The organism is Paenibacillus barcinonensis (genome assembly GCF_003217495.1).
In the GTDB taxonomy this organism is placed as follows: domain Bacteria; phylum Bacillota; class Bacilli; order Paenibacillales; family Paenibacillaceae; genus Paenibacillus; species Paenibacillus barcinonensis.
In genome coordinates this window covers 173,015-288,357 of the sequence record NZ_QJSW01000006.1, presented here as the reverse complement: position 1 = coordinate 288,357, position 115,343 = coordinate 173,015, and the positions used below count along the sequence as shown (strand labels likewise).

Genomic DNA, 115,343 nt, shown 5'->3' with positions numbered 1-115,343 from the left:
ATACAAATTTTGAGGTACAGGTGGGGCTGAGACTCAAGAAGAGGAACATATGTATATATCAAAAATGATCAGCCTCTAATTAGAATTTTAATCGGGAGTTCTTTTCTCTAAAATGCAGACGTAATGAGGCAAATTAGAGACTGCTAATGGTTATAGTAGACTTCCAGAAAGATCAGATAAGTCGATTACTTAAATCATTCCACTATACTACAATTACTGATTCAACTAATTTTAGATGAACTTCCTAAAGGGCCGGGGTAGTTTGGTTCCTTTTTTTGTTGTTCGTATAAAAGTTAGCTTATAATTCTGCGAAATTCAATTGTTTAAGTATTTTTGCAGAAAAAGCATTGACCAATGGTAGAATAATCCATATGATTACCTATATAGATGATAAAGACATAAAAAATGGATTTTTATCAGTGGAGGTGAAATCATCCTTGGAAGTGATAACTCAAAAATCAATTCGGGAAGAGTTGTTAAATTACATAGAAGAAAATCAAATGCTTGTTTATCATTTTGCTGAAATATCGGGTATAAATTCTGGAACTCTGAGTCGTTTTATAAATGGTTCTCAGCTCATTCCGATCAAAGCTCTTGATAGAATGACATACACAATGGGACTTGAAGAGGGCACTTTTTATGATTTATATGTAGATGAGCTGCTGATTGATCCATCAACAGATTGGAGAAGGTTACGGCCGTTTCTAATTAGATGCTCACAGTTAAATAAGCTAACCTGTATTGAAAAAATTGTTGATCTTATGTTGGAGAAGTCTTACTACATTTCTTCGCTATTTGATTTTGCTGAATCTTTGTATGAAGAAGGCAATACAGCAGCATCACTTCTTATCTATAAAAAAGTCTCAGAAGGAGAACGTTACCAACACGCCGAAAGATTGGCCGTGTGCCAGTATAGAATCTTTAAATTATCACTTGGGGATGATCAGCAACACAATTATGAGCTTGCTCTTGTATTCGAGCCTTTTGTCAAAAGGCTAAGTGAATCAGAACAATTAGATGCATTGAAAGATCTAGCTAACTTGTATTTGTCTTTAAGGTTATGGGAAAAGGCCAAAGAATTAAGCACGGAAATGGGACGATTAGCCAGAATACAATATGAACAAAAACACAAGAGAACAGGGAAGAAAGTGAGAGCAACTGGCCCGAAGAAAATGCTGTTTGGATATATTTTGTACTCGCATGTACTTTTAGGGACAGTGGCTGATGAAACTGGTCAATATAATGAAGCCTTTTATCATCTTGAAAAATATGTGGATCATAGTTGGATCGTTGAATCTGGAGAGATAGCGGAACAAACAAAACAACAATTCTTGGTGTGGGCCACAGCCAATAGATTACTTTATAGAGTAATGACAGGAGAAACTGATCTTATTGATGCGTATGTGGATTCTTTGGCCAACAATGAGGACGAAATACTTCTGGGTCTTTTCAAGGTTGTAAAGGCAGCGTTGAAATATTCTTATAATATTGATCATATCTTAGAACGTTATCATGAAATGATCCAGACTCAAGTGAATTCACAGAAAAGGCACGGCTCATATACATCTCAATTGATTAACGATAGATTTGTAATTTTTTTAGCCGATATAGCTGAATATTATAATAACTCTCTTAGACCAGAGATTGGCATTATCTTCGTGTTGGAGAGTTTGGCAATATCTGCTAAAATAAATAATGATGCTTATTTAGTCAGAAGCTTCTGCTTATTTGAAAAAATGAGGCATGTGGCTTTACATTCTCAACTAGATAAGTATCAAGAAATTTTGAGGGAGGTCGAATTAGGCATATGAAGAAGTCAGTAATCATTTCTTTCGCTGCAGCTCTAACTATCTTGTTAATAGCTCCATTGAATCAGGTGTCAGCTGACAACAATGATTCTAAAACACCAAAAGACGTTCCGGTTGTGAAAACTAGTTCTCATGGTGGAGGCGGTTGGTAAACACAATAATCTCATTAAGACCTCCAGTATACGGAGGTTTTTTTAATTGTCTTTTTTGTATAAATTCACCAGTCTTAAATTTGAATAGAAAGAGATAGGATTAGCAATAGAGGTGATTGGCGATGTCAACTAATCCTACAATTAAAGGAAAAATAGAACAAGAGAGGGATGTCTTAAACAAGTTAGTTAGCATCTACGGTATTGAACATCCTCTTGTTATCAGACAATCTGAACTTTTAGATGAATTAATAAATCAACACAATAAGACTAAGTCTACTTAGTGAATTGGGATATAAAACAATGGGAAGGTTCATGAATCACTACTCATGTATATCTGGAAGTTTATCTTTTGAATATACTATTAGCTTGGGCTAGTTACATAGAATTTAATCCCTTACAACTTTCATTGGCCCACAAATTGAGCATAAGATGCTTTGATTCATTTGAAGCATTTAATTAAGTTAAGATTTTTTTCACAGTACAATACCACTCTCGTGACTAGTAAAGAAATTCAAATACTAAGCCTGGCATCATGGAGGACAGTAAATGAAGAATCACACAATTTATTTTCCGTGGGACATACAGAAGCGAAGTGCAGAGTGCTATGTAAGAGCAATCATAAAAGAGTTTGGACTACCTTTGCCTTTAAAGATTAATTTAATCTTGCCTTCAAAAGAGTACATTTTAGAGGTAGAACATTAAGTTTGTAAAGTGGATAGAATGTTCTTGCTTGAAAGTTGTTTGTAACTATTTAATGCGTTAGGGGCACCAATTTTGGATATTTAGTTAAATTGGTTCAAACAGTGGAGCGCTATTGTGGTATCTAATTTCGAGAAAAAACTAAGTCGCTCCTCTTGCAGATCTGGAAGCTCTAATGACTACGTTGAAAAGGGATAATAGTTTGGGAGGAGGGGGAAGTTTTAGATATAGATGAAAAATGAAAAAGGCGTTTCGCAATAAGATACGCCTTGTGACATACTTAGTTTCCTTAAAAAGAACCGTTTATAATGGTAGAGCAACTGACGATATCATGTAATGGAATCCATTCTGTGGCTTTTTGGTGCTTTATTTTAACTCTTTCTCTATCAGCGGACATTTCTATTTTACCTATGTACTTTGATTTATCTTCAAAAATCAAACAAACCTCATGTTGCTTTTTCTCGGCTATAAGCAAATCTCTAATCATAATTTTCCTCCAAATTTTGTTATTTGTTTATAGTATAGCATGTGGTTGTATTTTTAGGTTAGGAGAAGAGCTAAAAAAAGAGCAGGAGGGATAACCTCGCTGCTCTTTCACTTTAATTAGTTGAATACTCATTTACTTCAAATGTTAGAATCTTATCAAATATCACATAATCTGTACGCTTGCTGAATGGACCTTTGTTGTTGCTGTATTTGTTGATGGCTAACTTGGCAGGTCCGCTTCCTGCATCACGAGCATCGTACCAGTTAAGGAATGCATTTATATCACTCATAGGAAGATCATATTCTTTTTCTAATCCAGTAGTCATGGTGACTACGAGTATTGCTCGGTCTCCAGATGGCTGCTCAGGCTGTGGATCTGGAACGATTGGTTGCTCGGGATCAGGATCAATGGGATTAGGATTAGTTTCTACGGGCTGATATGGACTTAATGGCCCATCAGTATCAATTGAATAAAGAAACAAATAATTTTTAGTGTTATTTATAAATTCTACCGAGTGTTCTCCTTGAGATAATTCCAGCTTTTCGTACATAATGCGCGGGCCCTTTATGTCGGAACCTTTAAGAGATATTTTATCAACTTTTACCCCATCTATAATAACATCAATATCGTCTGAACCTGACCACCAAGTTGTAGAAATCAGACGTAGTTTAGTACCGGTGAAGTTAAATTTAAAATTTGTTCCTGTCACTTGCCACGGAGAGTTCCAACTGAGTGTACCCGAATTATCTCGAAACCATTTTCCTCCGCCATATGTGATATTTTCATCATCAAATTCATAACGAGTCCAACCTTCTTCTGGTTTAACAAGAGGATCACCAACTGAGGCTGCAAAAATAGTGCTTTTGCCTATACCTAAAATTAATAAGAAGCTTAGTAGAGCTAGAGCGAAACTTTTTTTAAACTATTCATATGTATTCTCCTTCAGATTGTATTTTCATATTCGATAATATAATTTAAATAAATCCATATCTAAACAAATATGTATATATATATTCAATTTAGTGTTAGATAAAACAAAAAGCTTTACCGACCTTTCTAAGTCGATAAAGCTGATAATTGTTTATCCTATTTCTTTTAGCAATTCTTCATTGTTATTCCTAACATTACCAACTTCCTTAGGAACTTCGTACGCTCTCATTTCAAACGCATTATACGGCTTGAGCAGACTGAGTAAGGATTGGACATCATTATTATCTCTCCCAAGCCATTCGGCCTCATCATCGGGATGCAGAATCACTGGCATCCGATTGTGGATATCTTCCATCAATTCATTAGGCTCCGTCGTGATAATTGTGCAAGTGCTCAACTTGTTTCCGTCCTGATCGGTCCAAGTGTCATACAGACCAGCTAGAGAAAAGATGCTATCATCCTTCATGAGTATTCGCATCGGCCGCTTGTTGGAACCTTCTTTCTTCCACTCATAAAATCCGTTTGTCGGAATGATACAACGTTTGGAGCTGATCAAGCGCTTGAAGGCAGGCTTCTCAGTCAGTGTCTCAGCGCGAGCATTAATCATTTTGCTCCCGATCTTATCATCCTTTGCCCAGGAAGGAACAAGACCCCATCTTAGAGCACCCAACTTATTATTGCCATCCTTGCCAGCTATGATTGTTGGGATGTACTGCATAGGTGCTGCGTTGTAATTTGGTCTGTACTCAAATCCATCAGCTATAGAAGCCATGTACCGTTCCATTATCTCATTCAAAGAGTCTGTGATTGTAAATCTTCCGCACATGAGAATGCCTCCTTTGAGACTCTATACTTTGTAATTTTACTCAAATTTTTAAGAATAGAAACGGGTAATTTGTGGAGATACGCATCCAATATAAAATAAAAATGCAATAAATTAGATGATATTTATAGATCAGCAAGTTTATGTTTAGACATATGTTCAGTGATGTATTACTTTAATATTCATTAGAGTTACTACCGAGGAGGAATAATAGTGAAACTTAGTTTTCGAACGAAGATAGGTGTATTATTTGGAGTTCTTATGTTTGCGATGGTTACGTTTTTAAATTCAAGTACATACGCAGCTACATTAGGTCAGAATCTTTATGCTCCTGAAGAAGGATGGAAACGTTATGATGATTCGAATGAACTTATCAAGTATGAAGGAGAATGGCTTAAATATAGTAATGGCGAGAACCTTAGCAATGGGTACGCTCATGCCACAGAATCGTTAGATGCTTCAGTCTCATTTGCCTTTAAGGGGACTCAGGTCAGGATTTTGTCAGATAATTTCACAAACAAAAGTAAAAAGATTGCTATAACCATTGATGGAACAACGGAGTACTTTAGTGAGAACAGCATGACTTATGGCCAAACATTGGTATATGAGAAAAATGGGTTATCAAACAATATTCACAATGTAGTTATTAAGTTAGATCAGGCAGATGGTTATTTGAGTCTGGATGGAATCGACATTAATGAAGATGGATACCTAGTGGATGGCCAGCCAACTCCAAAACCAGAAGAGCCTCAAGGAAACCGTGCTATACTAGTAGTTACAATGACTACCGGGTTAGAGAAGGAATTTGATCTGAGTATGAAAGAAGTAATTGACTTCATCGACTGGTATGAAGCAAAACAAGCGGGAAGTGGAAGAGCGTCCTATGCTATTGATAAGCATGACAATAACAAAGGACCATTTAAGAGTCGTAAGGACTACATCCTGTTTGATCGTGTCCTAACGTTTGAAGTTAGCGAATATTAATCTGTAAAGAAAAAAAAGGCTGTCGCTTAATTGCGAAGCCTTTTTTTCTTTCTACTCACACAATAAACTGTTCAAACACAGGAGTGCGCAGCAGACCTGATTTCGTCCAGCTCCGCATTTTCACCCGTGCTTGGATACGGGGCTGAAGGTAAACATGATTCTTGTCCTCTCCAGTTACGAGCTGCTTGCAAACACTGCGGAATGCCTGCTTATGATTTTGATTCGGCCCGTGCTCAATAACTCCAACTGGTCGTAACTTCCCGGAGGCATCCAGAACAGCAACTAGCCAACCAAACTCACTCTTTTTGTATCCCGTAATGAACACATTTGTACACGACCAGTTAATAACCTTGATCCAGTCTTTAGACCGCCTGCAGACAAAATGGCTGTCCTTGCGTTTACCGACTACTCCTTCCATACCTCTTGCTTCTATCTGTTCGTATAAGGCTTCTCCTGCGCCTTCGACATAATGTAAAATACCGAAACTGCTGGAAGGCAATACGAGGCTGTGAAGGATAACTTTACGCTCTATAAGTGGCAGTTTGCGCAAGTCGCGACCTTTGTAATGGAGGATGTCGAAAATAGCAAACGTGGCAGGCATAGTTTTGACCAGCTGCTGGACCTTTGTATGCTGCCGTGTACTGAAACGGCTCATGACACCCTCAAAGTCGTTTATCCCCGTCTCTGGATTGGTACAAGCGACCTCCCAATCTAAGATGATGTTTGAGTCGAAAGGTAGCTGAAGTTCCGGGTACTGAGTTGTGCAATCGTTGTTGTGACGTGTATATAATCGGACGTTGCCGTCCTATTTCGAATATATCAATCGGTGACCGTCTACCTTTGGCTCAAATAGATAATTTGAATGGGAGAAGGGACCCGGTGCTGTTTCAAGTAACATTGGACTGCTAAACATAAAAACACCTCAATCTAATTATAGCGTTTTGCCATAATAGATTGAGGAGGTAAGTTATGGGTTAATTGGAATACATCAATCAGTTCAAAAATGTTCGTTCAAACCATCCAACTGATTCTGTTAAAAGTCCAACTCCTGTTGCGAAAAAAACTAAAGCAAGAAAAAAACACATAACTATGGAATCACCTGCTCCATGCAGCTCACCATAATTTTCTCCGCAATCAGGACAAATTAAAGCTGAGCTTGATATTGATCGTCCACACGTTCTACAAGATATGGTCTTACTTACTTTAACACCTCTTAATTTCCTATAGATATTGATAAACATCTGGACTGCAGCTATGATTGCCACCAAAAAAAATATTAATACAAGTATTCCTAAAACAAATACACCGACTTAGTTACTTATTTTATTCATTTGTTCACTCATACCAATCATTTTTCCCTTCAATTAAATATATAGCTTTAGAGCACGATCATATGGATAATTCTCTAAGGGATTCGCTACCCAATTCCATCCCGAAATTATCCGATAATTTTATGTATTTCATATCTTCTCCCTTCAACGCCCTCAGACCAATGCTCACATCCTTTCATATAGTCTATAGCTCTTTAGTAGCTTGAATTATTGTTCTAATAATTAGGATACTATAAATGTGCCTAGTCCAAGTGATAGGGCATTTTTATTGTTAATAAAAGAACTTGTGTTCGTATGTGAGAAAAACAGAGGTGATTTTGTGCTAACGGATTTTCAACGCAAGATACTCCGTATTTTATACAACTATAAAAGCGGCCGCTGACGTTTCCCTTCGCTTCATGAGCTTACGGTAAATACGGGGAAATTTAAAGCTGATGTCATGGCTGCATTGGACGTCCTTGTGTCTGCAAATTACATACAATCGTATGAAAGTTCGTTACAGTCAACATCGTAATTCTATGGATGGGAAGGCGAGCCTGAGAACCACAGGTTCCCAATTTACTATCGTAACTTAGACTGAATAATACTATTGACTCAATTATAAGGAGGAATGCATTGCGATAAACATGTTGATGGAGTATAAGGGATCTGAATAATGAGCAGGAGAGTCGAAATTTTGAGGTAATGAGTCGGATACCATTATCTTAGGATGTAGCTGTGATTGACTAGTGATACTTCGAGTTTTCAATTATACTATGTCTATAACGATTAAGTGTCACTCACTAATCATATTCTGTTGCATTGAGGTGTACTGCAACGTGAAATTTTCAAATGGGTAGGCGGTGTTCGGTGATAGCGTCGGTTTAAAGTCTTATTATCCCACTAAATGAATTGAAAATTGGAACTTTGGATAGGGTCTGAAGATAAAATCATGTTACTTGTATGCGCAAAACTTTCGAAATTTAGATACTACATAGGTTAATTATCTGGTTGGTGTGTAAGAGTAAAACAGAGATCAGATTTCTTAAAACTTTAAATGAAATCCCACCAAAGAAAGTAGGAGAATTTTAAGATGTTATTAAAAAGAGTTAAGATCAACAATTTTAGAAGTTTGAAGAATGTTGACATTCCATTAACAAGTAACACTTTTCTAATTGGAGAAAACAACAGCGGCAAGACTGCATTTCTTGACGTTCTCAGAATAGGCCTTGGCAAACTAAGTAGAAAAAGTTCACCATTTGAAGAATATGATTACTTTATTGAGAATGAAGTATCAGGCCCACGTGATTCGGAAGGAATTTCTATCGAGTTTACTTTCCAAGAGGAGAAGCCAGAAGATTGGGATGTGAAAATAACTCAAATTCTAGGTGAGATCGTTCAATTAGCCCCTTTTGAGGATAATGAAGCTGAGGCATTAAATACTATAGTACTTAAAGTTGTATCAAAGTTTGATAATGATGCTAACGATTTTATATTAGAATCAAAATTTATGAATCTTAGTGGTCAAGAGTTAGCAGGAGCAAACTCACGAAAAATTTTTGATTTACAGCAATTGTCACCAATATTCTATTTACAAGCACTAAGAGATATAAGAGACTTCTTTAGCCCTAATTCTCAATTCTGGGGAAAGTTCTTAAGGAAAATAAATATACCTTCTGAAAAAGTTGAAAGTATCCAAGAGAGTTTACTTACAATAAATAATGAACTAATCTCTAGTGATGATAATCTGGAAAAAGTTATTTCGTCACTAGAAAATATACAGAATGTCTTAGCATTAAATTCACAAGATATGGTATCTATTAACGCTTTACCCTTCAGAACATGGGATATACTGTCGAAAGCCCAAGTAGTTATGAAAGGTAAAGGAACCGATGTAACGTTTCCGTTGGACAGACATGGTCAAGGTACACAAAGCTTAGCTACCTTGTTTTTATTTCAGGCATATATAGATATAATTCTAAAATCCACCTTAACAAATGAAAGTGAAGCGATTTTGGCACTGGAAGAACCAGAGGCTCATTTACATCCCCAAGCAAGTCGTTCTCTAGCAAACAAACTAACAATGTTAAATTGTCAAAAAATTATCTCTACTCACTCTCCTTACTTTATTCAAAATGCAAACCTTTTTGATTTAAGGGTTTTCAGAAAAATAGGCAAAGAAACAAAAGTATTTTTCTTGAAGCAGTATGTATCAGTAGAAATTGAAATACAACCTGCATTGGTGAAGTTTTGTACTGCTAAAGGACCGAAGTTTCATTTAAACTCCTTGAGTAATAAATTAACAGTTAGAGAAGCAATAAGTTCACATGAAGCTAGTGGGTTAAAAGGAATGTATGCTAACTCACCTTATGAAAGTACTATTAATGATTTGATTATTGAATCTCAAACTATCATCTCTAAAGACGAAGAAAATAAGTTGTACACATATATTCAAAGAACCAGAGGAGAAATTCTTTTTGCGAGGGGATGGTTACTTGCTGAAGGTCAAACAGAGTATATTGTTCTAAATTATTTTGCAGATTTACTTGGACTATCTTTAGATGAAAATGGTATAAGTATTATTGATTATCAAAACAATGGTTCTCCTGGTGCATTCGTAAAAGTAGCAAAAATATTAAACTACCCTTGGTATTTATTATCCGATAATGATGCTCAAGGAGAGGGAACGCTTGAACAATTAAAAAAGTTGAACTATACCGAAGAAGAAATTGACGCTCTTACTACTTTATTACCCCATATCGATTTTGAGACATATTTAGCTAATGAGGGTTTTACTGAAGAATATCTTCAGATTGCTAGTGAGAATGGCTTTGAAATTCTACCTGATGATTTAGGGATAGTGGATAAAAGAGAGTTAGCTTTAATAATTCAAAAAGATAAAGTAGGCAATGCTAGAAGACTTGTAGATATTTTGAAAGGAAAGAACTCTGATAATTCCAGAGTACCAGAATTAATAAAAACAATGATTGAAAGGTGCGTGTCCTCCGCTAATGAATAATAATCTGCTAGCAGAAATTGAAGGGTTGACGTTACTACAGAAGAAAGCAGTAGAATGGAATGAAGGGCCCTTAGCTGTTATAGCGGGACCAGGTTCTGGAAAAACAACTGTTCTTACTTTAAGAATTGCAAAATTGTTGAGTGAATCTTCCAATGAAAGTTATAGAGTGCTAGGGTTAACTTTCACTAACAAAGCAGCAGATGAAATGCGAAACAGAGTGCATCGAATTCTTCCAGATGAAAAAAATAGATTGTTTTTAGGGACATTTCATGGATTTTGTGCTTCTGTGCTTAGGAATCATGGGTCATATATTGATGTTTCACCAAATTTCACTATATATTCAGATTCTAGCGATTTAAAAGAAATTCTAAAAGAAGTTTTATTGGAAGCAGAGGTTGAGAGTAATCGTTCAATGTATACAGGGAATAATTATCTGTCTGTGATTCAATACTTATTAAGAAATTTAATTGATCCAAACGAAACTCTTGAAGATGTAGTAACTGATCATGAGCTGAGAAATAATATAGCAAAAATATATAAGGGATATTGGCAAAAACTTGAGGAATCAAATGCACTTGATTTTGATACACTAATTTTCAAAACGTTTTTACTATTTAATAAATTTCCTTTTGTTGCGAAACATTATCGAACAATATTCCCTTATGTTTGTGTAGATGAGTTTCAGGATACTAATTATGCTCAATACTCTTTAATTAAAAGTCTACTTGGGGATAAAAATAAAAATATTTTTATAGTAGCAGATGACGATCAGGTTATATATCAATGGAATGGTGCTAGCAATAAAAGATTAAATGAATTTAGAAATGAGTTTAATCCCGATATTATTCAGCTTACTGATAATTTTAGATGTCCCAAATCAATAGTTTCACTTGCTAATAATTTGATATCTCATAACAAGGGGAGGTTATTAGATAAAAAACCTTCTAGATCAGCTAAAGAAAAAGAAATAGAATGTGAATCGAATGTTGTTAGAGTTCGTGAATTCTTTTCTCTCAGTGAAGAAGTTGAGTGGATTGCTACTGATATTAAATCTAAAGCTAGATTTTCTTCAACCGCAGTTATTGCTCGTTCTAATAAACTATTAAATAAAGCATTTGAACAGTTAAAGACTCAGGAAATTAAATGTTCCATAATTAAAAGAAAAAATCAATTCGAAAGCCCACAAATATATTTTCTTCATACTCTTTTGCGATTGGCTAATAAAAGAAATGATGAGAAATTTTTGGGTGAAGTAATAAGCACTTTTGAATATATTAATCGACTATCTGAAAATTTAGATAAAGAAGCAATTATAGCCTGGTGTGAAAGCAACGATGGTGATTACCTGAAGGGTTTTTATAACGCTATTAAAGATAAGGGCTATGACGAAAAATTCATCAATGCTTTACAACTAGAACTTGTTGAAAATAAAGACTTTTTTGGTTTTGTGAAATCAGCGTTTGAATGGTTTGAAACAATCTCTAAAATGGAAGAGGATAATGAAGAACTTAAAGAGTTGTACTCGGAGGAAAAAGAAACTTGGGATAAATTTATTGGAAATCTTCACTACAAATATGGAACAGAAGTTGTACTGCTAAGTACCTTTCTCCAAGAGTTGGATATGATATCTAAACATAGAGACTTAGAGGATGGCACGTGTGTAGAATGCTTGACTATACACTCGGCAAAAGGTAAAGAATTCAACCATGTTTATTTACTTGGAGTAGTTGAGGACGAACTTCCATCATTTATGAGCAAAAAGCAAGGTGAAGAAAGTATTGAAGAAGAGCGACGAAATTGTTTTGTTGCGATTACTAGGTCTATTGAGACGTTAACTCTCACATATTCAAATATGTATAATGGATGGCAAAAGTCTCCTTCTCGTTTTCTTAAGGAAATGGGAGTATTATAATTGTTTTCATACGTTGGTGTAAACGAGATCAGGTTGCTGAGTTGACTATGCTGTCTCAAAACCACATTGAATTGCTTTGAAAATGCATAAATTTACTTAGAGAAGCCAATTGATGCGGGAAGGAGTGGCAGATGTTCAGCAAGAATATCTTAAAATGAATTTCTTCATTAAAAATGGGCGCCCACAAAAGCGCCCACAAAATGCCCACAAAACTAAAATAAAATAAGAAATCCTTTGAAAAATTAACAGGAGAAAATTTGATTTTATGCGGGTTTAGTGCAGTAAATGATACCATTTGAAAGCCAGGAACATAAATAGAACACAAGTCCACCAATGGGAACGCGATCAATATATCACGTTGTACTAATCGAAAAAACCTTGTAACTACGGGGTTTTGAAGGAATGAGCCGGGGGACGTTTTGAGGGAATTGCACTTCTATTGAGGTTGCGTCCCCCAAAGGTCCCCCGGTTTTTGATTTTCTGATCCAAAAATACGGGAAGTGTACTCTTCATATTTATCAATGTTACGCTTTTCTAGCTTCTTGGAAATATGAGCATACACATCTGATGTAATTTGCACACTGCCATGCCCGAGCTGCTCTTGTACAAATTTTATGTCAGCCCCAGCTTCAAGCATGATCACGGCATAGGTATGTCTCAAAGAATGAATTGTTAAATCCTCACTTAAACCAGCCTTTCTCAAAATTCTCTTCGAAGCATTAAAGAGACTGGATTTAGGCATGGGACTACCATCATTCCTGCACAAGACCAGATTTAAATCGTGTCTGTACATGGACTCCCCTAAATTGATCTTATTTTGATTCTGCCATTAAGCATGATATCTCAAATCATTTATGATCCCGTTGCTTACACTAATGGTGTGGGTACAATTTTCGGTTTTTGTATCTCCGAAAAGTTCGTCCTCGTCTTCAGCTTGAAAATCGAGTGTTTCATCCACGCGAATCGTCTTTTCTTTGAATTTGATATCCGACCACTTGAGCGCGGCAGCCTCACCTTTTCGTAACCCCGTTTCAATAAGCACTTTGAAGAAAATCCAATAAATGTACGCATCGCCTCGTGCCGTATGAGAGGAAAAGGTTCAAAATCCCTTCTTATACTCAGGCGAGTTATGGGACGATACTACGCATTTGCAGTATTTAGGAGCACAATGGCTGACCCGAATACGGGAAGATTTAATAATGAGGACGCCTTAAAGGGTGAGATAGACGATCCCCTGAGTTTGAACTTGTATGAGGATGTGAAGAATAATCCACTGATTTATGTTGATCCAAGTAGTCATAAGGAAGAGATGGTTGCAGGTGGAGGAGGAGGTATTTCTCCAATAAGTAGAATAACTTTTACAATACCTTAAGATCATCCGCAAAATTAGCTCAAAGTAAAGATGTTGTTAAGGTATATCTTTGGATTGTCAACATTAAATCAGACAACTTTTTTAAGGGCTTCTTGGCGATACTGAACAGGCGTCAAATACCCCAGTGATCCATGAACTCGGTGCCTGTTAAACCAGTTGACGTAGTCGTATAATTCCAATTCCAAATGACGGAGGTTTCGGAATTCCATCTGGTAAACAAACTCCGTTTTCATGACCTTGTAGGTGGCTTCGGCCACGGCGTTATCGTAGGGACATCCTTTCTTGCTGAGTGATCGGCCAATACCAAACGTGCCTAGAAGCTGGTCCATCGTGTGGTTCTTAAACTCACTCCCACGATCCGTATGAAACCACTGGATTTGGCTCAAGTCGCCTTCTACCGTTGCAAAGGCACGCGAAACCAGAGCAGCGTCCTTATGTGGACCTGCACTGTGGCCAATAATTTCTCGATTGAACAGGTCAATGAGCACACAAATGTAATGCCACCGATGACCGACCTTCACATACGTGAGATCGCTGACCACGAAGCACTTTGCTTCCGTCTGATTAAACTCTCGACCCAGTTCATTCACTGTTTTCTCCTCATTACAGGCCGTTTTATGAGGCTTAAATTGCGCAACGGTGTACGTGGAGACGAGACTCTGCTCTTGCATGATTCGACCAATGCGACGTCTAGATACGATGAGTCCTCGTTCCTGAAGCTTAGCTTTTATCTTTCGTGTACCATAGACTTTTCGATTTTTGTGGAATATCTCCACAATAGCTTCCGTGAGCTCATCTTCATTTGGCTTTTCCTTCGCTTCATGATAGAAGGTGCTTTTGGCGATTTCGAGGACGTTACACATTGCTGATACTGAGTATTTATCACGGTTATTCTGGATGATAGCTACTTTCGTCCCATGATCAGCGCGGCTTGCTTTAAAATGTCGTTCTCCATCCGTAGACGATGGAGCTCTTTACGCATAGCCATTAATTCGTTTTCTTCAGGTGAACGGTTGTCTTTCTCTTTGAAAGAGCCCGTTGCCTGCGATTGCTTGATCCAGCGGTCTAGAGCCGAAGCAGTGAGGTCGTATTCCTCCACAATTGCAGCTCTGGATTTGCCGTTTTCATAGAGCTGCACCATTTGTTTTTTGAACTCAGTTGTGAATGTGCGTCGTTGTTGTTTAGGCATTGTAGAGATCCGCTCCTTAACATGATAGTTTTATTCTACAAGCCCTTATTTTTTCTGTCCAACTAAGTGTAGCCGATCCACTTAATAAAGGTATGGGGAATGAGGTAAAGGGCATCAGCCCGAATAGAAGACCTGTTCATAATGTCGGTTAGAAGAGATCATAAAGTAGATCAAAATGAGGTTCCAAGTAAAACGGATAGAGTCTCTGATTAAATAAAACGGATACAGGATAATTAAAGACTTATTGGGAATAGAGCAGGGGACATCTATATTTTGCCACCAAAAATAACGGAGGTAGTACATGGAGGAAAGATTAACAACTTCAATAGTTCTATACGGGCACATCGAACCAAATGATATCAAACAGTGGAATGATTTTTACCTTTTTTCAAAAGAGATCATTACGAGTTTAAATTTTAAGCCTAATTATATCGGAATTTCGGGTGATTCATTCCAAGATGGTAAGCTTAGGACTTTGGTTCGTACTGAAAAAAAACTATTAAAATCTTTCGAAAAAGAAGAATATATTGAAGCTCTTGAAGTATATGCATTACCGCAAGATTTTACGATTGCGGCTTTTGATTATAATGCCTATATAGCGAGAAGTAAAAAAGTCGAATTCGATCATATTTTGGCAACTTTTACATCAGAGGTTTTTAAGGATCTGGATCAAGAGAGATTAGTCGATTTACTCAAAAGATTTATCGTTTTTAAATCAGGAGAGATTTTTCAGTTGAGCAATTTGGAGAGCCCACAGATATATGCTTCAAAAGCTAATGCTCTCACTGCTTTTAAAACCCTTAATATACTGAACGAAATAACCAAATAACTATGGATATATAATGATTGAATTTGTGATGAAAATTTTAGCCTTAGAGTTTCAAGACTCTAAGGCGTTTATCCTGACGTATTTTCAAGCCAAGTGCGATAGTTTCTCTGAAAAGGATTCGTAAGCGGTTCTCCCACTCAGGTATTTAGGTGGTCTGTGATTGATCAAGTCCAGAGCGGTGTCTAGAGCCTCATCCGTGATTAGGGCGAAATCTGTCCCCTTGGGGAAAAACTCGCTTAGGAGGCCATTGGCATTTTCATTCGAGCCACATTGCAAGGAGGAATACGGATCTGCAACATACATCTGCACCTCGTTGTGTGAGCATACATGCGAAAGAGAAGCTCATCCCAACGCCTATACTAACTCAACATAAGTAAAGTGTTCTAATGTTCAGAGCATAAAGTCGTATTCAGGCTTATCGCGCCTAATAAAGCAAGAACAGCTGACGGAGTGCTTGTAAAGAGACATGCGCAAGCGCTCCGTCCAGTTTCATATGTCTAATGATGACTGGATGCAGGCGTAGGATCAGGAGCATCAGCATCAGTATGCTGATAACTCTCGAGCTTTGCAAGCCGCTCTATGGCATGATCTCCAATAGCAAAACGTTTGGTGGGCATAACCTGAGCGTCGGCGAATTTGATTCGTGATTGGATTAGATACAGTCCTTCTTGCTCAATAACATAAGAGACGGCGTACAAGCCGGGGGAGCGCTCATCCGCTTTCAGGGTTACAGCCGAGGCTTTATCACTCTCGGGCCATATCACAAATTCTGCGGTTTCTGCATGCTCCAGTGGAATATTACTTTTGGACACTTGCACCGAAAAATCGTTAGAGTTACCTAATCGAAGTGATTCAGGTAATTGGAGGTTTACACTGATATGAGGAGGGAGGCCGTTCCCGTCGGTTTCAGTCATTTTGGCTGTACATCCGCACAACAACACAATAAGTAGGGAAGACCACACCCATGTGTATAATTGATTCTTTTTTTTATTCATAGATAGACCCCCTGGGTATTATGCCGAGAACCAGTGCCTAAGTGACTTGATTCTTCGGAGAATGAGTAGATCAAGAACAAGAACGATTAGAATAGACAAACCTACAAGCGGCATAAGGGCACCACACACCAGCATAATCGTCAGTACACCTATTGTTATTTTGGAGTTTTTGGATTTGGATGGTGCGCCAAGCTTCCCTGTTGGTTTTCGCTTTTTCCACATGACATAAGAGCTGATGGATATAAGGATTAAGCCCAAACATGCTATCAAGCCAAGTAGTTGATTTGTCAGACCAAATAATCTGCCTTCATGAAAAGCAATTCCATATGAAATGAGTTTAGCCATTATACCATAATCCGCAAATCGAACATCGGTCAGGACTGCACCGCTATATTGGTCTATATGAAGAGTAGCATTGTCACCAGGCTTAGAATGAGCAGTAGATACGGTGAATACCCCCTTTGCTCCTGAAGGATAAGTAATAGTATAAGGCTTGATAACCTGCTGATCATCTGCGATGTGGGCGATATCATTAAGGCCAAGTGGAACGTATCCCCCAGCCATAGAAACGGGAACGGGAATATTCTCGGCTGCCCAAGGCAGATCCGCTGCAATATCCTTGGCTACTGTGACGGATTCAGGCTTGGCTCCAAAGCTGTAGGCAAAAGGAGGAGTATTCGTATTGGTTGAGTTAGCCAATTTATCAATTTGACCTCCCAGTATACCTGACCAAGGGAGCCCACTCAAAATAATCGCCAAGATCAATAGAGAAAGCCAAAAGGCAGGTACAGCATGCAAATCACGCCAAAATAGACGAGTGCCCGGTTTACTGAATCTCGGTAAAATGGTGCCCCAAACATCAGCTATACTTTTTGGCCACCACAGGAACAGTCCTGTCACGATGAGAATGACGGCCCAGCATGCAGCGAGTTCAACAAGACGGTTTGCAAACGTTCCTCCAATCACAAGCTCACTATGCAGCTTCTTGAAAAATGCGGTGAATGTCTTACTGCTATCCATCGCGCCGCGCGCATGACCGGTGTAAGGATCGACATACATCGTCTTGGAGATTCCATCACTCATGACAGAAAGCTTATAGGTGGATTGCTTGTCGCTCTCCAGCGTGATCGAAGACACCACCGTGCCTGGATATCCCTTGACTATTTTTGCAACGATACTGTCAGGAGCCATCGGGGTTGTCCCAACTTCGCGCACCGTCAACATATCCTTGTAAAGCTGACCTTCAATCTGAGGTTTGAACAAATAGACCGAGCCACTGAAAGCTAAAATAATTAAAAATGGCGCAAAAATGATTCCGGCGTAAAAATGCCACCTCCATACAGATTGATACATGGACTGACGTATTCCGGATGTTTTTCGTTTTAATTCAGGTGTTGGGAATTCTGAAGCTTCTGCTGGTATCGTCCTCATCATCTAACTCCATTCTTAAATGAATAAAATACTTTTCAAGTATACGTGAGCCTTAACAATTAGAAGATGGCTCAATAGAGCTATCTGCTGTCAAATAGAATCAATTATTGTTCATCATTTTGTCACTTTTTGGGAGCTGATAAAGGGTTCTCAGGTTGTGTGGGGTGGGGTCTACCCAATGGATTGCGGATATTACCGAGGTGATCGAATTCGTGTGAATGAGATAGGCCATTGAAAATACAAATAAAAGCAAACCTTTCACCATAAAGCTGAGTTTATATAGTAGGCATAATAACGAGAAAGGGGGAAAACGATGAACAATGTACCTTGGGGGAAAAGAGTCATCATTAGCCTCGTTGTGACTTTAACGTTAGTGCTTACCATTATTATGTTTGATAAATTTGGTGAAGCCCTCAACAAATCATATCAAATGCTAGGATGAATAAATTAGGAGAGGCAGGAAGTTATGAGAACAAAGTGCATGCTTTCAACGATAACTGCTGTAATAGTCAGTGTGATTTTATTAGGTGTTACCTTCGATCGCACTTCCAAAATGCAAACTTCAGAAGATGATATGAGGAGGCATTACACGGATTTAATGGAACCACTGCCTGCAAGTTTAGTATATGACAGTGAGCACCCTGATGAAATTTATATCAAAGATTGCGGTGTTTTTGTGAAGACTAAAGAGGTTCTTAACGACTACAGTGGGATGGTGGTTGCACATGATGTGCAGCAGGTGACAAAAGAAACAACCATCCTTGTTGCTTACGATGGGCAGTACATAAAACAGAGCGAGTGGAAATAATGAAGAGCTAGTGCAATCAAGAAGGACGAGTGGCAAAACTGCTTGTTCTTTTTTTTTGTCGTCTATAGTCAATTTTCAGAAATTTACATAGAATATGTTTCAAATATATGTTGATAGTTTCATATATAAAAGGTATACTGATTTTAAATTTGAAGCAATATAATTTTAAATAATTTATTTGGAGATGTTAATATGAATCAAGCCAAACAACTTGTTGATACACAGCGCATGTTTTTTTATAAAGGACAAACAAAAGAAGTAGAATATCGGATTCAGGCTTTGCAAAACTTGAGACAAGGGATTGTGAAGTACCAACAACGCATTCTGGATGCCCTTCGTGCTGATCTAAATAAATCAGAGGCTGAGGGGTATGGCTCCGAAATTCGGATTGTACTTGGGGAGCTGGATCATGCGCTGGAGCATTTACGTGAATGGGTTGCGCCGCGAACAGTGCCAACGAGCTCGGTCATCACCGATGCAGTTAGCGCAATTTATCCAGAGCCTTACGGAGTTGCTCTTATCATTGCCCCTTGGAATTATCCGTTCCAACTGGCAATGGGACCGCTAATTGGTGCTATTGCTGCAGGGAACTGTGCTGTAATCAAACCTTCGGAGCTTACACCTGCGACTTCTCGTTTAATCTATGATCTTATTCAAGAGGTTTATCCTGAGGAGTATATTGCTGTGATGGAGGGCGAGGTTGAGACAAGCACAGCGCTGCTGAATGAGAAATTTGATTATATTTTCTTTACAGGCAGTACAGGAGTAGGTCGCATTGTAATGAAAGCTGCAGCAGAGCATTTGACTCCGGTCACGTTGGAACTCGGGGGTAAAAGTCCGGCGATTGTGCATCATGATGCGGAATTGCAACTGGCGGCACAACGACTTGTGCGTGGTAAGTTCCTGAATGCTGGACAAACCTGTGTAGCACCGGATTATTTGTTAGTTCATGAACAGGTATACGATCAATTCATGGAACAAATTCGTGCAGAAGTACAAGATAAATTTGGGGATGATGTGATGCAGAATGCGGATTTCCCGCATATTGTCAACACTCGTAATTTTGATCGTTTGTCTGCATTTCTTGCGAATGGGAAAACAGTTATGGGAGGACGCTCGAACCGCGACCAGCTCATGATTGAACCGACTGTGCTCACCGATATCGCTTGGGATTCACCAGTCATGCAGGAAGAGATCTTTGGCCCTATTCTGCCTGTTTTCACGTATAGTGACTTGAATCCAATGCTGGATGAAATCGTACGTCGCCCTAAACCGCTCGCATTGTATTTGTTTACTAAGGATGAAGCTTTGCAGGAGCAGGTATTGGATCAGGTGTCCTTTGGCGGGGGATGTATTAATGAGACTTTGTCCCACATGACCTCACATTATTTGCCGTTTGGCGGCGTGGGCGAGAGTGGTATGGGGTCCTATCATGGGCAACAAAGCTTTGAAGCATTCTCTCATCACAAAAGCGTGCTTAAACGCAGTAAATAATTTGGTCTTGTCAAAAAAAAGATAAGTTACTTCACTATAGAATGATAATGTTAGTAACGTATGGCCGTGAAAAAAGAGGTTGTCCTGTAATCAGGGCAACCTCTTTCAAGTGAAGCGAGATTTAACGAATATAGTCACTGATCGTATTAATGAATATCACGGAAAAGACCGATAACCTTGCCTAAAATGCTGACATGTTTCAAACGAAGTGGCTCGAATGTAGCATTCTCCGGCTGCAGGCGAATGTGATCCTTTTCCTTATAGAACGTCTTGACTGTTGCTTCATCGTCTTCAGTCATGGCTACGACAATGTCACCATTATCTGCCGTTTGCTGCTGACGAACAATTACATAATCTCCATTAACGATTCCTGCTTCAATCATACTGTCCCCGACAACGGAAAGCATAAATACTTTCTGTTCGCCTACATAATGGGTAGGAAGCGGAAAGTAATCCTCGATATTTTCGGTTGCTGTAATTGGAACCCCGGCTGTAACCTTACCTACGACTGGAATTCGTGCAACGCTGTGGGCAAATTGATGAGAATGCTCCGACTCTTCCTGACTCAAAAGCTCGATCGCTCTTGGTTTGGTAGGGTCGCGTCTGATCAGTCCCTTCTTCTCCAAACGATCCAAATGACCATGAACCGTAGAGCTGGAAGCCAGTCCAACGGCTTCTCCAATTTCCCGTACGGAAGGAGGATACCCCTTCAACCGGACTTCATTTCGTATAAACTCCAGAATTGCCTGCTGCCTGCTGGATATCTTCGACATACCGTATCAACCCCATTTTAGTAACGTTTGGGAAAATTATAACATAGAACCTCCGTTCGTACAAACATAAGTTCTAAACAAACCGCATATTTTTAATGTTTTTTTTCGATATTTAGACATGATCTGATATAAAGAGATCATTTGTAATTCCTTCAGATGATGAACTCGGATAACCGTCTTCTGCTTTTCAATGATTGCTATGGAATTGTTCTGTCAATGATTGCTCTTTTAGTAGAAGTGATTTTTGTTGGTCTGATAAAGGCTGTTTAATTATCGAAAAAAGAGCGAACAATTGTTCTAAAAAGGTATTGAACAAAACAAGTGTTCGTGTTATATTGATTTCATCGAGATAGGAACAAACGTTTGGAGGCGGAGTACAGATGAGATATTCTACTTATCAAAGCATTTATGAACCGGTAAATTCAGAAGCTGTGAAGTCTAACATAGGGCAATTGAGCGCATTCATAACACGTTTCAAGCTTTCCTCAGGATTAATCAAACTAGCTATTGCTTCATTGATTATATTTATAGGTTGCAGCACTGTACTGACCGTATTTGCCGGCAACGAAAGTGATTTGCTTCCTGGGGGAAAGATCGCTGTATCTCAAGGGGAAACGCTATGGAGCATCTCTTTGGAGCATAAGCCAGCAACAATGGACACCAGGGTATATATAGAAGCAATCAAAAAGGTGAATCACCTTGAATCAACAACAATTCAGACTGGACAAGTCCTTATTTTACCTCAGTTTGCAAAATAGAATTTCGTATGAACAGGTATTACTGCGCACCAACTTGACAAGCAACCCTTATCATGTCAAAGTTAATGTGACTTTGTATTTTTGGAGGGGACAAGCTTGGATATAGATAGTCTGGTAGCACGTATTAATGAATTGGCTCGCAAGCAGAAATCCACTGGACTGTCAGAGGAAGAACTTGTTGAACGTGCCAAGCTAAGAGAGATTTATTTGGGCAACATTCGCAACAATTTCAGACAGCAGCTGGATTCGATTGAAATTGTTGATGATGACAAAGGCAAGGGCCACCAAGGCAAACTCAAACATTAATTCCAGAAACCTAAACATATCTTATTGATATTTAGGTTTCTTCATGCTATTTGAGGTTGCTTACTATAAAGGGGGATATCGGGTTACATGTTGTTATGTAAGCCGATACAAGACACATAAGGGGGATTTACATGTCACGGCGTTCGTTCGAAAGAACGGTTCGGAAAAATTCGAAGCAATTGAATCAGCAGCGTAAAAAAAATGGTCAGCCAATTTCGGGAAATCCAGGTGAAGATATTTACAAGGGAAGAAGCCTGTTATTTCCTGTTTTTCTGATTGGTCTTGCCTTTTTGTATCTGTTCATGAGCACTTTTCTAGTGAAGGCGCCCATGACAACCTGGGATTGGGTAACGATGCTGCTGTATGTATTCCTGGCAGTCATTTTTATGCTTCGTCGTCCTTACATTAAAATCAGCAGTAACCGGATTATCACAACGAAGGGCAATCGTGAACGTTCCATAGGGGTTGATGATATTATCAAATTCAGATTTGAACCGGGCACTGTAGTGATTGAACATAACAGCCGTGGCAAGAGATGGGTCTTCACCAAGCTGTTAAACCGTTATGATACGGATGCAATGACAGAGAGATTGATGAAATTTGCAAAAGCACATCAGATCACTGTAGAAACCATTGATAAGTAATTAATGTATAAAGGGGCAGATGAGCGGGATGGCGTTGAAAGCGATTATGTTCGACTTGGATGATACTTTATTATGGGACGAACGCAGTGTTCGAGAGGCTTTTCATGAAACTTGTTTAGTTGCAGCGAACGAGACAGGGGTTGACCCCGAAGCGCTTGAAGAGGCTGTTCGTAATGAAGCACGTGAGCTGTATGAATCCTACGAAACATTTCCTTTTACCAAAATGATTGGAATTAATCCTTTTGAAGGTCTATGGGCTAATTTTACCGCTGGAGAGCAAGCGGAATTCCGCCAGCTGGAACAGTTGGCTCCAATTTACCGTAAAGAGTCCTGGCGCCGCGGCTTGCTAAAACTGGGCGTGGATCAGGAAGAGCTTGCAGAACGTCTGGCTTCGCAGTTTGGGGCAGAACGCCGTTCCAGACCGCATATTTATGAAGAAACAATGGATACACTGCGTCATCTGCAAGGGCAATACAAATTGCTGCTTTTGACGAATGGATGTCCTGCGCTACAGCAAGAGAAGCTTGATGGTGTTCCTGAGTTATCTCCTTTCTTTGATGAGATTATTATCTCGGGCAGCTTTGGTAAAGGCAAACCGGATCCGTCCATTTTCGAACATGCTTTAAGTAAACTGGGTGTGAAGCCAGAAGAAAGCATGATGGTTGGAGATAAATTAACTACGGATATTCGTGGTGCGTTGTCTACAGGCATTCGTGCGGTATGGATTAATCGCGAAAACAAAATCAACAATGAAACGTATTCACCAGATCACGAAATTAAGCACTTATCCGAATTAGAAGGTCTGATAGCTGATTTTTAAAGGACTGCTTAAATTATTTTTCTTATCGCTTTAAATTAAACATTGGTTATGACATGAATGATGCTGATCGTTCATACGTTCATAACCAATGTTTTTTTGTTCTTAACAAACCTCAAGTATCTGTCTCATTTGGAGTTAGAAGCCTGTGCGGGTTTGTATGATTATTGTTGAAATTCAATTTTGATACCGCTTATATTTTATTTTGGGTGAGATGTAAAGCTGGCTACAGACAGCAATCCTATTGATTCGGTTAGATTGGCAATTGTACTCATTGTTAGCTCTTCCAATCATTTATCAAAGAGCTGGAAAGTCAGGGCTTGACGAACTATGTGAAGCTTGCAAATGACACCTACAGGATCTATAAAGAAAACAAAAAATAACTTGAATGATTCATGCCAGGCTGTCGTTTCGCTAAAGATATTTAAGTGGAACGGCAGTTTGTGCTAATATGAAGGGAATATGACTGAGAGAAAGAGGTCAAGGCATGTCATTTAATCAGAAAATGAGAGGCTCCACAAGAGCTTATTCCTATAACTTGGTCAAAGAACGGATTCTTCATCTGGAGCTGAAGCCGGGCACCAAAATTTCGGAGAAAGAAATTGCAGATGAGCTGCAGGTCAGCCGGACTCCGGTACGAGAGGCTTTTATGAAGCTGGCTGAAGAAGAGCTGCTGGAAATAATTCCGCAAAGCGGAACGATTGTGTCACACATTAACCTGGAGCACGTTGAAGAGGGCCGCTTCATGCGCGAGAAGATGGAGAAGGAGATTGTTACGCTGGCTTGCATCTCGTTCCCGGAAGAATACGTATTCAGGCTGGAAACAAACCTTGCGATGCAGGAGGTGTGTGGGGGTAAAAACAATTTTTATCGCCTGTTTGAACTGGACGAGGAGTTTCATCAAATCTTGTTTCAGGGAACCGGGAAGCTGAGAACCTGGAAGATGCTGCAGCAGCTGAACATGCCGTTTAATCGACTCCGTTTGCTGCGTCTTGCAGAGGATTCGAACCTTGACGTTATTATATCTCAGCATAAAGAGATTTTGCGGCTGGTGACGGAGCGTAAGACGGAGCAGGCTGTTCATATGATGGAAGCACATCTGCGACTTGTTGTAGTTGAACAGGAGATGCTCAAGGCTAAATATCCTCATTACTTTATTTAGTGGAGACAGAGCAAACCCCCCGTTCCTAAGAGCAGGGGGTGATTCGTGTGTAGAGCTTTTAGTTTCTATAATGATAATGAGATGTACTACGCTGATATATCTAAGAGTACCAAGATTTAGCCTAAGCGTTTTTAATAAACGTTGGATCAGGATATGGATCGGCAATCCAGCCGTCTTTTTCAATAAACAGGCGCACGGCAATGATCTGTTTGTTCTCCATCAGTGTGAAGAAGTGTGGTGTGTTCTCGGGAACAGAAATGACGTCTCCAGGAGACAATTCTACATTAAAGTACCCCGTGTCATCAGTTGCCTTAATAACGAAGATGCCTTTACCTGCGACAATCGCACGAATCTCATCTTCTGCATGGGTGTGTATTTCTTCAAACTTGGCGAGCTTTTCTTCGATGTCCGGTGTTTCCTCTGAAAGAGTGATGACATCCCAGATTTGATAACCGCGGCGTGCGGCCAAATCCTTGATCTCGTAATCAAAGGTTTCCAACACTTGCTGTTTCTGATCATCGGTTAACCCGAAGTTGTTTTGCAGCTCTCCGCTTAATTTGGAAGCGTCCCATTTTTCGTATAATACATCATATTTGTTCAAGAAATTTCGAACGTTCTCGTCTCCAGTGATGCGTTCGTTCGTATTTCGGATGACAATTTCAGCCATGATCTTTCCCTCTTTTCCACTTGGATTAATTGATATTATATCGGATTGCTCAACTTTTGTCGATTCACAATTGGTAAGCATTCCTGTGTATTCGCCGCCTTTCGGGAGCAAAACCGATCTTTCACAATAAGTAAGTTTCTGTTAAACTAAGATTTAACGTTTTGCGGGGGTGAAGATATTGGATAAGCTTAGTCTACATGATGCATTAAAACAACGAATATTAATCCTCGACGGCGCAATGGGGACGATGATTCAACAAGAGGATCTGACCAGCGAAGATTTCGGCGGTGAAGATCTGGATGGATGTAATGAAATGCTGGTGCTGACACGCCCGGACTTAATCCAACGCATACATGAGGACTATCTGGAGGCCGGTGCTGACCTAATCGAGACCAATACATTTGGCGCGACTTCTGTCGTGCTTGCTGAATACGATATTCAAGATCGTGCACGCGAGATTAATCTGGAAGCAGCCCGAATTGCAAAAGCAGCGGTGGATCGTTTTTCCACACCGGAGTCACCACGTTATGTTGTAGGCGCGATGGGGCCAACGACCAAAACGTTGTCTGTGACGGGAGGCGTAACGTTCCAGGAGCTGGTTGCCAGCTATTTCGAGCAAGCGCTTGCTTTAATAGAGGGAGGCGTTGATGCGCTACTGCTTGAAACCTCTCAGGATACACTCAATGTTAAGGCAGGAAGCATTGGCATTCAGCAAGCTTTCGATCAAAGTGGCATCAAGCTGCCTCTGATGATCTCGGGAACGATTGAACCGATGGGCACGACTCTGGCCGGTCAGAACATTGAATCCTTTTATATATCCCTAGAACACCTTAACCCGATTTCGGTGGGTCTAAACTGTGCAACTGGGCCGGAATTCATGCGTGACCATATTCGTTCCCTGTCTGGTATGGCATCTGTAGCTGTGAGCTGTTATCCCAACGCAGGTCTTCCTGATGAAAATGGGAATTATCACGAATCGCCAGATTCGCTGGCGCAGAAGATCGGCGCTTTTGCAGAGCAAGGCTGGCTGAACATTGCAGGAGGCTGCTGTGGAACAACGCCGGCACATATTCGAGCCATGCGTGACATGCTTGCGAAGTACCCCCCAAGAGAATTGAACGGAACACATCCGCCAGCACTGTCCGGGATCGACCCGGTGTATGTTGAGCAGGACAATCGTCCTTATATGGTTGGTGAACGTACGAATGTTCTGGGCTCACGTAAGTTCAAACGGTTGATTGTCGAAGGCAAGTATGAGGAAGCTTCAGAGATCGCCAGGGCTCAGGTGAAAAATGGAGCACACATCGTTGACGTCTGCGTGCAGGACCCTGACCGTGAGGAAACAGAGGATATGATCAAGTTCCTTGAACTTGTTGTCAAAAAGGTCAAGGTGCCGCTCATGATAGATACCACAGATGCGGCTGTTATTGATACAGCTCTTCAATATTCTCAAGGGAAGGCGATTATTAACTCCATTAACCTTGAGGATGGGGAAGAAAAATTCGAACTGGTAACCCCGTTGCTGCACAAATATGGCGGTGCTGTAGTTGTCGGAACCATTGACGAGCGTGGTCAGGCGATTAGCCGTGAGGACAAGCTGGACGTGGCGAAGCGTTCATATGACCTGCTGGTAAACAAATATGGCTTGAAGCCGGAGGATATTATTTTTGATACGCTGGTATTCCCGGTAGGAACAGGAGACGAACAGTACATCGGCTCTGCCAAGGAAACCATTGAAGGCATTCGGATTATTAAGGAAGCCATGCCGGAGTGCCACACGATTCTCGGAATCAGTAACATCTCCTTTGGTCTGCCCGAAGCGGGTCGCGAGGTGTTGAATTCCGTATTCCTGTACGAATGTACCAAGGCCGGACTGGACTATGCTATCGTAAATACCGAAAAGCTGGAGCGTTATGCATCCATTCCAGAGGAAGAGCGCAGACTCTCGGAAGAGCTTTTATATAACACAAACGATGATACACTTGCCGCATTCGTAGCGGCATTCCGCAACAAAAAGGTGGAGAAAAAAGAGAAAATATCTAATCTTTCACTGGAAGAACGGCTTGCATCCTATGTGGTGGAAGGCAGCAAGGAAGGGTTGCTGCCCGATCTGGAGCAGGCTCTTACCAAATATTCCGCGCTCGAAGTAATCAATGGTCCATTGATGCGGGGGATGGAGGAAGTCGGTCGTCTGTTCAACAACAATGAGTTAATTGTAGCAGAGGTGCTTCAGAGTGCAGAAGTAATGAAGGCTTCCGTAGCGTATCTGGAGCAGTTTATGGAGAAAAATGAAACTTCCGTCAAAGGAAAGATCATTCTGGCTACCGTTAAAGGGGACGTACACGACATCGGCAAAAACCTGGTGGAGATCATCTTGTCCAACAACGGTTACCGGATCATTAATTTGGGTATAAAAGTACCACCAGAGCGTATTATCGAGGCTTATCGGGAAGAGAAGGTGGATGCCATCGGCTTGTCAGGGCTGCTTGTTAAATCGGCTCAACAGATGATACTCACCGCTCAGGATTTGCGCACAGCTGGCATTGATGTGCCTATTATGGTAGGCGGAGCGGCTTTAACACGCAAATTTACGAAAAACCGCATTCGTCCTGAATACAACGGTATGGTTGTGTACGCGAAGGATGCAATGGATGGTCTCGATCTGGCGAATAAGCTGATGAATCCTGTTACGCGCGAAGCGATGCAGGCCGAGATGGATGCAGAAAAAGAAGCCGATGCTTCTAGCGCAGGTGAAGTTCAGGCGCTGCCTGAGCTTACTCGGGTGGAGCGCTCAGAGATCTCGGCCGATCATCCGGTGCTTGTGCCGCCTGATCTCGAACGCCATACACTGCGCAATTATCCGTTGTCTCATATTCTTCCTTATGTGAACATGCAAATGCTGCTGGGACATCATCTGGGGCTGCGCGGCTCGGTTGAGCAACTTTTAGCTTCTGGTGATCCCAAGGCCACTGACCTTAAAGCGGTCGTGGATGGCATCATGCAGGAAGCGGTTAGAGATGGAATTATTCAGGCGCATGCGATGTATCGTTTCTTCCCGGCGCAGTCGAGCGGCAATAGCATCATCATTTATGATCCGCAAGATACAAGCAATATCCTGCATACCTTTACGTTCCCGCGGCAAAAGGTAGAGCCGTTCCTGTGTTTGTCTGACTTCCTGAAGCCTGTTGAATCCGGTGAAATGGATTATGTTGGTTTCCTTGTCGTTACTGCGGGACATGGCGTGCGCGAGCTTTCCACAGCCTGGAAGGATCAAGGGGACTATCTTCGCTCACACGCATTGCAATCTGTAGCGCTCGAAGTAGCGGAAGGCTTGGCAGAACGCGTGCATCATATGATGAGGGATATCTGGGGCTTCCCGGACCCGGCCGAAATGACAATGAAGCAGCGTCATGGTGCGCGTTATCAGGGAATTCGGGTTTCCTTCGGTTATCCGGCGTGCCCGGACCTGGAGGATCAGGGTCCGCTTTTCAAGCTGATGCAGCCTGAGGATATTGGTGTAGAATTGACGGAAGGTTTCATGATGGAACCGGAAGCATCGGTGTCTGCGATGGTGTTCAGCCATCCGCAGGCCAAATATTTTAACGTTGAAAAAGCATAAAATCGTAAGTAGTCAAGCAAGCCCTCCGCATGGTCGGAGGTTTTTTGCTGGCAACAGAAAGAGGTGCGATCCAGAATGGAACTATATTTCCTGGGAACGAATGCTGGTGTACCTACGCTGCAACGGAATGTAACGTCTATTGGACTTCGTATGTTGGATGAACGCAGAGCTTTGTGGCTGTTCGATTGCGGAGAAGGGACGCAGCATCAGATTTTAAGTTCACCGCTTAAATTAAGTAAATTGGAAAAGATCTTTATCACTCATCTGCATGGTGATCATGTGTTTGGATTGCCAGGACTGCTCTCCAGCAGAGCATATCAGGGCGGAACCACCCCACTCACGGTATATGGACCGCCAGGCACAGAACGCATGATTATCACAACGATGGAGCTTAGTCAGTCTCGACTAAACTATGATCTGAACATTGTGGAGCATACAGGCGGAGTTGTCTTTGAAGATGACAGCTTTGTTGTGGAAGCTGCCTTGCTTGAGCACCGGATTGACAGTTACGGGTACCGCGTGACAGAGAAGGATCGTCCTGGCAGTCTTGATCCTGCGAAGCTGACAGCATACGGTCTGAAGCCAGGCCCCTTGTTTGGAAGATTAAAGCGGGGAGAAACGATCTCACTGGATAGCGGACAGACCTTACGTCCCGAGGATGTGCTGGGAGCACCCAAACGAGGCATGGTTATCACCATATTGGGCGACACACGCCCGTGCAGTAACGTTCAACCCTTGGCGCAAGATGCTGATGTGCTCGTTCATGAAGCAACATTTATGCATGATCTTGCCGCTACCGCTCATGAGTACTATCATAGTACGTCCACAGAAGCGGCGGAAGCGGCGCGAGCGGCTAATGTGGGTCAGCTTATATTGACTCATTTCAGCTCACGATATAAAGATGAGGAGCAGCTTCAGCCGCTTCTGGAAGAGGCACAGTCCATTTTCCCGAACACAAGGCTTGCTGATGAGCATCAGCTTATTCCCGTTATTCATCGTGAGCAGAGCGCATCACTTTCGGACTGAGGGTCTTGACATACAGGCATAGCTCATATGGGGATCTAAACCGCAGGTGATGATGCACCAAATGCACGATTTCAAGAACCGGCGAATGAGACGGGACTGAGGGAGAATTGTTCCCGAGGTCCCTTTTGCAATCTGGTCAAAAAGCGTGTAGGATGGGCAATATGAACAGGGAAATGATCTGAATTATTTTCCGGGAAAGCGCAGGAAATGACAAGCTTGTACAGCAGGCGCGCGCGAGAAAACGTCTGTGTTCGATTTGGTTCGACTCATTGCGTGTCGCTGTTAACAAGATCAATTTTGCATGCCTGAATACATAGGTTATAGGTTTGCTTTCATGCTTCTGTATTGTTAATGGCATGAACTGTTAACGGAATAAAGAAAGGAAGTGCTTGTATGATCAAGGCTTATTTGATCGATCTGGATGGCACATTGTATCATGGCAGACATCGAATTGATGGAGCTGATCAACTCATTCATACACTGCAGGAGCAAGGCGTGCCTTATTTGTTTGTGACTAACAATTCCTCGCGCACACCTCAAGGTGTAGCTGATCATCTCAATGGGATGGGCATTACCGCTGATGCTTCTCAGGTGTGTACTTCTGCGGTGGCCGCAGCTGAATATGTTGCAGCAGAATCTCCAGGGGCGAAGGTAGCGTGTATTGGTGAGATTGGACTTATTCAGGCAATTGAGGAAGCGGGTTTAATCTTGACAGAGGATAACCCGGATTATGTGATTCAGGGGATTGATCGTGAGTTTACCTATCAAAAACTAACGCAGGCTCTTCGCTGGATCAATGGAGGAGCTAAGTTTATTATGACCAATCCCGATTTGCAGCTTCCGGCTGATGACGGTCTAACACCAGGTGCAGGTACGATTGGGGCAGCCATCGAGGCGGCAACAGGTGTACAACCCACCGTTATCGGCAAACCTTCAAGTATCATTATGAGATCGGCCATTCGTCGTCTTAATCTGAAGGCTGACGAAACAGCTGTCATTGGTGACAATATGCGTACGGATATTGCTGCAGGTGTAGCGGCAGGCTGTGAGACACTGCTTGTGCTGACGGGTGTGACAACACGTGAAAATATGGATGGCCATATTCATGCGGCCAAGGCGCGTCCCGATCATGTTTTTGAAGATTTGCATACACTGATTGCATGGCTGACCGAACAGGCAGACCCAGCTTCCAAGAAGGAGTAGATAAAGAATGCCAGAGTTGCCGGAAATGGAAAATTACCGGACGTTACTGTCCGAGCATATACTTGATAAACTGATTACGGGTGTCGTTGTGAATCGTGAGAAAACGATTAATACTACAACAGACGTGTTTGTAAATGAACTGACGGGTAACTGTATAATATTTGTCGAGCGTCGAGCGAAGCATCTGATTTTTCACCTTGCGAACGGCAAACGTCTAGTGCTGCACTTGATGCTGGGCGGCATGCTGTTCTGGGGCACAGAGGATGAGCGTCCTGACCGCTCCACACAGGTAGAGATTCAATTTGGAGATCATACTCTATTTTTCATCGGTTTGCGCCTCGGTTATTTGCATCTGATGACCTCAAAAGAAACGGAAGCAGCCATGGCTGATCTGGGTCCAGAGCCGCTGGATCGACGAATGAATCAGGAGCGTTTTGCCTCCCTGCTCAAAGGTCGCCGGGGAACACTCAAAACAACGCTGGTGAATCAGCATATTATTGCGGGCATTGGCAACTGTTATTCGGATGAGATTGCTTTTGCAGCGGGACTGAGACCAAGCTCGAAAACACAGCATATTGTGAGTTCACCCGAGCTTACGGAGCGTTTGTATCATGCGATGCAGTCGGTACTTCGTGAGGCTGCCTCCGAGGGTGGTTATATGGAGATGCCTTTGATGCAGGGAGACAGCAAAACCGGGAAATTTGACGAGCAGTGCCGGGTGTATGACCGAGAAGGCGAGACTTGTCCGCGTTGCGGGGGAACCATTGAACGTGTTGAAATTACGGGCAAAAAGGCGTTTTTCTGTCCGAAATGTCAGCATGAGGCCTAAAACCGGCATCGGGGCACATGTCAGCACCCGAGGGGGATTTGTACAGGCAGCCAAACGGGCATATGAGATGGGTGCGACGGCTTTTCAGTATTTTCCGAAAAATCCGCGCAGTCTCAGCCCGAAGCGCCTTGACCCCAAGGATGCTGCTCAGTGCCGGGATTGGTGTGAAGCTAATGGACTTGCCTCCATTGCCCATTCACCTTATCCTACGAATCCGGCGCTTGGCATGACCCGTGGAGAGGCGGGTTTCCATGCTATAGTCAATTCCATACGTAATGATCTTGAAATTTCAGACGCCTGCGGCTCGGTGGGAACGGTTGTTCATTTTGGTCATCTTCAGGCCAGTGACCCGCTGGAAGGGTACCGCAATGTGATCCATTGTCTGGATACTGTGCTTGAAAAGTGGCAGGGTGAAGCCAAGATTCTATTGGAAAACCAGGCAGGCGATCATGGGCCTATGGGAACAACAATGGAAGAGTTGATACAGATTCGCAAGCTAAGCCGATACCCGGAGCATATTGCTTTTTGCTTTGACACATGTCATGCTTTTGCTTCAGGAATGTGGACGCCCGGAGATGAGGCTGCTTTATTGGATAAAGGCAGTCAGCTTGGGTACTGGGATGGACTGGCGGCTGTTCATTTTAACGATTCCAAATACGCTTCTGGCTTGAAAAAAGACAGGCATGCGAGAGTTGGTCAGGGACAGATTGGCTATCCAGGCATGCAAAGGTTGCTGCAATCGCCGGAGATTCATCGAGCGGTTGTTGTACTGGAGACAGAAGCGGGAGAAGACGGAACGCATCGTGAAGATATACAGATCATGCGTTCCTGGTTATAAGTTGGGGAGGTGCGAGACGATGCATGTTTTTCTGGATGATTATCGTTCTTGTCCGAAAGGGTTCGTTCTGGCAACCAATGCCGAGGAATGTCTTATGCTGCTGAGAGAAGGCGATATAGACATTTTGTCGCTGGATTACGAGCTTGGGCCAGATTCGATGAACGGTGGTGAAGTGGCTGCAGCGATTGTACGAGAAGGGCTGTATCCACGTCAAATTTATTTACATACTTCAAGTATGTATGGAAAGCGTCAGATGTATGAGATGCTCTACTGCAATAAACCTGATTCCGTTGTTATCCATAACGGTCCAATGACGGTTGAAGTGATGTTGGGCGTAGCTGCAGAGGTTGAAAAGTTATGAAGCCGATCACATCCAAATTGTTAATGCGCGGTGTATGGGAAGGCGTGCCCCAGGCTGTTTTCATCTATACTCCGCTGTGTGGAACGTGTGCGGCGGCCCGCCGCATGCTGGAGGTCACAGAGCATATGCTTCCTGACAACATTTTATATGAGATGAACATTCATGATATTCCTGAACTCGTGCAGCAGTTTCAGATTTCCAGTGTACCTGCGCTGATGCTGTTTGATGGTGAAGTGGATGTGCCCTCGATGGTGTATCGCATGAATTCGGTGGAGCATCTGCTGAATGAAATTCGGAAGGTGGTGCTGAAATGAGTGTTGTCGCTATGGAGAACATTTCGCTCCGTCGTGAAGATCATCAGATTCTGAATGACGTTCATTTAAGAATCGAACCAGGTGAGCACTGGGTGATTCTGGGCCGCAATGGATCGGGCAAAACCACGCTGCTGGAGATGATGAACGGGTATCTTTTTCCAAGTCAAGGTCGTATTGAAGTGTTAGGTCATGTATACGGACAATGCGACGTTCGGGAGGTTCGCAAGGAGATTGGTTATATCAGCCAAACGCTGATCGAAAAGCTGACTCTGCGTGATCCGGTGTGGGAGGTTGTCGCGACAGGCGCATATGCCTTTCTGCGCTTTTATCAGACGATTCCTGATGAAGTGAAGAACAGGGCTATGCAGCTGCTGGAGGACATGGGTTTTAGCAAATTGGCGAATCAGCCTCTGGGTACGTTATCTCAGGGAGAGCGCAAAAAAGTCATGCTGGCCCGTTCGTTGATGGCTGAGCCTAAGCTGCTCATTATGGATGAGCCCTGTGCAGGTCTTGATCTGTATGAACGCGAGAAGATGCTGATCGAGATTGATCGCTTGCGTCAGCGAAATATGACGGTGGTATACGTTACACACCATGTGGAAGAGATCGTACCTCTTTTCACACATGTTGCTCTGATTCGTGATGGACAGATTGCGGCTGCGGGGCCAAAGCATGAGGTATTAACAGAGGAAACAATTAAGCATACGTATGATATCCCGGTGGATATACAGTGGCATGAAGGCCGGCCGTGGATACGCGTACGTTCTGGAGGGTAACACAAGTTGAGTACACAATCGTCATGGGGAGAAGGAGACTTTTCCCGTTTCATATGCACGGCCAATCATGGCTTTGCACCTTATGCTCAGGAGGAGCTGCGTCGAACATTTGGAGCAGTGAAGAGCACAGTGCTGGTACCGGGTGAGATTTTGCTCGCTGGTCTGCCAGCTGCGGAGGAAGAGGTTTCGGTCAGGCTGCTGCAGGAGTCTCCAACGTTTTTGCGTCATATTCAGCCTGTGCAATTTCAAGAGAATACAGAAGATGTTACGGAGTCGCTGGAAAAATTGGTGGCCTTTATTCTGAATCATAAGGAGTTGTCTGGTGCTCAGGTAGTCCTGCAAACGCGTAAAACAGAAGCTTCTTTCTGGCGCGAAAATGCAGCTTCCTTGAAACAAACGCTGACAGAGAAGCTGGATGAACTCGGATGTGAATGGGTTATTCGGGACGCCGAGTATGTTATTTCGGTATTTGCTGCCGATGATATGTTATATGCCGGTGTCTCCCGGCCTGAACAGAATCTGTCTGACTGGAGTGGCGGCGCTGTTCGTTTTCAGAAGGAAGAAGGACAGATTTCCCGTGCCAAGTTCAAGCTGCTTGAAGCGGAGCAAACGTTTGGCATTGATTTTACTTCTTTTCACAAAGCACTGGATATCGGAGCAGCGCCAGGCGGGTGGACATCGTTCCTGCTGGAGCGAGGGCTTGAAGTGACGGCGGTTGACCCTGCCAAAATGGATGCATCCCTGCTGGCTTCGCCCAAATTAACGTTTTTGAAAAAAAATGCAGGGGATGTTCGCTTCCGTGAAGAAGAGTTCGACTTGCTTGTATGTGATATGAGCTGGAGTCCGAAGCTGATGAGCAGGCTCGTATCCGATTTGTTATACAGCTTGCAATCGGGTGGAACCGCTGTTGTAACGGTAAAGCTGCTGCATAAGAAGCCGCTCGCACTGATCAAGGAAGTAATAGATACGTTTGAGCGTTCACGTATGCAGATTCAGCGTTCGAAGCAGCTGTTTCATAACCGTGAGGAGATCACGCTATATATGATTAAATATTAAATCATATATGTTATGAAATTTCTGCTTTACAACGATTGATTCCGTATACTATAATGATACCAATATTAACCATAACGATACAAATTTTGAGGGAAAGCATCCCGAAGTGAACTTAACCAGCCTGCTGGTTTGTTCGTTTCGGTGAAGCTTTCCCTTTTTTGTGCTGTGTGGAAGGAGGTAAACCTATGAGACATCCGGTCAGGCTGGAACGCGGAAGCCTGCTGGGAGGGAGATACCGTATTCTGTCGGTGCTGGGGGCTGGCGGAATGAGCCATGTGTATGAGGCAGAGGATATGAAGCTGCCGGGGAAAATATGGGCTGTGAAAGAAAGTGTCACACAGATGCCATTCAAAGGGAGTGTGGAAAGGGAGGCAGCACTGCTCACATCGCTGCGTCATCCTAGACTTCCGCAAATTGTTGATTTTTTCGCTCCTGATGAAGAGGGATATACGTACCTGGTCATGGAGTACATTGAGGGTTTGACGCTTAGCGATTACATCAAGCAGTGCAGGGGCAAAATTCCGATGCAGCAGTTTGCTGAATTTCTGCTTCAGTTGCTGGATGTACTGAGTTATCTGCATAATCTGGACCCACCTGTCATCTACAGGGATATGAAGCCCGCTAACATTATGATTACACCAGAGCATGAAGTGCGTTTAATTGATTTTGGCATTGCTCGCAGCTACAAAAGGCAGCATACAGAGGACACGGTCAAGCTGGGAACTGCCGGGTTTGCAGCACCTGAACAATATGGTTCAGGGCAAACGGATGCCCGTTCAGACCTGTATGGTTTTGGAGCCTTGATGTTATATCTGATGACGAGCGGAGCTTATACGGAATGGACCCAGGGAGTCGAAAGTTCGATACGAAGTGATGTGCCGCGCACCTATATCCCAGTGGCAAGGCGACTGCTAAGGTACAACGCAGAGGAGCGATTTCAAACGGCTGATGAGGTGAGAAAGGAGCTGCTGCGAATACCGGGAGCGGCAGGTAGCACCCCTGCTACTGATTCGCAGCTGATGCTTAGTGGGGGGACCAGAGTTATAGCATTAACGGGAACCTCTGCCGGAGCAGGAGTTACCCACACTGCGATAGCTATCAGCCATTTTCTGGAGCGGCAGAACTTTAAGGTTGCTGTGATTGAGATGTCACCACGTTCCCAGTCGTTTGCCCGCATTCAGCAAGTGGTGCAGGCGGGTAAAGCTGTTCCTACAGGAAGGAGGTTTGCTGTGGATGGTGTGCATTATTGGAAGCAGTCTGGCCGAGCAGATATTTTATCCCTGCTGGGTGGCAGCTACCAGTTTATTGTGATGGATCTCGGAAGCGGTCAGGATCAGAATCGACTGGAAGAGTTTCTTCGTGCGGATCTGCCCATCGTTGTTGGTTCAGGCGCGGAATGGAAACAGGCCGAGATTACTGCTTTTATTCGTACGCATCACCGCTATCCTCAGGATAAATGGATATATTGTCTTCCGCTTGCCGCAGCAGATGCTGTGGAGCGTGTACGCAAAAATCTGGATACGTCCAGTGTTTACGGGCTGCCGCTGCAGCTGGACCCATTTGATAAGGATTCTCATATGGACAAGGTGTTTGCACATATTCTGGGCCATCTAATGGCTAAGCAGCCAAGAAAACGTTCATTTTTTTCACGAAAAAGGCTAGTTGAATAGAGGAAATAACGAAAGGAGAGCCTCTTTTGTCCAAATTAAGAAAACAAAGTCGTGAGCGCATCTACGCAGGGCTGATTGGAGCGGGAGCTGTGGCAGTGATCTTTGCGGGATACGTAATATATCAGGTCAATACTGCCGAGAATGTCAGGTCAGCAATTGAAGCCCGTTATCTGTCCGCATACGAGGAAAAGCAAGCTGATCTGTTACAGCAGTGGAATTCTGGAGCTCAGGGCTGGGTGACAATCAGGGATATTGAGGCTGGTGAGCCTGTCATGCCTGATGATCTAAAGCTCGTTGCGATACCTGATGCACAAGCCCCTCGAAATTTGTGGTCCAGTACGAAGAAGCTGCAGGGTCAGGTAGCCAAGATTGAGCTGAAAAAAGGAACAGCGATTACGACCGAAATGGTCTATGAAGATACGCCGGCTCCTTCCGATTTAAGAAACCGGGAGCTTCAGGTGGTACTGCTGCCTTCTTCTTTGGTCAAAGGAGATATGATTGATATACGAATTCAGTTTCCAACTGGACAGGACTATATTCTGTTATCCAAGAAAAAAGTGGAGCGACTAAATGCAGCAACATTATGGGTTACGATGACGGAAGATGAGATATTGTCACTGTCCAGCGCAATCGTAGATGCTTACTTACATAAAGCTTCAATCTATGCTCTGACCTATGTTGAGCCCCAGTTCCAGACAGCAGCTATTCCCACATATCCAGCCAATGCCGAAGTGTTAAAGCTGCTGGAGAGTGATCCGAACCTTGTGCGTCATGCTGAACAGGAGTTGACCAGACAGGTCCGCAGCTCGCTCGAAAGCTCGTTAGCCGCCTCCATGTCTGCGCCATCCAAGGGCATAGAACAGGATGTTGCACAATCATCGGTTACTTATAATAAAAGGCCATCCGTACAAGAGACATCATCGGCGGGAGTCATTTGGAACGATGGTGCAGGAAGCGCATCGAACCAAGCGGGGAATGCATCTAATGTCCCGGATTTTTCCATACTTGACGAGCAGCAGCAATTGTTAACGGGAAATGAGTAAATGTTGAGACAAGAAGGGAGTGGTTGTTTGTGCATATATGGATACTGGCAGGTTTATGTGAGAAGCATGATTTGATGTTATACCTGTGCAAAATACTTGCTTCTACGGGGAAGCGTGTTCTGCTGGTCGATGGCACGCTGCAGCAAAAATATGGACACAATGTTGGAGATCATCGTCACCAGTCGCTACGAATTGTGGAATTTGAGGGGTTCGATATCGCGTGTCAGTTTGTGACTTCAACAGCAGTAGACCAGCATTTGCAGGTAAACGGCGAGCGTCTGGAAGGATATGATTATGTATTATATGACCTGGAAACGTTACACTTTGCTACCCGAAATCTATGGCTTGCAGCAGAGGTACGTGTCTGGGTCAGTGATTATGAACGTTACAATCTGGAGCGCAGCAAGGCATGGCTGGAGCAGCTGCTTGTTGAACAGGAGCTTCCTTCAGAGCTGACCTTTCATCGTATGCTGATCAATGGCGTGGACTGCAAGCTTGATGCTGCTTATCTATGGGCTTATCTGGAGGGGAGTCCCTTTGCATGGACCGGGGAATCTTTGCTTCTACCGTGGGACGAATTGAGCGAAGCCGTTAAGCTCGAGAATGAACATCATCGCCGAGTAGAACTGGGACAGTTATCGAGAAACTACAAAAAATCCTTATGTCGTGTTGTTGAGCAGTTCACTGGCTGGGAGCGTATGCACAGTCGTCGTGCAATGAAAGAAGCAGGGAGGATGAGGGCATGAGTACTATTACCTTTTGGAGCCCCTTTCCAGCCACAGGCTGCTCTTCAAGCACCTTGATCGGTGCTTACGCACTGGCACTCCAGTATAGAGCGAGAGTGCTGCTAGTGAATACAGGTTTGGCAAAGGAGGGGGTTGAAGCAAGTTTGTTTGAGGATGAGAGGGCTTCATCCGAAGCATTGTTTTCTTTTGAAGAAAACGGCTGGGATGCTGTGGAACGTTTATTTATTAGCGGTAGCCTGAACAAGCTTAATTTAAGAGACTATACCAAGCCGCTGCTGAAGGACCGATTGGATCTGCTGACGGGAAGCCGGAACAGGGCCGAGCGCTCAGCGGGATTTAAAGAGGAAATGCTGAAAAAACTGTTGAATACGGCTAACCAATGTTACGATCTGATTCTTCTGGATGCGAAGCATGGCCATGTTGATTCACCGCTAATGTTGCGGGAGGCAGATAGCGTTGTTGCTGTGCTGAATCAGGATATGAGGAATCTGGAAACGTTCTTTGAACAGATTATGCCAGATCAGTTGCGTGAAAAGAAAGTGCATGTACTCATTAACAAATATGATGCACGATCTCGCGCAACTCTGTCTAATATTAAGCGCGGCTTCAAATATAAAGGGAGTTTGTCTGCAATCCCCTACGCCAGCAGCTGTCTGGATGCCATGAATCGTCGAGATGCAGCCCGATATCTGCAGCTGGAAATCCAGGGGGACAGCAAACATGCGCGTAAAGGGAGTTTTGCCGCTGGCCTGGGTGAACTTGCCCGCCTGATGATGGACGGTGCGGAGATGCGTACTGTGCTGAAGAGGCTGGAAAGGGGAGCCTGAATCTCCAATGATCATGAATTCGATAGGCATAACGATGATTGTTATGGCCGGCTTATATTATATCTGGTTTAAGTATCGTGCCGTTCTTGGGGAGAAAAGTGTAGTTCTACCCGAACGCGAAGCTCTTACCATTGAATCATTAATTGAGCAGGTTAAACATTCATTGCATGAAATAAGCCACAGTCAGCTTGCTGATGCGGGTCTGCATGAAGAGGAGTACCGCCGCAGGATAAACCAGCGTGCTGAGATGAGAAAAGCACTGAAGGACTGTGTATCTGGAAGCATCAGTGACAAAACGTATGTCAAAAACCTGATAGCTGATCTGCTGACAAGAACGATTGGTTTGAACAAATCCAATGTGGATGAGGTTATGATGTTTGCAGAGCCTGAACGTTTAACTGCACAGGATCGTTTTGAAATTGTCTTTTATTTGTATCGGCAGCAATTTGGTGCAGAAGCACTCTCCCGAATGATTGATACGTATGATTTGGGTGAGCTCAGGCTGGAGGAGGGCGCGCAAGATGGTGGTAGCTATTATATTTCCGAGCAGGATATCCAGTATGTCTTTGAATGCGAGTATCGCGAGCTGGAATTCAGAGAAAAGGTTGAAATTATCGTGCAGCGTATCTTTCAGCACTATAAGGGATTCTCGGTTGTAGATGAGATCCGGGACCAACGGATCGACGGTGTCAGCGGAGGAGTGAGCGGGATTCTTGACACGTTTCCACAGATGAATTATTACACTCCTGCTTCCTGGAATGACCTGCTGGAGCAAGCTTTCGAGGATCAGCAACAAGAAGAACCGCTCAGCGGCACGCAAAGTGTCTGGATTTTTTATAAGGGGAGGTCGATTCATTTGTCCTTTCTGAGCTTTGGCAGTAATCGGGAATTGAAGCGTGTATGTCAGAATATATACAAATACAACTATCCTGGTCAATTGTCCGAGGCTAGTGGGTATAAAGTCAATGAGATGAAAGACGGCTCGCGTGTTGTTGTTGTTCGTCCTCCTTTTGCGGAATCTTGGGCTTTCTTCGTACGGAAATTTGATATTCCTAATGCATCACTTGAACAATTAATTACAGGTAACAATGCACAGCTGCCAATCCAATTGCTTCAATATTTGATGAAAGGCAGCCGGATTACAGCCGTGACGGGTGCACAAGGGTCGGGTAAAACGACATTATTGATGGCTATGGTCAAGCACATCTACGCCTCATACACCCTTAGGGTACAGGAGATGGCCTTTGAACTGCAATTAAGACGGATTTATAGCCGTCGCAACATTCTCAGTTTTCGCGAGACAGAGTATATATCTGGTCAGCAGGGGCTGGATCTGCAGAAAAAAACAGATGGTACAGTGAACATACTTGGTGAGGTAGCAAGTGATGAAGTGGCTAGCTGGATGATCCAGATGTCTCAGGTGGCATCTCTATTTACACTGTTTACACATCATGCCAAAACATTTCGTGATTTGGTCTTTTCACTTCGCAATTCGCTGCTGAAAACAGGTATGTTCCAGCATGAACATATTGCAGAGGAACAGGTCGTCAGTGTTATCAATTTCGATGTGCATATGAAAAAGGATGCTGCAGGACACAGATATATCGAACGAATCACAGAATGTATTCCACATGCTGGTACTCATGGGATCGTCGAAGAGAGGAATGGATTTGCATCTCGAAATGTTGTGGAGTATCGGGACGGGACATATGTGGCTAACTTGGCGCTTACCCCTTCAAGCATAGCGGAGATGCGGGAGCAGATGACACTGCAGGATGCCGAACAATTTACTCAATTCATCAGACAGCAGTGGGGTGAAGAACAGTGAGCATTAAGTGGCTTCTGTTGCTTGTATTAGGTATTTGTGCAGTCGGGCTGGTTATTACCCTGATAATCCTGCAGGTATTGCGAAGAAATGAGGCACTTCCCTTACATTCTGCTGTTAATGTGATTCGTATTCAAGGGAGAAAATACAGGGGACTGGGCCCTCTCCTGCTAAAGGCATATCAGTTCGGCATTAAGGTGCCCGTGATATCAACATATATTTTACAGGTGCAAAAAAGAATCTCCTATCGCTATGCCAGAGATGAACCCACGCTCAGGCGGCTAACGATGAGCATTGTGCTTATTATTTTATGCGGGTATGGAAGTGTTAGCATCGTGCTGTTCTGGCTGCAGCCCGGACTGGCTTTTGTCATTCTGTCCATCCTCTGTGGTGTTGTTTTAAATAGTCTCGTACTGGATATGTGTCTGAGCCGGATGGAGAAGAAGCTGCTTGTGCAGATGCTCGATCTGTTTGCAGATGTGAGACACCGATATCATCAGCATGGAATGGTTGAGGAAGCGTTATATGAAGCCGCGGAGGGGGGAACAGGGGAAGCAGCCGAGCAAGTAAGGCTAATCTATGAAGCGCTCACTTCTCCCGATCCCAATGAAGCGCTGGAGCGCTATTACGAGATTGCACCAAATCGGTTTCTGAAAGGATTCGCCGGTATTTCTTATATGGTGATGGAGTTTGGTGATAAGGACAAGGAGCAGGGCTCCATTTATCTTCAAGGATTAGGTCATCTGACTCAGGAAATTCATCTGGAGATTTTGAGACGTGATCGGCTCGACTATATGCTGCAAGGGCTAAATGTGATCGCACTCGCTCCTGTATTGTTTACAGGTCCGATTGAGCAATGGGCTCGGCTTAGCTTCCCTACAATGGATGATTTTTATCGAAGCAAGCTTGGATTTGTCACGAAAATATCCATCTATGTAATCATCATTGTAGCCTATCTGCTGCTGCAGCGGCTTCAGCAGTACGATGAGACACGCTATCGTTCCGGACACAAGCATTCCAGACTGGATCGTTTCTTGTATAAACAGCTCTTTTTACGAAGACTGGCTATGCTGTTTGCCCCCAAGCCGGGTACTGCGCCATACAATCAGACCATCCGGCTCATGAGAGAGAGCAGTACCGAGTTAAAATACGAATGGCTGGCTATACGCAGACTTATGTTATTTGTCAGCAGTCTGGTTCTGTCGATAGGCTTTGTGCTGTTGCTTCATCAAGTTGAGCGTAATCACATCCTGCATGATCCGATACGGGATGACCGCATGTTCGGTGCGATGTCCGAGGCGGATCTGAAAGTGGCTGAAGACAAGACGAAGCTCGACCGTTTGGTCATGGAATACGTGAAGATGCAGCGTGAAGTTTCCTATGAAGATATTTCCACAGCAATGCTGCAGCTTGCACCTCATGCAATGAATCATGAAGCACAGACTGAAGCAGTTACACGAGTTATGGCAAAGTTAGAATCATATAACAACCAGTATATGCAATGGTATGAAGTGGTTTTAGCTATAATTATTGCTTTATGCGGTTATCATCTGCCCATTTGGCTGATGCTGTTCCAGCGCAAGATGCGAAGCATGGATATGCGACATGAAATCTATCAGTTTCAAACGGTAATCTCGATTTTGCGTGAGATGGATCGCATGTCTGTTGAGGAAATTGTTGAATGGCTGAATCGCTTTGCTGTTATTTTCAAAAGGCCGCTGCAAAAGTGTCTGTTACATTTCGAGCATGGTCCCGAAGATGCGCTTGAGCAATTAAAAGAGGAGGTGGGGCTACCTGAGTTTCAGCGTTTAATTGATAAGCTGCAGCTTTCACTGGGTAAAATCTCAATTCGTGAAGCGTTCGACGATCTGGAGAGTATGATGGCCTTTTATTTTGAACAGCGCAAACAGGAATACAGCAAAATGATTGATATTAAAGCGGGCTGGGGAAGAACAATCGGTTTTGCACCGATGTATGCTTTAATCTTTCTGTATCTGGTCATTCCGCTGGTAGGCATGAGCTTTGTGCAGATGAACATGTATTATGAACAAATTCAGAAGCTGTAGCATACGAATCTGATTTGTGAAGCAGTGGAAACCGGATAATTAACCAATATAAATTTTAGGAGGGTATTTCATTTATGAATAATGCATCAAGTGCTTTGAAGGTAGCGGCAGGAATCTTTCTGACCATCGCGTTGATTACGATTGTGGTTTTGTTGTTTATCTCAGCGCAGGAGGCTACCAAAACAGCGCAAAATAACTTTGCAGATATTCAAACAGAGTTGTCCCAGGCTGCATTCACGGTATATGACGGGACCACCATCAGCGGATCACAGGTGACAAATGCTCTGCGTAAATACGCGGACAAAGATCAGTTCGGGATTCAAGTGATTACAGGGAAAAACAGAGGCGGACAATGGTATGGCAATCAGCTCAACATCTCTCAGGATATCAACAATGCGGATTATGGCTCTGTCCTTGCACCGGATGAGAAGGTAGGCAGCATTAATCAAACGATGAGTGAAAAAGACAATCAATACGTTAATCCGAGTGGTAAATTCAAGGCAATTATCGTTAAGGATCGTTCCAACGTTGTCAGAGGGCTGATCTTCCAGCAATCCTGACTGGAGATGGTATAACATGTCACGAAATACACAGCATCTGATGCTGTTCTGTACGGCGGTTGTGCTTTTTGTGGCAGCCTGCCTGTACGGGCAGCGTAATGTCCTTATTTTAACGAGTGCATTGAATGAAAGGACGGCAAGTGTTACAGCGATGGAAGGCAGAATCCATATGACGCTGCATTCGAGCCAGCCGAATCGTTACACTGGAGCGGAGGTGCTTCATACTGTGCGGCAAATGACAGGCACTGGGATTCAGGTTGAGGTGGATGGTCTTGAATATATCATTGATCCGTTTGCTAATCCGTCAGCGACAATTCCGGTTGAACTGGAAGGCAATTACCTGCCAACGTATAATCGAGGCGCCGCCGGAGAACTGTTAAAGCTCTCTTTTCGGAAGGAGGTAAAAGGCAATGATTAATGCAGCGTCCAAATTATTGGCTGTGCTGCTGGCCGTCCTGCTGCTTTATGTTTACCCCGCGGCCGAGGTTGCCGAACGGCAGGATGATATAGCTCGGATGACTGCGTCGCAGAGTGTTACACGTTTCGTGGATGCTGTGCGTACCAAAGGATATATTTCCCCTCGAATGCTGGCGGAGTTTGAAGAGCAGCTGGCCCGGACAGGTAACGATTATCATATTACGATGGAACATTTACATAAAAAATATGTACCACGTTATACGGACCCGATGAATCCGAGCAGCTTTACGGGAGCATATGAGGTCGTGTACGACGGATATTATTTATCCCAGATTCGGGAACGCCTCTTTCCGTTATCAGGCACATTGACAATGGATGATCCGGGGCGCAGATACACGCTGGGCGTAGGCGATTTTTTCTCTGTAAGCCTTAAAAGTACCAATCGAACACCTTCGATGCTTATTCGGGAATGGCTGCAAGGTGGCACAGCGCAGGCGGAAGCGGTTTTTACTGCACATGGGGGCATGGTGCTGAATGAAGATTACTGAGCTTGGCATCGTTTTTGTATTGATCTTCTTCCCGATCTTTTTCATGCTCACCCTTCACACGAATGATGCAGAAAAGGCAACCCTGCTTGCAACCCGTTACCAGACAGCACTTCAAACCGCAGTGATGGATGCGGGTTCAGTCATGCATCAGAACGAAAAACAGCATGCAGAGGCGGCTTATGATTCTGCCAAATTTGTTAAAGCGGACAAGGAGCTGGCACTGTCCACCTTTACACAAACGATGGCTTTAAATATGGGGATTCAGGACGATTTATCAGCTATTCAGCATATGTTTGATTACATTCCAGCCATCGTTGTGCTGGACTATGATGGTTATTATATTTTTGCCAAAGAAAACGAGATGACTGGGGATATGCAGCAGTCCTTTAGACAGGTATGGAGCCCTAAAAGGCCGTATACATATTCAGATCAGGATGGAAACAGTATTAATTTTACACTGGATCGTTATGTGTATGCCTATGATGCTAACGCTGGTAAATGGATCGAGGGCTTTCAGCATGAACTTGCTGCCCGTACGACAATCGGATTGCTGCAAGATTCAACTGTATTTGAACAGGTACGGCGCAGTCGTATTGTGACTCGTGTTCAGGACGAGCTTGCAGAGGTCATTAATCGGCATAATGAGTTTGCAAGAAAAAATGGTGTGTCCTATGTATTCACCATGCCCCTGATTTCGCAGGAGGATTGGTACAATTCGATCAATGACGTCGGTATTATCGCCTTTATGCAGGGGATCGCCGCGGGGGATCAGAGAATTAACAATTTTGCGATTGGTGGGGGCAGACTGGTCAAAAAAACAGCAATTGTTGGCGGGTTTGATCCCGCAACAGGCATTAAATATCATTATCCTGCCACCTGCAATGCTGGTTTCCATGCTCAAGAGGTGTTTACAACAGCAAGACAGGCAGCGGCTGAAGGTTATTTTGAATATGATTGCTCTGCTCAATTTTCATTACTTTCAGAAAACACAGAACCTGTGCTAAAATAAGGGTTCGAAACGTAATTCAGAATAATGAAATAGATAAATTGGACTATAGCGATTTCAGACACGACCTCGTTCAATTTATATAGATAGGAGCAGCTTCATCTTATGAGTTTATTATCTGTAGAGAATGTCAGTCACAATTTTGGAGACCGTACATTATTTAAAAATGTTTCATTTCGTCTCCTTGCTGGAGAGCGTGTAGGCCTGGTAGGGGCCAATGGTGCAGGGAAATCAACCCTGATGAACATCTTGACGGGAAAATTGCTAAAAGACAGCGGGAAAGTGGAATGGACGCCTAAAGTTCGTTATGGATATCTGGATCAGCATACAAAGCTGACCCCTGGCAAAACGATTCGAGATGTGCTGAAGGATGCTTTTCTGCCACTGCTTGAGCTGGAGAAAGAGCTGATGCAGATCACCGATCAGATGGCCGATGCTGATCCGGACAGACTGGAGCAGCTGCTGGAGGAGATGGGTGAAATTCAGGAGCAGCTGGAGCAGGGCGATTTTTATCTGATTGATGTAAAAGTGGAGGAAATGGCGAACGGTTTGGGATTAAATGCAATTGGTCTGGATCGGGATGTTGCCGCTCTAAGCGGTGGACAGCGCACAAAGGTACTGCTTGCCAAATTATTGCTGGAGAAGCCAACGGCCTTATTACTGGATGAGCCGACAAACTATCTGGATGTAGAGCATATTGAATGGCTGACGCGTTATTTAAAAGACTACCCGTATGCTTTTCTGTTAATCTCACATGATACAGAGTTTATGAATGAAGTGGTGAATGTAATTTACCATCTGGAATTTGCCAAGCTTACGCGCTACGCTGCCAATTATGAGAAATTTCTGGAGATGGCGGATATGCAGAAGGCGCAGCATATTGATGCGTATGAAAAGCAACAGGAATATATTAAAAAGCAGGAAGACTTTATCCAGCGGAATAAAGCTCGTGCATCCACCTCGGGACGGGCGAAAAGCCGGGAAAAGCAGCTCGGCAAGATTGAGCGGATTGATCGTCCTGACGAAGCTGCAAAACCAACATTTAATTTCAAGGATGCCCGTGCAAGCAGCAAAACTGTGTTTGAAGGCATTGATTTTGAAATTGGTTATACGTATCCGCTTCTGCCAAAGATGACGATGACTATTGAACGCGGAGAAAAGATTGCTATTGTCGGTTGTAACGGTGTGGGTAAATCGACACTGCTCAAGACCATTCTGGGTAAAATCCCGCCTATTAGCGGTAAAACATTCCTGGGTGATTATCTGGAGACGGCATACTTTGAACAGGAAGTGCGTGCTGCAAATATTACACCGATTGACGATGTATGGAATGAGTTTTCTCATCTGACTCAGAATGAAGTAAGAGGACATCTAGCTAGGTGCGGTCTCAAAAATGAACACATTACACGTCCCTTGAACATGCTCAGTGGGGGAGAACAGGCTAAAGTGCGGTTGTGCAAGCTGCTGATGCGTGAAAGCAACTGGGTATTGTTTGATGAGCCGACGAACCATCTGGATGTTACTGCAAAGGCCGAGCTTCAGCGAGCGTTGAAGGAATACAAGGGGACCGTTTTACTTGTGTCTCACGAACCTGATTTTTACGAAGGCTGGGTCACCAAAACGTGGAATGTGGAAGAATGGTCGGAAAAAGCACGATGACAAAAAAATCCGATTGTGGTAATATAGGCTACAACTTCAACTTCATATGAACACTAGGGGGGCCGCACGATGCGGCTGAGATGGAAGAATGCGATTCCGGACCCTTCGCACCTGATCTGGATCATACCAGCGTAGGGAAGTGGCGCGTTTCAGCAAAATGACAGTAAGTGATGTTCTCTAGATGAACAGGAAACTTACTTACAGTGATGCAGGCAATAGGTACTGGCGAACGGTTGTTGACTTAACTGTTTAACAGATCTCATCTGCACGCTCGTAATCTGTCTGGACCCTTGTTTATACGCAGCCACTCCTACGGGAGTGGCTTTTTTGTGTTGTGTCATTTCCGTGCTTGACGCTGCACGTAGGGAAGGAGGATAACGTGAATACAACAAGGACTGAAGCAGAAAGAGATGGAAAGAGTGAACGTTCGCTCCATCACTCACTAAATCTTACTGTCATACCTAATGAAGCATGCAAGCAAGCTCAGTCTTCCTTTGAGCTGCATGTTGTGTCTACCAATAAGGGGGAGCAAACGAGTGTGCTGAACATCGCCAAGCAGATATGGCCCTGGGTGGATTACATTCACATTCGGGAAAAGCAACTTTCGCTGCAACAACATTTTAAGTGGGCCAGGCACATGACAGATTCAGGAATTCCAGTCTCACGCATTGTCATCAATGGGGCCAACCCGTTATTAGCCGGCGATTTGTGCTGCGGAGTACATTGGAGCCAGGACATGCTGACAAAGGCGGAACTGGACATGAATGTCGTGAGAAAGAGACAACACATACGCTTAGGAGTATCTGTGCATTCCATTCATGAGGCGCGCATAGCAGTGGATTTCGGGGCAGATTACCTGTTTTTCGGGCATGTGTATGCAAGTCGTAGCAAGCCAGACCTACATCCAAGGGGGGTGGAAGCGTTGGCGGAAGTATGCTCCGGCGTTGATATTCCTGTGATTGCAATTGGTGGTATTCAGGCATCCAGCATCCAGGCGGTACGGTTAGCGGGAGCTCGTGGTGCTGCTGTGATCTCAAGTGTATTTCAGCATGAGAACCCTGCTCACGCTGTCCGTCTTATAAAGCAGGCGGCAGAACAGTAATATACATGCTTCAAAATCAAGGAGATGGGCACATGCAAAAACGAGGGGCCGTTCCACTGGAGCAAGGTTCTGATGATCAATCCGGATTTAATACATGCTATGGATCGGATGAATTATATGAATCCAATAGTTCGCATGAAGCTGCGAATATTCAGGGATCTGAGTTATCTGGCGTGCTTCACGCAGAAACCATTATTGTTGGCGGAGGCGTCATAGGTTGTGCTATTGCCTTTGAATTGACACGAAGGGGACATGATGTGCTTCTGATCGAGCAAAATGAGATTGCGAGTGGAAGCTCCTGTGCAGCTGCGGGAATGCTTGCTGCGGATAGTGAGCATTTTGCTCATCCTGTTATCGCTCAGGCCGCTCTTGAGAGCAGGGCGCTGCTGCACAAACAAAAGGATCAATTAACGGCACTGTCGGGCATGGAACTTGGTTTAAGGCAGAGCGGGTTCATCACACCATTCAGATCATACAATGAAGTAAGTCATTATAAGGAAAAGCGGGCAGCCGTTCCATTGACGGAACAAGTTTGGTGGGACAGAAGTACCGTGCAGCGAGAAGCCGCTTGGCTTAATCGGGATACATACGGTGCGTATTACCGATCCTTGGAGAGCGAAATCCTTCCGGTGTCGTTAACCAAAGCTTATGTGAGGTCAGCACATAGGATGGGGGCCCGGATATGGGAAGGTGTAAAGGATATTCAATTATTAGTGAATCAGTATGGTGTACAAGGGATTGTGACCGAGAGGGGACATGTCACTTGTAAACACGTAATTATTGCCGCTGGCTTGCATAGTGAAGTGCTGCTACAACAGGCAGGCATCAGCTTACCTTCAAGTCCGGTTAAAGGAGAGATCGTTGCGATTCAATTTCCTGCAGAACAAACAGCTTACAAACCGGATCGCACGCTTTACGCGGAGGATATCTACATCGTTCCCAAAGCGAATGGAGAAGTCTGGATCGGAGCCACGAGCTGGCCCGGAAAAAAAGATCACAGCGTGTCAGCTTATAGTGTGCAACGATTGCTTAGTACGGCAAGCACCTGGGCTCCTGGAGTCAAAGAAGCCCATTTCTTGCGGGCCTGGGCTGGTGTGAGACCTGGAACCCCGGATGGTCTTCCATATATAGGAGAGTGCGATAACATGCCTGGCTTGTATACTGCCTATGGGCATTACCGTAACGGAATATTACTTAGTGCAGTAACCGGACGCTGGCTTGCAGACATGCTAGAGGGCAAAAGTGCTGAGGAGATGGGGATCGAAGCTTTATCGCCTAATCGTTTGAACAGAAAGGGAGTTGCGCGTTGAACATTATCGTGAACGGACAGAAGATGGAGATTGCTGATGATTTGAATCGAGTGGACAAATTGCTGCAATCCTTTAACCTGCAAGTGAAAACGGTCGTTGTGGAGTTGAATCGTAACATTTTGACGAAGGATCATCATGAGACGACAGCGCTGAGAGACGGAGATCGAATTGAAATTGTTCACTTTGTGGGTGGAGGCTAACTGAAATAGATTATAGGGTTAGTTAAACATGTTAAATCATAGGGAGAGTGCTGACATGCTGAACATTGGAAAATATGAATTTAATTCAAGACTGCTGCTTGGAACAGGCAAGTTTACGGATTTGCATATTCAGAGTCAGGCTGTGGAAGCCTCAGGTACAGAAATATTAACCTTTGCGGTGCGCCGTTTGAATCTGGAGGAGGCGGGAGAGAAGCATTTTCTGGACACGCTGGATTTAAGTAAATATACACTCCTGCCGAATACGGCGGGTGCCACGACTGCGGATGAAGCAGTGCGGATCGCTGAGCTTGCACGGGCATCTGGACTTTGTGATATGATAAAAGTTGAAGTGATCGGAGACGGCGTAACATTGCTTCCTGATCCGCTTGAAACGTACAAGGCTTGCAGCATTTTGCTGGAAAAAGGCTTCACCGTTTTGCCATATATTTCGGACGACGTTATATTAGCCAAACGACTGCAGTTACTTGGTGTACATGCAGTCATGCCGGGTGCTTCTCCGATCGGTGCCGGTCGTGGCATCATTAATCCGTATAATCTGGAGATGATTATAGAGCAGGCTGTTGTGCCCGTCATTGTTGATGCAGGTTTGCGCTCGCCTAAAGATGCTGCTCATGCAATGGAGCTGGGAGCGGATGCTGTACTGCTGAACACTGCCGTATCCGGATCTAGTGATCCAGTGAGTATGGCGAAAGCGATGCGGCTCGGGGTGGAGGCAGGCAGACTGGCTTATACAGCAGGTATGATTCCTGTGAAGCGTTATGCGGCAGCAAGCAGTCCGGTGGAAGGAATGGTTCATACATGAGAGATCAGTTATATCAGGCGGAGCAGCTCGATCGCTACTCCAGACAGGAACGATATGCTCCTCTTGGCCAGGAAGGTCAGGCAAAGTTAAAAGACAGCAAGGTTTTAATCATCGGAGCAGGTGCGCTTGGAACAGGTATAGCTGAAACACTGGTTCGTTCGGGTGTTGGACAGATTACGATTGTGGATCGGGACTATGTGGAATGGAGTAACCTGCAACGGCAACAGCTTTATGTGGAACAGGATGCAATAGATCGCATACCCAAAGCAATGGCAGCGGTCAAACGTTTAACTGCAATTAACTCTACTGTTCGCATCGAGGCCAAGGTGATGGATGTACGAGTAGACGAGCTGGAAGAGCTCATTCCAGAGGCGGATCTGATTATGGATGCAACAGATAATTTTGATACACGGTTACTCATTAATGATATGGCCCAGAAGCATCGAATTCCATGGATCTACGGGGGCTGTGTCGGCAGCTACGGTATTACGTATACGTTTTTACCGGGGGATACACCTTGTTTGAACTGTCTTCTGGGTGAGGTCCCCCTTGGCGGAGACACCTGTGATACGTCGGGAATCATTCCTCAAGCGGTGCAGATGGTAACGGCAAATCAGACAGCGGAGGCGATGAAGCTGCTTAGTGGTAATACAGCCGCTCTTAGAAGAAAGCTGTTGTCCTTTGACGTGTGGCGAAACGAGTACATATCCATTAATGTGGATGGGGCGAAAAAGCAGGATTGTGCATCATGCGGCCCATCTGCAACATATCCGTTTCTTTCGGCATCCAATCTGGAGAAAACGGACGTACTTTGCGGCAGGGACACGGTGCAGATTCGTCCTGCGCGAGCCATGAAGCTTGATCTGCATCAGACAGCGGATCGGTTAACTCGGCTGGGTGAAGGAAAAGTGGAAAGTAATCCTTTTCTGGTATCATTAACAACAGCTAAACATAGATTAGTTATTTTTCAGGATGGCCGTGTTCTTGTTCATGGGACAAAAGATACGGCAGAGGCACGAACTCTGGTACATCGCTATTTTGGCTGAATTACATTAAAGAATATTAGTTTCATCCTATAGATGAATATTTTCATGCAAGGGCACCATCATTATACGCAGGCGCTGATCTCCTCGACTGATCGCTAACAATTCAATCAAAGCATTAAAGTCTGTTCCCGACGGGAATGGACTTTTTCTTTTTATGGCATCCTAACTGTACAATCCATGCCAAAAAGCGGCGGAAAACAGACAGGCCGGGTGAGATGTATGAAAACAGCGATTAGGTTAGCAGGTACAGGAGAGCTGGTAACACGTATAGAGCATATTTTGCTAGAAGAGGGCTATGAAGTGAGCCGGCTTAACTGGTCTGAAATAGATAAGATGGGAGATGCAGATGCGCCCCGCGAGCAGTTAATCATTTTTGTGGATCGGGATACAGAGGAAATACAGCGAAGCGAACAAGATCGAATAAGTTTAAAAAAATGGATGAATCAAGGCTGTTTGCGGCCTGTATTTGTTATTGTTCCCGAGGCTACTCCGCAGCGTGTTGTTGACTGGCTTGATTTTGGAGCGAATGATGTTATGGAAGAACCGTTGCATCCCAAGGTGATGTTAGCGAGAATACGCAGTTTGCTTCGGCTGTTTGCCAATGCATCTTATAATGAGGAGGAAATCATTGTTGTGCAGGACCTCAAAATCAATCTTCGATCACGAAGGGTGAGTCGTGGTGGGCTGTACTTGAATCTGACTCCAAAAGAATATGAATTATTGGAATATCTAGCCAGACATCTGAATGAAGCTTGTACGCGCAGTGATATTTTGCGTGAGGTGTGGGGGTATGATTTTGCAATGGATACCAATGTGGTGGACGTATATATCAAACACCTGAGGGTCAAGGTTGATAAAGGCCAGGATGTGAAGCTGATTCAGACGGTTCGGGGAGTTGGATATATGCTGCATGGCTGATAAAATGCATTAAATGTGAAAAGACCGGATCACGATGACCCGGTCGCTGTTACATGGCTGAATTAGGCAGGGCGTGCTAGAGCACGCGGCGAGCTGTAATGTAAGTTCTTTTCCACGTGCCGGAATTCAGATCCGATAGTGTTACACCTGGAGAACCATACGTATGAAGAATCTGTCCGTTGCCAGCGTAAACGCCCACATGGGTAACGTTAGAACCAGTGGAACGGCTGCCGCTTGAGAAAAAGACAAGGTCGCCAACGCGAAGATTGGCCTTCGAGACAAATGTGCCCTCCTTGGATTGTTTTGCGGCAGTGCGCGGAAGGTCTACACCATACTTTTCAAAAATATATTTCATAAATGAAGAGCAATCAAAGTTTCTGGTTGTTGTAGTCGAAGCACCAAATTTATATGGAGTTCCTGTAAATTTTTTGCCAAAGTTTACAATTTGTTGTCCTGTTGATACAGATGCTGTTGCAGCTTTTGCCACAGGTGCATTTGTCATTAGTACAGCTCCAAAACCTAGTGTAGCGCACAACCCGACGGTTACGGCCTTTTGGAATAAGAAGTTTGTTTTCATGTAGTTAATACCTCCAAAATTCGTTTTCGTTAAGTTGCTAGAGCGAGTATAACAGGTTTGTAACAACCTAGAAATTGGATACATAAGCAAAAAGCTTGATAGATCAGTAGTTTGGCTATCTTTATTAAAATATGATTAAAAATGTCAAAAAATTAATCATTGACGAATAGGAAAACAGCTTAAAACGAAAAAATCCCTTGAAAATCAAGGGATTTTAATTGTTTTCTTATGTTTTTTTCTCAAAAAAACAGGTTACAAAAACGTAATAATTATAGATGGATGCGGACCCGAGAGTGAAGATATCAGTCTTTGCTTTGGATAATTAATAGAAGACCGCTGTCGATTGTCACTGTGCCAGATTCACCTAGCAGCTTGTTGCTGATGCCCAGGGACTGTCCCATGCGGATTGTTGCCTGATCCAACGGGTACATGAATCCTTCCAGACATATGCCAGTAACCTCGTGCGTTAAAGGAAGAAGTGAAACATAGGTATATCCACGTGTCTCCACAACAGCACTTGACGTGGTCAGCATCATATAATTATGCTCGTCCTGCAATGCACATGAAATATGATGCTGCATGGCCCGAACCATAATATGAACATTCGCAAGTGTATGATCCATCCGTGTACCCGTTGCGCCAAAGATGAGAATATGGGTAGGCTCGTGATCGAGAGCAGTTTCAAAAGCCATTTCAGTATCGGTAAGGTCTTTATGCACAGGATCACAAGCGACAAACTTTCCACTATTATTGCTAACGATCTCGCGTTCTGCTTCTGAGATGGAATCAAAGTCACCAACAGCGATGTGGGGTTTAATTCCATGTTCGATTAAATACAAGGCTCCGCGGTCAGCTGCGATAACGATGTCATCGGTCTGAATTTCCTGGATGAACTCTTTGGCGAGCAAGCCTCCAGTAAAAATCACGATACGTTTATAATCCATTCTATTTCATCCTTCCTTATGTATAGAGGAGAACCATTTACATTTTATAGTAGGTTTCGAATAAAACAAGTGTTAAAACTATACACCAAACCAGTATAATCGACAAAATGTGGTTGCACAATTTCTGTACTCGCGGATACAATGGGAAGAGCGACATGGAGATGACTTGAAAAGTGAGGTTTGAACAGGTTGGACTTACACATTTTTGAAGTATTCAGCATTATCGGAACAATTGCATTTGCAATGTCCGGTGCATTTGTGGCAATGGAAGAGGAGTATGATATTTTGGGTGTACTGGTGCTGGGACTTGTGACAGCATTCGGTGGAGGGATTATCCGGAATGTGCTTATTGGTGTGCCAGTAACGACACTGTGGAGTCAGGGCTCGCTCATTATGCTTGCGTTGGTATCCGTAGCTGTTGCTTTTGTACTGCCTCTGAAATGGATAGGTCACTGGAAACGGACAGAAGCGTTATTTGATGCGATTGGACTGGCTGCCTTTGCGATCCAGGGGGGATTGTATGCGGCTAATATGGGCCATCCAGTCAGCGCAGTCATTGTAGCAGCTGTGATGACGGGGATCGGTGGAGGAATTATTCGTGATCTGCTTGCCGGACGTAAACCACTTGTGCTGCGTGATGAAATTTATGCCGTATGGGCGATGACAGCCGGCTTTGCAATTGGCATGGGCTGGTTTACAACGAACGTTGGACTACTCATTTGTTTTGTGACGGTAGTCTTTTTCCGGATGTGCTCGGTGCATTACAAATGGAAGCTGCCGCGTCGTTCATTAACTGAGGACAGGAATACTGGTGTGATGAAGCAGGAGAAACTGATGATGAAACACACACCGTCTGCAATTCAAGGGACTTTAGGCAAGGGGGATTAACATGATTAACGTTGTATTTGTATGTCTTGGTAACATTTGCAGATCACCTATGGCGGAAGCTGTTATGCGACATAAGGTTATTCAGGGCGGCTTCGCAGATCAGATTCGTGTAGATTCGGCGGGGACAGGCAACTGGCATGTGGGCAAACCTCCGCATGAAGGTACACGAAAATTGCTGGATTCGGTTCAAATCTCATATGCAAATATGACCGCGAGACAGTTTGCAAGCGAAGACTTCACTCAATTTGACTACATTATATGTATGGATAACTCCAATGCAGATAATGTACGAAGCTTGCCAGGTGGAGAAGAGGCAGAGATCCTTAAATTTATGGATCTGCTTCCGAACGAAAAGCTGAGAGAAGTACCTGATCCGTATTACACAGGCAACTTCGAAGAAGTGTACGAGCTGGTGAACGCTGGCTGTGATGTATTATTGAACAGCATTATAGAAGAGCATTCGTTATAAATATCATTGATGAAATGGCAAAGAGGCAGGATGGAAACGAGAATGATCAGAAGCTCCTGCTTCTTTTTCATCGCATGAATGTAAGCGTTAACAATGGGGCGGGAATGAAACCAACAAATTAAAAAAATAAAAGCGGCTGTGCAGCCGCCTAACCAATACATGTGTTATATCTTGATGTTAGCGTTCTTGCAAAAAGTAGAGCAAAGCCTCCGGCAGTTCCTTTTGCCAGAAGCCCCATTGGTGATTCCCGTCCTTCTCCTGATAGGAGACGAGAGCACCGCGTTTCTCCAGCAAATCCCTAGTATTTCGGTTTAGCTCTACAAAATCATAAGTTCCAGTGTCGGCTTCAAAAGCCGTCTCCTGCAAACCAACAATCATCCAGATGGACAGCCATGACAAATCCTCGGCCGCAGCATAGATTTCCTGAGAAGCAGAGTAGAATGCGCCAGACATGCTGATGACGCGGGTAAACAGTTCTGGATACAGCAGCGCCAGATGGAGGGACACGCTGCCGCCAAGCGAATCACCAGCGAGAACACGCTCCTGCGGAGAACGTCTAACGGGATATTTCTCCTCTACATAGGGAATAATCTCTTCTGCAAAGCACTTGGTGTAGGCTGTGAACCGATTGCCAAAAGGAGCATATTCCTGAGTTCTTACGGATACGTCGACTTGAACCCCTACTATAATGAAAGGTTCAGCTCCTTCATCCAGAATGATGCGGTTAGCGGTCGTGGCGATTCGTCCAAAGTTAAAAAATTCCTCACCATCCTGGCAATACACTACAGGGTAGCTAAGCAGTTCGTTGTAGCCTGGGGGAAGATAAATACGAAGGGTCCGTTTCTCACCGAGATAACGGCTTTCCATCTCTTCCTTAACAATCGTCCGTTTCAAATAGCGGGAATCCGTCATAAAACGTCACCTTTCCGGGTTATTTTTGCATTCGACCGCGCAATACGGTAAGATTAACCTGGTGCGGGGATGGGTCAAACACGCAATCATGTATTATGCTGTTATACCAATATTAGACCCCTGTTATACATACAATCCGAAAGGAAACATAAAAATATTACGGATTTCTTTGACGTATGCAGTGAAACAGGTGTATAATAATAATATAACAGCGGAACTTGATATTCAAATTTTTTGTTGAGGTGAAGAAAAAAATGAGCAAGGTTCCTTATGAAGTATACACGGAGGATGTAGAAGCTCTGTCCGTGCTGTCTCCTGACGGCGAAATTGTTAACAAAGACATGATGCCTAAGCTTTCCGACGATCAATTAAAAGAAATTATGTATCGCATGGTATTTACCCGTACTTGGGATGACCGTGCAGTAAACCTGGGCCGTCAAGGTCGTCTTGGTTTCTATGCTCCAGTATCTGGTCAAGAAGCTACAATGGTTGGTAGTGAGTTTGCTCTTGAAAAAGAAGATTTTATCGCTCCAGGCTATCGCGACATTCCGCAACTCGTGTGGCACGGACTTCCTCTTTATCAAGCATTCTTGTACTCACGTGGACACCAGCATGGTGGACAAATCCCGGACGGCGTTAACGTATTGATGCCACAAATCATCATTGGTGCACAAATTCTGCATGCAATGGGTATTGCTATGGGATACAAACTGAAAAAACAAAAACAAGTAGTTATCACATACACAGGTGATGGCGGTTCCTCCGAAGGTGACTTCTATGAAGGTCTGAACTACGCTGGTGTATATAAACTGCCTGTAATCTTCTTCGTACAAAACAACGGCTATGCCATTACAACTCCTTTTGCTAAACAAACAGCAGCTCTGTCCATCGCTCACAAAGCGGTAGCGGCAGGTATCAAAGGTGTTAAAGTTGACGGTATGGACATCTTTGCTGTTATCAAAGCGGTTCAGGAAGCTGCTGAACGCGGACGTAATGGTGAGGGCGCAACGTTGATCGAAGCTGTAACTTATCGTTTCCGTCCACACTCTCTTTCTGATGATGCTTCCAAGTATCGTACGAAGGAAGAAGAGGCTGAGTGGAGTGAAAAAGATCCAATCGCACGTTTTGCTAAATATCTGGAGAAAAAAGGTCTGTGGACTGAAGAAGATACAGCACGTGTGAAAGAAGAAGCAAAAGCAAAAGTAAACGAAGAGATCAAAAAAGCGGAAAAAACCGAGAAAATGACGATTTCGGGCCTGATCGACAGCATGTTCGAACAAACGCCTAAGCACTTGGAAGAGCAAAAAGCTGATTTCCAATAAGTTTTTTCCGATAAAGCATAAACATCCGGCGCCGGTAGCGGTGTCTCGGTATACATGTATGAATTCAAATGTGAACTGTCAATGTTTAAGGAGGAAATGAAGCAAATGGCACAATTGAACATGAAAGAAGCAATTCGTGATGCGCTTCGCGTAGAGCTGAAACGTGACCCTAACGTTCTGCTCTTCGGTGAAGACGTGGGTAATGTAGGCGGCGTTTTCCGTGTAACGGAAGGTTTGCAAAAAGAGTTTGGTGAAGAGCGTGTATTTGATACACCGCTGGCTGAATCCGCAATCGGCGGTTTGGCTGTTGGTCTGGGTATTCAAGGCTTCCGTCCGGTAGCTGAGATTCAATTCGTAGGTTTTATCTTCGAAGCTCTTGACCAAATGGTGGTTCAAGCAGCTCGTATGCGTTACCGCTCCGGTGGTAAATACAATTCTCCAATCGTATTCCGTACACCATTTGGTGGCGGCGTAAAAGCGGCAGAATTGCACACAGACTCCCTGGAAGGTTTGCTTACGCAAACTCCGGGTATTAAAGTGGTAGTTCCTTCGAACCCATATGATGCAAAAGGTTTGATGATCGCTTCTATCCGCGACAACGATCCAGTATTCTTCATGGAGCACTTGAACCTGTACCATGCTTTCCGTGCAGAAGTGCCTGAGGAAGACTACGTTGTTGAGCTGGGTAAAGCAAACATTGTTCGTGAAGGTTCTGATGTTACGATCATCACTTACGGTATGATGGTTCATACTTCTGTAAAAGCAGCAGAAGAGCTTGAAAAACAAGGCATCAAAGTTGAAGTTATCGACCTTCGTACAATCAGCCCGATTGATATTGATACAATCGTAGCTTCCGTTAAGAAAACAAATCGTGCAATTATTGTACAAGAAGCTCAAAAGAGCGCAGGTATTGCTGCTGAAGTCATTGCACAAATCAATGAAAAAGCAATTCTGCACCTGGAAGCTCCGGTTCTGCGTGTTGCTGGCCCGGATACAATCTATCCATTTGCACAAATCGAAGATACATGGCTGCCTAACCCTGCGCGTATCGTTGCAGCGGTTAACAAAGTCATGAATTTCTAATCAGATCATCTGACATGCCGCAAGGCGCAGTATGGTGATTCACATCGCAGCGCAGGCTGCACTGTAAACAGCCATTAGCCCCTTGATTGACAGTTATTTGCATTCGCAGTAACAGTTAGTTTTTGGAGCTAAGGGTTGTTTTCAGGATGGAGCAAATAATCAAGGAGGTTTTTCAGTTGGCTAAATTTGAATATAAATTCCCTGAACTGGGCGAAGGCCTGCATGAAGGCGAAATCATTAAGATGCACATCAAAGTCGGGGACAAAGTAACTGACGATGATATCATCATGGAAGTGCAGAACGACAAAGCGGTTGTTGAAGTTCCTTGTCCGGTTAACGGAACAGTAACTGAAGTTTTCGCTAAAGACGGTCAAGTTTGCCACGTTGGTGAAGTTGTAGCGGTAATTGATGCAGAAGGCGAACTGCCTGAGCAAGATGACGCTCCTGCTGGTGACCAAGGCTCACAAGAGAAAGATGCAGCACAAGGCGGAGCGGACACTAGCGGTTCTTCTGCAGCAGCTTCCAGCTCGAATGCAGCTCAAGAAGGCGGAAACAACAGCGTTCCTGCAGTACCGGCAAAAGACGTTCTGGCAACGCCAAGCGTTCGCAAATTTGCTCGTGAGCAAGGTGTAGACATCGCTCAGGTTAACGGCACTGGCAACAACGGTAAAGTAACCAAAGAAGATGTAGAAGCCTTCAAAAACGGTGGCGGTTCTTCCGCGGCGGCATCTTCCGAAGCACCTGCTCAAGAAGAGAAAAAATCCGCAGCACCTGCAGCTGCAGCAGCTGATCAACGTCTTGAAGAAGAGCGCGTACCATTCAAAGGTATCCGTAAAGCGATTTCCAATGCGATGGTTAAATCAGCTTACACTGCACCACACGTTACAATCATGGATGAAGTGGACGTAACTGAACTGGTTGCATTCCGTACTCGCATGAAACCAATTGCTGAGAAAAAAGGTACAAAAGTAACGTATCTGCCATTCATCGTTAAAGCATTGGTTGCGGCTTCCCGTCAATTCCCTGCGTTGAACGCAATGATTGATGAAGAAGCGAATGAAATTGTGTACAAAAAATACTACAACATCGGTATCGCTACAGATACAGACAACGGCTTGATCGTTCCTGTTATCAAAGATGCTGACCGCAAATCCATCTGGATGATCGCTGATTCTATCCGTGATCTGGCAGCTCGTGGACGCGAAGGTAAACTGGGTCCTAACGAAATGAAAGGCAGCACGATCTCCATCACAAACATCGGTTCTGCTGGTGGTATGTTCTTCACTCCGATCATCAACTTCCCTGAGGTTGCTATTCTCGGAACTGGACGTATCAGCGAAAAAGCGGTTGTGAAAAACGGCGAAATCGTTGCAGCACCTGTAATGGCTCTGTCCCTGAGCTTCGACCACCGTATCATTGATGGCGCAACAGCACAAAACTTTATGAATTACATTAAACAGCTGCTCGCTAACCCTGAGCTGCTTGTTATGGAGGTGTAAGATATGGTAGTAGGCGACGCTTCTCTCAATATCGACACATTAGTAATTGGTGCGGGACCTGGCGGCTATGTAGCTGCCATCCGCGCTGCTCAACTGGGCCAAAGCGTATTGATCGTAGACAAATCCGAACTGGGCGGCGTATGTTTGAACCGCGGATGTATCCCATCCAAAGCTCTGATCTCTGCTGCACACCAATATGAGTCTGCACTTCACGGCGATGCTTTCGGTATCTCCGCTGAGAACGTAAAAGTAGACTTCGCGAAAACACAAGAATTCAAAAACGGCGTTGTTAAGAAAATGACTGGCGGCGTAGCTGGTTTGCTCAAAGGCAACAAAGTTGAAGTTTTCAACGGTGAGTGTATGTTCATCAACGAAAACGAAGCGCGTGTATTCAACGATCACGAATCTCCGCGTTACAAATTCAAAAATGCAATTATTGCAACAGGTTCCCGTCCAATCGAACTGAAGCCTTTCCCGTTTGGCGGACGTATCTTGTCTTCGACAGAAGCATTGAACCTGCCTGAAGTACCAAAAAGCATGATCGTTATCGGCGGCGGCTACATCGGTGCTGAGCTTGGTCAAATGTACTCCAAATTCGGTGCAAAAGTAACCATCATTGAAGGTCTGGATACTGTACTGCCAGGTTTCGATAAAGACATGACTAGCCTTGTGGCTAAAAACATGAAGAAAACAGGCATCGAAATCGTAACGGGTGCAAAAGCGGAAAGCGCTGAGCAAACAGATAAAGATGTTACTGTTAAATATTCTGTAAATGGTGAATCCAAAGAAGTAACTGCAGATTACCTGCTCGTTACTGTTGGACGTCGTCCTAACACAGACGGAGAGCTGGGTCTTGACATGATTGGTGTTGACGTTGACGAGCGTGGTTTCGTTAAAGTTGACCACCAAGGTCGCACAAGCATTCCTCACATCTTCGCAATTGGTGATATCGTATCTGGTCTGGCTCTGGCACACAAAGCTTCTTATGAAGGTAAAGTGGCTGCTGAAGCAATCGCTGGACAACCATCTGTAGTAGACTACAAATGTATGCCAGCCGTTGTGTTCACAGATCCTGAGTGCTCCAGCGTAGGTTACACGGAAAAAGAAGCGAAAGAAAAAGGCTACAAAGTAAAAGCAGGCAAATTCCCTTACGCGGGTAATGGCCGTGCTGTATCTTTGAACCACGCTGAAGGCTTCGTGAAAATCGTTGCTGACGAGGAAACTGGTCTTGTATTGGGCTGCCAAATCGTTGGTCTGGAAGCTTCCAACCTGATTGCTGAGCTTGGTCTTGCAATCGAAATGGGTGCAACTTTGGAAGATCTGGCGCTTACTATTCACGCTCACCCTACACTGGGCGAGATCGTAATGGAAGCAGCGGAACTGGTAATGGGTCACCCGATCCACATCATCTCCCGCTAAGATTATCCTAGCAACGGATTCGTCCGGCATTATATATGTACAGTTTGAAGAGGCGAATGGCGCTAACGCGTTGTTCGTCTCTTTTTTAACGGGAAATTTGTTAAAGGATTGACTTTTTATCGAAGCGTTCCGTGTGATACACTGTTAGAATGATTAGCGAGGACAGAATGGTGAGGGGATATCAATTATGAAAAACTATCTCGATTTATTACAAGATATATTGGATAATGGCGTTCATAAAGGAGATCGTACCGGAACAGGCACACAATCCGTGTTTGGCAGACAGCTTCGTTATGACTTGTCCGCAGGATTTCCGCTTGTTACTACAAAGCGAATTCATTTGAAATCGGTCATTCATGAGCTGCTGTGGTTTTTGAGAGGGGATACGAACATTGCATATCTGAAAGAAAACGGTGTGAAGATCTGGGACGATTGGGCAGACGAGAACGGTGATCTGGGCCCGGTATACGGCTCACAGTGGCGTACATGGGAAGCACCAAACGGCGAGAAGATAGACCAGATTGCAGCCGTTATTGATTCGATTAAAAATAATCCGGATTCCCGCAGACATCTCGTCAGTGCGTGGAATGTAGCTGAGATTAACCATATGAAATTACCACCTTGTCATTTCGCGTTTCAATTTTATGTAGCCGAGGGTAAGTTATCCTGTATGCTGACGATGCGATCCGTGGATACATTCCTTGGACTGCCGTTTAACATTGCGAGCTATGCACTTTTGACACATATGATTGCTCAGCAGTGTGATCTGGAGGTTGGTGAGTTTATTTGGTCCGGTGGCGATGTGCATATCTATTCCAATCACGTGGAGCAGGTGAAAACGCAACTGAAGCGTGAGCCTTTTGCCCTGCCTAAGCTCATAATCAAGCGGAAGCCGGATACTATTTTTGACTACAAATTTGAAGATTTCGAATTCGAGAACTATCAGCATCATCCTGGCATTAAAGCGCCAATAGCAGTATAAGAAGCTGCGATGCGACTGGATGAAATATGCAGCATGTAGTAAGAGCCGTATACCAATATGTTTGTGTAATGTTCGATGGAAGGAGGGTGTTTGATGAGTATTGAACTTGTGTGGGCAATGGGGGAGAACGGCGTCATCGGTCACAATAACTCTCTTCCCTGGCGATTGCCGAAAGATATGGCTTTTTTCAAACAACAAACGATCAACAAAACGATTATTATGGGGCGTCATACATGGGAGTCATTTGGTGGCAAGCCGCTTCCCCAGCGTCGGAATATCGTCGTAACCAGGGATTTGAATTATAAAGCAGATCAGGCAGAGATCGTGCATACGATCGAAGAGGGCCTGAATGCAGCCCGGGATGAAGAGCTGTGCGTCATCGGTGGTTCACAGGTATATCGGGAGTTTTTACCGTTTGCCGACCGCCTGGTCGTGACCAAAATTCATGAGCAATTCGAGGGAGATACCTTCTTCCCTGAAGTGGATTGGTCGGAATGGGAATTGAAAAAGCAGATCGAAGGCGAGCAGGACGAGAAAAATGTCTATCCTTTCACCTTTGAATTTTACGAGCGTAAACGTTAGTTGTGAAGAGCAACATGTAATTTGTACGGGAATAAATAGAACAAGGCATCGACTTGCGAATTTTTCGTGAACGGTGTCTTTTTATATTCCGTGTCTAAATCATATGTAATGCAATATTTTCATATGACATTAATATGACACTAAGACTGAATGATTTTGTATAATATACAGTAGGGCAGAGCGAGCATTTGGTTAAAAAGTGTAAAAACAGTGGGATTTCAACGTTGTAAAGCTTTAAATCATGTATCCATTTCGGAAATAGAGCTTGTTTTTTCCAAAGGTGTTGATTTTAATGGTAATTTATCTTACATTTATATAACGTTCCTTAGAATTATCTCCGAAACTATCGGTTATCAGGTCAGAGCAACTTCCGTTTTTGAACCAAATTTCTGCTATTGACCATATGACAAGCGGAACGCTATGATGAATAAAATACAAATAATTATGCGGATAATCCATTTAATATTCATTGTCGTAAATGCTACTATAATTGAAATATCTTTGAGTAGATTTTGTGATACAATAGACAAAAACTCAGGTAAACGAGTAATCCATTTCATATAGAGCCATGCGCATGAAGGGATTAAGACAAGAACGGATGGGGGAAACGTAAGATGTCTACACCTACTGGATTTATGGAATACAAACGGCAGCTCCCTGCCGATCGAGAGCCGGCGGAGCGCATCAAGGATTGGGAAGAGTTTCATAAACATATGGCTGAAGAAGAGCTCAGAACACAAGGTGCACGATGCATGGATTGTGGTACCCCGTATTGCCATACAGGTATAGATATGATTGGCGGGACGTCGGGCTGCCCGGTTCATAACTTGATTCCAGAGTGGAATAATCTCGTCTATCGTGGTTTGTGGAAAGAAGCGCTTGAACGCCTTCACAAAACGAACAACTTTCCTGAATTTACAGGTCGCATCTGTCCAGCTCCTTGTGAAGGATCTTGTACAGTCGGACTCATTGGTCAGCCTGTAACAATTAAAACGATTGAAGAAGCGATTATTGAAAAAGGATTCGAAGAGGGCTGGGTTGTTCCACAGCCGCCGGAGAAACGCACAGGCAAGCGTGTAGCTGTAGTTGGTTCAGGTCCAGCGGGACTTGCAACAGCAGCTCAACTGAACAAGGCTGGACATACGGTGACCGTATATGAACGTTCAGACCGTGTCGGCGGATTGCTGATGTACGGCATTCCAACGATGAAACTGGATAAAAATGTGGTGCAGCGTCGCGTAGATCTGCTGAAGGCAGAAGGTATTCAGTTTATTACGAATACAGAGATCGGAAAAGATATTGCAGCTCAGCAGCTTGTTGATGAATACGATGCAGTGGTTCTGTGTGGCGGGGCGACCAAGCCGCGTGAGTTCAATATTGAAGGTGCTGACCTGAAGGGTGTGCACTATGCAATGGACTTCTTGAATGGCAGCATTAAAAGTTATCTGGACTCCAATCTGGAGGATGGTAACTACATCTCCGCGAAGGATAAAGATGTGATTGTAATCGGTGGCGGAGATACAGGTTCTGACTGTGTTGCAACATCGCTTCGTCATGGTTGCCGCACGATTACGCAATTTGGTACACACACACAAGCACCAATGGAACGTGATCGGATCAACAATCCGTGGCCGCAATTCCCTAACGTGTACACGCTTGACTACGCTCAAGAAGAAGCGAAAGCCCTGTTTGGTCAAGACCCGCGTGAGTTCTCGATCATGACAACCAAATTTGTGGGTGATGAAGAAGGGAATCTTAAAGAGCTGCATACGATTCAAATCGAGCGTATTGTCGATGAGACAGGCCGCAAAATCTACCAGCCAATCCCCGGTACAGAGCGTGTATTCCCTGCGCAAATGGCCATGATTGCGATTGGTTTCGATGGACCAGAGCAAACGCTGGTGGAGCAGCTGGGACTGGAAACAGACCGTCGTACCAACGTTAAAGCGCGTTATGGCAAATACAATACCAATGTGGATAAAGTATTTGCAGCCGGTGATATGCGTCGTGGTCAAAGCTTGGTCGTTTGGGCAATCAACGAAGGCCGTGAAGCGGCTCGTGAAGTTGATAAATATTTGATGGGTGCAACGGTGCTTGTTTAATATGGCTTCACAGATGAGCTGGTATTATCATCATGGCTTTTCTATATTAAATCCTTAAATCCAATTCAATTGCATAATGATCAAAGAACAACCCTCGCATCTGCGGGGGTTGTTTGTCGTTAACGTTTACCATGTGACCCTTAGCTTATTTGTTGTAAAAGTGTGACGGAAAGCATTGCTTTTTACAAGGTAAAGACTTATTATTAGATTATAATTATTATAAATAAGAAAATATTTTGTGTAAAAAATGACCATGATGTGAGTATATCCATGAACATACGTAGAAGTAAACAGGTGACAATTATTAACGGAGGTGCACCCGCATGGCAGACCGGGACAAGTCCATTTCAGAGCAAATTCATCAGATTAAAAATCAATTGGTTGATAAAGGTTATAAGTTAACTCAACAGCGTGAAGTGACAGTGCGTGTGCTGCTTGAGCATGAGAAGGATCATTTCAGTGCGGAGGAAGTTTTTTTACTGGTTAAGGAGAAGTTCCCGGAGATCGGGCTTGCAACAGTCTATCGAACACTGGAGCTGCTGAGCGACCTTCAGGTTGTCGAGAAGATTAATTTTGGGGATGGAGCGGCTCGTTTCGATCTGCGCAGTACAGATGGCTCGCATCACCACCACCACCTGATCTGCACTGAATGTGGAAGTGTAGAGGAAATTATGGAGGATGGACTGCTTAAACTGGAGCAGCAGGTGCTGCGTCAATATGGATTTGCTGTCACAGATCATCGACTTGATTTTCAGGGAGTCTGCAAAGAATGCAGAAAGAAACATAAGCTGGATGAGCAAGCAGCGGGATAATTCATTTCCGGTAGGTGCTCTTGAATCCAAAATCTGATATAATAGGTTTCAGAAGCAAGGGGCTTCCGTCGGCGGAAGGCCCCTTTTTGCCGTCATACAAGGCGGTGAAGGAGGAGAGAGGGACGGATGAAGACACTGGTTATTGCGGAGAAACCCGATATGGGGAGAACCATTGCCGCCGTCATAGAACCAAAAGCCAAAAATAATCGCACCTATCTGGAAGGTGAGCAGTATATCATTACCTGGGCGATTGGGCATTTACTTGGACTGGCTGAACCGGATGCCTATGATTCAAAATACAAGCGCTGGAATATTGCGGACCTGCCGATCATCCCGGAGCAATTCAAAATTGTGCCGAATCCGCGGACGAAGGACCAACTCAAAATCATCGGAGAACTTGCAAAACGGGCTTCGTCTATTGTAAATGCATGTGATGCGGGGCGGGAGGGTCAGTACATTTTTGCTCTTATTCAGCAGCAGTTGAAGCTGCGGCAGCCTGTCAAGCGTTTGTGGATTTCGGACTTGACGGCTGAGAGCATCCGGCGTGGATTCGATGGACTGAAAGATGCGGCTGAATTCGAGAATCTGACCCATGCTGCTCGTGCGCGAAGTGAAGCGGACTGGCTGATTGGCATGAATGCATCCAGGGCGTTCACGACAAGGCATAATGCGCTCTTGTCTGTAGGCCGTGTGCAGACACCTGTGCTCGCGCTGATCTATGATCGGGAGATCGAGATTGAGGCTTTTCAATCACAGACGTTCTATGAAGTAGCCGCCTGGTTTCGGCAGGAGGGTGTCGAATATCGTGGGGTACGTCAAGGTGACAAGCTAACAGATGCGGAAGCAGCAGAGGCCATAGCGGTCAGTGTAAAAGGCAAGACAGGACACATCGTGAAATATGAAGCAAAACAAACGAAGGAGTACCCGTATCGTCTGTATGATCTTACTCTTTTGCAACGGGAGGCCAATGCGAAGTATGGTTACGGAGCCAAAAAAACACTGGATATCGCGCAGGCGTTATATGAAAAACATAAGGTCATTTCGTATCCGCGTACCAATTCCAACTATGTGACGGAGCAGAACATTGAAGGCATGCACAAAACGCTGCAGTTGCTTAAAAATGGAGCCTACAGCGAGCTTGCACTGGGCGCAAAGCCTGAGCTGGTGCACAAGAACAATAAAGGGGTCTGTAATCCGACCAAGGTCGAGGATCACCATGCCATTCTGCCAACGTTGAAACGGCCGGGAACCTTGTCCAAGGATGAACAGAACATTTACGATCTGATTGTGAGACGTCTTTTGTCTCATTTCTATCCACCAGCGGAGTATAAGCAGCATACCGTGCTGACGGAAGTTGAAAAGCATGAATTCAAAACGTCAGTTAAAGAGCTGTTGTCACTTGGCTGGAAAGTCGTTCTGGGTTCCAATGCTTCGGAGCAAGGGGCTTCGGGGAAGAAAAAAAGCAAGAAAAACAACAATGAAGAAGAGGAAGCCGAGGAATGGACGGACAAAGCGTTTGCCGTACAACCCGATTTGCCTGTTCATTGTACCAAGAGTGAGTTTAAAGAAAAAGCTACCCAGCCGCCCAAAAGTTACACAGAGGGAACGCTGCTCAAGGCGATGGAGAGTGCAGGCAAGCAGATCGAGAATGAGGAGCTGCGGGATGCCATGAAGGACAGCGGTCTGGGTACCCCGGCGACACGTGCGGCTACCATCGAGCGTCTTAAAAATGTAGGATATATTACGATGCAGGGGAAAAAGATGCAGTTGACTCTGAAAGGACGAACAGCTATCGAGCTGATTCGTCGTGCAGGTGTAGATTTGCTTACCTCTCCTGAAATGACCGGGCAATGGGAACGGCGATTGCATCAGATTTCCAAAGGTGAGGCAGGACAGGACAAGTTCATGGATAACGTCAAAAAATTTACGTTGTCCATTATTGAGAAAGTACGTGTTCAGGCTCCGGCCGCGGCCAATGCCTTTGGTGAAGATACACGCGGAGGTAAGGGCAGAGGAAAAGCCACATCCACTCGCAAGTCGTCATCAGCCAATACCACGACGAATCGTACTGGAGCGACGAAAGCTTCCGTAGCTGGCACAAGCTCAGGCACACAAACGGCTGTGCGAACAATGGCGTCAGCGCAATCAGGGGGAAGAGAGGTTCTGGGTTCATGCCCATCGCCCGGCTGTGGTGGTCAGATCATTGAGGGCAAGAAGGGATATGGTTGCTCTCGTTTCAAAGAAGGCTGTACGTTTGTCATCTGGAAAGAGTATGCGGGTAAAAAGATTACAAGCACCATGTTAAAGTCGCTGATTGAGAAAGGCAGCACGCAAGTGCTCTCCTTCAAGCGTAAGGACGGGAGCACGGTGAAGGCACGTATCATTTTGAAAAATGCTGCGACAGGTGAGTTGTCGGGGGAGAAGCAATAAACATCGTGAACAAATGATTTTGAGAAAATCCCAAAGATTAAAAAAACGGGTTTATACACATTAAAAAGAAACCCGTATTTCCGGTGAAATATGCTCAGCATAGGATGCATTCTCCAGGAAACATGGGTTTCTTATTGTTTGGGAGAACCCATTATCCATGGGTTCTTTTTTGCTGCTGCTGTTGTATATTTTCATGAATGACTTTTGGAACCTCTTCCAGCGCAGTGATCGTATACATGGAGGTTTCCGGATTGGGCTGCAGCTCAACGATGTTATACTGCCATTCATTAGGCTGTTTGATATAGATGCTGTGGATTCCGGCGTTCACGGCAGGCATGATGTCTGTGCGAAGCGAGTTGCCGATCATCCAGGTTGCACGCCGATCAAACGGGCCACCAGCGAGAATGCCCTCCAGTGCTTCGATATTTTTGTGCTGACGAATGTAAATACGGTCATCAAAATAAATCGAAAGCTTCATCTGATCAATTTTGCGTTGCTGAATCACCGTTTCTCCACCCGTGTACAGATAGAGCGAATGTCCAGCGGACTTCAGGTCTTCCAACGTTTCTACCATATGGGGGTAAGGCTCAACTTCCTGCGTGTAGACACTCATGCCTAGCTTGCTCAGGTATGCTTCCTCTTTGTGTGAAGTAGGCCGAGCATACTTTTGCGAAAAGTAACGATACGTATCAATCAGGGACTGCGGAAAATGGTGGCTTGCGAACCCGACCTTTTTTACGCCCGTTACGTCTATTTCAAGCTGCTTCTCCCGAATCTGCTGTGTGGTCAGGGCGTGTCCATCAAACCAGTGCTGCATGTTCTCAAAGAACTCTCCCAGAACCAGATTAAAATATTTATTACAATACACAAGTGTATCATCAAGATCGAACAAAATATGTTGTTTTATTAAAGTCATCGTTACTCACTCCTTACAGCCGGCAACTTACCTTGTTCACATCTTTCAAATGCGAATATAAGATTCCAGAAACATATTTAATTCGGATACGCCATCTGGCCGAATGCTGTATTTTTCTTTACGATTGCTTCCCAGCAGATGTGTACGTAGCAATCCTGCAATACGGAGAGCCATAACCTGGTCTTTCACAGGATCTTCGTCCTTACCCAGCTCTTCACACATGTCTGCAAGCGACTTGGGCTCGTCGGATACATACCTTAACAGGCGAAGTCTTTCGGGATCTGCCAAGGCATGCGTGAATCGCAGCAAGCATGTTGGCGGCTCATCTTCGCTTTCTTCGGGTGTATCTACAGGATACTGTATAATCATCATGCCCTCATAGAAGCAGTACATGTTAATTGGACGGTTATGCACGGTCGGGAACAGAATAACTTCGTTGAGTCCAGGCATCGGTTCAACGATGACACCTGCTGTCGCGTATTCAATTAATAATTCAGATCCCATCTTTTCAAGCAAAATACGTTTCTCTTCAGCGTCTTCTTCAAGCCATACCCGATGATCCTCACTTATATTCTGGCAGTAATGCTGATCCCATAGTCGCAATAATGGGACATAGCTGTTCCGAATACGCGTGGATTCTTCTATTGTGAGCTCAGGCATTAAAGCAGATACGCGTGCAAATAATTCTTCTGCTGAAAGTTCAGAGAGCATATTCAAAAAGTCCTGATTCTCTGAAGTTGTATTCTGATAAGCTGCCCATGCAAACAGAACATCGAAATCGTCAAAGGGCCACGTAGCGGCTGGTGCAAGTGCGGCTCGCACATTGGAGCTTAGCTTGCCTTCAACGTCCTGAATCCATTCGGGACCAATGTCCAGATGCTGAATCCACTTCTTTGTCACATAGACCAGAAAGCTGTTAAGCATCTCATATATCGGCGAGACATCAATTTTAACGTGATAAGCCATAATGATGCAGAATCCTCCCGTCACATCTAGATATACACAGCGACTTATGTACTATTATGGCTTGTTTTGCAGGGCGTTGTCCACTATAATGTTCAAGTTCGGGGTTATATCACGACATAAGCGTTAAAGTATGCATCTATATAAAGACAGAGTAAAGATCGTCAGCGATGGCGATTTTTCTTTGTTTGTGCTTGCAGGAGGAAAAAATAATCGTGTCAGCTTCATTCAAATCAAAAATGTCAACTTCGACATTAAATTACTTGATCCTGATTACTGTGATTGTTGTCGCAGGAATTAGCCAAGGATTGTTGTTACCCGTATTATCTATTTTCTTGGAGCGGCAGGGCGTCTCTCCTGGGGTGAATGGACTAAATGCTGCAGCGCTTTATGTAGGCTCCTTTGCCATGACTCTGGTTGCCGAGCGTCTGCTCGGGGCATTGGGATTTAAAAAGCTGATTGTGGGCGGTTTGATGTTGGTCATGTTGCCTTTACTTTTGTTTCCTTACTTTGCTGAATTGAAGATTTGGTTTGTGCTTCGCCTGATTGTAGGCATTGGAGACAGTGCTTTGCATTACGCTGCTCAATTATGGGTGCTTCTGGTTACGGCGCCCGAGAAGCGTGGGCGATATATATCACTGTATGGCATGTCTTACGGACTTGGCTTCAGTATAGGCCCACTTGGCATCAAGCTGCTTGCGTTTGGTGATGCTGTTCCGTTCCTGGTGCTGTTTGCAGCCATGGCGGCTGTACTTATTCTGGTTATGATGAAACTGCCGGATACCAAGCCTGAAAAGGCGGAACAGGGTCAATTGCCGGAGCGACGTTTTCGCCGGAGCTTCACTTGGGCATGGTACGCATTGCTGCCTGCACTATTATACGGTTATATGGAGGCAGGCATGAACAGCAACTTCCCTGTATATGGGCTGCGAATCGGCTATGATGCGAATGAGATTGCTTCCTTGCTTCCTTTTATAGGCATCGGAGGGTTGTTTCTTCAGCTCCCGCTTGGCATGTTAAGTGACCGATATGGTCGAAAAAATGTTCTAATGACAGCCGGGCTTGGAGGAGGACTTGCATTTATGCTGGTCCCTCTTACGGGAACCCATTTTTGGTTAACACTCATATTACTGCTCCTTGCGGGTGGACTCGTCGGTTCCTTTTTTTCTCTTGGTCTGGCTTATGCTGCAGATATTTTGCCGAAATCCTTGCTGCCAGCAGCTAATGTGGTGGCGTCATTCCAGTTTACGATCGGAAGTATTCTCGGCCCGAATCTGGGAGGTCAGCTGATTAATTGGGTGTCCCCTGGCAGCATGTTCATCATGTTAGGCTGTATGTATTTTATTTTTGCTATCACCGGTGTGTTATTTCGGCGTAAACGTGAAGCGGAATTTGTGTTAAAATAGAAGCGGGTGTTCGCATGGAAATTGATGTCCATTTCCGAGTACACTAGTAGCAGGGAAAAACATGGACAAGAGGAGACATCGCGATGATCAGAGTGGAGAACTTGAGTAAATCCGTTGGAGTGGATCGTATCCCCATCCTGCGTGATATTCGTTTTGATATGCAGCAAGGAGAGATGATTGCGGTGGTCGGCTCCAGCGGGAGCGGCAAAAGCATGTTATTGAAATGTTTGGCGATGAAAGAAAAGTGGGATTCTGGCCGTTTCACAGTTGATGGCATTGATATTTTGAAAGAAGGTTGGTCCGGTAAACAGAAAATCAGACGAGAATGGGCATACTTGGAGCAGAACCCGCAGTTGTATCCAAGAAAAACAGCGCTGAAAAATGTACTTATTGGACGCTTTGGTCAGACTCCATTATGGAGGATGGCTACGGGAATGGTGCGTTCAGATGACTACATGGGAGCGATGGACCATCTCGAAGGCCTTGGCCTACTGGACAAGGCTCATCAGACGGCCGAGAAGATGAGCGGCGGTGAGAAACAGCGCGTTGCTATTGCACGAGCTCTTGCACACGGGGCGAAGGTTGTTCTGGCGGACGAACCGGTCATTGGGCTTGATCCCCACACCGCTGACGCAGTGCTTGAGACATTGCGTAAATTGTGTGAAGAGGAGCGAGCAACTGTCATTGCCGTGCTTCCGATTGAACTGGCGGAGAAGCATGCTTCACGAATTTGGGGCATTGCGGAAGGCCGGATCATGTTTGATATTCGTGGACGGAGATTGACCCAACACGAAAAAAATCAGATTTGAACAATGTAAATGAATGATAATGCTGCTGGAAGATAAGGTTTTGAAGATGTTTAATGAAAAGAGTGATGAGATTGCTTAATTCGCGTTGGGGGCGCTACATAGCAGCAGGCTCTATGGCTGTTCTGCTTGGAGCGGTGCTAAGTGGCTGTTCGGTAATAAGCGACCCCAAGCTTCTGATGAAGCCGCCGATGATGTCTACGGACAAAGAGAAGCTGTATAACATTGTGCAGAAGGAAACTCCCCCTGAGAGCAAGCTGATTCGTCCCAAGGATATGAGCAACACCAGCATGATTCGTGTCGAAGACCTGAATGGTGACGGTATTCGTGAGGCAAGTGTTTTCTATGAGACACCGAATGAAAATGTGCGTATCCATGGCATGATTTTGGAAGAGCAGGGAGGCTCCTGGGTCAAAAAGCTAACGTTTGATGTACCCGGTAACGAGCTGGAGTCGTTTAAGGTCATGGATATTACGAATGATGGCAATCCCGACATTGTTGTTGGAGTCAGCCTGCAGGATCAGAAGGCTTTGACGGCCTATTCCTATAAGGGCGGCGTTCTGGAGCAGGTGCTGGGCGGTGTGCCATATAATCAGGTAATTATTGATGATATGCAGGGCAATGCGCTCGATTTAAGCGGGGATGGCAAAAGTGATTTTGTCGTGGTTTCGTTGAATGCCAGTGGGTTCGCTACCATTGCGTTGTACCAGTATCAGGACGACAGCTTCAAGGAGATGGATCGGGTCGTTACGGATTATACGGTGAAAGAAGTGTACAATGCGCTTGGCGGCGAGATTGCCGATGGAAAAATGGGGATTGTGCTTGATGCGGATCTCGATGATCGAAGTTCATTTACACAAATGATGTATGTGAAGGACAACAAACTCGTCAGTGCTTTTAAATCACCGGATCAAACGTACAGAGATGACAAAATTTTAAGCGGTGATGTGAATAATGATGGTATTATTGAGTTTGGACTCAAAGAAACGCCCAAAGGCTGGGAGCATTACGTATTTGATTCACGTATGTGGTTCTATACGTTTTACCAGTGGGATGGCAAAGAGGGCAAGAAGTTTGTATCGTTCCAGTTCCGGGATGATGCAGACCTGTTCCATCTTAACCTGAAGCCGGAATGGTACGGCAAGATCACAATTGACACCAAATCGGAGAAGGATAAATATATCCGGTTCAAAATGATCAAAACGGATGAAACGGTAGCCGAGGTCAAATATTTTACATTTTCGCAGTGGGATCTTGAAAAGGGTAAAAGCTGGAAGGAGATTACCCGAACGAAGGATCGGGTAATTGCATCACGTGTTGCACAATCGGAGGCGGGCAAGGATGCATTAAGTAAAACTTCTCAGCTGAATAGAAAGGAAGAACTTAATGAGTAAAGTACTTATTCTTGAGGATGAAGAATCCATCCGTAGTTTTATTGTCATTAACTTAAAGAGAAACGGATTTGAAGTGCTCGAAGCTGGCGATGGGCATGAAGCGCTGCGCATTTTACAATCCGTCCCGGATATTGATCTGGCGCTGCTGGACGTTATGGTGCCGGGAATTGACGGGTTTGAAGTATGCAGACGTATTCGTGAGACGAACGAACGGCTCGGCATTATTTTTCTGACGGCAAAGGTTCAGGAGCAGGATAAGGTTTATGCTCTTTCAGTTGGGGCAGATGATCACGTCAGCAAACCGTTCAGTCCAACCGAACTGATTGCACGTATTCAATCCTTGCTGCGTCGGGTTAACGTACATCGCGAAACCGCCGCCAAGGTAACGTTCCAATCTGGACCGTTCTCTCTGGATTTAATCTCAAAACAGTTTAAAAAGAATCATGAAGCGATCGAGCTGACGCCCACAGAGTTCTCTTTAATTCAGTTCTTCCTGGAAAAAGAAAATACGCCGCTGAGTCGTGATCTGCTACTGGACCATGTGTGGGGTAAAGAGTACATGGGTGATCCTAAAATTGTGGATGTTAACATTCGTCGTCTGCGTCAAAAAATCGAGAACAATCCTTCCGAGCCTGAATACCTGCAAACTGTATGGGGTCACGGGTACAAATGGAAGGGCCGGGATCAATGATTAAAAAAGGTATTACGCGGCAGATTGTGCTGCACTATTTTATTGTAGTATTTCTTGCACTGGTGCTGGTTGAATTTGTGTTTATGCTGGCCGTGCAACGGTTTTATTACGAGAGTATCTACAATACGATTAGCACACACATCACCAACAATAGAGACTTTCTTGAGCCAATCGCCAGAGCGAATAATGGAGAAGATGGCAATAACAATTTGTCGAGGCTGCTCGTTCGGCTTGCATTAGATAACACTGAACTCGAAATTCTGGATTTGAACGGGCGGGTGTTGGCAAGTTCGACGGCATTTGAATCAGATCGGGCAGTGCTGCAGACAAGTGATATTATGCAGGCGCTAAACGGCGATATGGGTCGCTGGATTGGCAGGCAGCCGAATACCGGTGAATCAGTCATGGCTGTCGCTAACAAATTTGATCTGGGCGGGGAAAACACGTACATTGTACGCTATCTGACCTCACTGGAATCAGTCAACTCGAAGCTGCTTGTCATGGGAATGCTGGCTATTGCGGTCGGAGTTGGCGTACTTGCCATCGTATTAATTATCGGTATAGGTATGGCTAACTCCATTGTACGTCCAATTAACAGCATTACAGCGGTATCCGCACAGATGGCGAAAGGCCGGCTGGACGTACGAGTCAAGGGCAATTACAAACACGAACTCGGTGAGCTGGCTTCAACGCTGAATTTTATGGCTCATGAGATTGTGCGCAGTAACCAGATCAAGGATGACTTTATTTCATCCATATCCCATGAACTTCGAACGCCGCTGACGAGTATCAAGGGCTGGAGTGAAACACTCGACTCCGGCGGGTATGACCCGGAAGAAACACGTATTGGTATGGGAATCATCGCCAAGGAAACCGAGCGGCTGATTGGGCTGGTGGAGGAAATGCTTGATTTCTCCAAGCTACAGCAAAATCAGATGAAGCTGGTTAAAGGTACAGTGAATATCCGTGAGGTAGTACAGGAGACGATGCTTAATGTGTGGGCCAAAGCCGAACAGAAGCAGGTTCATCTGAAGCTGGAAACCGATGAGACGCGTGCCTACAATGTCTATGGGGACGGGAACCGTCTGAAGCAGGTCTTTCTAAACATTGTGGACAATGCAATCAAGTTCTCGCATGAGAATTCCTGGATTTTCCTGTCTGTCAAAGAGGAGAACGGGCAGATTGTAGCAGCCGTTCAGGATACAGGGATCGGTATTAGCGAGGAGCATTTAATCAAGGTAAGAGATCGCTTCTTCCAGGTCAATCATCAAAATGGCGGGACCGGGCTTGGGCTTGCCATCACACAAGAACTTGTGGAGCTTCATGACGGGACCATTACGATGCAAAGTGAACTGGGATCAGGAACAACGGTTACGATAGTCCTGCCTATGCTCAATGAGGAGAATATACTGCCTGAACCAGTTGTAATAAGTCCGGAGCGGGAAGTGAAGCCAGAATCGGTCGATGCTTCTGCTCAGCCGGAACAGCAGCATTCTGCCCAAGATTCGTCTGACAAAGAAAAGTGATGATCATGTGGGGAATTTCATCTACAGCTTGATATAACGCATAACAAAAGGCGGGCCGTCATGGCTCGCCTTATCATTTAGTAATATGAGCATTAGCTTACGTTATTACTTTATTTTTCAATTTTGAAATTGGAAATTATGAGGATAATCCGCCTGTGCGGAGACGACCGCTCTTTTCGTAAACTTCTTTCAGTATACGCACTGGCTGTGTACGAACCGCTGGTTTAGGTGCTACGACTTCATTGGGTCCAACAACAACAATTTCGTCAGCGGTACCCTTAACAATTGCACCGTCCTTGATGATGGCTCCTTCGCCAATAATGGCACGTTCAATATGAACACCGCGGCCTACACGTGCATTCGGCATAATAACACTATCAAGCACTTCGGAGCCTTTGCCGACTTCTGCACCACAGAAGATTACGGAGCGTTCAGCATGGCCTTCAATGGCACAAGAGTCGTGAACCATGGAGGAGAGATGCTCCATTTGTGTCTGTCTTATCTTGATTGCGCTAGGTTTAAAACGCCATTCGCGGGTAAACATCGGCCAATCTTCCCGTTGCAGGCTCCAGTTTTCCTCGTTATACAGCAGATCCATGTGTGCATCCCAAAGGCTTTTCACCGTACCCACGTCTTTCCAATATCCATTAAAATTATATACGTAAAGGGAGTTTGTTTCATTTAACATTTGCGGGATGACATCCTTGCCAAAGTCATGGCTTGAGTTTGGATTCGCAGCATCCTCAAGCAAATGTCTTTTTAGATATTTCCAATTAAACATGTAAATACCCATAGAAGCGAGGTTGCTTTTCGGTTCAGCAGGCTTCTCCGCAAATTCAGTCACACGCAGATTCTCATCTGCTGCCATAATGCCAAAACGATGCGCTTCGTTCCATGGCACCTCCATAACCGAGATTGTCGCAGAAGCATTGTTGGCCTGATGTGCCTTGAGCATCTCACGATAGTTCATATGATATATGTGGTCACCCGACAAAATTAGCACATTTTCGGGGTTTTGCTGGTCAATATAGTCGATATTTTTAAATATGGCATCCGCAGTTCCCAAGTATTCGTCATTTCCTGTATGATAAGATGGAAGCAAGGATATTCCACTCCTCATTGAATCACCATGTAACCATGGCTCTCCTTGACCAATATGTTCGTGCAGCGATTCCGCTTGATACTGCGTCAAAACTCCTACAGTGTCGATCCCAGAGTTAACGCAGTTACTGAGAGGAAAATCAATGATCCGGTAGTGCCCGCCAAACGGTACAGCGGGTTTCGCAATTCTTGAGGTTAAAGGAGCTAATCGCTTTCCTTCTCCTCCCGCCAACAGCATAGCGATGCAATCTTTATTAAACATGATCGTTTCCCTCCCAAAATATTGTGCATTGTAGTACATTAGTAAACGAAAGCTAGGACTGTGAAACTACTGTTATTGTAAAAATTCTGAAAAACTACATCATTTTTTAAAACAAAGCATTTTTCTTTTCAACTTGGCTAAAATGGGGTAATGGTTAGCGTTATATCTATTTTCTGGAGAAAAGAAGGTGATCTCTTGGCTATTCAACCGCTGACACATCTGGATATTTTGCCGGAGCATATTTATTTATTTCATGAAGGTAATCTTCATCACAGTTATCGAATGTTGGGCGCGCAGCCTGAGACTCGCGATCACCGTCAAGGGTTCCGCTTTACCGTATGGGCACCAAATGCCGTAGAAGTTGGACTGGCTATGGACCGTAATGGCTGGAAGGGTGAAATGGAACCATTATATAAGATACCCGAATCAGGATTTTGGAGTCGTTTTTTTCCGGGAATTGAAGAAGGTACTTTATACAAATTCCGCATTTTAACGGAAGATGGCACCGAAATGCTCAAAGCCGATCCTTATGCGTTTCAGGCCGAGGTTCGCCCTCAAACGGCATCCGTTACAACTTCAATTCAAGGTTACAAATGGAATGACGGTGCGTGGAGACGCAAGCAGCGCACACATTACAAAAAACCTTTACATATTTATGAAATGCATCTGGGAACGTGGAAGCGCAAAGACGATGGAGGTCTATACAGCTATCGCGAGATGGCTGACTTGCTTGTTCCTTATTTACTGGAAATGCAGTACACCCATGTCGAAATGATGCCACTCAGCGAGCATCCCTATGATCTGTCATGGGGATATCAAAACACCGGGTTTTACGCGCCAACGAGCCGTTATGGGCATCCTAAAGATCTGATGTATCTGGTGGATACGTTACATCAGGCGGGTATTGGCGTATTGCTGGATTGGGTACCTGCTCATTTTGCCAAAGATGCGCATGGTCTGCGTTTGTTTGACGGGACACCGTTGTATGAATATGCTGATCCCATGTTAGCCGAAAAGCCCGGATGGGGCACACTTGGTTTTGATTACTCCAAACCCGAGGTGCGTTCCTTCCTCATCTCCAATGCGCTGTACTGGATGGAAATGTACCATTTTGACGGACTTCGCGTGGATGCAGTTACGAGCATGCTTCGTCTTGATTTTGAAAAGAAGCCAGGACAGTACCGTACCAATGATGAAGGTGGCCTGGAGAACAAAGAAGCGGTAGCTTTTTTACAGCAGTTAAATACGACGGTTTTCGAATATTTTCCTTATGCTTTAATGATGGCTGAAGAATCCAGTGCATGGCCGATGGTTACGATGCCGGTGGACAAAGGCGGTCTGGGCTTCAACTATAAATGGAACATGGGCTGGATGAACGATACGCTGGATTACATGGAATCTGACTTTCACGAACGTGCTTCCAAACATCATTTGCTGACATTCCCGGTTGTATACTCCTTTTCTGAAAATTATGTGCTTCCTCTGTCACATGACGAGGTGGTACATGGTAAAAAGTCACTTCTGAACAAAATGCCAGGAAGTTATGAGCAGAAATTTGCGGGTATGCGCGCGTTTCTCGGTTATTTCATGACATTTCCTGGCAAGAAGCTGTTATTCATGGGCGGAGAGTTCGGCCAGTTCATCGAATGGAAAGATGAGGATCAACTGGACTGGTTTTTGCTGGATTATGACAGTCACCGTAGCCTGCACAAATTTGCACGAGATCTGTCTAATCTGTACATCCGTGAAAAAGCTTTGTGGGAGCTTGATCATTCCTTTGACGGTTATGAATGGATCACCCCGGATGATCAGGGCCAGAGTGTCATTTCATATGTGCGCAAAGGAAAAAAACCTGCGGATACACTCCTGGTGCTCATTAATTTCCAGCCTGTCAAAAGGGAGCGTTACCGGATTGGCGTCATGCGTCCCGGTATGTATACCGAAATTCTGAACAGCGATCACATGCATTACGGTGGTTCAGGGATAACTAATAATATGCAGCTGCCCACAGAAAAAATTCCTTTTCACGGGCATGCACACAGCCTGGAAGTGGATTTGCCGCCGCTCAGCGTCGTAATTTTAAAGAAGATTACACGTCGGAAAACGGAGTCCAGCGCTGAAGGTAGCGCTTCCGTGAAATCGAAAAAAAATACAGAAAAAAAAGTGAAAATGACAAAAGTGAAGGCTATCCCTGAGGACAGCACGCTTAAACCAAAAAGGGGGACCAAGGCATGAACATTTTATTTGCAGCAGCGGAAGCACACCCGTTTATCAAAACTGGAGGGTTAGCCGATGTGATCGGTGCTCTTCCCCAGGCTCTGCAAAAAAGCGGAGCAGATGTACGCGTGATTTTGCCGAAATACAAAGGCATTCCCGAGGAATACAAAAAGGCGATGAAACCTGTGCTTGTGACGGACGTTCCATTGGGATGGCGCAGACCATACTGCGGGATTGAAATGTTAGAGCATGAAGGAATCCCGGTTTATTTTGTAGATAATGAGTATTATTTTGGACGGGACGGGGTTTACGGATATATGGATGATGGTGAGCGGTTTGCATTTTTCAACCGTGCTGTGCTGGAGGTACTACCTCAGCTAGATTTTAAGCCTGACGTTCTGCATACCCATGATTGGCATGCGGGCATGATTCCATTGCTTTTGAAGGCACATTATGCTCAGGATCCGTTCTATAGTGAGATTCGAACGGTGTTCACTATACATAATTTACTGTATCAGGGTGTATTCCCGCATGAATTATTTAGTGAGATTCTGGAGCTGGATGACCGTTATTTCACGATGCATGGCGCTGAGTATTACGGGAATGTGAATTTCTTGAAAGCAGGCGTTGTATTCTCTGATCATGTAACTACTGTTAGCCCGACGTATGCAAGAGAGGTGCAGACTTCACATTATGGTTATGGGCTGGATGGACTGCTGAGTTCATTGGGAGACCGCTTTAGCGGCATCGTGAACGGAATTGATACCAAAAGTTATAATCCGGCGACAGATCATAAAATTGCTGTTAATTACAGAAGCAGCCTCTCCAAGAAGGTTGAAAATAAAATCGAGCTGCAAAAGGAGCTGGGGCTGCCTGTGCGTCCTGACGCGCCTCTGATGGTGATGGTGACAAGGCTTGTAGACTCCAAGGGTCTGGATCTGGTATGTCGTGTCCTGGATGAGCTGCTTTATTATGATGATATTCAGTTTGCGGTGCTGGGGACTGGAGATGCGGCATATGAGCATTGGTTCCGGGAAGCGGCCAATCGGTATCCCCTCAAAATGGCAGCACAAATTACGTTTAACGACGGCTTGTCTCGCCGCTTCTACGCAGGCAGTGATATCTTCCTGATGCCATCGAAGTTTGAGCCATGCGGAATCAGCCAGCTTCTGGCACTGCGTTATGGCAGTGTGCCGCTGGTAAGGGAAACCGGAGGACTTAATGATACAGTGCAGGCCTATAATGAGTTTACGGGGGAAGGGAACGGCTTTTCCTTCACCAACTTTAATGCACACGACATGATGAACACAATTCGCCGTGCAGAGGAGTTTTATCGTCAGCCAGATCACTGGAAGAAGATTGTTAGCAATGCAATGGGCGGGGAGTACAGCTGGGATGTGTCGGCAGAGGAATATATGGAGATTTACCGTCAAATTCAGATTTGATTTAGTGTTGCGTGAGCATTGTTTATGCTGAATATGAAAAAGAGTCAGCTTGAGGTGACGACAGGTAGGATTGAACATTCCGTGTCGTGCATTCAAGCTGACTTTGTTTTCAGTAAGGAGCTTATTTACTTGGCAACCTGCTCGAATTCAGCCCGAATGGCTTGCAGCAGCTCCGGTCTGGTGAGGACGTCAAACGCAGTCCCGGCTAGTGCCTTGGCACCAAGAATCATGCCATCCAAGGCACGTTCTTGCAGGGCAAGATCACGGAATTCGATCGAGTGCAGGGTGTGCACTTCGTCTACCACCTTGATGTAAGGGTGGATGGCTGGACAACGCAGGGAGACGTTGCCAATATCCATCGAGCCATGATCGTTTCCGGTGATCAGCTCTTCCTGCGGAATGCCAAGCTCAATCAAATTATGGCTGAACGCATCAGAAAAGGTTTCATTGGTTACCATTTCATCGTAAGACGTTTCATAATTGGATGTTTCAAGCCTGCAGCCTGTCTGAAGTGCGGCTCCTTGTGCAATTTGAATGACCCGTTCGGTTAACACATTTAATTCTTTGCGAGTTGCAGCGCGAACATAAAACTGAGCGGAAGCATAATCCGGGATAATGTTTGCCGCTTGACCGCCGCTGTTAATAATGCCATGAATGCGAACGGTGCTTTTGACCTGTTGGCGGAAAGCATTAATTCCGTTAAATGTTTGAATAATGGCATCCAGTGCATTAATGCCTTCATGGGGGCTGGCAGCAGCGTGAGAAGATTTTCCATGAAACTCGAATTGCACCGCATCAATCGCAAGAGAACTGCCTGATTTTTCATACGCATAGAACGGATGAGCCATTAGAGCTACATCGCATGTATCAAATAAACCCGCTTCCGCCATCGGAACCTTCGCTCCGCGAGTTTCCTCTGCTGGTGTACCAAAAACTTTAATTGTGCCACCCACCTCCTCCAGAACGGATTTCAGGCCAACAGCTGCACCAAGGCTCATCATACAGATGAGATGGTGGCCGCAGGCGTGACCGATCTCGGGTAGGGCATCATACTCACAGAGCAATGCGATGGTAGGGCCGGGTTTGCTTGACGTGTAGGTTCCGATGAAGGCGGTCTCTAGTCCGAGCACGGGGGCCTGCACTTCAAAACCGTGATAGGAAAGTTCTTCCTTCAAGCGGGCGGAGGCTAAATACTCCTCATTTCCAAGTTCAGGATGAGCTCCAATATATGATGAAATGTCTTTGAAACGGGAAGCATATTGATCAATCACGTTGAATATCAAGGTTTTATTGGGTGTCATAGGTAGGCTCCTTAGGTAAAATGAAAATGATCTGGTAATCATAGCATATTGCAATGCTTTTTCAGAAACACATCAAGATCAGATCTCGAAAATGCATTGCATAATCATGCATTGTACTTTATAATGACTCAGTCATCAACACATTGACTGACGAATCAGTACGTAAAAGTAATTATAGCATTGTAAGGGGAGAACAAGGTTGAAATTAATAAGTCGTTATACTGTAATGCTGTTAACGTTCCTTCTTTTTCTGACGGCAGCTGCACCTGCTGCGTTTGCGAGTGGAACTACAGGCAGCTCAACAAGCGGCAAGAAGCTGGTGCTTGGGACAAGCGCCGATTTTGCACCCTACGAATTTCACAAAGTCATTAATGGCAAAGATGAAATTGTCGGCTTTGATATCGCGATTGCCAAAGAAATTGCCAAGGATCTGGGAGCAGAGCTGGTTATCGAGGATATGGGCTTTGACGGGCTCTTGCCTGCGCTGCAGAGTGGTCGTGTTGACCTAGTGATTTCGGGTATGACACCAACGGATGAGCGTAAGCAAAGCATTGATTTCTCTGATCCATATTATAAATCCAAGCAGGTCATTATCGTTCGTAGTGCGGACAAGGACAAGTATCCGGATATGAAGGCATTGGAAAATGCCAAAATCGGAGTGCAGAAAGGCTCTATTCAAGAAACGATTGGACAGGGCATTCCTGGCGCTAAGCTGACTTCGTTGGATAAAATCTCGGACATCGTGCTGCAGTTGCAGACGAAACGTGTCGATGCGGCGATTGTAGAGGATACGGTAGCTGCCGGATATCTTGATGACATGATTGTTCTTGCGAAGGCAGTTCCAGACGAGGAGCAGGTTGAGGCTGCGATTGGTATTCGTAAAGGAAATACCGAGCTTTTAACCGCTGTAAACAAAACGCTGGAGCGGCTGAAAAGCGAAGATAAAATCAATCAGATGGTAACGGAAGCAAGTCTCTTGATGGCTGATAAAGTCAATAAAAAGCAGAACATCTTCCAATTATTCTGGCAGTATAAGGGGTTGTACGCAACAGGTATCGGCTATACACTCCTATTGTCCGCTTTAGGTGTATTTTTCGGGGTAATCATCGGTTTGATTATCTGCCTGTTCCGTCTTCACAATATGGCGATTCTACGCTGGATTGGAACCACCTATGTTGAGGTGATACGGGGTACGCCAATGCTGGTGCAACTCATGATCATCTACTATGGAGTGTCTTTAACTTTTGGAATCAACTTCACGGCGCTGCAAGCGGGCATCATGACGCTGTCAATTAACAGCGGTGCATATCTTGCTGAAATTTTCCGTGCGGGGATTCAAGGCGTGGATCGTGGCCAACTGGAGGCCGCTCGTTCACTCGGAATGGGTCGAGGCGCAGCGATGCGTTACATTATTTTGCCACAAGCCTTCAAGGCTGTGTTGCCGGCAATCGGTAACGAATTTGTCACGATCATCAAAGAATCTTCAATCATCTCGGTCATCGGTATGGTAGATATTATGTATCAGGCAAGTGTAGTCAAAAATCTTACATTCCAGGGTCTGAACCCGTTCATTATTGCAGCAGCGATTTACTTTGTTATGACATTTATTTTGTCCAAGCTGCTTGGACGTTTGGAAAGGAAGTTGGGTGCAAGTGATAGACGTTAGACAATTACACAAATCATATGGTAAAAATGATGTTCTGAGAGGCATTGACGTATCCATCGGGAAAGGTGAGGTCGTCGTAGTTATCGGTCCTTCGGGTTCAGGGAAAAGTACGTTTCTGCGCTGTTTGAACCTGTTGGAGCAGCCAAGCTCGGGTCAGATTGAATTTGAGGGTGTGTCCATCACAGACCCTAAGCACAATATCAACGCTACTCGTGAAAAAATGGGCATGGTGTTCCAGCATTTTAATCTGTTCCCACATAAAACGGTGATGCAAAATATCACGATTGCTCCGATTAAGGTGAAGAAACAATCCATCGACGAAGCAAATCAAATTGCGGAAGATCTTTTGAACACCGTTGGTTTGGCAGATAAAAAAGACGTGTATCCAAACCAGCTTTCTGGTGGACAAAAGCAACGGATTGCGATTGCAAGAGCTCTTGCGATGCAGCCGCATGTGATGCTGTTTGATGAGCCGACGTCAGCGCTTGACCCGGAAATGGTCGGAGAGGTGCTGGAAGTTATGAAACGCCTGGCTGAAGGTGGCATGACGATGGTTATTGTTACACATGAGATGGGCTTTGCACGTGAGGTTGGTGACCGCATCCTGTTTATGGACGGCGGGGTGATCGTTGAAGAGGGGACACCTGATGAGGTGTTTGGTGCTCCTAAGCATGCACGTACCCGAGATTTTCTTGCGAAGGTTCTCTAACCACGAAGTGTGAATATCTCAAATAAGGTGCATTCATCAAAGCGTTATCGGCTTAATGTCGGTAACGTTTTTTTGTCAAAAGAAAACCATACGCTATGCGTATGGTTCGGGATAGCTTTCAGCGATGTATGAAAAAAAATTCCTCCTAATGTTACAATAAATTTGGTTCGCCAACCGAATTTATCGACAATAGGAGGAATACAGATGTCATCTGATGTGAACAGTTTAGCACATACAAAATGGAATTGTAAGTATCATATCGTGTTTGCGCCAAAGTACAGACGGCAAGTCATTTACGGGAAATTGAAACAGGATATTGGGAAAATACTAAGACAATTATGTGAGAGGAAAAATGTGGAAATTATTGAAGCGGAAGCATGTAAAGATCATATTCATATGTTAGTGAGTATCCCACCGAAGCTTAGCGTGTCAGCGTTTATAGGATATTTAAAAGGAAAGAGTAGCTTAATGATCTTTGACCGACATGCAAATCTAAAGTATCGATACGGGAATCGGAAGTTCTGGTGTAAAGGATTTTATGTGGATACGGTGGGAAGGAACAAGAAAGTGATACAAGAATATATCCAAAATCAATTGCAGGAAGATATCGTCGCCAAACAAATAACAATGGCGGAATATATTGATCCGTTTACAGGAGAAGAAACAAAGGAACAACGAAAGAAGAAGAAATAGAGTCCCCCCTTTAGGGGTAGCCGAAAAAGTAGTGCGGTTGGCGAACCCTTCAATGCCCTTTTAGGGCTGGCCAGTAACAAAGGCTTTCAGCCGCAGAACAAACCACCCGTTATACGGGTGGTTTTTATTTTATGAGTCTATAAAAGTTACGTTTCTGTTACCTGATTACTACTAGGAAATAACGGGAGAATCGCATTTTAAATGGAATCTTACTTATGGTATGCGGACAAGAAAAGTGAAAACAACGCAATATGGTAACATTTACTACAGGTTTTGGTTACAAAATTGTGATATATTGAATGCGGCCGAAATTTCCGGAGAGGAAGTGCGGGGGATGTAACAATGCAGTGATGTCCTGTCATACGAACAGCACGCTGCTAGGGGTGAATTAGGAATACATAATGCAATAGCATGTTCAGTACAGCCTATAGGGTGGGTTCCTCCATCCGAATCCGACAACTAACTTCGCAGGCATAATGAGGAGGAAAACCATGTTTAACCACAAACGTATATCAAAAGCAGCCATCGCACTACTGACATCCGTTCTATTGATTCAAGCCGTTCCGGCTCACGCGGATGCTGTTCATGTAGCCAAAGAAGGAGATACGTTTTTCACGTTATCGAAGCAGTATGGCGTTGCCATGGACACATTAATTAAAGCCAACAAAGACATTTCACCTTATAACATCTATGGTGGTCTGAAAATCACGATCCCAGGTCAGGAAAATAAAGCGGCAGCCGCACCAGCTCAGATGAAGTCACAGGAAAAAACGGTGACAGCAGCGAGTCTGAACGTGAACGGGGAAAACAAAGTTGTACAGGCTTGGGGTAAAACCTTTGACTACAGCAAAACAATAAACGTTAAGGCTACAGCATACTCCGCTGATGCTTCCGAGAATGGAGGATGGGGTGCGGTTGATTACTTTGGCAACCCGCTGGAGCTGGGCACCATTGCTGTAGATCCGAAGGTTATTCCTTTTGGCACGAAAGTGCTGGTAACGGGGCATTCACATCCAGGGCTGCCGAAACAAGCCTTCGTAGCTACGGCACTTGATGCGGGTAGTGCAATTAAAGGCAATCGCATTGATATCTTCATTCCGGGGAGCAAGCAGTTTGTGAATTCATTCGGTTTCCAGGATGTTGAGCTTTACATTTTAAAATAATAACGGATTTGACTCTGGAACTATCCTGAGTTCAAAACGTTAACATTCATCACCAGCAGATACAGGGTGTTCTCAGGTATTATCATGATTTATAGTCATGATAACACTAGGGGACACCCTGTTTAGATGCAATCCTCTACATCATTACTTTTCCTTAGACAGTTTCAGCATTTCATCCAAAGTAACGAGATCATAGCCTCGATTCCGAAGTTCCTCAATCACTTCAGGCAAAGCTTCAACTGATCCTTTTAGATTGGACCCTATGCCTCCCCCGGCATGCTGCAGTACGATGGAGCCGGGTTTTACCGCAGAAAGAATGTTATGTTTCACTTGCTCTTTCGTCAGACCCTTCCAATCCAGAGAATCAACATTCCAGTTAACGATGCTGTAACGCTGCTTTCGAGCCCAGCGTAGCTGCTCCTCATTAATATCTCCATATGGAGGACGAATCATTTTGGGCGTATAACCGGTCAGACGTTGAATAATGTCACCAGTATGTAAAATTTGCCTGCGAAATGCGTTCATGGATAACTTGCTGAATTCAGGATGATTATAACTGTGATTGCCTATAACATGCCCTTCCTTGACCATACGTTTCACCAGATTTGGATGTTTTTCAGCCCGGCTGCCTACGACAAAAAAGGTTGCACGTACTTTATATTTTTTCAATACATCCAGCACTTGAGCGGTAAACCGTGGATCAGGAACATCATCAAAAGTAAGCGCCACCTGCTTGGTGGAAGGACCATTTGTTTTGAAGGTGTCGGCATACTTTTGCCGCAGCTGCCCCAAAGTCAGCTGCTCTTCTCCTGTATCCGGGATGGATGCAGGGGGATGTGACGGTCTTTCAGCACCTTTTGGCGTAGTGTGAGCAAGAGCAGGAGATAACGGCATAGCTCCAAAACACCAGATAACCGTTATAAACAGAAGCATGATGAGGCGTAAACGCATATGTAACGGCCTCCTTTTTCATAAATGACGTTCTCTATGGTATGCCCTGTGACAGAAACTTTTATGCGTATGTGAGAAGTCTCACTGCACTGTTGGCGTCTTCAAAGTCATAATTCCACCATATATCACATATAGAGAAGGACAGGTGGAGTGAGATGAGTACATATGATTTGAAATCCATTCGATTAGAGGTTATTGATGCCGGGCTGGACAAAGTTTTCCTGGTGACTGGCGGGCAAGCTCATATTGGTGCTGTATCGACCTTTTATGTGGAGCAGGAGCGTGTTAGCGGTACGACGGTACATATTCCGGGTCATAAGGAGCAGGAGCTATGTGAGCGGCTTGCCCGGAAGGCATGTCTTCAATTAAAAGTTACAGTTACCGTAATTATGGGCATTCATTTTGACAGTATTACGCGCATGCAAATAGACGAAATCGTGCAGACTGCAGAGAGGCTCATGGACGAACATCTGAACATGATGCCGGACCCTACACAGCTATCTGTGGAATTGCAGGAAGGACAAACGGGTAAAACAATAGACGAATAAATCTGAATATAGAAAAATTGCTTCTGGTATGAAGGCTTTCATCTTGTTTTAATTTTTTTGTGCTAAAATTGAAACGAGTTACAGAATGCTGCGTATGTATCTATATATACGATGAACTATTACTAGGAGGAATAACCTAATGTCCATTTTCAAAAGATTACGTGACCTGACCATGTCCAACATTAACGCTATTATCGACAAAGCTGAAGATCCAATCAAGATGACGGATCAATATATCCGTGACATGCAAGAAGATCTTGAGGATGCCGAGAAGGCCGTAGCCGCGCAGATTGCGATTGAGAAGAAGTTCAAGCAACTGTATGAAGAGCAGGAAGCTCTCGTGAAAAAACGCGAGGAGCAGGCACACACAGCCGCTCGTGCACAGAATATGGATCTGGCGCGCCGGGCATTGGAGGAGAAAAAAGCAGCTGAAGAAAAAATGATCGAGTATAAAGCTAGTTACGATCAGAATAAAGCTTCTGCTGACAATCTTCGCGGCAAGCTGGACGAGATGCGCAAACAGTTGACACAAATGAAAAACAAACGGGAAACGCTGGTTGCTCGTTACAATGCAGCGAAGGCACAGACGGAGATTAACAAAGCGTTGAACGGTTTCAGTTCTGACACAGCAAGTGCGGGCATGAAACGCATGGAAGAGAAAATGATGCAGATGGAAGCTCAGGCGGAGGCTAGCAACGAGATGTCTTCCAAAGGCAAATCACTCGATGAAGAGTTCGAGAAGCTGGGCAAGGATGCCGCAGTTGAGGACGAACTTGCTGCTCTTATGAAGCAGTACGAGAATAAAAACTAAACACCTTGGCAGTCAGCAGGGTTAATCAGCGGAGGAGAACAGAGTTTCTCCTTCGCTTTTAAATGCGAATCATGTTGATAAGTGGAGGCTGTGTAAATGGATTTGAACATTTTGGCGATGCTGGTCTGGACTGCTTCGGGTTCGGTTTTGCTATTTTTGCTGATGTACGTCGATTCACTCTTTACAAAGTATAAAGATTTTGCCGAGGTCAAGGCTGGCAATATGGCAGTAACTACCCGAATGGTTATGAAGCTTTTCGCACAAGGATATGTGCTTGCAACATCTATCTCTACAGCTGGACATCTGGGAGAAGCGTTACTCGTTTCTGTGGTTTCCTTTGTGATTTTGTTGATTCTGGAAAGTGTTGTTCACTTCATCATTCGCAGATGGGCTGCCTTGGATCTGGATACAGGGATTCAGCAGGGCAAAACGGGATACGGACTTTTCTCCGGCGCTTTACATATTGTGGGCGCACTGATTATTGCAGCTTGTCTGTAAGTAGAACAAAGCAAGAGTAACATAAGCGTTGAACAGGAGTAATCAAGTTAAGGAACAGAACAGGAGTAATGGGCATGAGTGTATGGAAACGCATTAAAGGAATACTAGCAAAGCCAGAACCGCCGAAGGCAGAGAAAACGATGCTTCAGCTCGGACCTGGCGATATCTGTGAAGTGTCCCTCGTTACGTATGAAGTTGTCGGCAGGGTGCAGAATCGTGCGCGCAATGCTGTCGTGCTTACGCTGCAGGATGGCAGTTCATTCCGATATTTGCATGTGGAGGAGCGCGAAATCATTCGTTATGCACTCTATATTCCTATTGACGGCAGGCTCGATGCTCCGGATGAAGTGCCTACCATTCTTGAACTGGATGATCATGTGTATCATCTGGAGGAGGAGTATGGAGGCATGGTTCAAACGGTTGGCAGAACACCTTATGGTCAGGCTGGTGAACAGCTGGTGTGGCAGTATCAATCGGATGATAACAAACTTCTTCGTGTGGAATGGCAAGACAGAAGGTTTAACCTGTATGAGGGGGAGTCCATTCTTCCTGCGGATATCAAAGTGATTCGTTCGAACTAGGAGAGGTTCCAATGAAAAAACGCTTGGCACATGGATTAAAATTAATGCTGGTCCTCAGCCTTGTGATGTCTCTGTTGTCTGCGTGCGGTGCGGCCCCTTCGGTTCAGGATACGTATCCGCTTGAATCGGTTAGTGGCAGTGGCCAATCCACATCTTATGTGTATCGTGCTGCGAACCGCACGGTGCCAGAGGTTGCTCAGGAGCTGTCTGATCAGCGGAAGCCGGACCAGATTTCGGCCGAAAGCACAGAGCGTATGTTCCTGGTATACTCGGATCAGTACTACCATCTGCAGCAAGATCCGAAGAAACCGGAGGATACGCTGGTTGAGGTCGATTCCAAGGAATATGTGCGGCAGAATTATAGCTCGTCCTTTTTGCAAGGGTATCTTACGGCGACACTAATCGGTAATTTGTTTGATGCTTTTGGAGGGCGTGGATCGGGTAACTACCGTGGATATGCGGAACGGGATACGTATAAACCGAAGGCGGGATCATACCGGGCGCCGACCAGCAATGATAAAAAACTGGCTCCGCCGCTGACCGTTGAACGTAAAGGCTCGATCACAAGACGTGGAAGTGACAAGGATACAAGCGTCGGTTCAGGTGGCGGTTTGTTCGACCGGAAGAAGGAGCAGAGCAGAGGCAGCATTGATCGTAATAAAAGCAGTGGCGGCTTGGGTGATTTGTTTGATTCTCCGAAGAAATCCTATAAAAAGCCAAAAACCCGCGTTGGCGGCGGCCGGATTATGAGGCGAAGATAACGTTTTAAGACAGGACGTTACAGAAGATAACCAGTAATAAGCTCAGAGCAAAATAATAAACAGTAACAGGGTGAGCTGACAAAGCTGTCAGCAAGCATCGTGTTACTGTTTTTTTATGTTTTACGGACATGATGAGACTTGCGTACACGTGGTATCGTGGAAGCGGGCTGCTTGCGTATCCAGCGCAGGTAAGGCACGATACGTTCATCTGCGCTCAGCGACTCCAGGGTGGTCAGACCGAGTGTGATAAGATCACGATTGGTGTATAACGAATGAATTTGCTTGTGACAAGGGATGCATAGGTTAGCTGTTGGCATAAAAGTGCCTCCCATCTCCTTCGGAGTCAGATGATGAACCGTTGTTTCCACGGGCTCTCTGCCGCATAACTCACATTGATTAATCCTGTGCATCGTATTCACCTCCTGTTAACGAATGCTATTATGTGCAGTAAGAGCGTTTTTCATTTTGGTCTGGGATACAGTGAGCGACTTGTCATCCACACGTATTCGGGCTACACTTTCTTAAATGAGATTAAGACTTCAGGAGGTACTTCACAGTGAAACCGAATTCCCATTCATATGATATGAGCACCGCAAAATTTCATCGTGCTGCTGTACAAGTACATGAGGCACAGGCCAGAATTGCTAAGCACATTCCAAGAGGCCGGACTGAATATGTTCCCCTTGCAGATGCGCATGGGCGCACGCTCGCCAGTGCCATTACAGCACCACATGCGTATCCTTTTTTTCGCAGATCAGGTATGGATGGTTTTGCGATTCAAAGCGCAGACACACTTCTGGCCACAAGTGAACATCAAGTATGGTTCCGTGTCATTGATGAAATTCCGTGTGGCTACACCTCTGAGCATATCATTACACCCGGAACGGCTGCCAGAATCATGACAGGTGCCCAAGTGCCGGAAGGGGCGGATGCCGTAGTTATGATGGAAATGACCGAAAGCAAGCAGGAGCAAGGTGAGCACTGGATAGCATTGAAACGCCAGATTCAGGTGGAAGCAAACATTACTCCGATCGGGCTCGAAGTTCAGGAGGGGCAGCAGCTGCTTGAAGCGGGCACAGTCATCGGGGCTGGTGAACAGTCTGTACTGGCGACGTTTGGCGTAGCCGATGTACCTGTGTTTGAACGCCCGAAGGTGGCTATTTTTGCAACAGGCACCGAGCTGCTTGAAGTTCATGAGCCGCTCCAGCCCGGACGGATACGCAACAGCAACAGCTATATGCTCCGTTCTCTTGTGGTTGAAGCGGGTGGAGAGCCTATTATGTATGGAGCAATCGCCGATGATGTGAACACAGCAAGAGCCAAGCTGGAGGAAGCGATCCGTGACAACGATATGGTTGTAACGACGGGTGGTGTATCTGTTGGTGATTACGATATTATGGGGGAGCTTGTGCTTGAAGAGCAGATGCAGATGCTTTTCAACAAAGTCACCATGAGACCAGGGAGTGTGACAACGGCTGCTAGGTATAAGGACAAGCTGTTATTTGCATTATCAGGTAATCCTGGGGCATGTTTTGTCGGTTTTAATCTGTTTGTTCGCCCGACGCTTCGTGCGATGCAGGCGGATGCTCACCCTTATCTGGAGGAATGGACTGCAACGCTGCAGGTTGGATACGATAAAGTCAACAATTTCACACGTTTTGTCCGCGGACGTACGATCATTCGTGATGGTAAAGTATACGCAGTCCCGGCCGCTGCTCGTATAGATGAATCCAGTGTCATGATTACGATTAAAGATAGCGATTGTCTGATTGTTGTTCCACCTGAGCAAAAAGGCATTGCAGCGGGAGAACAAGTGACGATCCTGAGGCTTCCTGCCGGGCAAGCAAGGTAGCTGGTGATGATGGAGGAAAAACAAATGCATATTGCCTCACCTCACATTATTCAGGTTGTCGGGTACAAAGACACAGGTAAAACAACGATGATCGCTTCCCTTATCGCGGGGCTTGCCACCAAAGGATTGAAGGTTGCCGCCATCAAGCATGACGGCCATGACCACCATGAGATGGATCAGGAAGGCACAGACTCGTATCAGTTTGGTAAAGCGGGTGCGGCTGCGGTGGCGGTAATGTCTCCCAACAGAACTGCAATTCTGAAGCAACAGCACACCCGACTGGAGGACATGTTGAAGGAGTTTTCCCAGTATGACTGGGTTGTGGTTGAAGGCTTCAAACATGCTGCTTATCCCAAACTGGTGATGGTACGGCATGATAATGATCTGACGCTGATCAGCGAGCTTCAAGATGTCGTCGGTGTGGTTTTCTGGTCACCAGACTTGTTGGAGGAAATAGAGAGTAGAGGGCATAAGGGTGTCACAAGCTACCTGTTCCATGACAGGGAGGCAATTGTAGACGCTTTGGTTCAACAACACAGCATATGCTGAAGAGGAGCCTGTCAGATGGGGACTGTGAAGATAGGAGCTTTTACTAATTGAATCTAAACGAATGACACATAATTTAAACGTAACTTATATTATGTAAACCATAATCGCATAAAGGATGGAAGATTAACGCATTATACGTTATCTTCCAGACGGCGTTCAATTGCTTCGGACATCGTTTTGTCGGTCAGATGTGCATAGATCTCTGTTGTTTCAGTGGAAGCATGCCCAAGCTGTTCCTTCGTTTTATAGATATCATTTTGCAGATAATAATCTGTTGCGAAGGAGTGGCGCAATTTATGCACCGTCAGATAGGGCTTGCCAAAACATTTTGCGTATTTCATAATCATGGCCTGAATCGCACGTTTGGTCATGCGGCTACCTTCGGATTCTCCGTTGCGGAGTGCTATAAATAGAGCTTTTTCCCGTTTGGGGGTACGGTAACGCATTTGACGCAGGCTCATATAGGTTGCGAGCTCGTCCTTGGCCTGCTCTCTGAAATAGACGGGTGTTTTGAACGTTTCATCATTGTTACCTTTACGGTAAACGTAAAGCAGTTTGTTGCCTAGGTCCAGATCGTCCACATTCAGGTTGACCACTTCGGATACCCGTAGACCCGAGTTCAAAATGAGGCTGGCAATACACGCGTCGCGTTCCTTGTTCAGCTCATGCGAGTATAGGGCCTGTTTGTTCTTCTGCATATCTGCCGCATATCCTTCCAGGATGTAACCGATAAATTCAAGCAGTTCTTCTTCTTCAAGAATTTTGCCTTTCAGTTTAGCGGCGGTGTCCTTCGGCTTATGAGTGCGCTTGATTTCAATTTTGGCCATAATGTTCCGTTTAAGCAGTGGGTAGAAGTCTTCATCCTCTGCAATCTGGCTTAAATAATGAAATAAGGAACGGAGAGAGGATAATTTGCGCGAAACGGTAATTCTGGAGTTTTTCCCTTCTCGTCTGGTGGTAAGGTATAACCGAAAGGCAGTGACGGAGTCCATGCGCAGCACTTCCAGTTCAAGTAAGGTTACGGCCTGGTTGGACTCAGCCTGAGACAACCCTTCTGCACGTAACCAGGTGAAAAAGGTATCATAGTCTCTTAAATATTCCAGCAGTGTGGACGGAGACAGGTCAGGTAGTTTATAGTCAATGAATTGCTGAACAAACCAGGGCATAGAAGGCAGTTTTTCATCCAGTTTGCGTCGGTCAATCTCTTTTTGCACGTTGGTCAAGTTCGGCACCTCCATATGTATATGTGGTATATCAAAAAATGAAGACTTGCTCCTCTTTGAAAACTGTTGAGAGTAGGAAAATCTAAACCAGACAAAGGAGGCAAGCTTTATTTAGTGTACCATAATTTGCAGGAAACATCTGGCTTGATTGCTTGTCAGGCTGTGAATAATCAGTCTTTGATGCTTTGTAGACCAGGCTTCAAGGTGTTAGTATCGACCGAAGTTGCCCTTCGTCCAATAAAGCTTTACAGTTGTAGATATGCAGATACAGGAGGAGGCGGACCCAATGAACATACAGATTGAACTGGTTCCCCGTGAACGGAGTCAGGTCATTCGGCATCTCATGCAGTTTTATTTGTATGATTTTACGAAGTATCTGAACATTGATGTAGATCAGGATGGTATTTTTCCAGAGTATCCGGGCTTGGATGCTTTTTGGACAGAGAAGGATCGCAAATTCCCTTTTCTGATCACAAGTGATGGAACGCCGGCGGGCTTTGCACTGGTGGAGAAATTAGATCCCGGAAACAAGGATAACGATTATTATCTGACAGAGTTTTTTGTCATGCAGAAGTACAGACGGGGCGGGGTAGGCACCAGCGCAGCGTACGAATTATTTAGGCGTTTTCCTGGGAGATGGAAAGTCACACAGGTACGAAACAATGTGATTGCACAGGCGTTCTGGCGTAAAATTATTGGAGATTACACGGGGGGACGTTTTCGGGAGAAGTTTCATCCCGAGCTTGGTAATCCGAGTCAATATTTTCTAACCTGATACATATGAACCTGCGATGAAACGCTTGTCGGATTAGAGTTAAAAGGAGCCCATAAACAATGAATGTATCGGCATTTCAGCTTGATGGACAAACAGCACTGGTGACGGGTGCAGGTAGAGGTATTGGCAAAGCGATTGCCATCGGACTGGCGGAATCGGGAACCGATGTGGTGCTTGTATCCCGTACGATGAAGGAAATTGAAGAAACAGCAGCCTATATTGTAGAGAACACGGGGCGTAAAGCTCTGGCGCTAAGCGCTGATGTGACGAGCAAAGAGCAATTGGAGGTCGCGTTTCAGAAGGCCATTTCCGAGATGGGACGTATTCATATTCTTGTGAACAATGCGGGAATGAATATTCGTACACCTGCGCTTGACGTTACAGAGGAGCAGTGGGAGACGATTATGCAGACGAATCTCAAATCGGCTTTTTTTGCTTCGCAGTTGGCGGGTCAGCATATGAAGTCTTACGGAGAGGGTAAGATCATTAACATTTCATCCGTAGGTGGTCATACCGCGCTTAGGACAGGCGTAGTATATGGCGCAACGAAGGCAGCGCTCATTCATATGACAAAGGTGCTCGCGATGGAGTGGGGGAAATACGGTATTCGTGTGAATTCGGTTGGACCATGGTATTTCAGAACTCCGCTGACCGAGAAGCTGCTTGATGATCCGCAGTATTTGCAGGAGATTGTCAGCCGTACACCGCTGGGGCGTGTGGGAGAGCTGCCAGAAGTGGTCGGACCTGTTGTTTTTTTTGCTTCAGATGCAGCGGGATATATTACAGGGCAGACCTTATTAGTGGATGGCGGGATGTCCATTTACGGTTTTTAGGGGCACGGATGCTGTTGAGAATAGCGAAACTGTGAATGAACAGGTGCAAAATCCCATCGGCAAATGAAGCCGATGGGATTTTCTGTGGATATTTTTAATATAAACGAAGCCGGAATGTCATCCTGAATAAAAATTAATGCACCTGCTTTGTCAGATTAACAAAAGACATGTAATTGTATACTGGACCGAAAATTATTTATTTTCATCATATGAAAAATTCATAATAGTCAGCCGAAATAAAATCCGTCACAAGGAGGTCCTGCCAATCCGCGACCACGAATCAAATCACATTCAGCAAATCTGTCCATTATAAGCCCCTGAAGCAAAGAAGGGCCTGTTCGCGCATTGTAACGACTTATTGGTCAGTAGAGGGAACGACATGAGGTGTGGTGGCCACAGGATGTGTTTTTACACCTCCATAGGTTAATTTGCGCCAGATCCATTCCATAGGTCCGCTCTTATAACGTTTAAGCCACAATGTGCTGATGACGATCAGCAGGGCGTATACTCCAAAGCTGATGAAAACAACATGTATTGGTTGAACCTTCTCAGCAAGTCCAAATCCATAACCCAGAAAAAGAAACGTACCAATTATCGAATGAAGTAAATAACACGTTAACGACATCCGTCCAACCTTACTGAAAATCATGAGTGCACGGCGTAGCCGGCGAGCATACAGGAAAAGCATGGCAAGTGTGCTCATATAAAACATACTTCCGGTCACACCACCAAGTTGACCTAGTACAGAGGAAAGCCCCACGAGAGGTTTATTGTCAAAAGGAACAAGTGTGCCGAGCAGTGAGTTGCCCAGCGTAATGAGATAAGCTAGGAAGCTAAACAGAAAAATTCGCTTCCAGATCTTTTTTTTGTACTCCATGTTCTGAAACCATTTCATTTTGACAAAATACATACCCAGCAGAAACATGACGAACATAGAATAAACGGTAAAGAATGAGCTCGCAGCCATAAACGACATGTCGGCCCAGCGAGCACCGATGGATTGGAGGTAGGAGAGTCCGCTGCTATGGCTATTCAAAGAGAAATCTGCGAAAATCGGATCAGTGGAAGTGCTGTTATTGAATGCATTGAAGAGCAAACCAAGCATAGGGGCCAGACATTGAACAGCAATAAACACGATGATCCAGCGCAGCAATGTTTGTGCCGAACGATTATAGAAGGCTAACAGCAGCAAACCTGCAATGGCATAATAGCTTAATATGTCACCTACCCATACAAAAGTGATGTGTAACAGTCCAAAAACAAGCAGAATCATTAATCTGCGGATGAACAGCCTGTTTGGGTGCGCCACCCTCTGTACGGCTCGATCCATAAAAATCATAAATCCAACTCCGAACAGGAAAGAGAATAGCGTAATAAACTTACCTTCAACAAACCAGGAGACCCAATTATGTACAGGATCATCCGATGAAATCTCAAACCCTTTTACAAAATCGACCATGAGAAAATAGTTAACGATGATAATGCCCAGCATGGCAAATCCACGCACAATGTCCAGAAAATGAACGCGTTCTCCCGGACTTAGCGGTTGTCCATGACCCTCTTTCCATAAAGTCATATGCATACCTGCCTTTCTCTTTTTTTGTTATGGAAACTTGTTATGGAAAAGTTGTTCGGGTCGGATTAAGGCAATAAGCCATAGGCGCAAGACCCTTACATTGGCAAATATAAGGAAAAAATCTTAACCATTTATGAAGGCTGTACATTTTTCCTCGAACTTGTGACAGTTTAGTGTCCATCTCAGAGTTTCATAAACTGTTAAGATTTACGATGTAACCTGTAATGAAAGACGTTCGATTTGACGAAATATAGTAGGATACAACAATTGCATCAAGAGCATGAGGTGAGAGGTATGAGTCATCGAATATTAGTGGTTGAGGATGATCGGGATATCGGGGATTTGCTGCATGAATCACTTAGAAGAGCAGGGTATGAGGTGTTAAGAGCAACAGATGGTCCAATGGCCCTGAAATTGGTGGACAGCTCACTAGGGCTGGTTATTCTGGATATCATGATGCCTGGAATGTCAGGCATTGATACGTGCAAAGAGATTCGAAGGACATCCAATGTGCCTATATTATTTCTGACAGCAAGATCAGGCACGTTGGACAAAACGGAAGGTCTGTTAGCGGGTGGGGATGACTATATGAGCAAACCGTTCTCGGAAGAGGAATTGCATGCCAGAGTCATCGCACAGCTAAGAAGATATACGGTATATCAGGACAAAAGCGGTCATGAAGAAACATTTCACGTTGCAGGCAAATTGCGAGTGAGTGATCATTTTAATGAAGTCTGGAAGGATAGCCAGCAGCTCAAGCTGTCTGATCTGGAATATCGGATTCTCAAATTGCTCATGAGCAAACGGAGTAAAATATTTTCCGCACAAAATATATATGAGAGCGTGTGGGGACAGCCCTATTTTTACTGCTCCAATAACACAGTGATGGTTCATATTCGCAAGCTTCGCGCAAAAATCGAGGATGATCCGGCACAACCGGTATATATACTAACGGAATGGGGAAGAGGCTATCGCTTTGGCACATCGTAAATTTACACTGAATCAAAAGCTGGCTTTACTTATTGTGGTGGCTGCCATGTTAAGTGGTATTGTTTTTCTCACCTTGCAAAAGATCAGTACTAACTTAATCGACAGTTATATGAGCTCCGATGAGTATTATCAGGAGACATCCGCTCGGTACATTAAGCGATTCAGCCAATATGTTTCAGTGAATGAGCTGGCTTCGACGGATCGAAAAGCATTTGGCGATTGGGTGCGCAAGGAAAATTACATTATGCTCACAATCTTTAAAGACCAGATGCTGCAATATGACTCCAACTATACGGCTGCGGATGAAGTGGCGTATGGCAAAGAGGAGGTCACTCAATATTTGCAGAATCATTCACATCCGATTAAATTCAGTGATGGGGAAGGGAGAGTTATCATTGATGGCTTCTATTCTTCCCGCTACTATGATCTGGCCTTTACAGCCGAGCTGATCGGGGCTACTTGTATCTTTTTGATGGTTGTTCTTCTGGGTATTCGCCGCAGCCTACGTTATTTAAGGCAAATTAATCGAGAGATCCACATGCTGGAGGGTGGTGAACTGGATTACCAGATGACGGTCAAAGGTCATGATGAAATCGCACTGATTGCCGAGAGCATTGAGGAGTTGCGTAAAGCTTTTCTGGACAAGCTTGAGGCTATTGAGAAGCTGCAAGCAGAGAGCAGGAGCCTGGTTACGGAGATGTCACATGATATGCGTACACCGCTCACTTCGTTGATCATGTATCTGGAGTTTGCCAAGCAGGAGGATATTCAACGGGAAACCGAGCAAGGACGTTATGTTGCAAATGCTTATGGAAAAGCTTTGCAGCTGAAGACGTTATCCGATAATCTCTTTGATTATTTTCTGCTGGATAAAGAACAAGTGGCTGATCTGGAGAGTGTTGCCGTCAAAGAAGTAATCTATGATCTAATCTCTGATCAAATGTCGATTCTGCATCAGGAACAGTTTCGGGTTCGAATAACCGGGGAGCTGCCTGATACCTTTATTCAGGTCAATATGGAGGAACTCGGCCGGATTTTTGATAATATCATGTCCAATCTGTTAAAGTATGCCGATCCGCAAGAGGAAATTGACATCACCTTTGTATCGGATCAGGAAACATTCGAGATTCATTTTAGCAATAGAATCAAACCAGCAGACAACACGGCTGATAGCACGGGTCTTGGTGAACGAAGCATCACACGTATGATGTCCCGAATGCAGGGGCAATTTCATAGCTCACATGAGAATTTGAACTATAGAACAGTGCTCCGCTTCTGGAATACACGGATTCAATATGCAGACCAGCACTATGAATAAAATGAAGACAGGAGCAAATCAACATGAAGATTCCATTCCAATTCCAGAGAGTCACGCAGTTACTACAAGGACTGTTAAATATCTGCTTGTTCTTCCTCGCACTTGCCTTGAGTGCACTTCTAATCAGTGAGACATGGTACATTATGAGCTTCGTATACGAATCCTCCCTTAACCGAGCGGAAAGCTATTATGAGATGCTGTCAGAGTTGCTGGTGTTTTTCTTGTACTTTGAGTTCATCGCTTTAATTATCAAATATTTCAAGTCCGGTTTTCATTTTCCGCTTCGCTACTTTATCTATATTGGTATAACAGCGATTATTCGCTTGATCATCGTGGACCACGATGAAGCGATCAAGACGTTTTGGTGGTCTATGGCAATCCTGATCATGATCACTGCGCTGTATATCGCCAATCGACGCAAAACCGTGGGACAGAATGACTAAAATCTCATAACATCAGAGGTCGGGACATATGAAAAAGATCATTATTCAAGGCTGCGAAGTGACAACGCAGGAAGAACTACACAGTATGTTTCAACAAAAATTAGGTCTGGAGAAGGTATACTTCACAAATCTGGATACACTGAGAGATGGTCTAATGTGGCACGTTCCTGTGCCAATTACGGTAGAATGGACTCACTATGCCGTTTGCAGAGATGCTCTTGGTGCTTATGCCGATCAAGTATTGAATGTGCTCTATGAAGTGCAGGAGCAGTTGGAGGAACTGTTTACAATTCAAATGAAATTGTAGCAGCAGAGCATCATCAGAGCAGGGTTGGCTTGAAAATAAATTAAACTCAAAAGGCAATGTCGAGATAAATCGACCTTGCCTTTTTTGTGCGATGTTAATTATGTAATAATGTAATTTCAATATTTGAAAAATTCATAATAGAAAGCTGCTCTTTATTTAGTCACTTATCCGCATTCCATACTTTTCAGGTATCTACCGTTAGAACGGGAGTAACACCCTGGTAAATAAAAGTCAACTCACATAATTTACATATAAAAAGTTATGTAAACTAAAATGGGTGAAATAGATTATTTTCAGACGCCAGACATAATTCTCTTCAATCCGGCACATCGTAACAAGAGCAAGCAGAGGAGGGGCATTATGAAAAGTAGAGCGCATCGTCAACAAGAACAACAATCATTAGGCTGGATGAGCCTTGCTTTGTTTGGAGCAGGTTGTACGCTTGGTACGGGTTTTTTTCTAGGCTCCAGTCTGGCCATTCGCTGGTCGGGCTTGTTTGTGCTGGTATTGCTGCTGCTTGCTGCGACAGGTACCTACTTTGTTTATGGTGCATTGGCGGAGATGACCGCAGATGATCCCAAGGAAGGAGCTTTTCGCACGTATGCCGGGGAAACATTTGGAGCATGGGCCGGTTTCGGTAGCGGATGGATGTACTGGACTTCTGAAATGCTTATTATGGGTAGCTCTTTAACGGCACTCGGGTTGTTTTCACAGTTTTGGTTCCCTGATTTTCCGTTATGGGCTTTTGTAGCGATCTATGCCTGTGCAGGTTTATGTATTGCAGCCCTTGGAGCAAAAGGCATTACGCAAACGGAAAATATATTAGCCGTAATCAAGCTGGCAGCGACCGTTGCTTTTATTGTTATCGCAGGTGCGGCATGTCTGCATTGGTTGCCTGTACATAGGCTAGTATCGCCATCCTGGAATCACAATACATGGTTTCCTCAAGGGTTAAGGGGAGCCTGGACCGGCTTTATTTATGCTTTTTTTGCATTTGCGGGAATAGAGGTTATGGGACTTATGGCTGCCAGACTAAAGAAACCTGAGGAGGCTATAAAATCCGGTAGAGTAATGTTGTTTTCCGTCAGCACACTGTATATTATGGCCATTGCACTTGTCCTGCTGCTGCTGCCTGCTGCGCAAATAACACCAGATGAAAGCCCGTTGGTGAGAGCGATATCCTCAATCGGTTTGCGTGTTTTTGTGCACATCCTTAACGGTGTCCTGATTATTGCGGGATTTTCAACAATGGTTGCTTCGTTATACGCTATTACGTCAATGTTGGTCAAGCTTGGAGAAGATGGAGATGCCCCGAAGCTGTTAACTAAAACGGCAGGTAAAATAAAGATGCCGATCTATGCGTTGATCTGCACAGCAGCAGGTTTGATTCTGTCCACGGTTATGGCTTTTCTATTGCCTAAAAAGCTGTTTGAATATGTGACGACGGCGGGAAGTCTCGTTCTCATGTACACCTGGCTTCTGATCTGTATCACCTACCTTTGTAAAATGAAGCCAGCTGCATGGGGAAGGATCAAAGCATGGATTGCGATCTTGCTAATTGGTATTGCTGTTGCCGGTACAGCGAGCGAAAAAACCAGCAGAATTGGTCTGCTGGTCAGTATTGGACTTGTGCTCCTGTTATCTGTCGTTACATATGTCGTTCACAGATCACGGCGCTCCAAGCAGCATAAGCCTACAACGTGAGTCCGTTATGGATGAGCACGCGAAAGTGTAGACCATAAGTCTCTCGCTGGTGTTGAGCCTATTTCGTCCAGCGCTGCGACGCTTGCTGCATCCGTAAAAAGGGGCATTTGGAGAGAGTCTGTTCATCGTCTGGCAAGAAATATTGCTTCCATTCGAGATTGTTTTCCTGACCATACCACATGAGTGAAGGATGTGCAGGGACATTATCATATGCGGCTAAACGTTTGCGAATCAATGTTTTCATTTTACGACCAAGCGAAGTATCGTCATTAATGGCTTCAAACACCCATCGAGGCTGAAAAGCTAACATAAAAAAGGGGAAATGACGACTCTTCCTGTGCTGATGAGCCGGAGTAGCACAAAAGCAGAAATACGGTTCACCGTTAAAGCAAAATTCCCACGATGCATCATCTGGATTGTTCGATATATGTTCAGGCCATGGCATGGTATCCAGATTCGTCGTTCGATTCAGAATTTGCCAGAATAAGGTCTGATACTGCTCAACCGTTGTATGTTCTTTCAGATCAGCAGGAGTTTCACATATGACAACGAGAGAAGCATAAGGCCCTGTTTCCCGTGAGACAGCACCGTATTGTTTAAGGATGCTGGCCAGTTCTTCAGAAGCGGCATGAAGTCGTGGATCGGATGTAAAACCATATCTCAAATGGCCAGATAGATAACCCATCCGGCCTGGAACGCAAGGATACGTATTGTGCTCATCCGCAATCATGCTGGAGAACTGTGTGAACGCCTCACGCTGCCATGAAGGGAGCACCTCAAATGTACGGTTTAACTCATCAGCATTGTATAATCTCGACATGCATTCCCCACTCCATTCCCGATTAATCCTTAATAAGGTATTAAATCAAGTTGAATTGGGTGACTGTCCAGACGACGAAGGTTTAAATCTAACCGTGAGCTTAGAAAAAAATATACCGAATCGCTTCATTGGCAAAATAGAGGCCGAAACCGATCAGACTGATGCCAGATATAACGGATATCCAGCGTAAAATTGTTTCATTGTTGCGCCGATGAAAGCGGCTTGCCATCCCAGCCATGACTACATCCCATATTAGAATGCCGATAAATATACCGGAGCTGTACAGCAAGACGTGAGCCATGTCCGTATGTTTGACCGCTGAAGTCAATACAGAGCCATAGATGCCAAGCCAGAACAATATGTTGAGCGGATTGGATAATGCCATGAGGAAGCCTGTGATGAAGGAACGATGCATTTTGGATTCTGCAAGGGAGGCGTTGGTTATATCACGTTTGTACTTGAGTAGTGTTTCTACACCTGTGTAGATCAAAATAAAGCTTCCGAATGACCATAAGAAGGCTTGCATAAAGGGCGTGCTTAGAAAATGGGCAATACCGAAATAAATCAACAGCATGTACACCAGGTCGGCAAACATGGCTCCTAATCCAAGCACCCATGCATGCATAAATCCATGACGCGCACCCCGATCCAGCTGTGCGGCGTTGATAGGGCCAACAGGTGCAGATAAAGATATGCCCAGAAAGATATAACTAAATAACACCGTCATAAACGAATTCACTCCTTAACAGGTGCATGAAATAACAGGTACAGTCCAACAAACGGTACAAGTCATCATACTCCAGTAAGGAGTGAAATAGAACGAATCGCATCGCGATTCTTCAGGTTATGCTGTTAATGGTCTTCTGGCGGAGTGACAGTCACGTCTAGTTGAACTGCTGTGCAATGATAGCCATTACATGCGCTTTCCTCACAGGGACAAGCTGAGAGAGCAATTGTGAGGTCGCTTAAAGCATGCATCTCAACATAATCACCGGCACGGGAGTCAGGCGTGTGCACAGCGATATTTCCCATTTCATCTATCGTTGTTTTCATGAATAAATTAAAGGGATAATGCTGATTTGGCGGCAGAATACCGAGCGGGTGCAAGGCTTCGTTCAGATTATGATAACAGCTTGCATGATTGCTTTTTCCATACAACACCTCGTACATCTCAGGACGACAAGCCGAGTTGAAAAAGTCATGCGCACCAACGGTATCTTGCAAAATGTTCAATAACGGCTCATAGCGGTTAGAGTATAAGCTTTGACCGGGTTTGATGCGGCAGGTCCGTAGTACATCCATCGTTACACCGGGATCGAGACGATGGTTTGTATCATGTGTATCAAAGGCTACAAAATCAACGACCTGTTGACCTTCCAGATCTGTAATCCTCAGAATAGTACCCTTGGAAACACGAAGAGCGTATCCTGATTTCGCTGGTATTACATAAGCTTGTTTGTATTGCTGCACACTGCTCATATGTCGCACCCCTACATAAATTATTGCTTTCAGTATGCGAGGGGGGAGAACGTTTCATACGTTGTAATATTTTGCATATGATGGCTGAAGAAATTAAATATCACTGCGGAAACATCGGATTGCCTTGCATGCCAACCCATAGCTCCGAATCTTCCAGCTGTCCAGACAGATGTAATAACCAGTCTTCGCGGCCTTTGGTTGCCATAACCTGAACACCCATTGGCAAGCCATCCCCGCTCAAATGCAGAGGAACACTTATGGCAGGCTGTCCTGTTAAATTGGCAAGCTGCGTGAACGGAGTGTAGGTCAGACTCGGCTTAAACATATCATAGATCAGCTCTTGCTGGGCTGTCTTGTCGAGCTCACTAACAGCCATTAATTGCTGAATACGCTCTGCATGAGGGGTCAGTTCTCCAACCTGTGGGGCGGCAAAGGCATTGACAGGCGAAATGTAAAAATCAAACCGCTCAAACAGTGTGGACATCTGTGCAGCAGCTATGTCCCATTCTGCGAGACTGTGCACGAATTCGGCAGCGGACACTTTTTTACCGGCTTCCGCCAGTACCCAGGATTCAATCTCCATATCCTCAGCTGTGAGGGCACGGCCCATGCTGCGTTCCATAGTTGAGATCATCGCAGCCATCTCGCCGCTATTCATCATATAATAGTTCTCCATCAGCCGCACGCCGTTCACCGGACTCAGCTTCTCTTCGACATGATGGCCCTGCGCTTCAAGGAAACGAACAAGCTTCATCACAGCCTCCTTGGCATCCTCGCTAACAGGTGTACCTACAGGGGAGTCTACGGTATAAGCGATTCGCCATGTGCGTTGATGCGGATAATTCATGTCCGCCAGATAACTTCCCGGGAATAATGGGGCATGAAATGCTGCTTCCGGCTGAATGATCTGCAGTGTATCGAGCAGGGCTGCACTGTCTCTCACGGAGCGGGATAATGCAAAATCAATGGAGGCTCCTTGCCACTGTCTTCCGACACCCGGTCCGACTGGTGTGCGTCCGCGTGTTGGTTTTAATCCGAATAAACCGCTGAACGAGGCGGGAATACGGATCGAACCTCCGCCATCGCTTGCACCGGCAAGAGGTACGATGCCTGAAGCGACAGCCGCTGCGGCACCACCGCTTGAGCCGCCTGGAGAATGATTCACATTCCACGGATTACGCGAGGGTCCGTGCAGCCGGGGCTCGGTTATATTTTTCAACCCGAATTCAGGAGTGTTGGTATGACCAATAACAATAAAGCCAGCCTGCTGCAAACGAGTTACGAAATTGGAGCTCCGCTTGGCGCGATGCTCGCTGAACAGACGTGAACCAGAGGTAAGTATTTCACCTTCGAGAGCTTGAGAGATGTCTTTTAACAGCAAAGGTACACCCGCAAAGGGCTGCTCTCCTGGCCGAACTGCACCGGCTTCCTGCCGGGCACGGGGTTCGTATGTACGAATGACCGCATTAAGCTGCGGGTTAACTTCTTCCAGGCGCGCGAAGGCGGCCTCGAGCATTTCTACGGGAGATACCTGCCGGGAGCGAATCAATTCAGCCAGCCCGATGGCGTCGTATGCGGTGTATGTGAATGAAGACATGGGTATCGTTCCTCTCTAATCCTTGATCATGTAGTTTGGCGTGGACACGATCGAAATCGTGCTCCATATGTCATCGTACCACCTCAAAGGACAAAAGACAAAACGAGCTGTAACTATAGAAAAAACACGGCTCACCTTGAAGGTGAAGCCGTGTTTTTGTTGAAATGCAAGTTGCGTAACTCTGTCGCTGTGACGTTTACTCTGTACGCAATCTTGGTGCAGCATCAGCAATTGGTGCTGAACGCTCACGCTGTTTGGAGATGGCGAACAGGGCGATCCAGATCAGGATAAAGCCAATCAGTTGTTCCCATGTCACCAGTGTACGGAAAGCAATCCAGTTCACAAGCACACCAGCCATAGGGAAGCTGAGTTCTGCCAGTGTTGCAACGGAAGCTTTCGTAGACGACAAGCCTTTGTAATATAGAAGCAGACTGAGCAAACCGGGCAGCAACGCCTGACCAAGAATATTCAGAATGACAGCTGTCTGTGCACCTGCACCGGCTGGTAATGTCCACGGTGCACCTTCATGCCAGGTCATAAAGATTAGCAGTGGGAGCGCAACGACAAAGCGAAGGGAGGTCACTGTCTCATATCGAGCTTGCCCCAGCATCAGACGACCCATGACGGTTGAACCACCCCACAACGCTGCTGCACCCAGAGAGAGCAGGCTGCCTGCATGAATCCAGTTATCCCAATTGCCTCCTGGCAAGCTAAAGCCAAATGTGAGCAGGTATGTTCCTGCCAGCGCAATGATGAACAGGCCGCCGAAATGACGCGGCAATGTTTCTTTTAATAACAATTTGGCGAGTACAATCGCAAAGAGCGGCTGCATTTTTTGCAATAACAATACCGTGTTGGGATCGTTATGAGTTAGAGCTAAAGTAAACAATACGGTTGCGAGTGCCGACCCGCCCCAGGAGATAAATATAACAGCAACCCAGTGACGTGCACGCAGTTGCTTCAGATCATCACGAAATTTCCATAGCACTGGCAGTGCAACAAGGCTTACGATAATGTGTTCTACAAGTACAATCTGGGTAGAGGTCATCGTTTCAAGCAAAAGGATGCGGAATAACGGGTCTACACCCCAGAGAGCCGCACCTAGTACGACAAGCCAAAAGCCGGTGTTGCTGCGTTCCTTGCGATAAAGCGTTGATGCAGATGATGTGTTTTCCATATTCAGGACTCCTTCGTCAGAACACGGAATCTTCAGTTGGCAAAATCGACAAAATCCCCCGTCTCGGCGTACGCCAAAAAAACGGGGGACCATTCAAAGACAAGACGTCAGGGAAGAAGACTCCCCAAATACGGCATGCCATTGTGTTGATCTTCTCTCATCCGGACTGTACCGTCGGCCTTGGAATCTCACCAAGTCAGTCGCTGAATGTCATCATAAGCACAAACAGCGAGTCGCGGGCTGGTTCTATCTAGAACATCACCGCCGGTTGGGAATTGCACCCTACCCCGAAGATCCTATTCAATTAATTAGTGTATTGAACAAGTTGTAACCTTATGAAGTTCATCTTATCCTTGTAAGCGCTAGCAGTTCAAGTGTTTTTTTAGAAAACAATACTTCAGCTTCCTTGCTGTCCGCGAAGCAGGACGATCTGCCCGGAGTGATAAGCATCGTGTGGAACCCACCGGGCAGGGGGAGGAGCCCAGCTTGGCGTTGTCAGACCAGTAAGAACGTACCCAATAAAAGTTGACCGTACCAGAATTGATAAATATTAACACTTGATATATAATGTATATATACTAGATAAAATATAGTCATAAGCAAAAAGAAATGAAGCAATGCAGATCAGATCATTTTACAAACCATTATGATGGGAGAGATGTCTCATGGGGACAGGTTACCTTTTGAAAAACGGTTGTGTATTAACGATGGATGCTCGTATTGGTCAGTATAATAGGACGGATGTACTTATTCAGGATTCTGTTATTGTAGCAATTAAGCCGGATCTGGAGGTGCCGGGGCCAGAAGTTGAAGTGATTGATGCGTCAGATATGATCATCATGCCTGGACTGGTGGATACACACCGCCATATGTGGGAATCACTTGTCAAAACGGCTGGAACTAACTGGTCGTTGCCAGTATATCTGCAAAACTTGTACTACGGCGCGATGGGAAGCAAGCTTCGTCCGCAGGACAGCTATATTGCCAATCTGCTCGGATCACTGGAAGCGCTTAATGCTGGAGTGACGACGGTATTGGACTGGAGCATGCCATATTCACCTGAACATACAGAGGAATTGATTCGAGGGTTGCAGGATGCGGGCATTCGAGCTGTCTTTGCTCATGGTGTGCCGGGAGAAACGGAGTATTGGAATCGGGAGAGCAAGCTCGCATATCCAGAGAATGTAAGAGCGGTGAAGGAGCGTTATTTTTCCTCTAAAGATCAGCTGTTGACTTACGGTCTTGCCATCCGCGGTCCTGAGTTCAGTCACTGGGAGACAACGGTACAGGATATTCAGCTTGCGGAAGAGTTAGATGCGATCTGTTCGATGCATGTCGGGTTTGGCAGCTGGGGCTCGGTAGACCGTTCAATTAGCCGAATGTATGAGGCGGGTCTACTCAGTCCGCGAATCAATGTCGTTCATGGCAATACGATGGGCATGGATGAATTTAAAATGCTTGCAGACAGTGGAGCCTCCTTATCCGTTACCCCTGAAGTCGAGATGATGATGGGGCACGGTTATCCAGCCACAGGATATTTTCTGGAGCATGGCGGTACACCAACCCTTGGAGTCGATGTGGTGACTTCAACAGGTGGAGATATGTTCTCACAGATGAAATTTGCGCTACAGGCGGAGCGTTCCAGAACGAATGAGCAACTGCTGGCACAGGGAGAAATGCCGGGTGAGTTGAGTCTGCAGGCAAGTCAGGTGTTGCGTTTTGCTACTTCGGCTGGGGCCCAGGCATTGGGGCTGGAACGGAAAACAGGCTCGCTTACACCGGGCAAAGAAGCAGATTTGATTATGATTCGTACAACTGATCTGAATCTGTTCCCTGTGCATGATCCGATTGGTGCAGTTGTGCAGTTTGCGAATCCGTCCAATGTGGATACGGTCTTTGTTGCCGGAAAGCCGGTGAAGCGGGATGGCAAGCTGCTGCATGTGGATCTGGATGCTATTCGAAGCCAAGCGATGCAGAGCAAGGAATACTTATTGAGTCAGTATCGGATGTCTGATGCGGACCGGGTTGTTTTTTCATAAGAGAGAAGACTATTGTATAACATGCAGATAAAGAGTTAAGGGTAAAGATAGAACTAACATGATTAAATTAACAGGGTCGCATATTATTATGCGGCTCTTGTTGTTGTGTTAAGAAAGAAACGAAACGAGCAAAGGGGTGCATGTTCAATAGCGCAAGGCGCAGAAGAGGACGGAATAGGGGAGAGAACGACGGCGGAAAAAGACGAAAAAGGCCATCTTTTTATGGAATTCATATAACAACCGATAAAATTGATTATTGACGTAAAATTTGACCTGTAAAAACTGCGCATAATATAAATTATACGCAGTTTTTATTCAGAACGATTTTCATTGTGAAGCGTAGGCAACAGATCATGATAAATTTCGTGGAAAAAGGTCAAAATAAGCTGCTACGCAAAATAAATTTAATCATTCAACGCGATAATGTGTAGAATTCGATAGGTTTTTATAGGTAACCGATAAGATAGAACAAATAAGTTTTTTATAGAACAGATGAGTGAAACCATACTACATTCCAGATTCATCATGAAAGGAACATGCTTATGCGCTCAAATGAGAAAATCAGCTTGTTATTCCGTAAGAAACCGATTGCCAGCGAAGGCAGTGAGAACGGTGCGTTGAGGAGGGCGCTTGGAGCCATGGACTTAACGACACTTGGGGTCGGAGCGATTATTGGCACAGGAATTTTTGTCCTGACAGGTGTAGCCGCAGCCAAGTATGCCGGACCCGGACTGGTGTTATCCTTTTTACTGGCAGGTATAATCTGTGCGTTTGCCGCCTTGTGTTACTCTGAATTTGCTTCTACCATTCCGGCTTCGGGTAGTGCTTACACGTATAGCTACACTGCATTTGGTGAAGTGATTGCATGGATACTGGGCTGGGACCTCATTCTGGAGTATGGTTTTGCGAGTGCGGCGGTAGCGAGTGGCTGGTCAGGATATTTCCAGACGTTATTGTCCGGGTTCGGACTGGAATTGCCTCATGCATTGACCAGTGCGTTTAATCCGGAAAAGGGCACGTATTTTGACATCACTGCGGCTGTAATTACGTTAATTATTACGTTCCTGCTCACTCGTGGGGTGAAGGAAGCAGCACGTGCCAACGGAATTATGGTGGCAATCAAAATTATCGTTGTGCTGATCTTCATTGGTGTCGGTGTATTTTATGTTCAGCCAGCCAACTGGCATCCTTTCCTGCCATTCGGCTTTTCGGGTGTGACGGCTGGTGCGGCTACCGTATTTTTTGCTTATATCGGCTTTGATGCTGTATCCACAGCAGCGGAAGAGGTGAAGCGCCCGCAGCGGGATTTGCCGATTGGCATTATTGCCTCTCTTGCTGTATGTACGGTCCTTTACATTGTGGTATCTCTTATCCTGACAGGTATCGTGCCGTATAACATGTTAAATGTTAGTGATCCGGTGGCTTTTGCTTTTGAATTCGTTCAGTTAAAAGGGTTGTCCTGGATCGTATCCCTTGGTGCTATAACGGGCATTACGACGGTATTGCTGGTGATGATGTATGGTCAGACACGTCTGCTCTATTCCATGTCTCGGGATGGGCTGTTATCTCCCGTATTCTCCAAAGTCAGCGGCAAAAGTCAAACTCCGGCAGTCGGAAGCTGGGTGGCAGGTATTATCGTAGCGTTGTTCTCCGGGTTTATCTCACTCGGACATTTAGCGGAGCTGACCAATATCGGAACGTTATTTGCTTTTGCGGTAGTGAGTCTGGGCATAATCGTGCTACGCAGAAATAATCCTGATCTCAAACGTGGTTTCCGTGTTCCGCTTGTACCGTTTATTCCGATTCTGAGTGCTCTTGGCTGTGTATATTTGATGACTCGCCTTGCAGCATTAACCTGGATCACATTTTTTGGCTGGCTGATCATCGGATTAATCATTTATTTTGTCTATGGTCGTTACCACAGTCTTTTGAATCCGCTAAGAAGAAAATAAACGTCGATATTCGGTTGTAGATCTACTATAAAGTGTAATTGGACAAGGTCCCTGTTTACTTTCGCCAGGCGAAGGTAAGCGGGGATTTTTGTGTTTCACAGTAACTGTCCAGGTGAACGACGTTTCATTATTCAGAAGTATTGAAAAATTTTTGTTAAATGTACTCAGGAGAGGTTGAGCTTGAGCCGTATTCGGGTAAAAGGGAAGGGATATACCAAGGGTGGCTGCCAAGCACGGGGTTGCGGCTGAACCAAATATGAAATATATTTGGTGGGTATGATCTCTACCAGAAGAAGAGAGGGGTTACGTTATGAATGTACCATTACATAAGGATACAGACGAGCACTCATCCCATGTTGCATTTGCACTCGTGGATTCATCCGTTCTTTCTAAGGCGAAACTAATCCTATCATATGGAGATCAAGCAGAAGATGTGCAACTTGACCTTGATCCACAGCGACATCTTGAGGATGGCCGCAAAGTATCTGTCATTGCACAGCAATTTCCAAAGCCGTTGCCCCGTGAGGAGGCCAGCGTTCTCTATGGACCTGAGCTGTCCTACGTACAATATGCCGTCTCGTTAACAGCGGAGAGCAGCCTATGTATTGCGTCTATTCAGGGCGTTGACTACCCGATTAGACTGGATCTGGCACCTTATGTAGCGGGAGAATATGAGGTTCGCATTGCGCTACACCGAAAAACACCACGCATTGCCGAAGGTCCGTTAGAACCTGAGCAACAAGCGATGGTAAAATACGCACAAGTAAATACAGTACATATCATGCTGTTTCCATCCGCAGCTCCACTCCTTGATTCAACATCTGCTGCAAAATGGACTCGAAATCATCATATGTTTGATTCGTACGGCAGAAGAGGTTTTATTCTGGCTGATCTGGAGCTGCTCTCTGGACGAGTGGCCGAAATGTTCGGACCAGGTAATCATAATTTGCTGGAGCTCTTTACAGAAGGGCGGCTCGATTCCTTGCTGGAGGAAGGACTGATGGCCGTTGTATGGGGATTAACTCCATGGTGCTATTCTCTGTACTCTCCACCAAACGAGCAGGCAGCTCAAGTGCTTGTGTGGGACAAGCTGGGAGAACAGCCTGTGCGGCAAGCTATATATTATATTGATCCGAAGGTACAGCGGTTAAGCATTATTCCGGCGAATGAATTGGCCTTCTGGGCTGACTGTATCCGCAAAGATTGGCCTGTCGTGGATGTCTCGGGAGAAGGGGAGACGCTTCGGCTGGATCTGTACGTACAGATTGCCGAAGCGGTGAATGAGCTTCATGAAAATCCGATTCCATCCTTTGTGCTTACTCGGAGTGCGGGGAAACCGGATATGATCATGCTCATGGCTAATGTCGTGATTGTGGAGGAGATTGATTTTCCAATGAGTTAAATGTTCATGTTCTGTAACGAAACGAGTTTTTTTCGTAAAACAATATCGAAATATCGGTGGAGGTGACAAGTGCAGATGATCAACGAAGAGATTCAGGAGCGGTATGCAGATGAATTGGCAGCCTTTCATATCTGGATGAAGGATGCCGGATATACTGGACATACGGTTAAATCGTATACAGGAGATGTGGTGGAATTTCTGATTGCTATACAGGGGAAAGCGCTGGAGCAGGTGAAAAAGCTGCATGTGCTTTCTTATCTGTCTCGTGCACGCGAGCGTGGCGTCAGTGATGCAACCCGGAATCGGAAACATGCGGCAGTCAACTGCTTCTACAAGTCCCTCATCGAGCTTGAGGTATTGACGAATAATCCGGCGGCGGGCATCAAAAAGTCCAAAACCGAGAAAAATCGAGCGCCTGTTTTTCTGGATGAAGGTGGTTTGACACGTTTTCTGGCTTCTGTTGAGGGCAAATACCGTACGCGTAATCTGGCTGTTTTTCTGCTGATGGGGTATATGGGGCTGCGAGTTGGAGAGGTGCATGCGCTCAACTGTAAAGACTATAACCCGGAGCGACGCACACTGGATGTGTTTGGTAAAGGACGGAAGTGGCGTTCCATCCCGGTGCCCGAAACCGTAGCAGAAGTGTTATCCCAGGCCCTTCAGGAGCGTCTAAATCCGTGGCGAGGTGAAAAAGAAGAAGCCCTGTTTATTTCGCAAAAAGGAAAACGTTTGTCTATTCGCAGCATTCAGCTCATTTCCACAGAAACCTTCGAACGCTTCCAGCAGGAGGCTCCGGCTCATCAACGCCAAAGTTACTCCAGCCATAAGCTGCGTCACTCATTCGCCACCATGATGCTGCGGCGCGGGGCCGATCTGCGGACGGTGCAGGAGCTGCTTGGACATGCCTCTATACAAACAACAACAGTCTACACCCACGTCACCAGCCGTGAAAAAGAGGAGGCAATGGCTTTGCTAGAGGTACAGCTTCCAGCAGTGAAGTAGAAAGAAAGCATTTCAAGTCAGCGACACATAACAGCATATGATCTGCTAGGAGAGATGAGCGAGCATGAATGAGGGGAAGCTGGCTTCAAGTGTTCAGGATCCAGATCAAGAGGTTTCGCCAAATCGGCGGCAGGCTTTATGGGAAGTGCTGATGGTTGCCACAAAATTGGGGCTGACATCTTTCGGAGGCCCTACAGCGCACTTGGGGTATTTTCACAACGAATATGTACGCAAACGAAAATGGCTAGATGAGCAAAGCTATGCTGATCTGGTAGGACTGTGTCAATTTCTTCCCGGACCAGCGAGTAGTCAGGTGGGGATTGGCATAGGTGTCATGCGGGCTGGATTGCTGGGTGGGCTGATGGCCTGGATTGGCTTTACTCTTCCATCGGTATTTGTTTTAATAGCATTTGCCTTACTGCTAAAAGGTGCTGATGTGAGCCACGCTGGCTGGATCAGCGGATTGAAAATCGTAGCCGTGGTGATTGTCGCTCACGCTATTCTGGGCATGACTCAGAAGCTCACACCGGACAAAGAGCGGATTACACTGGCTGTGATTATCGCTGCTGCGGCGTTAGTGTGGGCGGCGCCCTACAGTCAGGTGATTCTGATTATGTTCGCTGGGATTGCTGGATGGGCGATGTATCGCAAATCACCCGTAACTCCTGCTGCAAAAATGAACATTCCCATCCGACGTGGCGTTGCTGTGCTCTGTTTA

General features: G+C 44.9%; 109 protein-coding genes, 2 pseudogenes and 3 riboswitches (1 of these 114 cut by a window edge). Of the genes and pseudogenes, 83 read left to right on the top strand and 28 right to left on the bottom strand.

Going from position 1 to position 115,343, the window contains the following annotated elements:
• The first annotated feature begins 371 nt into the window (after positions 1 to 371).
• From DFQ00_RS12445 to DFQ00_RS30145, 3 genes are all read left to right on the top strand, one after another.
• The gene (locus tag DFQ00_RS12445) at positions 372 to 1,811 is read left to right on the top strand and encodes an XRE family transcriptional regulator (protein WP_146236157.1); all 1,440 of its coding nucleotides are present in this window, start codon (positions 372 to 374) and stop codon (positions 1,809 to 1,811) included.
• Positions 1,808 to 1,960 carry a hypothetical protein gene (locus DFQ00_RS29150; RefSeq protein ID WP_167433687.1) on the top strand — a complete coding sequence of 51 codons (153 nt, stop codon included), beginning with the start codon at positions 1,808 to 1,810 and terminating at the stop codon, positions 1,958 to 1,960. The genes DFQ00_RS12445 and DFQ00_RS29150 overlap by 4 nt, the downstream gene beginning before the upstream one ends.
• Positions 1,961 to 2,082: 122 nt before the next feature.
• Complete coding sequence (locus DFQ00_RS30145; protein WP_110896793.1) at positions 2,083 to 2,241, top strand: aspartyl-phosphate phosphatase Spo0E family protein; 159 nt, start codon at positions 2,083 to 2,085, stop codon at positions 2,239 to 2,241.
• A gap of 707 nt (positions 2,242 to 2,948) precedes the next feature.
• Here the strand turns inward: DFQ00_RS30145 and DFQ00_RS12435 are convergent.
• The 3 genes from DFQ00_RS12435 to DFQ00_RS12425 all read right to left on the bottom strand — a co-directional run bounded on the left by DFQ00_RS12435 (position 2,949) and on the right by DFQ00_RS12425 (position 4,902).
• A complete protein-coding gene (locus DFQ00_RS12435; protein ID WP_110896792.1) occupies positions 2,949 to 3,146 on the bottom strand; it encodes a hypothetical protein in 198 nt (65 codons plus the stop codon).
• A gap of 112 nt (positions 3,147 to 3,258) precedes the next feature.
• Complete coding sequence (locus DFQ00_RS12430; RefSeq protein ID WP_244213809.1) at positions 3,259 to 3,855, bottom strand: hypothetical protein; 597 nt, start codon at positions 3,853 to 3,855, stop codon at positions 3,259 to 3,261.
• A 372-nt stretch (positions 3,856 to 4,227) separates the two neighbouring features.
• Positions 4,228 to 4,902: an SOS response-associated peptidase gene (locus DFQ00_RS12425; RefSeq protein WP_110896790.1), complete on the bottom strand. Its 675-nt coding sequence runs from the start codon at positions 4,900 to 4,902 to the stop codon at positions 4,228 to 4,230.
• Positions 4,903 to 5,112: 210 nt separating this feature from the next.
• Between DFQ00_RS12425 and DFQ00_RS12420 the strand changes: the two genes are divergently transcribed.
• Entirely contained in the window at positions 5,113 to 5,883 is a 771-nt protein-coding gene (locus DFQ00_RS12420; RefSeq protein ID WP_229729701.1) for a bacterial surface protein, read from the top strand.
• Positions 5,884 to 5,938: 55 nt separating this feature from the next.
• Here DFQ00_RS12420 and DFQ00_RS12415 read toward each other — a convergent pair.
• Positions 5,939 to 6,676 (bottom strand): annotated as a pseudogene (locus tag DFQ00_RS12415) (ATP-dependent DNA ligase); the annotation flags it as partial.
• A 1,610-nt stretch (positions 6,677 to 8,286) separates the two neighbouring features.
• Between DFQ00_RS12415 and DFQ00_RS12410 the strand changes: the two are divergent.
• Positions 8,287 to 10,212 (top strand): ATP-dependent nuclease, encoded by a 1,926-nt coding sequence (locus DFQ00_RS12410; RefSeq protein WP_110896789.1) that lies wholly within the window; start codon positions 8,287 to 8,289, stop codon positions 10,210 to 10,212.
• Positions 10,205 to 12,124: an ATP-dependent helicase gene (locus DFQ00_RS12405; RefSeq protein WP_110896788.1), complete on the top strand. Its 1,920-nt coding sequence runs from the start codon at positions 10,205 to 10,207 to the stop codon at positions 12,122 to 12,124. The genes DFQ00_RS12410 and DFQ00_RS12405 overlap by 8 nt, the downstream gene beginning before the upstream one ends.
• Before the next feature lie 436 nt (positions 12,125 to 12,560).
• Here the strand turns inward: DFQ00_RS12405 and DFQ00_RS29815 are convergent, their stop codons facing one another.
• Together DFQ00_RS29815 and DFQ00_RS29810 are read right to left on the bottom strand one after the other, a co-directional pair.
• Positions 12,561 to 12,917, bottom strand: coding sequence for a tyrosine-type recombinase/integrase (locus tag DFQ00_RS29815; protein WP_279630405.1), 357 nt, complete (start codon positions 12,915 to 12,917; stop codon positions 12,561 to 12,563).
• Positions 12,918 to 12,953: 36 nt separating this feature from the next.
• Positions 12,954 to 13,166 (bottom strand): site-specific integrase, encoded by a 213-nt coding sequence (locus DFQ00_RS29810; RefSeq protein WP_244213807.1) that lies wholly within the window; start codon positions 13,164 to 13,166, stop codon positions 12,954 to 12,956.
• 42 nt (positions 13,167 to 13,208) lie between these two features.
• Here DFQ00_RS29810 and DFQ00_RS12395 point away from each other — a divergent pair, with 42 nt between their 5' ends.
• The gene (locus DFQ00_RS12395; RefSeq protein ID WP_146236156.1) at positions 13,209 to 13,496 is read left to right on the top strand and encodes a hypothetical protein; all 288 of its coding nucleotides are present in this window, start codon (positions 13,209 to 13,211) and stop codon (positions 13,494 to 13,496) included.
• 68 nt (positions 13,497 to 13,564) lie between these two features.
• Here DFQ00_RS12395 and DFQ00_RS12390 read toward each other — a convergent pair.
• A protein-coding gene (locus DFQ00_RS12390) for an IS3 family transposase (protein WP_110896786.1) occupies positions 13,565 to 14,685 on the bottom strand; the annotation gives its coding sequence in 2 pieces (ribosomal slippage) (positions 13,565 to 14,436 and positions 14,436 to 14,685; 1,122 coding nt in all).
• A gap of 301 nt (positions 14,686 to 14,986) precedes the next feature.
• On the opposite strand from DFQ00_RS12390, the gene DFQ00_RS12385 reads away from it, so the two are divergent.
• Complete coding sequence (locus DFQ00_RS12385; RefSeq protein WP_110896785.1) at positions 14,987 to 15,514, top strand: hypothetical protein; 528 nt, start codon at positions 14,987 to 14,989, stop codon at positions 15,512 to 15,514.
• Positions 15,515 to 15,598: 84 nt separating this feature from the next.
• Here the strand turns inward: DFQ00_RS12385 and DFQ00_RS29805 are convergent.
• From DFQ00_RS29805 to DFQ00_RS12370, 3 genes and pseudogenes are all read right to left on the bottom strand, one after another.
• A pseudogene (locus DFQ00_RS29805) lies at positions 15,599 to 15,817 on the bottom strand (transposase); the annotation flags it as partial.
• 194 nt (positions 15,818 to 16,011) lie between these two features.
• The gene (locus DFQ00_RS12375) at positions 16,012 to 16,509 is read right to left on the bottom strand and encodes a FixH family protein (protein ID WP_110896784.1); all 498 of its coding nucleotides are present in this window, start codon (positions 16,507 to 16,509) and stop codon (positions 16,012 to 16,014) included.
• An 18-nt stretch (positions 16,510 to 16,527) separates the two neighbouring features.
• Positions 16,528 to 17,940 (bottom strand): PepSY-associated TM helix domain-containing protein, encoded by a 1,413-nt coding sequence (locus DFQ00_RS12370; protein ID WP_110896783.1) that lies wholly within the window; start codon positions 17,938 to 17,940, stop codon positions 16,528 to 16,530.
• A 313-nt stretch (positions 17,941 to 18,253) separates the two neighbouring features.
• Here DFQ00_RS12370 and DFQ00_RS30140 point away from each other — a divergent pair, with 313 nt between their 5' ends.
• The 3 genes from DFQ00_RS30140 (at position 18,254) to DFQ00_RS12360 (ending at position 20,242) form a co-directional block, all read left to right on the top strand.
• Positions 18,254 to 18,382 carry a hypothetical protein gene (locus DFQ00_RS30140; RefSeq protein WP_279630404.1) on the top strand — a complete coding sequence of 43 codons (129 nt, stop codon included), beginning with the start codon at positions 18,254 to 18,256 and terminating at the stop codon, positions 18,380 to 18,382.
• Between the two features lie 24 nt (positions 18,383 to 18,406).
• Entirely contained in the window at positions 18,407 to 18,748 is a 342-nt protein-coding gene (locus DFQ00_RS12365) for a hypothetical protein (protein WP_110896782.1), read from the top strand.
• Positions 18,749 to 18,940: 192 nt separating this feature from the next.
• The gene (locus tag DFQ00_RS12360) at positions 18,941 to 20,242 is read left to right on the top strand and encodes an aldehyde dehydrogenase (protein WP_110896781.1); all 1,302 of its coding nucleotides are present in this window, start codon (positions 18,941 to 18,943) and stop codon (positions 20,240 to 20,242) included.
• A 146-nt stretch (positions 20,243 to 20,388) separates the two neighbouring features.
• Here the strand turns inward: DFQ00_RS12360 and lexA are convergent, their stop codons facing one another.
• Complete coding sequence (lexA, locus tag DFQ00_RS12355) at positions 20,389 to 21,015, bottom strand: transcriptional repressor LexA (RefSeq protein ID WP_056689962.1); 627 nt, start codon at positions 21,013 to 21,015, stop codon at positions 20,389 to 20,391.
• Positions 21,016 to 21,395: 380 nt separating this feature from the next.
• Here lexA and DFQ00_RS12350 point away from each other — a divergent pair, with 380 nt between their 5' ends.
• The 5 genes from DFQ00_RS12350 (at position 21,396) to DFQ00_RS12330 (ending at position 24,702) form a co-directional block, all read left to right on the top strand.
• On the top strand, positions 21,396 to 21,773 hold the full coding sequence (locus DFQ00_RS12350) for a LysM peptidoglycan-binding domain-containing protein (protein WP_110896780.1): 378 nt from the start codon (positions 21,396 to 21,398) through the stop codon (positions 21,771 to 21,773).
• A gap of 96 nt (positions 21,774 to 21,869) precedes the next feature.
• Positions 21,870 to 22,079, top strand: coding sequence for a DUF896 domain-containing protein (locus tag DFQ00_RS12345; protein ID WP_110896779.1), 210 nt, complete (start codon positions 21,870 to 21,872; stop codon positions 22,077 to 22,079).
• A gap of 131 nt (positions 22,080 to 22,210) precedes the next feature.
• Positions 22,211 to 22,723 carry a hypothetical protein gene (locus tag DFQ00_RS12340; protein ID WP_110896778.1) on the top strand — a complete coding sequence of 171 codons (513 nt, stop codon included), beginning with the start codon at positions 22,211 to 22,213 and terminating at the stop codon, positions 22,721 to 22,723.
• Positions 22,724 to 22,751: 28 nt separating this feature from the next.
• The gene (locus tag DFQ00_RS12335; protein WP_110896777.1) at positions 22,752 to 23,543 is read left to right on the top strand and encodes an HAD family hydrolase; all 792 of its coding nucleotides are present in this window, start codon (positions 22,752 to 22,754) and stop codon (positions 23,541 to 23,543) included.
• Between the two features lie 484 nt (positions 23,544 to 24,027).
• Positions 24,028 to 24,702 (top strand): GntR family transcriptional regulator, encoded by a 675-nt coding sequence (locus tag DFQ00_RS12330; RefSeq protein ID WP_110896776.1) that lies wholly within the window; start codon positions 24,028 to 24,030, stop codon positions 24,700 to 24,702.
• 121 nt (positions 24,703 to 24,823) lie between these two features.
• Here the strand turns inward: DFQ00_RS12330 and DFQ00_RS12325 are convergent, their stop codons facing one another.
• Positions 24,824 to 25,369 (bottom strand): cupin domain-containing protein, encoded by a 546-nt coding sequence (locus DFQ00_RS12325; protein WP_110896775.1) that lies wholly within the window; start codon positions 25,367 to 25,369, stop codon positions 24,824 to 24,826.
• A 178-nt stretch (positions 25,370 to 25,547) separates the two neighbouring features.
• Between DFQ00_RS12325 and metH the strand changes: the two genes are divergently transcribed.
• From metH to DFQ00_RS12195, 26 genes are all read left to right on the top strand, one after another.
• Complete coding sequence (gene metH, locus DFQ00_RS12320) at positions 25,548 to 28,988, top strand: methionine synthase (protein WP_110896774.1); 3,441 nt, start codon at positions 25,548 to 25,550, stop codon at positions 28,986 to 28,988.
• Between the two features lie 75 nt (positions 28,989 to 29,063).
• A complete protein-coding gene (gene rnz, locus DFQ00_RS12315) occupies positions 29,064 to 30,014 on the top strand; it encodes a ribonuclease Z (protein ID WP_110896773.1) in 951 nt (316 codons plus the stop codon).
• A gap of 393 nt (positions 30,015 to 30,407) precedes the next feature.
• Positions 30,408 to 31,217: a TIGR01457 family HAD-type hydrolase gene (locus DFQ00_RS12310; RefSeq protein WP_110896772.1), complete on the top strand. Its 810-nt coding sequence runs from the start codon at positions 30,408 to 30,410 to the stop codon at positions 31,215 to 31,217.
• A 7-nt stretch (positions 31,218 to 31,224) separates the two neighbouring features.
• Entirely contained in the window at positions 31,225 to 32,046 is an 822-nt protein-coding gene (locus DFQ00_RS12305; protein ID WP_110896771.1) for an Fpg/Nei family DNA glycosylase, read from the top strand.
• The gene (locus DFQ00_RS12300; RefSeq protein WP_110896770.1) at positions 32,036 to 32,884 is read left to right on the top strand and encodes a deoxyribonuclease IV; all 849 of its coding nucleotides are present in this window, start codon (positions 32,036 to 32,038) and stop codon (positions 32,882 to 32,884) included. Before DFQ00_RS12305 ends, DFQ00_RS12300 begins: the two co-directional genes overlap by 11 nt.
• A gap of 19 nt (positions 32,885 to 32,903) precedes the next feature.
• Complete coding sequence (locus DFQ00_RS12295) at positions 32,904 to 33,245, top strand: cyclic-phosphate processing receiver domain-containing protein (protein ID WP_110896769.1); 342 nt, start codon at positions 32,904 to 32,906, stop codon at positions 33,243 to 33,245.
• A complete protein-coding gene (locus DFQ00_RS12290; protein WP_110896768.1) occupies positions 33,242 to 33,559 on the top strand; it encodes a thioredoxin family protein in 318 nt (105 codons plus the stop codon). Before DFQ00_RS12295 ends, DFQ00_RS12290 begins: the two co-directional genes overlap by 4 nt.
• A complete protein-coding gene (locus DFQ00_RS12285) occupies positions 33,556 to 34,335 on the top strand; it encodes an ABC transporter ATP-binding protein (RefSeq protein WP_110896767.1) in 780 nt (259 codons plus the stop codon). Before DFQ00_RS12290 ends, DFQ00_RS12285 begins: the two co-directional genes overlap by 4 nt.
• Positions 34,336 to 34,341: 6 nt before the next feature.
• Positions 34,342 to 35,391: a 23S rRNA (cytidine(2498)-2'-O)-methyltransferase RlmM gene (locus DFQ00_RS12280; protein ID WP_110896766.1), complete on the top strand. Its 1,050-nt coding sequence runs from the start codon at positions 34,342 to 34,344 to the stop codon at positions 35,389 to 35,391.
• Between the two features lie 185 nt (positions 35,392 to 35,576).
• Positions 35,577 to 37,061 carry a serine/threonine protein kinase gene (locus DFQ00_RS12275; RefSeq protein ID WP_110896765.1) on the top strand — a complete coding sequence of 495 codons (1,485 nt, stop codon included), beginning with the start codon at positions 35,577 to 35,579 and terminating at the stop codon, positions 37,059 to 37,061.
• A 26-nt stretch (positions 37,062 to 37,087) separates the two neighbouring features.
• Positions 37,088 to 38,104: an SAF domain-containing protein gene (locus DFQ00_RS12270; RefSeq protein ID WP_110896764.1), complete on the top strand. Its 1,017-nt coding sequence runs from the start codon at positions 37,088 to 37,090 to the stop codon at positions 38,102 to 38,104.
• A 29-nt stretch (positions 38,105 to 38,133) separates the two neighbouring features.
• On the top strand, positions 38,134 to 38,850 hold the full coding sequence (locus DFQ00_RS12265) for a hypothetical protein (RefSeq protein ID WP_146236154.1): 717 nt from the start codon (positions 38,134 to 38,136) through the stop codon (positions 38,848 to 38,850).
• Positions 38,847 to 39,677, top strand: a complete 831-nt coding sequence (locus DFQ00_RS12260; protein ID WP_110896762.1) for a CpaE/TadZ family protein — start codon at positions 38,847 to 38,849, stop codon at positions 39,675 to 39,677. The genes DFQ00_RS12265 and DFQ00_RS12260 overlap by 4 nt, the downstream gene beginning before the upstream one ends.
• A gap of 7 nt (positions 39,678 to 39,684) precedes the next feature.
• The gene (locus tag DFQ00_RS12255; protein WP_110896761.1) at positions 39,685 to 41,505 is read left to right on the top strand and encodes an ATPase, T2SS/T4P/T4SS family; all 1,821 of its coding nucleotides are present in this window, start codon (positions 39,685 to 39,687) and stop codon (positions 41,503 to 41,505) included.
• A gap of 284 nt (positions 41,506 to 41,789) precedes the next feature.
• Entirely contained in the window at positions 41,790 to 43,568 is a 1,779-nt protein-coding gene (locus DFQ00_RS12250) for a hypothetical protein (protein WP_244213806.1), read from the top strand.
• Between the two features lie 74 nt (positions 43,569 to 43,642).
• The gene (locus DFQ00_RS12245; protein ID WP_110896759.1) at positions 43,643 to 44,128 is read left to right on the top strand and encodes an ABC transporter permease; all 486 of its coding nucleotides are present in this window, start codon (positions 43,643 to 43,645) and stop codon (positions 44,126 to 44,128) included.
• A 16-nt stretch (positions 44,129 to 44,144) separates the two neighbouring features.
• On the top strand, positions 44,145 to 44,546 hold the full coding sequence (locus DFQ00_RS12240; protein ID WP_110896758.1) for a hypothetical protein: 402 nt from the start codon (positions 44,145 to 44,147) through the stop codon (positions 44,544 to 44,546).
• The gene (locus tag DFQ00_RS12235; RefSeq protein WP_110896757.1) at positions 44,539 to 45,093 is read left to right on the top strand and encodes a hypothetical protein; all 555 of its coding nucleotides are present in this window, start codon (positions 44,539 to 44,541) and stop codon (positions 45,091 to 45,093) included. Before DFQ00_RS12240 ends, DFQ00_RS12235 begins: the two co-directional genes overlap by 8 nt.
• Complete coding sequence (locus tag DFQ00_RS12230) at positions 45,080 to 46,102, top strand: hypothetical protein (RefSeq protein ID WP_110896756.1); 1,023 nt, start codon at positions 45,080 to 45,082, stop codon at positions 46,100 to 46,102. Before DFQ00_RS12235 ends, DFQ00_RS12230 begins: the two co-directional genes overlap by 14 nt.
• A gap of 102 nt (positions 46,103 to 46,204) precedes the next feature.
• Positions 46,205 to 47,758 carry an ABC-F family ATP-binding cassette domain-containing protein gene (locus DFQ00_RS12225; RefSeq protein WP_110896755.1) on the top strand — a complete coding sequence of 518 codons (1,554 nt, stop codon included), beginning with the start codon at positions 46,205 to 46,207 and terminating at the stop codon, positions 47,756 to 47,758.
• A gap of 45 nt (positions 47,759 to 47,803) precedes the next feature.
• Positions 47,804 to 47,913, top strand: a riboswitch (TPP riboswitch).
• 224 nt (positions 47,914 to 48,137) lie between these two features.
• Positions 48,138 to 48,860: a thiamine phosphate synthase gene (locus DFQ00_RS12220; RefSeq protein WP_167433686.1), complete on the top strand. Its 723-nt coding sequence runs from the start codon at positions 48,138 to 48,140 to the stop codon at positions 48,858 to 48,860.
• A 32-nt stretch (positions 48,861 to 48,892) separates the two neighbouring features.
• Positions 48,893 to 50,170 (top strand): glycine oxidase ThiO, encoded by a 1,278-nt coding sequence (gene thiO / locus DFQ00_RS12215; RefSeq protein WP_167433685.1) that lies wholly within the window; start codon positions 48,893 to 48,895, stop codon positions 50,168 to 50,170.
• Positions 50,167 to 50,370 carry a sulfur carrier protein ThiS gene (gene thiS / locus DFQ00_RS12210; protein WP_110896752.1) on the top strand — a complete coding sequence of 68 codons (204 nt, stop codon included), beginning with the start codon at positions 50,167 to 50,169 and terminating at the stop codon, positions 50,368 to 50,370. The genes thiO and thiS overlap by 4 nt, the downstream gene beginning before the upstream one ends.
• A gap of 55 nt (positions 50,371 to 50,425) precedes the next feature.
• A complete protein-coding gene (locus DFQ00_RS12205) occupies positions 50,426 to 51,193 on the top strand; it encodes a thiazole synthase (RefSeq protein ID WP_110896751.1) in 768 nt (255 codons plus the stop codon).
• On the top strand, positions 51,190 to 52,239 hold the full coding sequence (locus tag DFQ00_RS12200) for a ThiF family adenylyltransferase (protein ID WP_110896750.1): 1,050 nt from the start codon (positions 51,190 to 51,192) through the stop codon (positions 52,237 to 52,239). The genes DFQ00_RS12205 and DFQ00_RS12200 overlap by 4 nt, the downstream gene beginning before the upstream one ends.
• Before the next feature lie 219 nt (positions 52,240 to 52,458).
• On the top strand, positions 52,459 to 53,157 hold the full coding sequence (locus DFQ00_RS12195) for a response regulator transcription factor (protein ID WP_167433684.1): 699 nt from the start codon (positions 52,459 to 52,461) through the stop codon (positions 53,155 to 53,157).
• 76 nt (positions 53,158 to 53,233) lie between these two features.
• Here DFQ00_RS12195 and DFQ00_RS12190 read toward each other — a convergent pair whose 3' ends face one another.
• Positions 53,234 to 53,734 carry a C40 family peptidase gene (locus DFQ00_RS12190; RefSeq protein ID WP_110896748.1) on the bottom strand — a complete coding sequence of 167 codons (501 nt, stop codon included), beginning with the start codon at positions 53,732 to 53,734 and terminating at the stop codon, positions 53,234 to 53,236.
• Between the two features lie 302 nt (positions 53,735 to 54,036).
• Positions 54,037 to 54,678: a thiamine diphosphokinase gene (locus DFQ00_RS12185; protein WP_110896747.1), complete on the bottom strand. Its 642-nt coding sequence runs from the start codon at positions 54,676 to 54,678 to the stop codon at positions 54,037 to 54,039.
• Between the two features lie 189 nt (positions 54,679 to 54,867).
• Between DFQ00_RS12185 and DFQ00_RS12180 the strand changes: the two genes are divergently transcribed.
• Both DFQ00_RS12180 and DFQ00_RS12175 read left to right on the top strand, forming a co-directional pair.
• Complete coding sequence (locus DFQ00_RS12180) at positions 54,868 to 55,566, top strand: trimeric intracellular cation channel family protein (protein WP_110896746.1); 699 nt, start codon at positions 54,868 to 54,870, stop codon at positions 55,564 to 55,566.
• 1 nt (position 55,567) lies between these two features.
• Complete coding sequence (locus DFQ00_RS12175; protein WP_110896745.1) at positions 55,568 to 56,035, top strand: low molecular weight protein-tyrosine-phosphatase; 468 nt, start codon at positions 55,568 to 55,570, stop codon at positions 56,033 to 56,035.
• Between the two features lie 177 nt (positions 56,036 to 56,212).
• On the opposite strand, the gene DFQ00_RS12170 is transcribed toward DFQ00_RS12175, so the two are convergent.
• Positions 56,213 to 56,947 (bottom strand): alpha/beta hydrolase, encoded by a 735-nt coding sequence (locus tag DFQ00_RS12170; protein WP_110896744.1) that lies wholly within the window; start codon positions 56,945 to 56,947, stop codon positions 56,213 to 56,215.
• Positions 56,948 to 57,201: 254 nt separating this feature from the next.
• On the opposite strand from DFQ00_RS12170, the gene pdhA reads away from it, so the two are divergent.
• From pdhA to DFQ00_RS12125, 9 genes are all read left to right on the top strand, one after another.
• Positions 57,202 to 58,269, top strand: coding sequence for a pyruvate dehydrogenase (acetyl-transferring) E1 component subunit alpha (gene pdhA, locus DFQ00_RS12165; protein WP_095286477.1), 1,068 nt, complete (start codon positions 57,202 to 57,204; stop codon positions 58,267 to 58,269).
• A gap of 105 nt (positions 58,270 to 58,374) precedes the next feature.
• On the top strand, positions 58,375 to 59,352 hold the full coding sequence (locus tag DFQ00_RS12160) for an alpha-ketoacid dehydrogenase subunit beta (protein ID WP_110896743.1): 978 nt from the start codon (positions 58,375 to 58,377) through the stop codon (positions 59,350 to 59,352).
• A 176-nt stretch (positions 59,353 to 59,528) separates the two neighbouring features.
• Positions 59,529 to 60,851, top strand: a complete 1,323-nt coding sequence (locus tag DFQ00_RS12155; protein WP_110896742.1) for a dihydrolipoamide acetyltransferase family protein — start codon at positions 59,529 to 59,531, stop codon at positions 60,849 to 60,851.
• Positions 60,852 to 60,854: 3 nt separating this feature from the next.
• Complete coding sequence (lpdA, locus tag DFQ00_RS12150) at positions 60,855 to 62,270, top strand: dihydrolipoyl dehydrogenase (RefSeq protein WP_110896741.1); 1,416 nt, start codon at positions 60,855 to 60,857, stop codon at positions 62,268 to 62,270.
• A 187-nt stretch (positions 62,271 to 62,457) separates the two neighbouring features.
• Positions 62,458 to 63,252 (top strand): thymidylate synthase, encoded by a 795-nt coding sequence (thyA, locus tag DFQ00_RS12145; protein WP_110896740.1) that lies wholly within the window; start codon positions 62,458 to 62,460, stop codon positions 63,250 to 63,252.
• A gap of 93 nt (positions 63,253 to 63,345) precedes the next feature.
• Positions 63,346 to 63,834 carry a dihydrofolate reductase gene (locus DFQ00_RS12140; protein ID WP_110896739.1) on the top strand — a complete coding sequence of 163 codons (489 nt, stop codon included), beginning with the start codon at positions 63,346 to 63,348 and terminating at the stop codon, positions 63,832 to 63,834.
• 614 nt (positions 63,835 to 64,448) lie between these two features.
• Positions 64,449 to 65,936: a glutamate synthase subunit beta gene (locus tag DFQ00_RS12135; protein WP_110896738.1), complete on the top strand. Its 1,488-nt coding sequence runs from the start codon at positions 64,449 to 64,451 to the stop codon at positions 65,934 to 65,936.
• A gap of 323 nt (positions 65,937 to 66,259) precedes the next feature.
• Complete coding sequence (fur, locus tag DFQ00_RS12130) at positions 66,260 to 66,748, top strand: ferric iron uptake transcriptional regulator (protein ID WP_279630403.1); 489 nt, start codon at positions 66,260 to 66,262, stop codon at positions 66,746 to 66,748.
• A 126-nt stretch (positions 66,749 to 66,874) separates the two neighbouring features.
• A complete protein-coding gene (locus DFQ00_RS12125; RefSeq protein WP_110896737.1) occupies positions 66,875 to 69,178 on the top strand; it encodes a type IA DNA topoisomerase in 2,304 nt (767 codons plus the stop codon).
• Positions 69,179 to 69,329: 151 nt separating this feature from the next.
• On the opposite strand, the gene DFQ00_RS12120 is transcribed toward DFQ00_RS12125, so the two are convergent.
• Positions 69,330 to 70,094: an HAD family hydrolase gene (locus DFQ00_RS12120; RefSeq protein ID WP_110896736.1), complete on the bottom strand. Its 765-nt coding sequence runs from the start codon at positions 70,092 to 70,094 to the stop codon at positions 69,330 to 69,332.
• A 45-nt stretch (positions 70,095 to 70,139) separates the two neighbouring features.
• Entirely contained in the window at positions 70,140 to 71,060 is a 921-nt protein-coding gene (locus DFQ00_RS12115; protein WP_110896735.1) for an ArsR/SmtB family transcription factor, read from the bottom strand.
• 236 nt (positions 71,061 to 71,296) lie between these two features.
• Here DFQ00_RS12115 and DFQ00_RS12110 point away from each other — a divergent pair, with 236 nt between their 5' ends.
• The 5 genes from DFQ00_RS12110 (at position 71,297) to DFQ00_RS12090 (ending at position 76,880) form a co-directional block, all read left to right on the top strand.
• Positions 71,297 to 72,463: an MFS transporter gene (locus DFQ00_RS12110; RefSeq protein WP_110896884.1), complete on the top strand. Its 1,167-nt coding sequence runs from the start codon at positions 71,297 to 71,299 to the stop codon at positions 72,461 to 72,463.
• An 83-nt stretch (positions 72,464 to 72,546) separates the two neighbouring features.
• On the top strand, positions 72,547 to 73,272 hold the full coding sequence (locus DFQ00_RS12105; RefSeq protein ID WP_110896734.1) for a phosphonate ABC transporter ATP-binding protein: 726 nt from the start codon (positions 72,547 to 72,549) through the stop codon (positions 73,270 to 73,272).
• Positions 73,273 to 73,325: 53 nt separating this feature from the next.
• The gene (locus tag DFQ00_RS12100) at positions 73,326 to 74,663 is read left to right on the top strand and encodes a hypothetical protein (protein ID WP_146236153.1); all 1,338 of its coding nucleotides are present in this window, start codon (positions 73,326 to 73,328) and stop codon (positions 74,661 to 74,663) included.
• Positions 74,656 to 75,354, top strand: a complete 699-nt coding sequence (locus DFQ00_RS12095) for a response regulator transcription factor (RefSeq protein ID WP_110896732.1) — start codon at positions 74,656 to 74,658, stop codon at positions 75,352 to 75,354. Before DFQ00_RS12100 ends, DFQ00_RS12095 begins: the two co-directional genes overlap by 8 nt.
• Complete coding sequence (locus tag DFQ00_RS12090; protein WP_244213805.1) at positions 75,351 to 76,880, top strand: sensor histidine kinase; 1,530 nt, start codon at positions 75,351 to 75,353, stop codon at positions 76,878 to 76,880. Before DFQ00_RS12095 ends, DFQ00_RS12090 begins: the two co-directional genes overlap by 4 nt.
• A 136-nt stretch (positions 76,881 to 77,016) precedes the next feature.
• On the opposite strand, the gene DFQ00_RS12085 is transcribed toward DFQ00_RS12090, so the two are convergent.
• Positions 77,017 to 78,243, bottom strand: coding sequence for a glucose-1-phosphate adenylyltransferase (locus tag DFQ00_RS12085; RefSeq protein ID WP_110896731.1), 1,227 nt, complete (start codon positions 78,241 to 78,243; stop codon positions 77,017 to 77,019).
• A gap of 195 nt (positions 78,244 to 78,438) precedes the next feature.
• On the opposite strand from DFQ00_RS12085, the gene glgB reads away from it, so the two are divergent.
• Together glgB and glgA are read left to right on the top strand one after the other, a co-directional pair.
• Positions 78,439 to 80,478, top strand: coding sequence for a 1,4-alpha-glucan branching protein GlgB (gene glgB / locus DFQ00_RS12080; protein WP_167433682.1), 2,040 nt, complete (start codon positions 78,439 to 78,441; stop codon positions 80,476 to 80,478).
• Positions 80,475 to 81,905 (top strand): glycogen synthase GlgA, encoded by a 1,431-nt coding sequence (gene glgA / locus DFQ00_RS12075; RefSeq protein WP_110896730.1) that lies wholly within the window; start codon positions 80,475 to 80,477, stop codon positions 81,903 to 81,905. Before glgB ends, glgA begins: the two co-directional genes overlap by 4 nt.
• A gap of 125 nt (positions 81,906 to 82,030) precedes the next feature.
• Here glgA and DFQ00_RS12070 read toward each other — a convergent pair whose 3' ends face one another.
• Positions 82,031 to 83,206 (bottom strand): M20 family metallopeptidase, encoded by a 1,176-nt coding sequence (locus DFQ00_RS12070; protein WP_110896729.1) that lies wholly within the window; start codon positions 83,204 to 83,206, stop codon positions 82,031 to 82,033.
• A 199-nt stretch (positions 83,207 to 83,405) separates the two neighbouring features.
• Here DFQ00_RS12070 and DFQ00_RS12065 point away from each other — a divergent pair, with 199 nt between their 5' ends.
• The 4 genes from DFQ00_RS12065 (at position 83,406) to DFQ00_RS12050 (ending at position 87,437) form a co-directional block, all read left to right on the top strand.
• On the top strand, positions 83,406 to 84,872 hold the full coding sequence (locus DFQ00_RS12065) for an ABC transporter substrate-binding protein/permease (RefSeq protein ID WP_110896728.1): 1,467 nt from the start codon (positions 83,406 to 83,408) through the stop codon (positions 84,870 to 84,872).
• Positions 84,859 to 85,581: an amino acid ABC transporter ATP-binding protein gene (locus DFQ00_RS12060; RefSeq protein ID WP_110896727.1), complete on the top strand. Its 723-nt coding sequence runs from the start codon at positions 84,859 to 84,861 to the stop codon at positions 85,579 to 85,581. Before DFQ00_RS12065 ends, DFQ00_RS12060 begins: the two co-directional genes overlap by 14 nt.
• 204 nt (positions 85,582 to 85,785) lie before the next feature.
• Positions 85,786 to 86,274 carry an IS200/IS605 family transposase gene (tnpA, locus tag DFQ00_RS12055; protein ID WP_110896726.1) on the top strand — a complete coding sequence of 163 codons (489 nt, stop codon included), beginning with the start codon at positions 85,786 to 85,788 and terminating at the stop codon, positions 86,272 to 86,274.
• Between the two features lie 293 nt (positions 86,275 to 86,567).
• A riboswitch (cyclic di-AMP (ydaO/yuaA leader) is annotated at positions 86,568 to 86,763 on the top strand.
• A 2-nt stretch (positions 86,764 to 86,765) separates the two neighbouring features.
• Entirely contained in the window at positions 86,766 to 87,437 is a 672-nt protein-coding gene (locus DFQ00_RS12050; protein WP_110896725.1) for a 3D domain-containing protein, read from the top strand.
• A gap of 144 nt (positions 87,438 to 87,581) precedes the next feature.
• Here the strand turns inward: DFQ00_RS12050 and DFQ00_RS12045 are convergent, their stop codons facing one another.
• Positions 87,582 to 88,388 carry a polysaccharide deacetylase family protein gene (locus DFQ00_RS12045; protein ID WP_110896724.1) on the bottom strand — a complete coding sequence of 269 codons (807 nt, stop codon included), beginning with the start codon at positions 88,386 to 88,388 and terminating at the stop codon, positions 87,582 to 87,584.
• Between the two features lie 155 nt (positions 88,389 to 88,543).
• Here DFQ00_RS12045 and lpdD point away from each other — a divergent pair, with 155 nt between their 5' ends.
• The 5 genes from lpdD (at position 88,544) to DFQ00_RS12020 (ending at position 91,587) form a co-directional block, all read left to right on the top strand.
• Positions 88,544 to 88,936 (top strand): prenylated flavin chaperone LpdD, encoded by a 393-nt coding sequence (gene lpdD, locus DFQ00_RS12040; RefSeq protein ID WP_110896723.1) that lies wholly within the window; start codon positions 88,544 to 88,546, stop codon positions 88,934 to 88,936.
• A 139-nt stretch (positions 88,937 to 89,075) separates the two neighbouring features.
• Positions 89,076 to 89,747, top strand: coding sequence for a PspA/IM30 family protein (locus DFQ00_RS12035; protein WP_110896722.1), 672 nt, complete (start codon positions 89,076 to 89,078; stop codon positions 89,745 to 89,747).
• Positions 89,748 to 89,843: 96 nt separating this feature from the next.
• Complete coding sequence (locus DFQ00_RS12030; RefSeq protein ID WP_110896721.1) at positions 89,844 to 90,245, top strand: DUF350 domain-containing protein; 402 nt, start codon at positions 89,844 to 89,846, stop codon at positions 90,243 to 90,245.
• 74 nt (positions 90,246 to 90,319) lie between these two features.
• Positions 90,320 to 90,826 (top strand): DUF4178 domain-containing protein, encoded by a 507-nt coding sequence (locus tag DFQ00_RS12025; protein WP_110896720.1) that lies wholly within the window; start codon positions 90,320 to 90,322, stop codon positions 90,824 to 90,826.
• 11 nt (positions 90,827 to 90,837) lie between these two features.
• The gene (locus DFQ00_RS12020) at positions 90,838 to 91,587 is read left to right on the top strand and encodes a DUF4247 domain-containing protein (protein WP_110896719.1); all 750 of its coding nucleotides are present in this window, start codon (positions 90,838 to 90,840) and stop codon (positions 91,585 to 91,587) included.
• Positions 91,588 to 91,700: 113 nt separating this feature from the next.
• Here the strand turns inward: DFQ00_RS12020 and DFQ00_RS12015 are convergent, their stop codons facing one another.
• Positions 91,701 to 91,997 (bottom strand): HNH endonuclease, encoded by a 297-nt coding sequence (locus tag DFQ00_RS12015; RefSeq protein WP_110896718.1) that lies wholly within the window; start codon positions 91,995 to 91,997, stop codon positions 91,701 to 91,703.
• 173 nt (positions 91,998 to 92,170) lie between these two features.
• Here DFQ00_RS12015 and DFQ00_RS12010 point away from each other — a divergent pair, with 173 nt between their 5' ends.
• Positions 92,171 to 93,439, top strand: coding sequence for a molybdopterin molybdotransferase MoeA (locus tag DFQ00_RS12010; protein ID WP_110896883.1), 1,269 nt, complete (start codon positions 92,171 to 92,173; stop codon positions 93,437 to 93,439).
• 24 nt (positions 93,440 to 93,463) lie between these two features.
• On the top strand, positions 93,464 to 93,988 hold the full coding sequence (gene mobB, locus DFQ00_RS12005; RefSeq protein ID WP_167433681.1) for a molybdopterin-guanine dinucleotide biosynthesis protein B: 525 nt from the start codon (positions 93,464 to 93,466) through the stop codon (positions 93,986 to 93,988).
• Between the two features lie 131 nt (positions 93,989 to 94,119).
• Here mobB and xerS read toward each other — a convergent pair whose 3' ends face one another.
• A complete protein-coding gene (xerS, locus tag DFQ00_RS12000) occupies positions 94,120 to 95,226 on the bottom strand; it encodes a tyrosine recombinase XerS (RefSeq protein WP_110896716.1) in 1,107 nt (368 codons plus the stop codon).
• A 271-nt stretch (positions 95,227 to 95,497) separates the two neighbouring features.
• On the opposite strand from xerS, the gene DFQ00_RS11995 reads away from it, so the two are divergent.
• Positions 95,498 to 95,986 (top strand): GNAT family N-acetyltransferase, encoded by a 489-nt coding sequence (locus DFQ00_RS11995; protein ID WP_110896715.1) that lies wholly within the window; start codon positions 95,498 to 95,500, stop codon positions 95,984 to 95,986.
• Positions 95,987 to 96,045: 59 nt separating this feature from the next.
• Positions 96,046 to 96,819 carry an SDR family NAD(P)-dependent oxidoreductase gene (locus tag DFQ00_RS11990; RefSeq protein ID WP_110896714.1) on the top strand — a complete coding sequence of 258 codons (774 nt, stop codon included), beginning with the start codon at positions 96,046 to 96,048 and terminating at the stop codon, positions 96,817 to 96,819.
• A gap of 355 nt (positions 96,820 to 97,174) precedes the next feature.
• Here DFQ00_RS11990 and DFQ00_RS11985 read toward each other — a convergent pair whose 3' ends face one another.
• Positions 97,175 to 98,395 carry a DUF418 domain-containing protein gene (locus DFQ00_RS11985; protein WP_110896882.1) on the bottom strand — a complete coding sequence of 407 codons (1,221 nt, stop codon included), beginning with the start codon at positions 98,393 to 98,395 and terminating at the stop codon, positions 97,175 to 97,177.
• 294 nt (positions 98,396 to 98,689) lie between these two features.
• Here DFQ00_RS11985 and DFQ00_RS11980 point away from each other — a divergent pair, with 294 nt between their 5' ends.
• The 5 genes from DFQ00_RS11980 to DFQ00_RS11960 all read left to right on the top strand — a co-directional run bounded on the left by DFQ00_RS11980 (position 98,690) and on the right by DFQ00_RS11960 (position 103,157).
• Entirely contained in the window at positions 98,690 to 99,385 is a 696-nt protein-coding gene (locus DFQ00_RS11980; protein WP_110896713.1) for a response regulator transcription factor, read from the top strand.
• A complete protein-coding gene (locus DFQ00_RS11975; protein ID WP_110896712.1) occupies positions 99,372 to 100,703 on the top strand; it encodes a HAMP domain-containing sensor histidine kinase in 1,332 nt (443 codons plus the stop codon). The genes DFQ00_RS11980 and DFQ00_RS11975 overlap by 14 nt, the downstream gene beginning before the upstream one ends.
• A 23-nt stretch (positions 100,704 to 100,726) precedes the next feature.
• Positions 100,727 to 101,146 carry a phosphate-starvation-inducible protein PsiE gene (psiE, locus tag DFQ00_RS11970; RefSeq protein WP_110896711.1) on the top strand — a complete coding sequence of 140 codons (420 nt, stop codon included), beginning with the start codon at positions 100,727 to 100,729 and terminating at the stop codon, positions 101,144 to 101,146.
• Between the two features lie 28 nt (positions 101,147 to 101,174).
• Entirely contained in the window at positions 101,175 to 101,453 is a 279-nt protein-coding gene (locus tag DFQ00_RS11965) for a barstar family protein (RefSeq protein WP_110896710.1), read from the top strand.
• Positions 101,454 to 101,813: 360 nt separating this feature from the next.
• The gene (locus DFQ00_RS11960; protein WP_110896709.1) at positions 101,814 to 103,157 is read left to right on the top strand and encodes an amino acid permease; all 1,344 of its coding nucleotides are present in this window, start codon (positions 101,814 to 101,816) and stop codon (positions 103,155 to 103,157) included.
• 58 nt (positions 103,158 to 103,215) lie between these two features.
• Here DFQ00_RS11960 and DFQ00_RS11955 read toward each other — a convergent pair whose 3' ends face one another.
• The 5 genes from DFQ00_RS11955 to DFQ00_RS11935 form a co-directional block, all read right to left on the bottom strand.
• Entirely contained in the window at positions 103,216 to 103,977 is a 762-nt protein-coding gene (locus DFQ00_RS11955; RefSeq protein WP_110896708.1) for a YqcI/YcgG family protein, read from the bottom strand.
• Between the two features lie 100 nt (positions 103,978 to 104,077).
• Positions 104,078 to 104,704 carry a LysE family translocator gene (locus DFQ00_RS11950; RefSeq protein WP_110896707.1) on the bottom strand — a complete coding sequence of 209 codons (627 nt, stop codon included), beginning with the start codon at positions 104,702 to 104,704 and terminating at the stop codon, positions 104,078 to 104,080.
• 125 nt (positions 104,705 to 104,829) lie between these two features.
• Positions 104,830 to 105,456 carry a DUF1989 domain-containing protein gene (locus DFQ00_RS11945; RefSeq protein ID WP_110896706.1) on the bottom strand — a complete coding sequence of 209 codons (627 nt, stop codon included), beginning with the start codon at positions 105,454 to 105,456 and terminating at the stop codon, positions 104,830 to 104,832.
• A gap of 100 nt (positions 105,457 to 105,556) precedes the next feature.
• A complete protein-coding gene (locus DFQ00_RS11940; protein ID WP_110896705.1) occupies positions 105,557 to 107,053 on the bottom strand; it encodes an amidase in 1,497 nt (498 codons plus the stop codon).
• Positions 107,054 to 107,249: 196 nt separating this feature from the next.
• Positions 107,250 to 108,230, bottom strand: coding sequence for a DMT family transporter (locus DFQ00_RS11935; protein WP_110896704.1), 981 nt, complete (start codon positions 108,228 to 108,230; stop codon positions 107,250 to 107,252).
• A 145-nt stretch (positions 108,231 to 108,375) separates the two neighbouring features.
• Positions 108,376 to 108,529, bottom strand: a riboswitch (FMN riboswitch).
• Positions 108,530 to 108,895: 366 nt separating this feature from the next.
• On the opposite strand from DFQ00_RS11935, the gene DFQ00_RS11925 reads away from it, so the two are divergent.
• The 5 genes from DFQ00_RS11925 to DFQ00_RS11905 form a co-directional block, all read left to right on the top strand.
• Positions 108,896 to 110,269, top strand: a complete 1,374-nt coding sequence (locus DFQ00_RS11925) for an amidohydrolase family protein (protein WP_110896703.1) — start codon at positions 108,896 to 108,898, stop codon at positions 110,267 to 110,269.
• A 542-nt stretch (positions 110,270 to 110,811) separates the two neighbouring features.
• Positions 110,812 to 112,221 carry a branched-chain amino acid transporter BcaP gene (bcaP, locus tag DFQ00_RS11920; protein WP_110896702.1) on the top strand — a complete coding sequence of 470 codons (1,410 nt, stop codon included), beginning with the start codon at positions 110,812 to 110,814 and terminating at the stop codon, positions 112,219 to 112,221.
• Positions 112,222 to 112,531: 310 nt separating this feature from the next.
• Positions 112,532 to 113,623, top strand: coding sequence for a hypothetical protein (locus tag DFQ00_RS11915; RefSeq protein ID WP_110896701.1), 1,092 nt, complete (start codon positions 112,532 to 112,534; stop codon positions 113,621 to 113,623).
• Between the two features lie 75 nt (positions 113,624 to 113,698).
• Positions 113,699 to 114,625, top strand: a complete 927-nt coding sequence (locus DFQ00_RS11910; protein ID WP_110896881.1) for a tyrosine-type recombinase/integrase — start codon at positions 113,699 to 113,701, stop codon at positions 114,623 to 114,625.
• Positions 114,626 to 114,689: 64 nt separating this feature from the next.
• Positions 114,690 to 115,343, top strand: the 5' portion of a protein-coding gene (locus DFQ00_RS11905; RefSeq protein WP_110896700.1) for a chromate transporter. It continues 570 nt past the right edge of the window; only the first 654 of its 1,224 coding nucleotides appear in the window; it begins with the start codon at positions 114,690 to 114,692; the stop codon falls past the right edge of the window.

Excerpts from the sequence above, each read along its gene's own strand:
- DFQ00_RS12435 (WP_110896792.1), bottom strand. The coding sequence starts at position 3,146 with ATGATTAGAGATTTGCTTATAGCCGAGAAAAAGCAACATGAGGTTTGT.
- DFQ00_RS12305 (WP_110896771.1), top strand. The coding sequence starts at position 31,225 with ATGCCAGAGTTGCCGGAAATGGAAAATTACCGGACGTTACTGTCCGAG.
- lexA (WP_056689962.1), bottom strand. The coding sequence starts at position 21,015 with ATGTCGAAGATATCCAGCAGGCAGCAGGCAATTCTGGAGTTTATACGA.
- DFQ00_RS11910 (WP_110896881.1), top strand. The coding sequence starts at position 113,699 with ATGATCAACGAAGAGATTCAGGAGCGGTATGCAGATGAATTGGCAGCC.
- DFQ00_RS12020 (WP_110896719.1), top strand. The coding sequence starts at position 90,838 with ATGAAAAAACGCTTGGCACATGGATTAAAATTAATGCTGGTCCTCAGC.
- DFQ00_RS12275 (WP_110896765.1), top strand. The coding sequence starts at position 35,577 with ATGAGACATCCGGTCAGGCTGGAACGCGGAAGCCTGCTGGGAGGGAGA.
- DFQ00_RS12015 (WP_110896718.1), bottom strand. The coding sequence starts at position 91,997 with ATGCACAGGATTAATCAATGTGAGTTATGCGGCAGAGAGCCCGTGGAA.
- DFQ00_RS11915 (WP_110896701.1), top strand. The coding sequence starts at position 112,532 with ATGAATGTACCATTACATAAGGATACAGACGAGCACTCATCCCATGTT.
- DFQ00_RS12375 (WP_110896784.1), bottom strand. The coding sequence starts at position 16,509 with ATGAATAAAAAAAAGAATCAATTATACACATGGGTGTGGTCTTCCCTA.
- DFQ00_RS12190 (WP_110896748.1), bottom strand. The coding sequence starts at position 53,734 with ATGAAAACAAACTTCTTATTCCAAAAGGCCGTAACCGTCGGGTTGTGC.
- DFQ00_RS12330 (WP_110896776.1), top strand. The coding sequence starts at position 24,028 with ATGTCATTTAATCAGAAAATGAGAGGCTCCACAAGAGCTTATTCCTAT.
- DFQ00_RS12120 (WP_110896736.1), bottom strand. The coding sequence starts at position 70,094 with ATGACTTTAATAAAACAACATATTTTGTTCGATCTTGATGATACACTT.
- lpdA (WP_110896741.1), top strand. The coding sequence starts at position 60,855 with ATGGTAGTAGGCGACGCTTCTCTCAATATCGACACATTAGTAATTGGT.
- DFQ00_RS12200 (WP_110896750.1), top strand. The coding sequence starts at position 51,190 with ATGAGAGATCAGTTATATCAGGCGGAGCAGCTCGATCGCTACTCCAGA.
- thyA (WP_110896740.1), top strand. The coding sequence starts at position 62,458 with ATGAAAAACTATCTCGATTTATTACAAGATATATTGGATAATGGCGTT.
- DFQ00_RS12095 (WP_110896732.1), top strand. The coding sequence starts at position 74,656 with ATGAGTAAAGTACTTATTCTTGAGGATGAAGAATCCATCCGTAGTTTT.
- DFQ00_RS12425 (WP_110896790.1), bottom strand. The coding sequence starts at position 4,902 with ATGTGCGGAAGATTTACAATCACAGACTCTTTGAATGAGATAATGGAA.
- DFQ00_RS12140 (WP_110896739.1), top strand. The coding sequence starts at position 63,346 with ATGAGTATTGAACTTGTGTGGGCAATGGGGGAGAACGGCGTCATCGGT.
- DFQ00_RS12185 (WP_110896747.1), bottom strand. The coding sequence starts at position 54,678 with ATGGATTATAAACGTATCGTGATTTTTACTGGAGGCTTGCTCGCCAAA.
- DFQ00_RS29815 (WP_279630405.1), bottom strand. The coding sequence starts at position 12,917 with ATGTACAGACACGATTTAAATCTGGTCTTGTGCAGGAATGATGGTAGT.
- DFQ00_RS12160 (WP_110896743.1), top strand. The coding sequence starts at position 58,375 with ATGGCACAATTGAACATGAAAGAAGCAATTCGTGATGCGCTTCGCGTA.
- DFQ00_RS12070 (WP_110896729.1), bottom strand. The coding sequence starts at position 83,206 with ATGACACCCAATAAAACCTTGATATTCAACGTGATTGATCAATATGCT.
- DFQ00_RS12350 (WP_110896780.1), top strand. The coding sequence starts at position 21,396 with ATGAGATATTCTACTTATCAAAGCATTTATGAACCGGTAAATTCAGAA.
- DFQ00_RS12230 (WP_110896756.1), top strand. The coding sequence starts at position 45,080 with ATGAAGATTACTGAGCTTGGCATCGTTTTTGTATTGATCTTCTTCCCG.
- DFQ00_RS12445 (WP_146236157.1), top strand. The coding sequence starts at position 372 with ATGATTACCTATATAGATGATAAAGACATAAAAAATGGATTTTTATCA.
- DFQ00_RS12125 (WP_110896737.1), top strand. The coding sequence starts at position 66,875 with ATGAAGACACTGGTTATTGCGGAGAAACCCGATATGGGGAGAACCATT.
- xerS (WP_110896716.1), bottom strand. The coding sequence starts at position 95,226 with ATGGAGGTGCCGAACTTGACCAACGTGCAAAAAGAGATTGACCGACGC.
- DFQ00_RS12410 (WP_110896789.1), top strand. The coding sequence starts at position 8,287 with ATGTTATTAAAAAGAGTTAAGATCAACAATTTTAGAAGTTTGAAGAAT.
- DFQ00_RS12090 (WP_244213805.1), top strand. The coding sequence starts at position 75,351 with ATGATTAAAAAAGGTATTACGCGGCAGATTGTGCTGCACTATTTTATT.
- DFQ00_RS12395 (WP_146236156.1), top strand. The coding sequence starts at position 13,209 with ATGAGAGGAAAAGGTTCAAAATCCCTTCTTATACTCAGGCGAGTTATG.
- DFQ00_RS12255 (WP_110896761.1), top strand. The coding sequence starts at position 39,685 with ATGATCATGAATTCGATAGGCATAACGATGATTGTTATGGCCGGCTTA.
- DFQ00_RS12325 (WP_110896775.1), bottom strand. The coding sequence starts at position 25,369 with ATGGCTGAAATTGTCATCCGAAATACGAACGAACGCATCACTGGAGAC.
- DFQ00_RS12170 (WP_110896744.1), bottom strand. The coding sequence starts at position 56,947 with ATGACGGATTCCCGCTATTTGAAACGGACGATTGTTAAGGAAGAGATG.
- DFQ00_RS11990 (WP_110896714.1), top strand. The coding sequence starts at position 96,046 with ATGAATGTATCGGCATTTCAGCTTGATGGACAAACAGCACTGGTGACG.
- DFQ00_RS12025 (WP_110896720.1), top strand. The coding sequence starts at position 90,320 with ATGAGTGTATGGAAACGCATTAAAGGAATACTAGCAAAGCCAGAACCG.
- DFQ00_RS12105 (WP_110896734.1), top strand. The coding sequence starts at position 72,547 with ATGATCAGAGTGGAGAACTTGAGTAAATCCGTTGGAGTGGATCGTATC.
- DFQ00_RS12385 (WP_110896785.1), top strand. The coding sequence starts at position 14,987 with ATGGAGGAAAGATTAACAACTTCAATAGTTCTATACGGGCACATCGAA.
- DFQ00_RS12310 (WP_110896772.1), top strand. The coding sequence starts at position 30,408 with ATGATCAAGGCTTATTTGATCGATCTGGATGGCACATTGTATCATGGC.
- DFQ00_RS11980 (WP_110896713.1), top strand. The coding sequence starts at position 98,690 with ATGAGTCATCGAATATTAGTGGTTGAGGATGATCGGGATATCGGGGAT.
- DFQ00_RS29150 (WP_167433687.1), top strand. The coding sequence starts at position 1,808 with ATGAAGAAGTCAGTAATCATTTCTTTCGCTGCAGCTCTAACTATCTTG.
- glgA (WP_110896730.1), top strand. The coding sequence starts at position 80,475 with ATGAACATTTTATTTGCAGCAGCGGAAGCACACCCGTTTATCAAAACT.
- psiE (WP_110896711.1), top strand. The coding sequence starts at position 100,727 with ATGAAGATTCCATTCCAATTCCAGAGAGTCACGCAGTTACTACAAGGA.
- DFQ00_RS12335 (WP_110896777.1), top strand. The coding sequence starts at position 22,752 with ATGGCGTTGAAAGCGATTATGTTCGACTTGGATGATACTTTATTATGG.
- DFQ00_RS12245 (WP_110896759.1), top strand. The coding sequence starts at position 43,643 with ATGAATAATGCATCAAGTGCTTTGAAGGTAGCGGCAGGAATCTTTCTG.
- DFQ00_RS12295 (WP_110896769.1), top strand. The coding sequence starts at position 32,904 with ATGCATGTTTTTCTGGATGATTATCGTTCTTGTCCGAAAGGGTTCGTT.
- DFQ00_RS12085 (WP_110896731.1), bottom strand. The coding sequence starts at position 78,243 with ATGTTTAATAAAGATTGCATCGCTATGCTGTTGGCGGGAGGAGAAGGA.
- DFQ00_RS12135 (WP_110896738.1), top strand. The coding sequence starts at position 64,449 with ATGTCTACACCTACTGGATTTATGGAATACAAACGGCAGCTCCCTGCC.
- DFQ00_RS12250 (WP_244213806.1), top strand. The coding sequence starts at position 41,790 with ATGAGCATTGTGCTTATTATTTTATGCGGGTATGGAAGTGTTAGCATC.
- DFQ00_RS12285 (WP_110896767.1), top strand. The coding sequence starts at position 33,556 with ATGAGTGTTGTCGCTATGGAGAACATTTCGCTCCGTCGTGAAGATCAT.
- thiO (WP_167433685.1), top strand. The coding sequence starts at position 48,893 with ATGCAAAAACGAGGGGCCGTTCCACTGGAGCAAGGTTCTGATGATCAA.
- DFQ00_RS12370 (WP_110896783.1), bottom strand. The coding sequence starts at position 17,940 with ATGAGGACGATACCAGCAGAAGCTTCAGAATTCCCAACACCTGAATTA.
- DFQ00_RS12360 (WP_110896781.1), top strand. The coding sequence starts at position 18,941 with ATGAATCAAGCCAAACAACTTGTTGATACACAGCGCATGTTTTTTTAT.
- DFQ00_RS12225 (WP_110896755.1), top strand. The coding sequence starts at position 46,205 with ATGAGTTTATTATCTGTAGAGAATGTCAGTCACAATTTTGGAGACCGT.
- DFQ00_RS12195 (WP_167433684.1), top strand. The coding sequence starts at position 52,459 with ATGAAAACAGCGATTAGGTTAGCAGGTACAGGAGAGCTGGTAACACGT.
- DFQ00_RS12240 (WP_110896758.1), top strand. The coding sequence starts at position 44,145 with ATGTCACGAAATACACAGCATCTGATGCTGTTCTGTACGGCGGTTGTG.
- tnpA (WP_110896726.1), top strand. The coding sequence starts at position 85,786 with ATGTCATCTGATGTGAACAGTTTAGCACATACAAAATGGAATTGTAAG.
- DFQ00_RS11945 (WP_110896706.1), bottom strand. The coding sequence starts at position 105,456 with ATGAGCAGTGTGCAGCAATACAAACAAGCTTATGTAATACCAGCGAAA.
- DFQ00_RS12175 (WP_110896745.1), top strand. The coding sequence starts at position 55,568 with ATGATTAACGTTGTATTTGTATGTCTTGGTAACATTTGCAGATCACCT.
- bcaP (WP_110896702.1), top strand. The coding sequence starts at position 110,812 with ATGCGCTCAAATGAGAAAATCAGCTTGTTATTCCGTAAGAAACCGATT.
- DFQ00_RS11995 (WP_110896715.1), top strand. The coding sequence starts at position 95,498 with ATGAACATACAGATTGAACTGGTTCCCCGTGAACGGAGTCAGGTCATT.
- fur (WP_279630403.1), top strand. The coding sequence starts at position 66,260 with ATGGCAGACCGGGACAAGTCCATTTCAGAGCAAATTCATCAGATTAAA.
- DFQ00_RS12100 (WP_146236153.1), top strand. The coding sequence starts at position 73,326 with ATGAAAAGAGTGATGAGATTGCTTAATTCGCGTTGGGGGCGCTACATA.
- DFQ00_RS30140 (WP_279630404.1), top strand. The coding sequence starts at position 18,254 with ATGAACAATGTACCTTGGGGGAAAAGAGTCATCATTAGCCTCGTTGTG.
- DFQ00_RS12110 (WP_110896884.1), top strand. The coding sequence starts at position 71,297 with ATGTCAACTTCGACATTAAATTACTTGATCCTGATTACTGTGATTGTT.
- DFQ00_RS12290 (WP_110896768.1), top strand. The coding sequence starts at position 33,242 with ATGAAGCCGATCACATCCAAATTGTTAATGCGCGGTGTATGGGAAGGC.
- DFQ00_RS11935 (WP_110896704.1), bottom strand. The coding sequence starts at position 108,230 with ATGGAAAACACATCATCTGCATCAACGCTTTATCGCAAGGAACGCAGC.
- DFQ00_RS12115 (WP_110896735.1), bottom strand. The coding sequence starts at position 71,060 with ATGGCTTATCACGTTAAAATTGATGTCTCGCCGATATATGAGATGCTT.
- DFQ00_RS30145 (WP_110896793.1), top strand. The coding sequence starts at position 2,083 with ATGTCAACTAATCCTACAATTAAAGGAAAAATAGAACAAGAGAGGGAT.
- DFQ00_RS11960 (WP_110896709.1), top strand. The coding sequence starts at position 101,814 with ATGAAAAGTAGAGCGCATCGTCAACAAGAACAACAATCATTAGGCTGG.
- DFQ00_RS11950 (WP_110896707.1), bottom strand. The coding sequence starts at position 104,704 with ATGACGGTGTTATTTAGTTATATCTTTCTGGGCATATCTTTATCTGCA.
- DFQ00_RS12045 (WP_110896724.1), bottom strand. The coding sequence starts at position 88,388 with ATGCGTTTACGCCTCATCATGCTTCTGTTTATAACGGTTATCTGGTGT.
- DFQ00_RS12405 (WP_110896788.1), top strand. The coding sequence starts at position 10,205 with ATGAATAATAATCTGCTAGCAGAAATTGAAGGGTTGACGTTACTACAG.
- DFQ00_RS12030 (WP_110896721.1), top strand. The coding sequence starts at position 89,844 with ATGGATTTGAACATTTTGGCGATGCTGGTCTGGACTGCTTCGGGTTCG.
- DFQ00_RS12235 (WP_110896757.1), top strand. The coding sequence starts at position 44,539 with ATGATTAATGCAGCGTCCAAATTATTGGCTGTGCTGCTGGCCGTCCTG.
- DFQ00_RS11965 (WP_110896710.1), top strand. The coding sequence starts at position 101,175 with ATGAAAAAGATCATTATTCAAGGCTGCGAAGTGACAACGCAGGAAGAA.
- DFQ00_RS11985 (WP_110896882.1), bottom strand. The coding sequence starts at position 98,395 with ATGACTTTATGGAAAGAGGGTCATGGACAACCGCTAAGTCCGGGAGAA.
- DFQ00_RS12340 (WP_110896778.1), top strand. The coding sequence starts at position 22,211 with ATGTCACGGCGTTCGTTCGAAAGAACGGTTCGGAAAAATTCGAAGCAA.
- DFQ00_RS12300 (WP_110896770.1), top strand. The coding sequence starts at position 32,036 with ATGAGGCCTAAAACCGGCATCGGGGCACATGTCAGCACCCGAGGGGGA.
- mobB (WP_167433681.1), top strand. The coding sequence starts at position 93,464 with ATGCATATTGCCTCACCTCACATTATTCAGGTTGTCGGGTACAAAGAC.
- lpdD (WP_110896723.1), top strand. The coding sequence starts at position 88,544 with ATGAGTACATATGATTTGAAATCCATTCGATTAGAGGTTATTGATGCC.
- DFQ00_RS12205 (WP_110896751.1), top strand. The coding sequence starts at position 50,426 with ATGCTGAACATTGGAAAATATGAATTTAATTCAAGACTGCTGCTTGGA.
- DFQ00_RS12050 (WP_110896725.1), top strand. The coding sequence starts at position 86,766 with ATGTTTAACCACAAACGTATATCAAAAGCAGCCATCGCACTACTGACA.
- DFQ00_RS11940 (WP_110896705.1), bottom strand. The coding sequence starts at position 107,053 with ATGTCTTCATTCACATACACCGCATACGACGCCATCGGGCTGGCTGAA.
- DFQ00_RS12365 (WP_110896782.1), top strand. The coding sequence starts at position 18,407 with ATGAGAACAAAGTGCATGCTTTCAACGATAACTGCTGTAATAGTCAGT.
- DFQ00_RS11925 (WP_110896703.1), top strand. The coding sequence starts at position 108,896 with ATGGGGACAGGTTACCTTTTGAAAAACGGTTGTGTATTAACGATGGAT.
- DFQ00_RS11955 (WP_110896708.1), bottom strand. The coding sequence starts at position 103,977 with ATGTCGAGATTATACAATGCTGATGAGTTAAACCGTACATTTGAGGTG.
- rnz (WP_110896773.1), top strand. The coding sequence starts at position 29,064 with ATGGAACTATATTTCCTGGGAACGAATGCTGGTGTACCTACGCTGCAA.
- DFQ00_RS12035 (WP_110896722.1), top strand. The coding sequence starts at position 89,076 with ATGTCCATTTTCAAAAGATTACGTGACCTGACCATGTCCAACATTAAC.
- DFQ00_RS12260 (WP_110896762.1), top strand. The coding sequence starts at position 38,847 with ATGAGTACTATTACCTTTTGGAGCCCCTTTCCAGCCACAGGCTGCTCT.
- DFQ00_RS12010 (WP_110896883.1), top strand. The coding sequence starts at position 92,171 with ATGAGCACCGCAAAATTTCATCGTGCTGCTGTACAAGTACATGAGGCA.
- pdhA (WP_095286477.1), top strand. The coding sequence starts at position 57,202 with ATGAGCAAGGTTCCTTATGAAGTATACACGGAGGATGTAGAAGCTCTG.